105 protein-coding genes, 3 pseudogenes and 1 riboswitch (2 of these 109 only partly in view) are annotated in these 114573 nt (G+C 59.3%); of the genes and pseudogenes, 61 read left to right on the top strand and 47 right to left on the bottom strand.

The annotated features are described in order from the left end of the window. The 3 genes from ACK83U_RS08430 to ACK83U_RS08420 form a co-directional block, all read right to left on the bottom strand. A protein-coding gene (locus ACK83U_RS08430) for an ABC transporter permease (protein ID WP_112334613.1) crosses the window boundary here: on the bottom strand, positions 1-372 show its beginning. 540 nt of this gene lie to the left of the window's left edge; the window shows 372 of its 912 coding nt (coding positions 1-372); the start codon lies at positions 370-372; the stop codon falls past the left edge of the window. 247 nt (positions 373-619) lie between these two features. Continuing rightward, positions 620-1618: an ABC transporter substrate-binding protein gene (locus ACK83U_RS08425; protein WP_112334614.1), complete on the bottom strand. Its 999-nt coding sequence runs from the start codon at positions 1616-1618 to the stop codon at positions 620-622. Between the two features lie 812 nt (positions 1619-2430). Then, positions 2431-2574: a hypothetical protein gene (locus ACK83U_RS08420; protein WP_015340209.1), complete on the bottom strand. Its 144-nt coding sequence runs from the start codon at positions 2572-2574 to the stop codon at positions 2431-2433. A 235-nt stretch (positions 2575-2809) separates the two neighbouring features. Here ACK83U_RS08420 and ACK83U_RS08415 point away from each other — a divergent pair, with 235 nt between their 5' ends. Further along, positions 2810-4264: a cobyric acid synthase gene (locus ACK83U_RS08415; protein WP_112605472.1), complete on the top strand. Its 1455-nt coding sequence runs from the start codon at positions 2810-2812 to the stop codon at positions 4262-4264. Here the strand turns inward: ACK83U_RS08415 and ACK83U_RS08410 are convergent. After that, on the bottom strand, positions 4261-6057 hold the full coding sequence (locus tag ACK83U_RS08410; protein ID WP_112605475.1) for a chloride channel protein: 1797 nt from the start codon (positions 6055-6057) through the stop codon (positions 4261-4263). The genes ACK83U_RS08415 and ACK83U_RS08410 overlap by 4 nt on opposite strands. Positions 6058-6237: 180 nt before the next feature. Next, positions 6238-6637: riboswitch (cobalamin riboswitch) on the top strand. Between the two features lie 140 nt (positions 6638-6777). On the opposite strand from ACK83U_RS08410, the gene cobU reads away from it, so the two are divergent. The 5 genes from cobU to cobO are packed head-to-tail and all read left to right on the top strand — an operon-like array spanning position 6778 to position 13599. Beyond that, positions 6778-7302 (top strand): bifunctional adenosylcobinamide kinase/adenosylcobinamide-phosphate guanylyltransferase, encoded by a 525-nt coding sequence (gene cobU / locus ACK83U_RS08405; RefSeq protein ID WP_112605478.1) that lies wholly within the window; start codon positions 6778-6780, stop codon positions 7300-7302. Positions 7303-7307: 5 nt separating this feature from the next. After that, positions 7308-8357 carry a cobalamin biosynthesis protein CobW gene (cobW, locus tag ACK83U_RS08400; protein ID WP_112605686.1) on the top strand — a complete coding sequence of 350 codons (1050 nt, stop codon included), beginning with the start codon at positions 7308-7310 and terminating at the stop codon, positions 8355-8357. 9 nt (positions 8358-8366) lie between these two features. Beyond that, positions 8367-12362, top strand: coding sequence for a cobaltochelatase subunit CobN (gene cobN, locus ACK83U_RS08395; RefSeq protein ID WP_112605481.1), 3996 nt, complete (start codon positions 8367-8369; stop codon positions 12360-12362). Beyond that, on the top strand, positions 12359-12958 hold the full coding sequence (locus ACK83U_RS08390) for a dimethylsulfonioproprionate lyase family protein (protein WP_112605484.1): 600 nt from the start codon (positions 12359-12361) through the stop codon (positions 12956-12958). Before cobN ends, ACK83U_RS08390 begins: the two co-directional genes overlap by 4 nt. Next, entirely contained in the window at positions 12955-13599 is a 645-nt protein-coding gene (gene cobO / locus ACK83U_RS08385) for a cob(I)yrinic acid a,c-diamide adenosyltransferase (protein ID WP_112334620.1), read from the top strand. The genes ACK83U_RS08390 and cobO overlap by 4 nt, the downstream gene beginning before the upstream one ends. 15 nt (positions 13600-13614) lie before the next feature. On the opposite strand, the gene ACK83U_RS08380 is transcribed toward cobO, so the two are convergent. From ACK83U_RS08380 to ACK83U_RS08370, 3 genes are all read right to left on the bottom strand, one after another. Next, positions 13615-14418 (bottom strand): helix-turn-helix domain-containing protein, encoded by an 804-nt coding sequence (locus tag ACK83U_RS08380; RefSeq protein WP_112605487.1) that lies wholly within the window; start codon positions 14416-14418, stop codon positions 13615-13617. Next, positions 14415-14780: a nuclear transport factor 2 family protein gene (locus ACK83U_RS08375; RefSeq protein WP_112605490.1), complete on the bottom strand. Its 366-nt coding sequence runs from the start codon at positions 14778-14780 to the stop codon at positions 14415-14417. The genes ACK83U_RS08380 and ACK83U_RS08375 overlap by 4 nt, the downstream gene beginning before the upstream one ends. 99 nt (positions 14781-14879) lie before the next feature. Beyond that, positions 14880-15665, bottom strand: a complete 786-nt coding sequence (locus ACK83U_RS08370; RefSeq protein ID WP_112605493.1) for a TSUP family transporter — start codon at positions 15663-15665, stop codon at positions 14880-14882. Between the two features lie 147 nt (positions 15666-15812). Here ACK83U_RS08370 and ACK83U_RS08365 point away from each other — a divergent pair, with 147 nt between their 5' ends. The 14 genes and pseudogenes from ACK83U_RS08365 to ACK83U_RS08300 all read left to right on the top strand — a co-directional run bounded on the left by ACK83U_RS08365 (position 15813) and on the right by ACK83U_RS08300 (position 28940). After that, the gene (locus ACK83U_RS08365; protein WP_112605496.1) at positions 15813-16217 is read left to right on the top strand and encodes a cobalamin biosynthesis protein; all 405 of its coding nucleotides are present in this window, start codon (positions 15813-15815) and stop codon (positions 16215-16217) included. A 161-nt stretch (positions 16218-16378) separates the two neighbouring features. Next, a complete protein-coding gene (locus tag ACK83U_RS08360) occupies positions 16379-17338 on the top strand; it encodes a nucleoside hydrolase (protein WP_112605499.1) in 960 nt (319 codons plus the stop codon). A 289-nt stretch (positions 17339-17627) separates the two neighbouring features. Further along, positions 17628-18476, top strand: a complete 849-nt coding sequence (cobA, locus tag ACK83U_RS08355) for a uroporphyrinogen-III C-methyltransferase (protein ID WP_112605502.1) — start codon at positions 17628-17630, stop codon at positions 18474-18476. Beyond that, positions 18473-19780: a cobyrinate a,c-diamide synthase gene (locus ACK83U_RS08350; protein ID WP_112605504.1), complete on the top strand. Its 1308-nt coding sequence runs from the start codon at positions 18473-18475 to the stop codon at positions 19778-19780. The genes cobA and ACK83U_RS08350 overlap by 4 nt, the downstream gene beginning before the upstream one ends. Next, on the top strand, positions 19777-20775 hold the full coding sequence (cobD, locus tag ACK83U_RS08345; RefSeq protein ID WP_112605508.1) for a threonine-phosphate decarboxylase CobD: 999 nt from the start codon (positions 19777-19779) through the stop codon (positions 20773-20775). The genes ACK83U_RS08350 and cobD overlap by 4 nt, the downstream gene beginning before the upstream one ends. Next, positions 20772-21752 (top strand): adenosylcobinamide-phosphate synthase CbiB, encoded by a 981-nt coding sequence (gene cbiB, locus ACK83U_RS08340; protein ID WP_015340193.1) that lies wholly within the window; start codon positions 20772-20774, stop codon positions 21750-21752. The genes cobD and cbiB overlap by 4 nt, the downstream gene beginning before the upstream one ends. Before the next feature lie 118 nt (positions 21753-21870). Continuing rightward, positions 21871-22299 carry a L,D-transpeptidase gene (locus ACK83U_RS08335; RefSeq protein WP_112605511.1) on the top strand — a complete coding sequence of 143 codons (429 nt, stop codon included), beginning with the start codon at positions 21871-21873 and terminating at the stop codon, positions 22297-22299. A 222-nt stretch (positions 22300-22521) separates the two neighbouring features. Further along, positions 22522-22800 carry an acyl carrier protein gene (locus tag ACK83U_RS08330; RefSeq protein ID WP_041677496.1) on the top strand — a complete coding sequence of 93 codons (279 nt, stop codon included), beginning with the start codon at positions 22522-22524 and terminating at the stop codon, positions 22798-22800. A 123-nt stretch (positions 22801-22923) separates the two neighbouring features. After that, positions 22924-23397, top strand: a complete 474-nt coding sequence (locus ACK83U_RS08325; RefSeq protein ID WP_015340190.1) for a 3-hydroxyacyl-ACP dehydratase FabZ family protein — start codon at positions 22924-22926, stop codon at positions 23395-23397. Between the two features lie 43 nt (positions 23398-23440). After that, positions 23441-24645: pseudogene (locus tag ACK83U_RS08320) on the top strand (beta-ketoacyl-ACP synthase). Positions 24646-24655: 10 nt separating this feature from the next. Beyond that, the gene (locus tag ACK83U_RS08315; RefSeq protein WP_112605514.1) at positions 24656-25936 is read left to right on the top strand and encodes a beta-ketoacyl-ACP synthase; all 1281 of its coding nucleotides are present in this window, start codon (positions 24656-24658) and stop codon (positions 25934-25936) included. A 54-nt stretch (positions 25937-25990) separates the two neighbouring features. After that, the gene (locus tag ACK83U_RS08310; protein ID WP_112605517.1) at positions 25991-27019 is read left to right on the top strand and encodes a zinc-binding dehydrogenase; all 1029 of its coding nucleotides are present in this window, start codon (positions 25991-25993) and stop codon (positions 27017-27019) included. Positions 27020-27024: 5 nt separating this feature from the next. Next, positions 27025-27957, top strand: a complete 933-nt coding sequence (locus ACK83U_RS08305; RefSeq protein ID WP_112605519.1) for a lipid A biosynthesis lauroyl acyltransferase — start codon at positions 27025-27027, stop codon at positions 27955-27957. A gap of 260 nt (positions 27958-28217) precedes the next feature. Then, positions 28218-28940, top strand: coding sequence for a PAS domain-containing protein (locus ACK83U_RS08300; RefSeq protein ID WP_112411847.1), 723 nt, complete (start codon positions 28218-28220; stop codon positions 28938-28940). 188 nt (positions 28941-29128) lie between these two features. On the opposite strand, the gene ACK83U_RS08295 is transcribed toward ACK83U_RS08300, so the two are convergent. Then, a complete protein-coding gene (locus ACK83U_RS08295; protein WP_112605525.1) occupies positions 29129-30334 on the bottom strand; it encodes a CobW family GTP-binding protein in 1206 nt (401 codons plus the stop codon). Between the two features lie 82 nt (positions 30335-30416). Next, a complete protein-coding gene (gene znuA / locus ACK83U_RS08290) occupies positions 30417-31391 on the bottom strand; it encodes a zinc ABC transporter substrate-binding protein ZnuA (RefSeq protein ID WP_112605528.1) in 975 nt (324 codons plus the stop codon). Between the two features lie 100 nt (positions 31392-31491). On the opposite strand from znuA, the gene ACK83U_RS08285 reads away from it, so the two are divergent. Genes ACK83U_RS08285 through ACK83U_RS08275 form a run of 3 tightly spaced genes read left to right on the top strand, consistent with a single transcriptional unit; the run spans position 31492 to position 33591 of the window. Further along, positions 31492-32376, top strand: a complete 885-nt coding sequence (locus ACK83U_RS08285; RefSeq protein WP_162708026.1) for a metal ABC transporter ATP-binding protein — start codon at positions 31492-31494, stop codon at positions 32374-32376. Next, positions 32369-33196, top strand: coding sequence for a zinc ABC transporter permease subunit ZnuB (gene znuB, locus ACK83U_RS08280; RefSeq protein ID WP_112605534.1), 828 nt, complete (start codon positions 32369-32371; stop codon positions 33194-33196). Before ACK83U_RS08285 ends, znuB begins: the two co-directional genes overlap by 8 nt. Continuing rightward, the gene (locus ACK83U_RS08275) at positions 33193-33591 is read left to right on the top strand and encodes a Fur family transcriptional regulator (protein ID WP_112334637.1); all 399 of its coding nucleotides are present in this window, start codon (positions 33193-33195) and stop codon (positions 33589-33591) included. Before znuB ends, ACK83U_RS08275 begins: the two co-directional genes overlap by 4 nt. A gap of 50 nt (positions 33592-33641) precedes the next feature. Here the strand turns inward: ACK83U_RS08275 and ACK83U_RS08270 are convergent, their stop codons facing one another. Both ACK83U_RS08270 and ACK83U_RS08265 read right to left on the bottom strand, forming a co-directional pair. Beyond that, positions 33642-34172, bottom strand: a complete 531-nt coding sequence (locus ACK83U_RS08270) for a gamma carbonic anhydrase family protein (protein ID WP_112411850.1) — start codon at positions 34170-34172, stop codon at positions 33642-33644. Between the two features lie 16 nt (positions 34173-34188). Further along, positions 34189-34884 carry a fumarylacetoacetate hydrolase family protein gene (locus ACK83U_RS08265; protein ID WP_112605537.1) on the bottom strand — a complete coding sequence of 232 codons (696 nt, stop codon included), beginning with the start codon at positions 34882-34884 and terminating at the stop codon, positions 34189-34191. Between the two features lie 157 nt (positions 34885-35041). Between ACK83U_RS08265 and dusA the strand changes: the two genes are divergently transcribed. Then, a complete protein-coding gene (gene dusA / locus ACK83U_RS08260; protein ID WP_412474840.1) occupies positions 35042-36040 on the top strand; it encodes a tRNA dihydrouridine(20/20a) synthase DusA in 999 nt (332 codons plus the stop codon). Between the two features lie 143 nt (positions 36041-36183). Here dusA and ACK83U_RS08255 read toward each other — a convergent pair whose 3' ends face one another. Next, a complete protein-coding gene (locus ACK83U_RS08255) occupies positions 36184-36396 on the bottom strand; it encodes a cold-shock protein (protein ID WP_004109325.1) in 213 nt (70 codons plus the stop codon). Positions 36397-36854: 458 nt separating this feature from the next. On the opposite strand from ACK83U_RS08255, the gene ACK83U_RS08250 reads away from it, so the two are divergent. After that, positions 36855-38909 (top strand): hypothetical protein, encoded by a 2055-nt coding sequence (locus ACK83U_RS08250; RefSeq protein ID WP_412474818.1) that lies wholly within the window; start codon positions 36855-36857, stop codon positions 38907-38909. 33 nt (positions 38910-38942) lie between these two features. On the opposite strand, the gene ACK83U_RS08245 is transcribed toward ACK83U_RS08250, so the two are convergent. From ACK83U_RS08245 to uvrB, 3 genes are all read right to left on the bottom strand, one after another. Then, a complete protein-coding gene (locus tag ACK83U_RS08245; RefSeq protein ID WP_112606208.1) occupies positions 38943-40001 on the bottom strand; it encodes an adenylate/guanylate cyclase domain-containing protein in 1059 nt (352 codons plus the stop codon). Between the two features lie 158 nt (positions 40002-40159). After that, entirely contained in the window at positions 40160-40615 is a 456-nt protein-coding gene (locus ACK83U_RS08240) for an SRPBCC family protein (RefSeq protein WP_112606211.1), read from the bottom strand. 200 nt (positions 40616-40815) lie between these two features. Continuing rightward, positions 40816-43605: an excinuclease ABC subunit UvrB gene (gene uvrB, locus ACK83U_RS08235; RefSeq protein WP_112606214.1), complete on the bottom strand. Its 2790-nt coding sequence runs from the start codon at positions 43603-43605 to the stop codon at positions 40816-40818. Between the two features lie 283 nt (positions 43606-43888). On the opposite strand from uvrB, the gene ACK83U_RS08230 reads away from it, so the two are divergent. Then, a complete protein-coding gene (locus tag ACK83U_RS08230) occupies positions 43889-45139 on the top strand; it encodes an MFS transporter (protein WP_112398370.1) in 1251 nt (416 codons plus the stop codon). Between the two features lie 52 nt (positions 45140-45191). On the opposite strand, the gene ACK83U_RS08225 is transcribed toward ACK83U_RS08230, so the two are convergent. The 5 genes from ACK83U_RS08225 to ACK83U_RS08205 form a co-directional block, all read right to left on the bottom strand. Further along, on the bottom strand, positions 45192-45707 hold the full coding sequence (locus tag ACK83U_RS08225) for a hypothetical protein (RefSeq protein ID WP_112606216.1): 516 nt from the start codon (positions 45705-45707) through the stop codon (positions 45192-45194). Between the two features lie 197 nt (positions 45708-45904). Then, the gene (locus ACK83U_RS08220; RefSeq protein WP_112606219.1) at positions 45905-46972 is read right to left on the bottom strand and encodes a tetratricopeptide repeat protein; all 1068 of its coding nucleotides are present in this window, start codon (positions 46970-46972) and stop codon (positions 45905-45907) included. A gap of 55 nt (positions 46973-47027) precedes the next feature. Beyond that, complete coding sequence (locus tag ACK83U_RS08215; RefSeq protein WP_112606222.1) at positions 47028-48620, bottom strand: SEL1-like repeat protein; 1593 nt, start codon at positions 48618-48620, stop codon at positions 47028-47030. A 122-nt stretch (positions 48621-48742) separates the two neighbouring features. Further along, a complete protein-coding gene (locus ACK83U_RS08210; protein ID WP_112334648.1) occupies positions 48743-49333 on the bottom strand; it encodes a hypothetical protein in 591 nt (196 codons plus the stop codon). A 4-nt stretch (positions 49334-49337) separates the two neighbouring features. Beyond that, positions 49338-49727, bottom strand: a complete 390-nt coding sequence (locus ACK83U_RS08205) for an acyl-CoA thioesterase (RefSeq protein WP_112606225.1) — start codon at positions 49725-49727, stop codon at positions 49338-49340. A 238-nt stretch (positions 49728-49965) separates the two neighbouring features. On the opposite strand from ACK83U_RS08205, the gene ACK83U_RS08200 reads away from it, so the two are divergent. From ACK83U_RS08200 to ACK83U_RS08175, 6 genes are all read left to right on the top strand, one after another. Then, positions 49966-51159, top strand: a complete 1194-nt coding sequence (locus ACK83U_RS08200) for an extensin family protein (protein WP_112606228.1) — start codon at positions 49966-49968, stop codon at positions 51157-51159. Positions 51160-51265: 106 nt separating this feature from the next. Next, a complete protein-coding gene (locus ACK83U_RS08195) occupies positions 51266-51520 on the top strand; it encodes a hypothetical protein (RefSeq protein WP_112606231.1) in 255 nt (84 codons plus the stop codon). Positions 51521-51902: 382 nt separating this feature from the next. Next, positions 51903-52829, top strand: a complete 927-nt coding sequence (locus tag ACK83U_RS08190) for an ABC transporter ATP-binding protein (RefSeq protein ID WP_112606234.1) — start codon at positions 51903-51905, stop codon at positions 52827-52829. Then, positions 52826-53587, top strand: a complete 762-nt coding sequence (locus ACK83U_RS08185) for an ABC transporter permease (RefSeq protein WP_112606237.1) — start codon at positions 52826-52828, stop codon at positions 53585-53587. The genes ACK83U_RS08190 and ACK83U_RS08185 overlap by 4 nt, the downstream gene beginning before the upstream one ends. Positions 53588-53664: 77 nt before the next feature. Next, on the top strand, positions 53665-54996 hold the full coding sequence (locus ACK83U_RS08180; RefSeq protein WP_112606240.1) for a Mur ligase family protein: 1332 nt from the start codon (positions 53665-53667) through the stop codon (positions 54994-54996). Further along, entirely contained in the window at positions 54993-55523 is a 531-nt protein-coding gene (locus ACK83U_RS08175) for a GNAT family N-acetyltransferase (protein ID WP_112606242.1), read from the top strand. The genes ACK83U_RS08180 and ACK83U_RS08175 overlap by 4 nt, the downstream gene beginning before the upstream one ends. Positions 55524-55557: 34 nt before the next feature. Here the strand turns inward: ACK83U_RS08175 and ACK83U_RS08170 are convergent, their stop codons facing one another. The 4 genes and pseudogenes from ACK83U_RS08170 to ACK83U_RS08155 all read right to left on the bottom strand — a co-directional run bounded on the left by ACK83U_RS08170 (position 55558) and on the right by ACK83U_RS08155 (position 58273). Beyond that, positions 55558-56460, bottom strand: coding sequence for an EamA family transporter (locus ACK83U_RS08170; RefSeq protein ID WP_112606245.1), 903 nt, complete (start codon positions 56458-56460; stop codon positions 55558-55560). A gap of 98 nt (positions 56461-56558) precedes the next feature. Beyond that, positions 56559-57259 (bottom strand): annotated as a pseudogene (locus ACK83U_RS08165) (TIGR02281 family clan AA aspartic protease). Then, positions 57256-57477, bottom strand: coding sequence for a DUF1289 domain-containing protein (locus tag ACK83U_RS08160; protein WP_069613105.1), 222 nt, complete (start codon positions 57475-57477; stop codon positions 57256-57258). The pseudogene ACK83U_RS08165 and the gene ACK83U_RS08160 overlap by 4 nt, the downstream one beginning before the upstream one ends. 19 nt (positions 57478-57496) lie before the next feature. Then, positions 57497-58273: an adenosylcobinamide-GDP ribazoletransferase gene (locus ACK83U_RS08155; RefSeq protein WP_112606251.1), complete on the bottom strand. Its 777-nt coding sequence runs from the start codon at positions 58271-58273 to the stop codon at positions 57497-57499. Positions 58274-58400: 127 nt separating this feature from the next. Between ACK83U_RS08155 and cobT the strand changes: the two genes are divergently transcribed. Together cobT and ACK83U_RS08145 are read left to right on the top strand one after the other, a co-directional pair. Further along, positions 58401-59417: a nicotinate-nucleotide--dimethylbenzimidazole phosphoribosyltransferase gene (cobT, locus tag ACK83U_RS08150; protein ID WP_112606254.1), complete on the top strand. Its 1017-nt coding sequence runs from the start codon at positions 58401-58403 to the stop codon at positions 59415-59417. A 185-nt stretch (positions 59418-59602) separates the two neighbouring features. Then, positions 59603-59995 carry a diacylglycerol kinase gene (locus ACK83U_RS08145; protein ID WP_092716218.1) on the top strand — a complete coding sequence of 131 codons (393 nt, stop codon included), beginning with the start codon at positions 59603-59605 and terminating at the stop codon, positions 59993-59995. A gap of 123 nt (positions 59996-60118) precedes the next feature. Here ACK83U_RS08145 and ACK83U_RS08140 read toward each other — a convergent pair whose 3' ends face one another. Continuing rightward, positions 60119-61648: a sensor histidine kinase gene (locus tag ACK83U_RS08140; protein WP_112606257.1), complete on the bottom strand. Its 1530-nt coding sequence runs from the start codon at positions 61646-61648 to the stop codon at positions 60119-60121. A gap of 123 nt (positions 61649-61771) precedes the next feature. Here ACK83U_RS08140 and ACK83U_RS08135 point away from each other — a divergent pair, with 123 nt between their 5' ends. The 3 genes from ACK83U_RS08135 to ACK83U_RS08125 all read left to right on the top strand — a co-directional run bounded on the left by ACK83U_RS08135 (position 61772) and on the right by ACK83U_RS08125 (position 63531). After that, on the top strand, positions 61772-62347 hold the full coding sequence (locus ACK83U_RS08135; protein WP_112606260.1) for a thermonuclease family protein: 576 nt from the start codon (positions 61772-61774) through the stop codon (positions 62345-62347). After that, complete coding sequence (locus ACK83U_RS08130; RefSeq protein ID WP_112606263.1) at positions 62344-62976, top strand: uracil-DNA glycosylase family protein; 633 nt, start codon at positions 62344-62346, stop codon at positions 62974-62976. The genes ACK83U_RS08135 and ACK83U_RS08130 overlap by 4 nt, the downstream gene beginning before the upstream one ends. A gap of 66 nt (positions 62977-63042) precedes the next feature. After that, on the top strand, positions 63043-63531 hold the full coding sequence (locus ACK83U_RS08125) for an Lrp/AsnC family transcriptional regulator (RefSeq protein WP_069613098.1): 489 nt from the start codon (positions 63043-63045) through the stop codon (positions 63529-63531). A gap of 62 nt (positions 63532-63593) precedes the next feature. On the opposite strand, the gene ACK83U_RS08120 is transcribed toward ACK83U_RS08125, so the two are convergent. Beyond that, positions 63594-64466, bottom strand: coding sequence for an NAD(P)-dependent oxidoreductase (locus tag ACK83U_RS08120; protein WP_112606265.1), 873 nt, complete (start codon positions 64464-64466; stop codon positions 63594-63596). 267 nt (positions 64467-64733) lie between these two features. On the opposite strand from ACK83U_RS08120, the gene ACK83U_RS08115 reads away from it, so the two are divergent. The 4 genes from ACK83U_RS08115 (at position 64734) to ACK83U_RS08100 (ending at position 68743) form a co-directional block, all read left to right on the top strand. After that, the gene (locus tag ACK83U_RS08115; protein ID WP_112606268.1) at positions 64734-65702 is read left to right on the top strand and encodes an aliphatic sulfonate ABC transporter substrate-binding protein; all 969 of its coding nucleotides are present in this window, start codon (positions 64734-64736) and stop codon (positions 65700-65702) included. Between the two features lie 193 nt (positions 65703-65895). Next, positions 65896-67071: an FMNH2-dependent alkanesulfonate monooxygenase gene (gene ssuD / locus ACK83U_RS08110; protein ID WP_015340148.1), complete on the top strand. Its 1176-nt coding sequence runs from the start codon at positions 65896-65898 to the stop codon at positions 67069-67071. A 24-nt stretch (positions 67072-67095) separates the two neighbouring features. After that, on the top strand, positions 67096-67932 hold the full coding sequence (ssuC, locus tag ACK83U_RS08105) for an aliphatic sulfonate ABC transporter permease SsuC (protein WP_112606271.1): 837 nt from the start codon (positions 67096-67098) through the stop codon (positions 67930-67932). Positions 67933-67942: 10 nt separating this feature from the next. Then, positions 67943-68743 (top strand): ATP-binding cassette domain-containing protein, encoded by an 801-nt coding sequence (locus ACK83U_RS08100; protein WP_112606274.1) that lies wholly within the window; start codon positions 67943-67945, stop codon positions 68741-68743. On the opposite strand, the gene ACK83U_RS08095 is transcribed toward ACK83U_RS08100, so the two are convergent. The 8 genes from ACK83U_RS08095 to ACK83U_RS08060 form a co-directional block, all read right to left on the bottom strand. Beyond that, the gene (locus ACK83U_RS08095; protein WP_112606277.1) at positions 68740-69216 is read right to left on the bottom strand and encodes an SRPBCC family protein; all 477 of its coding nucleotides are present in this window, start codon (positions 69214-69216) and stop codon (positions 68740-68742) included. The genes ACK83U_RS08100 and ACK83U_RS08095 overlap by 4 nt on opposite strands. Beyond that, positions 69213-69557 carry a metalloregulator ArsR/SmtB family transcription factor gene (locus tag ACK83U_RS08090; RefSeq protein ID WP_112606280.1) on the bottom strand — a complete coding sequence of 115 codons (345 nt, stop codon included), beginning with the start codon at positions 69555-69557 and terminating at the stop codon, positions 69213-69215. The genes ACK83U_RS08095 and ACK83U_RS08090 overlap by 4 nt, the downstream gene beginning before the upstream one ends. Beyond that, entirely contained in the window at positions 69550-70242 is a 693-nt protein-coding gene (locus ACK83U_RS08085) for a glutathione S-transferase family protein (protein ID WP_112606283.1), read from the bottom strand. The genes ACK83U_RS08090 and ACK83U_RS08085 overlap by 8 nt, the downstream gene beginning before the upstream one ends. 129 nt (positions 70243-70371) lie before the next feature. Beyond that, the gene (locus ACK83U_RS08080) at positions 70372-71196 is read right to left on the bottom strand and encodes a methyltransferase domain-containing protein (RefSeq protein WP_112606286.1); all 825 of its coding nucleotides are present in this window, start codon (positions 71194-71196) and stop codon (positions 70372-70374) included. Between the two features lie 111 nt (positions 71197-71307). Beyond that, positions 71308-71574, bottom strand: a complete 267-nt coding sequence (locus ACK83U_RS08075) for an usg protein (RefSeq protein WP_015340141.1) — start codon at positions 71572-71574, stop codon at positions 71308-71310. 185 nt (positions 71575-71759) lie between these two features. Continuing rightward, positions 71760-72590 carry an ABC transporter permease gene (locus tag ACK83U_RS08070; protein ID WP_112334674.1) on the bottom strand — a complete coding sequence of 277 codons (831 nt, stop codon included), beginning with the start codon at positions 72588-72590 and terminating at the stop codon, positions 71760-71762. Then, positions 72587-73390, bottom strand: a complete 804-nt coding sequence (locus ACK83U_RS08065; protein WP_095435085.1) for an ABC transporter permease — start codon at positions 73388-73390, stop codon at positions 72587-72589. Before ACK83U_RS08065 ends, ACK83U_RS08070 begins: the two co-directional genes overlap by 4 nt. Before the next feature lie 118 nt (positions 73391-73508). Next, complete coding sequence (locus tag ACK83U_RS08060; protein WP_015340138.1) at positions 73509-74291, bottom strand: lysine/arginine/ornithine ABC transporter substrate-binding protein; 783 nt, start codon at positions 74289-74291, stop codon at positions 73509-73511. A gap of 367 nt (positions 74292-74658) precedes the next feature. Between ACK83U_RS08060 and ACK83U_RS08055 the strand changes: the two genes are divergently transcribed. After that, the gene (locus tag ACK83U_RS08055) at positions 74659-77181 is read left to right on the top strand and encodes an OmpA family protein (protein ID WP_112606289.1); all 2523 of its coding nucleotides are present in this window, start codon (positions 74659-74661) and stop codon (positions 77179-77181) included. A gap of 53 nt (positions 77182-77234) precedes the next feature. On the opposite strand, the gene mobB is transcribed toward ACK83U_RS08055, so the two are convergent. The 3 genes from mobB to ACK83U_RS08040 are packed head-to-tail and all read right to left on the bottom strand — an operon-like array spanning position 77235 to position 79334. Then, positions 77235-77765: a molybdopterin-guanine dinucleotide biosynthesis protein B gene (gene mobB, locus ACK83U_RS08050; RefSeq protein ID WP_112606292.1), complete on the bottom strand. Its 531-nt coding sequence runs from the start codon at positions 77763-77765 to the stop codon at positions 77235-77237. Continuing rightward, positions 77762-78412, bottom strand: a complete 651-nt coding sequence (mobA, locus tag ACK83U_RS08045) for a molybdenum cofactor guanylyltransferase MobA (RefSeq protein ID WP_112606294.1) — start codon at positions 78410-78412, stop codon at positions 77762-77764. Before mobA ends, mobB begins: the two co-directional genes overlap by 4 nt. 10 nt (positions 78413-78422) lie before the next feature. Beyond that, complete coding sequence (locus tag ACK83U_RS08040; protein ID WP_112606296.1) at positions 78423-79334, bottom strand: DMT family transporter; 912 nt, start codon at positions 79332-79334, stop codon at positions 78423-78425. Between the two features lie 356 nt (positions 79335-79690). Between ACK83U_RS08040 and ACK83U_RS08035 the strand changes: the two genes are divergently transcribed. Next, on the top strand, positions 79691-82240 hold the full coding sequence (locus ACK83U_RS08035) for a methyl-accepting chemotaxis protein (protein ID WP_112606298.1): 2550 nt from the start codon (positions 79691-79693) through the stop codon (positions 82238-82240). A 104-nt stretch (positions 82241-82344) separates the two neighbouring features. On the opposite strand, the gene ACK83U_RS08030 is transcribed toward ACK83U_RS08035, so the two are convergent. Then, positions 82345-83097: an MBL fold metallo-hydrolase gene (locus ACK83U_RS08030; RefSeq protein ID WP_112606300.1), complete on the bottom strand. Its 753-nt coding sequence runs from the start codon at positions 83095-83097 to the stop codon at positions 82345-82347. Positions 83098-83118: 21 nt separating this feature from the next. Further along, positions 83119-84168 carry a GTP 3',8-cyclase MoaA gene (gene moaA / locus ACK83U_RS08025; RefSeq protein WP_112606302.1) on the bottom strand — a complete coding sequence of 350 codons (1050 nt, stop codon included), beginning with the start codon at positions 84166-84168 and terminating at the stop codon, positions 83119-83121. Positions 84169-84301: 133 nt separating this feature from the next. Here moaA and ACK83U_RS08020 point away from each other — a divergent pair, with 133 nt between their 5' ends. Both ACK83U_RS08020 and ACK83U_RS08015 read left to right on the top strand, forming a co-directional pair. Then, complete coding sequence (locus ACK83U_RS08020; protein WP_112334830.1) at positions 84302-84676, top strand: gamma-butyrobetaine hydroxylase-like domain-containing protein; 375 nt, start codon at positions 84302-84304, stop codon at positions 84674-84676. A gap of 31 nt (positions 84677-84707) precedes the next feature. Continuing rightward, a complete protein-coding gene (locus tag ACK83U_RS08015) occupies positions 84708-85907 on the top strand; it encodes a low temperature requirement protein A (protein WP_112606304.1) in 1200 nt (399 codons plus the stop codon). On the opposite strand, the gene ACK83U_RS08010 is transcribed toward ACK83U_RS08015, so the two are convergent. Continuing rightward, positions 85901-86386: a MarR family transcriptional regulator gene (locus ACK83U_RS08010; RefSeq protein ID WP_112606306.1), complete on the bottom strand. Its 486-nt coding sequence runs from the start codon at positions 86384-86386 to the stop codon at positions 85901-85903. The two genes, ACK83U_RS08015 and ACK83U_RS08010, sit on opposite strands and share 7 nt — an antisense overlap. A 45-nt stretch (positions 86387-86431) precedes the next feature. On the opposite strand from ACK83U_RS08010, the gene ACK83U_RS08005 reads away from it, so the two are divergent. Together ACK83U_RS08005 and ACK83U_RS08000 are read left to right on the top strand one after the other, a co-directional pair. Continuing rightward, positions 86432-87397 carry an alpha/beta fold hydrolase gene (locus ACK83U_RS08005; protein WP_112606308.1) on the top strand — a complete coding sequence of 322 codons (966 nt, stop codon included), beginning with the start codon at positions 86432-86434 and terminating at the stop codon, positions 87395-87397. 56 nt (positions 87398-87453) lie between these two features. Further along, complete coding sequence (locus tag ACK83U_RS08000) at positions 87454-88059, top strand: pyridoxamine 5'-phosphate oxidase family protein (protein WP_412474817.1); 606 nt, start codon at positions 87454-87456, stop codon at positions 88057-88059. Between the two features lie 54 nt (positions 88060-88113). Here ACK83U_RS08000 and ACK83U_RS07995 read toward each other — a convergent pair whose 3' ends face one another. The 3 genes and pseudogenes from ACK83U_RS07995 to fumC all read right to left on the bottom strand — a co-directional run bounded on the left by ACK83U_RS07995 (position 88114) and on the right by fumC (position 92739). Further along, the gene (locus ACK83U_RS07995; RefSeq protein WP_112606312.1) at positions 88114-89181 is read right to left on the bottom strand and encodes a GGDEF domain-containing protein; all 1068 of its coding nucleotides are present in this window, start codon (positions 89179-89181) and stop codon (positions 88114-88116) included. Positions 89182-89379: 198 nt separating this feature from the next. Further along, positions 89380-90986, bottom strand: a pseudogene (locus tag ACK83U_RS07990) (fumarate hydratase). A 361-nt stretch (positions 90987-91347) separates the two neighbouring features. Beyond that, positions 91348-92739 (bottom strand): class II fumarate hydratase, encoded by a 1392-nt coding sequence (fumC, locus tag ACK83U_RS07985; RefSeq protein ID WP_112334688.1) that lies wholly within the window; start codon positions 92737-92739, stop codon positions 91348-91350. 402 nt (positions 92740-93141) lie between these two features. On the opposite strand from fumC, the gene ACK83U_RS07980 reads away from it, so the two are divergent. Further along, positions 93142-95040, top strand: coding sequence for a L,D-transpeptidase family protein (locus ACK83U_RS07980; RefSeq protein ID WP_112606316.1), 1899 nt, complete (start codon positions 93142-93144; stop codon positions 95038-95040). 72 nt (positions 95041-95112) lie between these two features. Here ACK83U_RS07980 and ACK83U_RS07975 read toward each other — a convergent pair whose 3' ends face one another. Next, positions 95113-95787 carry an HAD family hydrolase gene (locus ACK83U_RS07975; protein ID WP_112334690.1) on the bottom strand — a complete coding sequence of 225 codons (675 nt, stop codon included), beginning with the start codon at positions 95785-95787 and terminating at the stop codon, positions 95113-95115. Positions 95788-95982: 195 nt separating this feature from the next. On the opposite strand from ACK83U_RS07975, the gene rpiA reads away from it, so the two are divergent. The 5 genes from rpiA (at position 95983) to ACK83U_RS07950 (ending at position 100930) form a co-directional block, all read left to right on the top strand. After that, positions 95983-96684: a ribose-5-phosphate isomerase RpiA gene (gene rpiA / locus ACK83U_RS07970; protein ID WP_112411885.1), complete on the top strand. Its 702-nt coding sequence runs from the start codon at positions 95983-95985 to the stop codon at positions 96682-96684. A gap of 13 nt (positions 96685-96697) precedes the next feature. Further along, positions 96698-97252, top strand: coding sequence for a DUF2059 domain-containing protein (locus ACK83U_RS07965; protein WP_112606318.1), 555 nt, complete (start codon positions 96698-96700; stop codon positions 97250-97252). A gap of 181 nt (positions 97253-97433) precedes the next feature. Continuing rightward, the gene (gene gor, locus ACK83U_RS07960; protein WP_112606320.1) at positions 97434-98819 is read left to right on the top strand and encodes a glutathione-disulfide reductase; all 1386 of its coding nucleotides are present in this window, start codon (positions 97434-97436) and stop codon (positions 98817-98819) included. A 154-nt stretch (positions 98820-98973) separates the two neighbouring features. Beyond that, a complete protein-coding gene (locus tag ACK83U_RS07955; RefSeq protein ID WP_112334694.1) occupies positions 98974-100347 on the top strand; it encodes a class II 3-deoxy-7-phosphoheptulonate synthase in 1374 nt (457 codons plus the stop codon). Positions 100348-100504: 157 nt separating this feature from the next. Further along, complete coding sequence (locus ACK83U_RS07950; protein WP_112334831.1) at positions 100505-100930, top strand: GFA family protein; 426 nt, start codon at positions 100505-100507, stop codon at positions 100928-100930. 3 nt (positions 100931-100933) lie between these two features. Here ACK83U_RS07950 and ACK83U_RS07945 read toward each other — a convergent pair whose 3' ends face one another. Continuing rightward, on the bottom strand, positions 100934-101470 hold the full coding sequence (locus ACK83U_RS07945) for a DUF1003 domain-containing protein (protein WP_112606322.1): 537 nt from the start codon (positions 101468-101470) through the stop codon (positions 100934-100936). A 419-nt stretch (positions 101471-101889) separates the two neighbouring features. On the opposite strand from ACK83U_RS07945, the gene ACK83U_RS07940 reads away from it, so the two are divergent. The 3 genes from ACK83U_RS07940 to ACK83U_RS07930 all read left to right on the top strand — a co-directional run bounded on the left by ACK83U_RS07940 (position 101890) and on the right by ACK83U_RS07930 (position 106362). After that, the gene (locus ACK83U_RS07940; protein ID WP_112606487.1) at positions 101890-103569 is read left to right on the top strand and encodes an NAD+ synthase; all 1680 of its coding nucleotides are present in this window, start codon (positions 101890-101892) and stop codon (positions 103567-103569) included. 31 nt (positions 103570-103600) lie between these two features. Continuing rightward, a complete protein-coding gene (locus ACK83U_RS07935) occupies positions 103601-104425 on the top strand; it encodes a TolB family protein (RefSeq protein WP_112606324.1) in 825 nt (274 codons plus the stop codon). Between the two features lie 164 nt (positions 104426-104589). Further along, positions 104590-106362: an ankyrin repeat domain-containing protein gene (locus ACK83U_RS07930; RefSeq protein WP_112606326.1), complete on the top strand. Its 1773-nt coding sequence runs from the start codon at positions 104590-104592 to the stop codon at positions 106360-106362. Positions 106363-106414: 52 nt separating this feature from the next. Here ACK83U_RS07930 and ACK83U_RS07925 read toward each other — a convergent pair whose 3' ends face one another. Both ACK83U_RS07925 and ACK83U_RS07920 read right to left on the bottom strand, forming a co-directional pair. Next, positions 106415-107164: a hypothetical protein gene (locus ACK83U_RS07925; RefSeq protein ID WP_112606328.1), complete on the bottom strand. Its 750-nt coding sequence runs from the start codon at positions 107162-107164 to the stop codon at positions 106415-106417. 195 nt (positions 107165-107359) lie between these two features. Then, complete coding sequence (locus ACK83U_RS07920; protein ID WP_112606330.1) at positions 107360-109672, bottom strand: NADP-dependent malic enzyme; 2313 nt, start codon at positions 109670-109672, stop codon at positions 107360-107362. A gap of 275 nt (positions 109673-109947) precedes the next feature. Here ACK83U_RS07920 and ACK83U_RS07915 point away from each other — a divergent pair, with 275 nt between their 5' ends. The 5 genes from ACK83U_RS07915 to ACK83U_RS07895 all read left to right on the top strand — a co-directional run. Then, complete coding sequence (locus tag ACK83U_RS07915) at positions 109948-110754, top strand: UDP-2,3-diacylglucosamine diphosphatase (RefSeq protein ID WP_112334700.1); 807 nt, start codon at positions 109948-109950, stop codon at positions 110752-110754. Positions 110755-110908: 154 nt separating this feature from the next. Next, the gene (locus tag ACK83U_RS07910) at positions 110909-112126 is read left to right on the top strand and encodes an MFS transporter (protein WP_112334701.1); all 1218 of its coding nucleotides are present in this window, start codon (positions 110909-110911) and stop codon (positions 112124-112126) included. A gap of 150 nt (positions 112127-112276) precedes the next feature. Then, on the top strand, positions 112277-113437 hold the full coding sequence (locus ACK83U_RS07905) for an ABC transporter permease (protein WP_112606332.1): 1161 nt from the start codon (positions 112277-112279) through the stop codon (positions 113435-113437). A gap of 12 nt (positions 113438-113449) precedes the next feature. Further along, a complete protein-coding gene (locus tag ACK83U_RS07900) occupies positions 113450-114313 on the top strand; it encodes an ABC transporter ATP-binding protein (RefSeq protein WP_112606334.1) in 864 nt (287 codons plus the stop codon). Between the two features lie 9 nt (positions 114314-114322). Continuing rightward, positions 114323-114573: the start of an MlaD family protein gene (locus tag ACK83U_RS07895; RefSeq protein WP_112606336.1), read on the top strand. 1120 nt of this gene lie beyond the right edge of the window; 251 of the gene's 1371 nt are visible here — the first part of the coding sequence; it begins with the start codon at positions 114323-114325; the stop codon falls past the right edge of the window.

The following is a 114573-nucleotide window of genomic DNA, read 5'->3' as shown; positions in this document are numbered from 1 at the left end:
GACGATGGCGATCAGCGTACAGACCGTTACCATCGCGAGCGTGATCATCGTGTCGGTCCAGAGGCCGCAGACGCCGATGAGGATCATGGAGATCGCGGTGCCGGCAACAATTTTCAGGTTGCGGCTTGCTGCATAGACGACGAGCATCATCACGATGAGCACGATGAACCAGGGCGTATTGGTAAATGCCCATTCGAGATAGTTCAGAAACCATTGCAGCGGCTGCACGATGGCATCGATGAGAGTGCCGTAGGCGCGTACGGACGCCCTGAAGCCGTCGTCGATATTCTTGCGCGCGAGGCGTATGAGCGATTCATCTATTGCCGGAAAGTTGCAGAGCACATTCGGCAGGATCGTACACTGAATAGCCATGTATTTCCCCTTCTTGGTCCGGTTTTGTCCCGCTCCGCCCGTGTGGCCTTCACGTGCGGATGGCTTGCAGCGCTGCGACCGGTTCTTCAGGCTGCCCTTGCATTCTTACTATATTCGCCACCATCAATCTGCACTCGTTGCGACCTTGTGCCGAGCCGCACTGTCGGTATGAGCGTCGTTTGAGGTGTTCTGCGCGAATATGAAATCGGCGGCAGGCACGAGGCCACCGCCGATTCAGCAACATGGATCAGAGCGATGCCTTGATCTTGGTGGCGACGTCCGGAGCGACCCACTTGGTCCACATATCGGGGTAGGTCTTGAGGAAGTACTTGGCGCCGTCCTCGTTCGTACCCTGATTGTCGGTCATCCAGGCGAGAACCTTGCCGACCGTGGCGTTATCCCACTTGCGGGTCTTCATGTAGTCCATGGCGATGCCGGCCTTTGCGGCAAAGTCCTTGGTCACGACGGTATAGACGTCCGAAACCGGATAGGAGTTCACCTTCGGATTGGCGCAATCCTGCTGCGACGTGCAGGCATCCCAATCCTTCTTGTCATGCGGCACGTTGAAGCTCAGGCGAACCATCTCGTACTTGCCGAGGATGGCTGTCGGAGCCCAATAGTAACCGAGCCAGCCGGTCTTCTTTTCGAAGGCATTGGCGATCGAACCGTCGAGACCTGCGGCGGAGCCGGTATCGACAAGCGTGAAGCCGAGCTTGTCGGCGCCAAGAGCCTTGTAGAGGTTGGTCGTGGAGATCTGGCAGTTCCAACCTGCCGGGCAGTCATAGACGGCACCCTTGGACGGATCTTCGGGCGCAGGGAAGAGTTCGGGATGCTTGAGGGCGTCCTGAACGGTCTTGATGTCCGGATGGGCGTCGGCGAGGAACTTCGGAATCCACCAGCCTTCGACGCCGCCGTCGCTCAGAAGCGGTGCGGCCACAATCAAGCGGCCCTCGGATACGGCCTTGTCGAGCGCGGTGCGCACAGCGTTTACCCAAAGCTCTGGTGCGACGTCAGGCTGACCTTTTTCGTTCATGGAGGCAAAGGTCGGCTGTGTATCGCCGGTTACCAGAGTGACATTGCAGCCGTAACCGTTCTGCAGGATGATCTTGTCGACCTGCGCGGCGACGCCTGCGGATGCCCAGTTCATTTCAGCAATGGATACACTGCCGCAATCCGCAGCGTGCGCCGAGCCAGCCAAAGCATAGGCGCCGAATGCGAAGATGGCTGAAGCGAGAAGCTTCTTCATTGATATCGTCTCCCAATTTTTCGTTACGTTGCGGAAATCGACCCTAATGCGTTCGATTTCTGTCGATCCCCTGTCAGCGCGGTCCAATTGCAACCGTTCATACGCCGCTGACGACGCCCGTACGGTCCCCTTTGCTGCCGTCGTGCATCTGGTCTTTTTGCGACCGCTGAACTTTATCGCGGCCGGGCATTCTTTGCATCGACATCAGGCAGCGTAAGGATTTGGATGAAGAAATCAACAGCCGGTCGTCCGATGGACGTTATCGTGTCTCTTGGAGAAGCTTAATTAAGCGCCTGAATTAGCCTATTTTCTGCCATTCATGGCTGTAAAACGTCCATCACATGGCTTGCTCAAAGCTTTGCCACCCAGGCGGATTTGAATGGTGCTCAAATATCGTGTCCCTGGAAGACGTTTTATATCTCATTTGCGTCGTTTGCGATTTCTCAACGCAAAGCGGAAAATTTTCAAAAAATTTTCAGATTCACTCTAATTTAAGCACTTAATAACCCTCCAGTAACGATGTCGGTTTATCAATCGATGCGTGGCGGGGGACAACCGCTGCTTCCCTGGATCAGGTATAGCGTACCGGGGAATGCGAACCTTGCGGTGTATGTGCAGGGAAGCCGGCGTTTTTGGCAAACCGTGTCGATCTCTGGATCGCGCGGTTTTCGCGCTTTAAAGAGCGCCGTTACAAGACAGTTTTCTGTGTGAGAGCGGCAATCCGCTCCGATCCCGACATTGAGCAAAAATATAGCCGCCGATGCTATCGCATGGCGGCTTCTCGTGTGTTGGACTGGCGGCTTGACGCGCTATCAGCCGACATTATACGTGCGGATGAAGCCCACCGTGCCGAAGCGCGTATCGAGCTGCTGCAGCCGGCTCTCGGGGCGGTGAGCCGGAAGCTTGCCGTTCCAGGCGATCTGGATGGAATTCTGTCTGTTGAAGATGAAAAGCATTGGGGTATCCTCCGACCCGGACCGGCCGGTTTCGTTGTTTGTTTTCACGATGCAGATAGTCCTCTTCCGCGTAACTCACAATGGATGAAATCGTCATCCAATGTCGCAAAAAGAGCATGTCGGACGATGATGCATTTTTGTATCGTGTCGGTGGGCTCCGAGGGACGGAGATCGCGGCAAAATCAAGGCAGAATCCAGCGTTTTCAGTGGCTGTAGCATATCAAGGTGGTGAGGAATGACGAGAGCGATCATGCTGCAGGGAACCGGCTCCGATGTCGGAAAAACGGTATTAGTCGCGGGCTTGTGTCGGCTGTTCGCAAACCGGGGCGTGAGAGTGCGCCCGTTCAAGCCACAGAACATGTCGAACAATGCCGCCGTTGCCGAAGATGGCGGCGAAATCGGACGCGCCCAGTGGCTGCAGTCGCTGGCGTCGCGCGTTCCCTCATCTGTTCATATGAATCCGGTGTTGTTGAAGCCGCAATCGGAAACCGGCAGCCAGATCATCGTGCAGGGCAAGGTCTGGGGCCAAGCCAAGGGCCGGGACTATCAGGCGCTCAAGCCGCAATTGCTCGGCGCGGTGCTCGAAAGCTTCGCCACGATGCGGGCGGGGACTGATCTCGTCATCGTCGAGGGGGCGGGTTCGCCTGCCGAGATCAATCTGCGGCGCGGCGACATCGCCAATATGGGCTTTGCGACACGCGCCAATGTCCCCGTCGTGCTGGTCGGCGACATAGACCGCGGCGGCGTGATCGCGTCGCTGGTCGGCACGTACCATATCTTGCCGGAGGAAGATCGGCGGATGATCCGCGGCTATCTGATCAATAAGTTCCGTGGCGATGTCTCCCTCTTCGCTGAGGGTATCGAGGCAATTGGTAGCTTCACGGGGTGGCACTGCCATGGTGTCGTCCCCTGGCTGAAGGCGGCGGCGCGCCTGCCGGCGGAGGATTCGGTCGTATTGGAGCGACTTGCTCGGGGTTCCTCTGGCGCGCTCAAGGTCGCCGTACCCGTGCTGTCGCGCATCGCCAATTTCGACGACCTCGATCCGCTGCGGGCCGAACCGGATGTCGATTTGGTGTTCGTCCGCGCTGGAGAGCGCTTGCCTGCCGATGCAGCGCTCGTGGTGCTGCCGGGTTCGAAGTCTACGATCGGTGATCTCCTTGATCTGCGCGAGCAGGGGTGGGACCGCGATATAGCCGCGCATGTTCGCCGCGGCGGCCGCGTCATCGGCATTTGCGGCGGCTACCAGATGCTCGGCCACATGGTCCATGATCCACTTGGCATCGAAGGATCGGTGACCGAGACGCCGGGATTGGGCCTGTTGGATATCGAGACGGAGATGGCGCCGGAAAAGACCGTGCGCAACAGCACTGCCGTCTCCAAAGAGTATGATGTGCCGTTATCGGGCTATGAAATCCATCTCGGCGTGACGCGGGGCCGGGACTGCGAACGGCCATCGGCCATGATCGACGGGCGGCCTGATGGAGCCGTATCACCGGATGGTCGCATCATGGGCACATATCTGCATGGCCTTTTCAGCAGTGACAGCTATCGGGCAAAGTTGCTGGCAAGCTTCGGCCTTTCCGGCGAGCGCATGAACTATCGCGCCAGCGTCGACGCGGCTTTGGACGAAGTTGCAGCAGAGCTGGAAGCTGTGCTCGATCCCGCCTGGCTCGACGGTCTGGTCGCCTAGAGTTCGCCGGAGACTTCCCGGCGGCGGCGGTCGAGTTCTTCGCTGTAGCGACGCAGCGTATAGCTCTCCGTCAGCAGGCCGATGACCTTGCGTTCGATGAGGTCGTTGACGACGACGAGCGCTTCGCTCTTCGTCTGCTCGAACATGGCTGCTGCCTGCTTGGCGTTCATTTGCGGCTGCAAAAATTCATTGCGCAGCTGGATGAAATCGGAAAGACCGTGTTCCTCGTCATCCTTTTCGACGGGGCTCGCATAGACGTCGGGTACGAGAACCAATCCGGAATATTTTTCGTTCTTGTCAACCAGGATGACCCGCTGCGCCGAGCCGATCGGGAAATTCCTGCGGAATTCCTCGATGCTCATGTCGATGCTGGCCGTATGCACATCGGGGCGCATCATGCGGGCGACGGTCAGGTTGCGGATCCAGCCGACATCGTGAGCGCTGCGGATGCTCTCGCCGCGCAAATGGAAGCGCCACGTGGCGAAGGAGTAGCCGAAGGTCGTGCGCACCACCAGCGAGGAGGTGATGACCGCCGCCAGAACCAGGGCGGTGATCGGGAAATCCCCGGTGATTTCGAGCGCCAGGAAGGTCATGGTCAGCGGCCCGCCAATGATCGCGACGGCAAGCGAGCTCATGCCGACGACTGCGTAGACGGCCGGCGTCAGCGTGGCGTGATCGAAATAAGGTGCGCAATAAGCGAAGATCTTACCGAGCAGCGCACCCATGAACAGCGACGCAAAGAAGAGACCGCCTCTGAAGCCGGAGCCGATCGAGACCGCTGATGCCAGGGACTTCAGGATGAAGACGCCGATAAGTGCACTCAGCGTCACATCGGCCGATAGGTTAAGATGCAGGGCGCCGTGGCCGGCAGACAGAACCTGTGGCGAGATCAACGCTAGTGTTCCCACCACCAAGCCGCCAAGCGCAGGGCGGAAAGGCGGCGCGATCGAGCTTTTGCGCGCCAGTTCCTCGACCCATGCGACGCCCTGCATGATCAGGATGCCGATACCGGCGCAGAAGGCGCCGAGTAGGATGGCCGGAAGATAATCCGCCGGCACGATCGCCCCGAAGTGATCGATATCGATGGCAAAGTCGTCGCCGGCAAGCAATCTTGCGATCATGGTCGAGATCAGCGCCGAAACGACGACGGGTGTCAGCGTCACGATCGAATAGCTGCCGATGATCAGCTCGAAGGCGTAGAAGGCGCCGGTGAGCGGCGCGTTGAACGCAGCGGCGATGGCGCCGGCCGCGCCGCAGCCGACGAGCATGCGCAGGTCTGCGCGGCGCATCTGCATCTTGTAGCCGAATTTGGAGGCGATGCCGGCGGCAATCTGCGTGTAGCCGGCCTCAAGTCCGACAGAGGCGCCGAATCCATTCGAGATCAGGTTCTGCACGGCAACGATGATACTGTCGGTGAGCGACATGCGACCGCCGTGCAGCGCATTGGCTTCGATCGGGTCGACCATCGGCTTTTTGCGTGTGCGGGACAATATGTAGAGCAGTATGCCGAGAATGATGCCACCTGCGATCGGTGCGATGAACACTACCGATTTGTCCCGAATTGCCATTGCCGCCGAACTCAAGCGTTCGTAGTCGGTTATGCCATAGATGACGCTGTGAAGTTTGCGCGAGATATAGCTCATCGCCGTGACCGCACAGCCGGATACTATGCCTACCAGCGCTCCGGCGAAGACAAGTCCCAATTCGCCACGGCGCAGCAATGCCCTGAAGCGACCGAGATCGAATAGGGCCGAGAAGACGCCGAGGCGTCGCGGTTGGAATTTCTGCAGCATGGGAAACGGACGATACGTTTTACTCGAATGTGAGAGCTTACCCTCTATAAACTCCTAACATCAAAGAAATACGGCAAAAAAGCCGCTGGTTTCATGAGAATTTTCCGCCGATTTCGCAATCGGGACGGCGCAGGTCGCATCCATGCCCTTGATTGACTTGAGGTAAGTGAAAGCCTAATCATTGCCGGCATAACGAATGGTTCCTGAGCGGCGATCTGCCGCATGGGATGAAAAGGGAATGTGAAGGGACGGACCCAATCCGGGCGTTCTCATCACAGCCGACCCCGCGACTGTAGAGCGGTCAGGGTCTTTCATTCGGTTCGAAGCCTGTTCTGTTGATGGTTCGCATGGGGCGAACGGGGCGGGACAGGCTCAAGTCGAAAAAGCCACTGGCGTGGCATCATGATTAACCGGGGCTGGACGCCTCTTATTCTACGAATCGTCCGCCTTTTCATGATGCATTGCCGGGAAGGCGAGAAAGACCCGCTTGTGCACGATTGGGGGCGACCGGTTTCGGTCTGCCCCCGTCGCGGCGCCTTATCCGCGAGCCAGGAGACCTGCCATGCGTGCCGGGCACAGAGCCTGTTCTGGGACGTAAGTTCCGCTGCCAGCACGGAGGTTGTCATGGCGCAAGACGAGTTTTCGGCGTGTAGGCGCCCGTCTTCCGGTTCCAGCGATGTGCTGCAGACCCTCGATTCCGCGTGGGAGCGGGCATAGCGTATGTCGTTTTCGACTTCCCGAGCAGTCTTCGTCCTTGGGGGCGCGCGTTCCGGCAAATCCAGGTTTGCCGAATCCCTGGTTTCGGACACGGGTCTTGAACGTCACTATGTGGCGACAGGGCAGGCATGGGATGACGAGATGCGCGAGCGCATCGCAAAGCATCGTGCCGACCGCGGCGATCTCTGGCAGACGCATGAGGAGCCGATCGATCTTGTCGGTCAGCTTGCCGCCATCGATGCCGAGGGGCGAGCCGTGCTTGTCGACTGCCTGACGCTATGGGTCACCAATTTGATGATGGCCGAGCGTGACATGGCGGCGGAATTTGCCGCCCTGACCGCCTTTCTGCCGACCGCACGATCGAGGCTCGTTCTCGTCTCCAACGAGGTGGGCTTGGGAATCGTGCCGGAAAATCGCATGGCGCGCGCGTTTCGCGATCATGCCGGCCGTCTGCACCAAATGGTCGCAGCGGCGAGTGCCGAAGTTTATTTTATCGCAGCGGGCCTGCCGCTGAAAATGAAGGGTTGATGCATATGAACCAGGAAAAGATTCCCGCCACCGTCATCACCGGCTTCCTCGGAGCCGGCAAGACGACGATGATCCGCAACCTCCTGCAGAATGCCGGCGGCAAGAAGATCGCGCTCATCATCAACGAATTCGGCGATCTCGGTGTCGATGGCGACGTGCTGAAGGGCTGCGGCGCGGAGAACTGCACCGAAGACGATATCATCGAGCTGACCAATGGCTGCATCTGCTGCACCGTGGCCGACGATTTCATCCCCACGATGACGAAGCTTCTAGAGCGCGATGCGCGCCCGGATCACATCGTCATCGAAACGTCAGGCCTTGCTCTGCCGCAGCCGCTGGTCGCTGCCTTCAACTGGCCCGACATCCGCACCCACGTCACCGTCGACGGCGTCATCACCGTCGTCGATAGCGCCGCCGTCGCCGCCGGCCGTTTCGCCGACGACCACGACGCCGTCGAGGCTGCCCGCGTCGAGGATGATTCGCTCGACCACGAAAGCCCCATCGAGGAGCTTTTTGAAGACCAACTGACCTGCGCAGATCTGATCGTGCTCAACAAGACCGACCTGATCGATATCGACGGTCTCGGCCGTGTCCGCGCCGAAGTTGCCTCACGCACCAGCCGCAAGCCGACGATCATCGAAGCGAAGAACGGCGATGTGCCGGCCGCCATCCTGCTCGGCCTCGGAATCGGCACGGAAGACGATATTGTCAACCGCAAATCCCATCACGAGCTGGAGCATGAGGACGGCACGCCGCACGATCACGACGAGTTCGACAGCTTCGTCGTCGAACTTGGCCCGATCGCCGATCCGGTGGCTTTCGTCGATGCGCTGAAGGGCGTGATTGCGGAGCATGACGTGCTGCGCCTCAAGGGCTTTGTCGATGTCCCCGGCAAGCCCATGCGCCTGCAGGTGCAGGCCGTCGGCAGCCGCATCGACACCTATTTCGATCGCGCCTGGACACCGGGCGAAGCCCGCGCGACCCGGCTCGTGGTGATCGGTCTGCACGAGATGGACGAGACGATCGTGCGCAAGGCGATTGAGGCGCTGGCCTAAGGGAAATCCATGCATCTCCTCCTGGCACAGAAGGGAACGATCAGCGACGGCGAGGAGGCGATCGACCTTGGGCAGTCGCCCGGCGATATCCTCTTTCTGTCGGCTGCCGATACCGAGCTTGCGGCGATTGCCGCGGCGCATGGTGAGGGCGACCGTTCCCTTCGGCTTGCAAGCCTGATGAGCCTCAAGCATCCGATGTCTGTCGATACCTATGTCGACAGGACAGCGCGGCATGCGAAGCTCATCATCGTGCGGGCGCTAGGAGGGGCAAGTTACTTCCATTATGCACTGGAGGCGCTGCATGCTTCTGCAGCGCGCCAGGGTGCTCTGATTGCGGTGCTGCCGGGGGATTCGAAGCCGGATCCCGGGCTAACGCCATTCTCCAACGTTGCGCTCGATGATCTCAACGCGCTCTGGTCCTATCTGATCGAGGGCGGGGAGGCGAATTCCCGCGCGTTTCTTGTCTATGCAGAGGCGATGCTCACGGGCGCTGAGAAGCCTATGCCCGCTGCACCCCTGATGAAGGCCGGGATCTGGTGGCCGGGCCGAGGCGTGATCGGCGTCGAGGAGTGGAGGGGGCTCGAAATCGAATGGAGAGCTTGCCCCTCACCCCAGCCCTCTCCCCGTATTGACGGGGAGAGGGGGCATATCGAGGCCACGGCTCCCCCTTCGCCCCGCTTGCGGGGAGAAGGTGCCCGGAGGGCGGATGAGGGGCAAGACTCTCCTTTGAAGCAGTCGTCGGACGCCGACATCGCTTTCGAACAGGTGGTGACCCCTGCAGGATTCGAACCCCCGACGGTTGCCGTTTCTTTCTACCGCGCGCTGGTTCAGAGCGCGGAAACCAGACCCGTCGAGGCCATGATAGAGGCCCTCATTGCCGAGGGCATGCGGCCGTTGCCGGTCTTTGCCTATAGCCTGAAGGACGCCGTGTCCGTCGGCATTCTCGAAAGCGTCTTTACCGAGCTGAAACCGGGCGTGGTCATCAACGCCACCGGCTTTGCCGTTTCGGCGCCGGGCGCGGATCGTCAGGCGACGGTGCTGGAAACGGGCGACGCCGTCGTTCTGCAGGCCATCTTCTCGGCTTCATCGAAGGAGGCGTGGGAGGCATCCTCGCAGGGGCTTTCGGCGCGCGATCTCGGCATGAATGTCGCTTTGCCCGAAGTGGATGGGCGCGTTCTCGCCCGAGCCGTGTCCTTCAAGGCGGCCGCCCGCTATGACGAGAGGGTCGAGGCCAATATCGTCGCCAGCGAGCCGCTCGAGGATCGCATGCGCTATACGGCGCGGCTCGCTGCCAATTGGGCGCGGCTGCGCAACACGCCGCCCGGTGATCGCCGTGTTGCGCTTGTTATGGCGAACTATCCCAGTCGCGATGGACGGCTCGGCAATGGAGTCGGGCTCGATACGCCGGCCGGCACCATCGAGGTGCTGAAGGCGATGCGGGCCGAGGGTTACGGCGTTGCCGATCTGCCTGCCGACGGCGATGCACTGATGCGGCACTTAGCGGAAGGTCCGACAAATTCGGGGCATGACGGCCGCGTCGTTCGCGAGACGCTTTCCTTCAGCGACTACAAGGATTTCTTCCTGTCGCTTCCCAAACAGATTCAGGATGAGATCACGGCGCGTTGGGGTGAGCCGGAGCTAGATCCTTACGCGATCGATCACGGCTTTGCCTTGCCGTTCGCCCGCTTCGGCGACGTGCTTGTCGGCATCCAGCCGGCGCGCGGCTACAACATCGATCCCAAGGAAAGCTATCATTCTCCCGATCTCGTTCCACCGCACGGCTACCTCGCCTTCTATGCCTTCCTGCGCCGCTCCTTCGATGCCCATGCCGTCATCCACATGGGCAAGCACGGCAATCTCGAGTGGCTCCCGGGCAAGGCGCTGGCACTGTCGGAAAGTTGCTATCCGGAAGCGATCCTCGGACCGCTGCCGAATCTCTATCCTTTCATCGTCAACGATCCCGGCGAGGGCACGCAGGCCAAGCGCCGCACGAGCGCCGTCATCATCGATCACCTGACGCCGCCGCTGACGCGCGCCGAAAGCTATGGCCCGCTGAAGGATCTGGAGGCGCTCGTCGACGAATATTACGAGGCTTCGGGCGGCGATCCGCGCCGCATCCGTCTGCTCCGCAAGCAGATACTCGATCTCGTCGCCGATATCGGACTGGATCAGGATGCCGGCATCGCCAAGGGCGAGGGTGAAGACGAGGCCTTGCGCAAGCTTGATGCTTATCTCTGCGACCTCAAGGAAATGCAGATCCGCGACGGCCTGCACATCTTCGGCGTTTCGCCTTCCGGGCGGCTGTTGACGGATCTGACGGTGGCGCTGGCAAGGGTGCCGCGCGGACTGGGCGAGGGGGGCGATCAGAGCTTGCAGCGGGCGATTGCAAGAGATGCTTTTGAGGGTTCGGAGCGTGCCATACCCCCCTCTGTCGCTTTCGCGACAGAGGGAGGTAACTCTCCCAGCAAACCATTCGACCCGCTTGACTGCGACATGGCCGCTGACTGGACCGGCCCGCGCCCATCAATCCTCCAAGATATGTCCGATACCCCCTGGCGCACCCAGGGCGACACCGTCGAGCGTATCGAACTGCTGGCCGCAAAACTCGTGAATGGCGACATAGCCTGCCCCGAGACTTGGCCAAACACCAGCATGGTTCTCGGCGAGATCGCCGCAAAGCTGCAGCCCTCCATTCTCGCCTGCGGTGATGCCGAGATCGCAGCCTTGCTTAAGGGCCTCGACGGTCGTTTCGTGCCACCCGGTCCATCAGGCGCGCCAACGCGAGGTCGGCCGGATGTTCTGCCGACGGGACGAAATTTCTATTCGGTAGACAGTCGCGCCGTGCCGACGCCGGCAGCCTATGAACTTGGCAGCAAATCGGCTGAACTGCTCATCCGCCGTTACGTTCAGGACCATGGCGAGTGGCCCGTTTCCTTCGGACTGACGGCCTGGGGAACCTCGAACATGCGCACGGGCGGCGACGATATCGCGCAGGCGCTGGCGCTGATCGGCGTCAAGCCCGTCTGGGACATGACCTCGCGCCGCGTCACCGGCTACGAAATCATTCCGCCGGCCATGCTCCGGCGGCCACGTGTCGACGTGACGCTGCGCATTTCCGGCTTCTTCCGTGATGCGTTTCCCGAACAGATCGCCTTGTTCGACAAGGCCATCCGTGCTGTCGGTATGCTCGATGAAGATGCGGCTGACAATCCCATTGCGGCGCGCATGCGCGGTGAGATCGCGCGGCTCGAAGCTGCCGGCCTCGACGCTGCCTCTGCCAGCCGCAGGGCTGGTTATCGCGTCTTCGGTTCCAAACCTGGGGCTTATGGTGCCGGTCTGCAGGCACTCATCGATGAGAAGGGATGGGAACGGCGCGCGGATCTGGCCGAAGCCTATCTCGTCTGGGGCAGCTATGCCTATGGCGCCGGCGAGGAAGGAAGAGCCGAGCGCGGCGTCTTCGAGGAGCGGTTGCGCTCGATCCAGGCGGTCGTGCAGAACCAGGACAATCGCGAGCATGACCTGCTCGACAGTGACGATTATTATCAGTTCGAGGGCGGCATGGCGGCGGCGGCCGAGCAGCTTGGCGGCGCGCGTCCCTCGATCTATCACAACGACCATTCGAGGCCGGAAAAGCCTGTGATACGCTCGCTGGAAGAGGAGATCGGCCGTGTGGTGCGCGGTCGCGTCGTCAATCCCAAGTGGATCGAGGGCATCATGCGCCACGGCTATAAGGGCGCCTTCGAGATCGCAGCAACGGTCGATTATCTCTTTGCCTTTGCCGCGACGACGGGTGCTGTGCGCAATCATCATTTCGAGGCCGTCTATCAGGCCTTCGTCGTGGATCAAGGCGTGCGTGATTTCATGGCGGAGAAGAACCCGGCAGCACTTCGGGAGATGCGGGAACGTCTGCTTGAGGCGATCGATCGCCAGCTCTGGACGCCGAGAAGCAATTCAGCGCGGTTCGATCTCGAAAGCCTTGATAAGGGCAGGGACGCGGCGGAATGAGTGTGATCGACGAGCTTCTGGTTGGTTTTCGGGATTACCTACTGTCGCGCAGCGATCGGATGCTGCAGCATTTCACGGAAGGTTTTGACTGGCCGGCGCAACAGCGCTCGCTTGCGATGCACGACTTGCCCGTCGTCCAATATCTTCGAAAGCATGCTCAGTTGGGCGAGGGTGCAGAAGGCGTGCTGTTCGACAGGCTCTTTCAAGCCGCGAACGAACTGCATTGGGCCCAGACCTACAGCATCACCGACTTCGGCGGCGATTTCCTCGAAAGATACGGCTGGGTCGAGCTGTTCGGCACGCGCGGCCATTTTGCGAGCGAGGAGATGGCCGGCGGCTTCCTGCTGCTTGGTCCCGGCGTGCACTATCCGGATCATCACCACGAGGCTGAGGAGATCTATATCCCGCTGACCGACGGCTCGCTGTGGAGCAAGGATGCCCAGCCATTCCTGCCGCGCTGGTCGGGCGAGATCATCCATCACCCCTCGAATATCCGCCACGCCATGCGCACGGAAGACCAGCCACTCGTCGCGCTCTATCTTTGGCGCGGTGGCCCACTGGCACAGAAATCGATCATATCAGGGAGAATGCAATGAGCGACGAATTGGCCGAAACCGGCGCGGACGCCCCGAAGAGCGACGACGCCCGTCACGCCGACAAGATGGCCAAGAAGAAGGCCGCGCGCGACAAGATCATGGCGACCAAAAACGATGAGAAGGGTCTGATCATTGTCCATACCGGCAAGGGCAAGGGAAAGTCTTCCTCCGCTTTTGGCATGATCTTCCGCCACATCGCTCATGGGAAGCCCAGTGCGGTAGTGCAGTTCATCAAGGGCGCCATGTGGACCGGCGAGCGCGATCTGATCGAGAAGCATTTCTCCGATCTATGCCAGTTCCATACGATGGGTGAGGGCTTCACATGGGAGACTCAGGACCGAGCCCGAGACGTGGCAGCGGCCTCTGCTGCATGGGAAAAGGCCAAGGAGCTGATCCGCGACGAGCGTAATTCTATGGTGCTGCTTGATGAAATCAACATTGCGCTTCGTTACGACTATCTCGACATCAACGACGTGATCGAATTCCTCAGGAATGAGAAGCCCTACATGACGCATGTGGTCTTGACGGGCCGTAACGCCAAGGAAGAGCTGATCGAGATTGCCGACCTCGTCACCGAGATGGAATTGATCAAGCATCCGTTCCGCTCGGGCATCAAGGGACAGCCGGGCGTCGAGTTCTGATCGCCTGGCGAACGTTTAGCTGCCCGGCAGCATCGCCTTCAGCGCTTCCGCCGTCTGCGGGTTCGCGGGAAAGAAGGATTCGATGGCGAGTTCCGACAGCGTGACATCGACGGGCGTTCCGAAGACGGTCGTAGTGGACAGAAACGACAGATGTCCCACTTCGGTGACGAGCTCCAGAGGTACGGCGATGCCGGCGAAATCCCGTTCCGGAGCCGCCGACTTCGATGTCGCTGGCGCAGGATAGGCGGACAGTTCCGCAAGCAGTTTTATGAGGATTGAATCGCCTGTCGCCGATATCTGCTGGCGTAGGCGTTCCAGCAGATGCGCCCGCCATTCATGGAGATTGGCGATCCGAGGCGCCAAGCCGTGGGGGTGCAGGCTGAGCCGCAGGACGTTAATTGGTCCTTCGGTCAGCGAGGCATCGGTCACCCCCGCGAGCAGCGGAGCGACGGCGGCATTGGCGGCGATGAGCGTCCAATGTCGGTCGACGGCCAGAGCTGGGAAGGGTTCGTGTCCTTTCAGCAGCATATCGATCGCGCGCCGTGCCGGAGCAAGCGCCGGATCATCCAGTTTGCGCTCTGGAAAGACCGGGGCAAAGCCGGCCGCCAGAAGCATCGGATTGCGTTCGCGTAAGGGGACGTCGAGCCGTTCAGCGAGATGCATCAGCATCTCACGGCTTGGAAGTGCCCGCCCGCTCTCGATGAAGCTCAAATGCCGTTGCGATATATCGGCTTCAAGGGCGAATTCGAGCTGGCTCAGGCGGCGGCGTTGCCGCCATTCGCGCAGATGGTCGCCGAGAGAGCGGGCCGGGTTCATCATGCGGCAGCCGGCAGCTGATCGATGAAGCCGTGAACGGACTTCAGGCGTTCACCTTCGAGGATGGCGAAATCCGTGCCCTTGACGAGAGGCTCGGCGCCGGCCGGACCGAAGCCCCAGGAGAAGCGGAGATTGTCGCCGTGGCGCTCGCCCTCGGTGATGAGCGTGAAACGGAAGCCGGGGAAGCGCTCATGGGCGGCCGTGACCAGCGCGTGGATCTGCTCGCGATTATCCGCGCGCATCATGGGATCGACGTAGCTGCAGTCTTCCGTCCAGGCTTCGGCAATGAGCGCACGGCGACGTTCGGTGTCGGCCTCGTTCCAGATGGCGATATAGCGGTCAGCAATGGTGTTTGCGTCGGTCATCGGTCAACTCCTTTGGATCGCCTGAACCGTTCAGGCAGGGCGATCATCGGCGCGGACGGAAGTACTATCAATTACGTCGGAGGTAATCAAAGGCCCGTTCTAGAGGCCGAGCCAGATCCTGACGGGATGGGTGGGGTCTGCCAGCAGCTTGATCGCGAAGGCGATGCAGACGATGACGAGCAGCGGTTTGATCAGCTTGGCGCCGATGCGCATGGCAAGCCGCGAACCGAGCTGCGCGCCCAGGAATTGGCCGAACCCCATCGTCAGCCCAACTTTCCAAAGAATGGCGCCGGAGAAGATGAAGACGATCAGGCCGCCGAGATTTGATCCGAAATTGAGCAGCTTCGTATGCGCCGTCGCCTTCAAGAGGCCGAAGCCGGCGAGCGTCACGAAGGCGAGCATCAGGAACGAGCCGGTTCCGGGGCCGAACGCGCCGTCATAGAAACCGATCAGCGGCACGAACGTCACGCCGAAAAGTCCGGCACTCATGCGCCGATGCTTTTCGACATCGCCGAGATTGGGTTTCAGGGCGAAATAGAGCGCGATTGCGATCAGCAGGAAGGGCAGGATGATGCGCAGCACCTGGCTTGGCATGATGGTCGCCAGCATCGCACCGAGCATGCCGCCGATCACAGCCATCGCCGCCATCGGAAGCTGCTCGCGAAGCTTGACATGTCCTTGTCGGGCATAGGCGATGGTTGCCGAAGCCGCGCCGCAGATCGACTGCACCTTGTTCGTGCCGAGGGTCTGCAGCGGAGGAATACCGGCCAACAACATGGCAGGCACGGTAATCAGCCCACCGCCGCCTGCGATCGAATCGACGAAACCGGCGAAGAACGCAGCGGCAAAGAGCAAAAGCAGGAGTTGAAATGTAATATCTGGCAAGGTGGGAACTCGGAGGCGGGAAATCAGCGGCCTTCTGGCACTTCGCCCGCCGCAAGGCAATTGCTATCGGGACACACCAGGCAAAATTGACGTGTCGAAAGCTGCCCGCTACAGCTGCTATATCGGTCGATGTTGCTGGGAGCGAATATGACGACATATGCCAATTCCACCCGCCGCTATCTTCTGGGTCTTGGCTGCGAGCGCGGCACGGACTGGAATGAAGTGCGGATGCTTGCGGAAAGAGCATTCCAGGAAGCTGGAATCGGGAGTGATCAGGTTCTGGCTGTTGTATCGATCGACACGCGCATGGATGAACCGGCTATCCTCGAGACCGCCACGCATTTTCGTCTCCCGGCACGCTTCTTCAAGGCGACTGCACTGGAGCGGGAGACACCCAGACTGAAGAATCCCTCAGAGATTGTTTTCGCGCATGTCGGTTGTCACGGCGTCGCAGAAGCGGCGGCGCTGGCGGCCGCCGGTCCGGACTCCGAGCTCGTGCTTCCCAAGATCAAGTCCGGCTTTGCTACGGCGGCGATCGCCAGGATTGCCTGAGCAGCGAATTCGCAATGCAAGTCTCGCAAATGATCTGCAGGAGATCCCGACGGCATTTCACCGCCGTCTGTTCTCGTGTATGCCGGTAGGCCATGCGCTGGTCCCAAGCGAAGTAAATTTCGAAAGATCAAGCTTATTCAGTATGTTGGTAAGGAAAAATCATGCATAAGGTCATTTATGATACCGATCCTGGCGTCGATGACGCCATGGCGCTTCTCTTTTTGCATCGTCATCCGGGTATCGACCTTCTCGGCGTGACGACGGTTTTCGGCAATGCCTCCGTAGATACCACGACCCGCAATGCGCTGTTCCTCAAACGCGAGTGGGATATTCCGTGCCCGGTCGCGCGCGGCGCCAGCGTTACCTTCGATCCTTCGCGGCACGAGCGCCCGTGGCCGACGATGGTTCACGGCCATAACGGTCTCGGCGACATCGACGTGCCCGAGACGATCGACCTGCCGACCGATCCGCGACCGGCCTATCAGTTCATCATCGACACGGTTCGCGCCCATCCCGGCGAGGTGACCCTGGTCGCTGTCGGCCGCATGACCAATTTGGCGTTAGCACTGAAGCACGATCCGGAAATCGCCAAGCTCGTAAAGGATGTCGTCATCATGGGCGGCAATTTCTACCTACCGGGCAATGTTTCTCCGGTCGCGGAAGCCAATATTCACGGCGATCCAGAAGCCGCCGACTTCGTCATGACGGCAGCCTGGAAGGTGGTCGTGGTCGGTCTCGACGTGACGTCGGTGACGACCATGGGCCGCAGCTATCTCGCTGATATGGCGAAAGCGGGCGGTCCCTCGGTGCAACTCCTGGCCGACCTGTCACAGTCCTATATCGATTTCTACAAGCATGCGGTCGAAGACGGCATGATGGTTCACGACAGCTGCGCCTGCGTCTATGTCGTGGCGCCCGAGTTGTTCGACACGATCGAGGGATCGATCCGCGTCGTCTGCGGCGGCATTGCCGATGGTCAGACGGTTATCAAGCCGGCCGGCCGCCACTTTCCGCCGGGCGACTGGGACAATCTGCCGAGCCAGATCGCTTGCATCGGCATCCGCTCGCAGCAGGTTCTCGATCTGATCCGCGATGTGATTTTGGGCAAGGTGAAGTACTAAGTTCGGTGAAGGGGGCAACAGTGCCCCCCTTCACAATTCGCTGAAGACCATTCTCCAGCTCTATCAAGAGCCTATTCGAGTGTCCGGAAATATCGAGTCCGGAACGTCATGCGATCGACAAACCCGTTTTTCGTTTCCTGTCGTGGTTGGAAAAGCCCATAGCGTGCTGCCGCTCATGCCGATCGGGGTATGTGACGTAATGTTTGCAGTGGGAGCGATGTCGAATCGAGATCGCCTTATCCCGTTCTCAACATTGCAATTTCGCCCGTCCGGGCATAGGACACATGGGATGAACGATACCGCTTTTTCCACTCTGCCGGCCCTGGAGCCGGGGTCGGTCTGGCTCGTCGGCGCCGGGCCGGGCGATCCGGGGCTTTTGACCCTGCTGGCCGCCAAGGGGTTGGCCGAGGCAGATGTCATCGTGCATGATGCGCTCGTCAACGAAGATTGCCTGAAGCTCGCCCGCCCGAGCGCTACGCTGGAATATGCCGGCAAGCGCGGCGGCAAGCCATCGGCCAAGCAACGGGACATTTCCCTGCGGCTGGTGGAACTGGCGCGGACCGGCAAGCGCGTTCTGCGCCTCAAGGGCGGTGACCCTTTCGTCTTCGGGCGTGGTGGTGAGGAGGCGCTGATGCTCGTTCAGCACGGCATTCCCTTCCGCATCGTGCCCGGCATTACGGCCGGGATCGGCGGCTTGGCCTATGCCGGCATTCCGGTTACCCATCGCGACGTCAATCACGCCGTCACCTTCCTGACCGGCCATGATTCGTCCGGCGTCGTACCGGACGCCATCGATTGGGAGGCGATCGGCAAGGGATCGCCCGTCATCGTCATGTATATGGCGATGAAGCACATCGCGCAGATCAGTGCAAATCTCATTGCCGCCGGTCGGTCGGCGGACGAACCTGTTGCCTTCGTCTGCAATGCGGCGACGCCCTCCCAGCAGGTACTGGAGACAACGCTCGGGCGTGCGCTTGCAGATATCGAAGCGTCCGGTCTCGAGCCGCCCGCCATCGTGGTCGTCGGCGAGGTGGTGAAGTTGCGTCCATCGCTGGATTGGCTCGGCGCGCTTTCCGGCCGCACGCTGGTGTCACCGATCGAAAGGTCGGGCGAGGGCGGACACAAGGTGCCGGCATGAGCGGACTTCTGATCGCAGCACCCTCCTCAGGCTCCGGCAAGACCACCTTTACGCTTGGTTTGCTGCGGGCATTGAGAAACAGGGGTGTTGCGGTTGCACCCGGCAAAGCCGGACCCGACTATATCGATCCTGCGTTTCACGCAGCGGCGGTCGGATCGCCCTGCCTCAATTTCGATCCCTGGGCCATGCGCGCCGAGCTGATTTCAGCGAATGCCGCGCTTCACCGGGCCGGAGGACGGATGCTCGTGATCGAGGGGATGATGGGCCTGTTCGACGGTGCTGCTGACGGCACGGGCACGCCGGCCGATCTCGCCGCCTTGCTCGGCCTTTCCGTCGTGCTCGTCATCGATTGCTCTCGCATGTCGCAGTCGGTTGCGGCCGTCGTCAGCGGTTTTGCCAATTTTCGCGCCGATATCCGCGTTGCCGGTGTCGTGCTCAATCGCGTCGCCAGCGACAGGCATGAGAGAATGCTGCGTCAGGCGCTGAGTGCGGTGCGCATGCCCGTCGTTGCCGTTATTCGCAGTGATACAAGCCTGGCATTGCCGGAGCGGCATCTTGGTCTGGTGCAGGCTGGAGAGCATGCGGCGCTCGAGCAGTTTATCGAGGCGGCTGCAGAGGTCGTCGCGAAGGCCTGCGATTTCGATCTGCTCTTGCGGGCGGCACAGCAGCATCTCATTCGCACCTCCGCAGCCAATATCGCGCGGCTCATGCCGTTCGGCCAGCGCATTGCGGTGGCAAGGGATATCGCATTTGCCTTCTGCTATGAGCATATGCTGCTCGGCTGGAGGCGGCGCGGTGCGGAAATATCCTTCTTTTCTCCGCTCGCGGATGAAGCTCCTTCGGCCGATACGGATGCGATCTATCTGCCGGGCGGCTATCCGGAATTGCACGCCGGAAAGCTCGCCGCCGCTCAGCATTTCCGGGATGGAGTGAAGGCGGCGGCCTCGCGTGGGGTGCGCATTTATGGCGAATGCGGCGGGTACATGGTGCTCGGCGAGGGGCTTGTGGATGCGGCGGGCGTGCGCCACGAAATGCTGGGCCTCCTGCCCGTCGTTACCAGTTACGCGAAACGACAGCGGCATCTCGGCTATCGACGCGTGGTGCCGCTTGCCAACTCCTTCTTCGAAAAGCCGATGACGGCGCATGAGTTTCATTATTCGACCATCGTATCGGAGGGCGAGGCGGACCGTCTGTTTGCCGTCAGGGATGCGCTCGATACCGATCTTGGTGCAGCCGGTCTGCAACGCGGCAATATCGCCGGCTCCTACATGCATCTGATCGATCTAGCCGGTGAAGCCGCATGACCACCAGAATCGTCCATGGCGGCGGGATTACCGCGGCGGCGCGTCAATATGGCGGGCGTCCGGAGGAATGGCTGGATCTGTCGACCGGCATCAATCCGAATCCGATGACACTGCCGGAAATCCCCGTTGCGGCTTGGCACAGGTTGCCTGACCAGCATTTGCAGGAGCGGGCGCGGGAAGCCGCGAGGAGCTATTACCGCAGCGGCGATATTCTGCCGCTGCCGGTTCCAGGCACGCAGTCCGTCATTCAATTGCTTCCAAAGCTCGTGACGGGCGGCAGGGTTGCGATCTTCTCGCCGACCTATGGCGAATATGCGCGCGCTTTTACGCTCGCCGGCTTGCAGGTTCGCCAGGTTTCGACGATTGCCGAACTGACGGTCGACGACAGGCTGGTCGTTGCCGTCAATCCCAACAATCCTGATGGGCGGGTGCTGCCCATCGAGCAGTTGCGGGAACTGCATGACAGGCAGCGCGAGCAAGGCGGCATTCTTCTGGTGGACGAGGCTTTCGGCGACGTCGAACCGGCGGCAAGCACGGCGCCTTTTGCCGCCTTGATGCCAAATCTCATCATCTTCCGTTCGTTCGGAAAGTTTTTCGGCCTAGCCGGACTTCGGCTCGGCTTCGTGATTGCCGAAGCTTCGATTATGACAAGATTCGAGGATTGGCTCGGGCCTTGGGCGGTTTCGGGGCCAGCCCTTTCGATTGCCGCCTCCCTGATGGAAAGCGATACAAGCGCCATCCGAAACCGCATTCTCCAGCGGCATTCGGCGCTGGAAGCGGTTCTGCAACGTTCGAAGCTGCATGTAGCGGGAGGCACTGCTCTTTTTGCATTGGTTGCAGACGACCGCGCCGAAGGCATATATACGCATCTCTGCCGTCATCATATTCTCGTCCGCAAGTTCGATTACGCCCGCAATTGGCTGCGCTTCGGACTCGCTCCTGATGAGGCCGCAGATGAAAGACTCGCCGGGGTATTAGAGGATTATTCGACATGACCGCCGACGAACATTTGCTCATTCTGGTCCTTGCCTTGCTGCTTGACCGCTTCGTCGGCGATCCCGACTGGCTTTGGCAGCGCTTTCCGCATCCTGTCGTACTGTTCGGCAAGGCGATTTCGGCTTTCGATCAACGGTTCAATGCAAAGCATCTGCCGGGCGTTCTTCGCCGTCGTAATGGGCTGATGTCGATCGTCGCGTTGCTGATGGGCGCTGCCATCGCTGGCTGGGCTATTCATGGATTTCTCGCCTTTTTCGGCTGGCTCGGCATATTGGTAGAGGCGGGGTTGGTGGCGGTTTTCATGGCGCAGAAGAGCCTTGCCGATCATGTCGGTGAGGTGTCGCGGGCATTGCGCTCCGATGGTTTGGAAGGCGGCCGTCTTGCCGTGTCGCGCATCGTCGGCCGCGACCCCGAGACACTGGACGAGCCTGGGATTTGCCGTGCGGCCATCGAAAGCCTCGCCGAGAACTTTTCCGACGGCGTCGTCGCGCCGGCCCTGTGGTACGGCGTTTTCGGTCTGCCGGGCCTGTTTTTCTACAAGATGCTCAACACCGCCGATTCGATGATCGGCCACAAGTCCGAGACCTATGTCGATTTCGGCCGCGCCGCTGCGCGGCTGGACGATATCGCCAACTGGCCGGCTGCACGGCTCTCCATTCTGCTGATTGCCGCCGGAGCCTTGGCCAAGCGGGGAATCTCCGCGCTTGGAAATGCGATCCGCATCGCCGTCCGCGACGGCGGGCTGCATCGCTCGCCCAACTCAGGCAGGCCAGAGGCGGCAATGGCCGGTGCCCTCGACATCCAGCTTGCCGGCCCGCGAATCTATGGCGGCGAGCTCGTGCGCGAGCCAATGATCAACGGTGCCGGCCGGGATACGGCGACCGTGAGTGACGTCGAAGCGGGTATTTCCATCTTTTATTCCGCGTGCTCGATGCTGACGCTTCTCGCTTTCCTTGGCTTCCTGCTGCTCTTGTGAGCGTCCCTAAATTAAGCAATCGCTCACTATATGTATTAATCTGGTATAATTGGCATAGCGATAGACTCTCTCATCGTCTGAATTGCTTCGAAAGGAAGCAAACGGTCGGAGGGGCAAGATGAAGCGTATCGCGTTAGCAGTAACGGCATGTCTATGTATGCAATTCAGTACTGTTTCGGCTCGTGCCGGAACTGTTGTCGCGGTGGTCGATCTTCGATCGCAAACAATGACCGTTTCCGAGGATGGAGCTCTGAAGTATCGCTGGCGAGTGTCGACGGCCCGCAAAGGTTATGTGACGCCGATCGGCTCCTACACGGCCAAATGGCTGTCCAAGGATCATCGCTCGAAGAAATATGACGATGCCCCGATGCCCTACGCCGTATTTTTTAACGGCGGCTATGCCATTCACGGCACCTATGAGGTGCGGCGGCTCGGCCGGCCGGCATCGCATGGCTGCGTTCGGCTCGATACCCGCAATGCCGCCACCTTCTTTGCCATGGCGGCTGACGCGGGGCTTCACAATACACGCATCGTGATCAGCGAATGATCTCTGGCGAATAGACACGCTCTGCCGTTGCGGTTCGGCCGCAATGCTGCCATATCCCGCGTCCACGTCGCGCGCGATTTCACAGGTATGACGCGACGGTCATTTTGCTGTTTGCGCAACAGTGGCTTGCCAAATTGCCGGGGTTTCTGGTGGAAACCATTGGCTTTTGGAATGGATTTCCCTATGAGGGGGATTGAATTATTATTTCAAGAGGTATGGGCAGTGACTGCTACATTTGACAAAGTTGCCGACATTATCGCTGAAACCAGCGAAATCGACCGTGACACCATCACCCCGGATAGCCACACGATCGACGACCTCGGCATCGACAGCCTGGACTTCCTGGATATCGTTTTCGCGATCGACAAGGAATTCGGCATCAAGATCCCGCTCGAGAAGTGGACGCAGGAAGTCAACGAAGGCAAGGTCTCGACCGAAGAGTACTTCGTGCTGAAGAATCTCTGCGCCAAGATCGATGAGCTGCGCGCCGCCAAGGGCTGAGCGACATCCTTGCATTTTTTTGACGCCCAGCCGCCCATGAATATGGCGGCCGGGCGGTTTTATTCTTAAATAGCGTATCCCGCCCGGCACGTTCCTTGTTGCCGAGTTGGATCGGAGGCGTTGATGCTGCTGGAATATTTCCAGATGATCGACAGGGTCGAATCTGTCGATCTGTCCAAGGGCCGGTTGAAGGCTCATTCCGTCGTTCCGGCCAAAAGCCCTGTTTTCGAAGGCCATTTCCCGGGCATGCCGCTGGTTCCCGGCGTTCTCCTTATCGAAACGATGGCGCAGGCTTCGGGCATGCTCGTGCTTGCGGCGACAAAATTTGCCTATATGCCATTCCTGATGTCGGTCGATGGCGCCAAGATGCGGACCTTCGTGGAGCCTGAAGCCGAACTCGATATCGAAGCCGATCTGGAGCACGAGGGCTCGGGCTTTGCTGTCACCAAGGCGCGCATCACCATCGGTGGAAAGAAGGTCTGCGATGCGCAGTTGAAGCTGCGGACCATGCCGTTTAATGAGGTGCCGCTCGGCGATATCGTGCGCAAGCGGGCAGGCGAGGTCGGACTTCTCGACGCCATCGCCGCCAACGGTTGATGCTGCCGGCTTGTTCGGCGCCGCATTCGAAGAGGATTGATGAATGAGCAAGGCTCAGAATGATGTGGTCATAACGGGTATCGGCATCGTTACCTGCCAAGGCGTTGGCAAGGACGCGCATGTTGCCCTGTTGAAGGCGGACAAAGCGCCGGCGACCATCGTCGAAACCGAGAAGTTCAAGCCCTATCCCGTGCATCCCCTGCCTGAGATCGATTGGTCGCAGCAGATTCCAAAGCGTGGCGATCAGCGGCAGATGGAAAACTGGCAGCGCATCGGCGTCTTCACCGCCGGTCTGGCGCTCGACGATGCCGGTTTCAAGGACGATCTGGAAGCCTGCGGCACCATGGACATGATCGTCGCGGCCGGGGGTGGCGAGCGCGATACCAATGTCGATACGCTGATCGTCAACGAAGGCTTGAAGCGCAACGACCGCGAATTATTGCTGAATGAGAAGCTGACGACCGAATTGCGGCCGACGCTGTTCCTTGCGCAGCTTTCGAACCTGCTCGCCGGCAATATCTCAATCGTGCACAAGGTCACGGGGTCGTCGCGCACCTTCATGGGTGAAGAAGCCTCCGGTATCTCGGCCGTCGAGACCGCGTTCCACCGCATCAAGTCCGGTGAATCGAGCCATGCTCTCGTTGGCGGCGCATTTTCCGCCGAGCGCCTCGACATGATCCTGCTGATCGAGTCCATCAATGCGCATGCTATCGGTGATTGGCATCCTGTCTGGTCGCGCAAGCCGGAAGATGGCGGTGGCATGATCATGGGCTCGCTGGCGCCTTCCTCGTTCTTGAATCGCGTGCGCACGCCGAAGCTCGCGGCGCGCATATCTATGCGACGATCGATGCGGTCGAGGGCGATCGCGGCCGGCGTGACGAAGGCAAGCTCGAAGCACGGCTGGAGCGCATGCTCGCACCCGCAAAGCAGGCGCCTGGCGATGCGACGGTCGTCTTCTCCGGTACGACAGCAATTCCCGATCTCGCCAAGCGCGAAAAAGCCGTGATCGAAGCACAGCTTCCGGAGGCGGCCATCCGTGGCTATTCCGGCGTTTCCGGGCATGGGCTGGAAGGCCAGTTTCCGCTCGGGCTCGCCTTTGCGGCACTGGCCGTCGCCAATAAAGCCAAGGTGCCGCCCTTCGATGCCGCGAATGAAAAGCCGATGGCGACGGGCGCACGCAATGCCGTGGTAACAACCGTCGGCCATGCGCGCGGTGAAGGTATCGCCGTACTGTCAGCCGAAGCGTGAGGAACAGGACATGACCGCTTACAAGGATCATCTCGGACGTCCGATCGTCGCCGTCACCGGCATGGGGATCATCACGTCGCTGGGGCAGGGGCTACAGGATAACTGGAACGCTCTTTCTTCGGGCACGTCAGGCATTCACGGCATCACGCGCTTCCCGACGGACGGACTTTCGACGCGGATCGCCGGGACGGTGGATTTCATCGATATCCCCGTTCCGAACGCTGTCGAGCGCTCCTATGCTTTTGCCCGTGAAACGACTATCGAAGCTTTGGCCCAGGCGGGGATTTCCGGCGATTTCGACGCGCCGCTCTTCCTGGCTGCGCCGCCGATCGAACCCGAATGGAGCGCCCGCTTCGAGCTGGCCGACCGTTCTCCTCCGGCAGATCACGAGGGCGATGCATATGAGCGCTTCCTTGCCGCCATGCGCCAGCGCCCCGATCCGGCCTTCCATGAAGCCGCTCTTTTCGGCGCCATTTCCGAGCGCCTTGCCGACCGTTTTGGCACGCGTGGCCTGCCGGTAACCTTGTCGACGGCGTGCGCGTCGGGCGTAACGGCCATTCAGCTGGGCATTGAGTCGATCCGTCAGGGTCGCACCACGCGGGCACTGACGGTTGCGACCGACGGATCCCTGAGCGCGGAGGCGTTGATCCGCTTCTCGCTGCTCTCGGCGCTGTCGACGCAGAACGATCCGCCGACCAAGGCATCCAAGCCGTTCAGCAAGGATCGTGACGGCTTCGTCATTGCCGAAGGAGCGGCGACGCTGGTGCTGGAATCGCTGGAGGCGGCTGTTGCACGCGGCGCCAAGATCCTCGGCATCATGAAGGGCGCCGGCGACAAGGCGGACTCCTTCCATCGCACCCGCTCTTCGCCTGACGGCGGTCCGGCGATCGCGACGATCCGCGCAGCACTTGCCGATGCGGGCATGGATGAGAGCGATATCGGCTACATCAATGCTCACGGCACCTCGACGCCCGAAAACGACAAGATGGAATATGGATCTATGTCCGCCGTCTTCGGCGAACGGCTTCCGACCATTCCCGTTTCGTCGAACAAATCGATGATTGGCCATACTCTGACGGCCGCTGGCGCTGTGGAGGCCGTGTTCTCGCTGCAGACGATGCTGACCGGCACGTTGCCACCGACCATCAACTACAACAATCCGGACCCGTCGATCATCCTCGACGTGGTGCCGAACAAGAAGCGTGAAAAGCAGGTGAATGCTGTCCTTTCGAACTCTTTCGGGTTCGGGGGGCAGAACGCCAGCCTTGTCATGGCGCTTGAACCGGCTTAAGCGGACATCTGAAAAACAGAATACAACTGCGCCCGAGGGGCGAGGGACTTTGCCATGCGTGCTTTGCAACTGATCGACGACCGCAAACTTGAGATCACCGATCTGCCGGAGCCGGAGGCGCCGGGTGCGGGTGAGGTGACCTTGCGCGTCAAGGCTGTCGCTCTCAATCACATCGACGTCTGGGGCTGGCGTGGCATGGCCTTTGCCAAGCGCAAGATGCCGCTGGTCATCGGCGCAGAAGCTGCCGGTGTCGTGGAAGCGATCGGGCCGGGCGTTGCCAATGTGCTGCCGGGTCAGCTCGTGTCGATCTACGGCGCGCGTACCTGCGGCCTTTGCCGCCACTGCCGCGAAGGACGCGACAATCTGTGCGAACATGTCGGCGGCGTGCACGGTTTCCATCTCGATGGCTTCGCACAGGAGAAGGTCAATCTTCCGGCTCGTCTGCTTGTTCCGGCACCGCCCGGCGTCGATGCTATCGGTGCTGCTCTTGCTCCGGTGACTTTCGGCACCGTTGAGCACATGCTGTTTGACAATGCCAAGCTCGAACCCGGCGAAACGATCCTCGTTCATGCCGGCGGCTCGGGTATCGGTACGGCTGCCATTCAGCTTGCCAAGAAGATCGGCTGCACGGTCATCACGACGGTCGGCTCCGACGACAAAATCGAGAAAGCCAAGGCCTTGGGCGCCGATCACGTCATCAACTATCGCACCGACCGCTTCGAGGGCGTCGTGCGCAAGCTGACGAAGAAGAAGGGCGTCGACGTGGTTTTCGAGCATGTCGGCAAGGATACCTGGGCTGGCTCCATGCTCTGCATGAAGCGCGGCGGTCGTCTCGTCACCTGCGGTTCGACATCGGGTGTTTCGACCGAAATGAACCTGATGATGCTGTTCCAGCAGCAGCTGAAGCTTCTCGGATCTTTCGGCTGCCGCATGGAGAATATGGCCAACGCGATGCAGAAGATGGCGCGGGGTCTCGTTCACCCAGTGATCGATACCGAGGTCAGCTTCACTGACATCGACCGAGCGCTGGAGCGGATGGAATCGCGCCAGATCTTCGGCAAGATCATCCTGAAGATGGACTGAGCCGCGTGAAGCTTTTCATCACCCGGATTGTCCTTGCGCTCAGAAATTTCCAGCAGTGGCTGGTGGCGCAGGTCATCTTCGGCTTCCTGAATTTCCTGAAATTGTTTCCGGCGGATGCGGGTATCAACTTTGCCGATCGCCTGACCCGCAAGATCGGCCCGCGCATGCGCCGGCATCAGCTGATGCTGACCAATCTGCGTAATGCCTTTCCGGAAAAGACCGAGGCGGAGATTGAAGAGATCGCACGTGCGAGCTGGGGCAATATGGGGCGCCTGGCGGCGGAATATGTCTTTCTCGACCGGCTTTTCGACTTCGATCCCTTTAGCGACAAGCCTGGCCGCATCGAAGTTTCCGGCATTCCGATCTTTCTCGATCTCCGGGACAATCCGCGCCCGTTCATCGTCTTTACCGGGCATACCGGCAACTTCGAGCTGTTGCCGGTCGCCGGGGCCGCCTTTGGTCTGAAGGTGACTGTGCTCTTTCGTCCGCCGAACAATCCCTATGTCGCTCAGAAGGTTTTCGACTTTCGTGCCAAGCGTATGGGCAATCTCGTGCCATCACACGCTGGCTCGTCGTTCGCGCTTGCCAGAGAGCTTGAGGCCGGTCGTGGCGTCGGTGTGCTGGTCGACCAGAAATTCCGTAAAGGTTTGAAGACGTTGTTCTTCGGTCGCGACGTGAAGACCAACCCGCTGCTCCCGAAGCTCGTGCGCCAGTTCAATTGCGAAGTCTATCCGGCCCGTTGCATCCGCCTGCCTAACAATCGCTACCGGCTGGAGATCGAGCCGAAGCTTGAGATGCCTCGCAATGAAGCCGGCGCACTCGATTTGACCGCAACGGCACAGCTGCTGAACGACAAGGTAGAGAGCTGGGTGAGGGAAAATCCCGAGCAATGGCTGTGGTATCATGATCGCTGGAATATCAAGAAGAGCGTCTTCTAGGTTCGTTTCCCCCTGGGTTGGCCGCAGCTCCATGTGCGTGCCCGCATCCAGTCATTGTGCTTATAAGCCTTGTTTTTCATAAAGTTCTCCTTTGGCGAGAACTTCTGCTCATCCCGATTGAAAGTGGGGATAAGTCATGTTAATTCACAGTATAGAAAGTTTGGTGAGAATGCGGACACCAAGCTGAATATCCTTGGGCATGGCAGCGCCGGGAATCGAGGCCCCTGCGTCCTGTTGTGGTCAGGGACAGGAGGGCAATTTTGCTGGCACTCTTTCATGCCTTCTCCATGAAATGTAGTCAGATTCAGCGTGCGATAAAACTTGGCGACGACGAGCTTGTGGCATCGCTCGATCGTGAATTAGAGCCCCTTATCGCAGCTATCCTGGCCTATAAGGCCGTGAGTCTGCTTGAAATTTACATGCAGCTCCAGTTCATGAACAATCTCATCCGCGAAGAAGCGGATGATCGCTCGCGGGTCCTGCGCAATTCTGCGTCGCTTTCGGCACTGATCGATCGTTATTTCGGCGGTGCGAGCGAAGCAGCGGGCGAAGTTTTCCGAGTCTTTTCGAGCGAGAAAATCGACCGGGACGATACGCTCGGCTTTGAGGAAGGCAGCGTTCTGAATGATGTCATTCTGGACAGCCTGCCCAATCGTGTCGCGGTCGTCACACGAGATTATCGCTATCTTTACAGCAACGCCGCCAATTCGGAATTTCTGAAATCGAAGTCGATGGAGCTTGTGGGGCGTCACATCTCGGAATTCATCGGTTCGGAAGATTTCGAGATCAGTCTGAAGGCGAAGCTCGATGCCTGCTTTGCCGGGGAAAAGGTGGAGTGTCTTTATCCCTCCTATCGGCAGATCGAACCCGGCAAGGTGTTTCGCTGCACCATTACCCCGTTGCGTGCCAAAGAAGAAGTGATCGGCGCATTGCTGGTCATGCATGAGATCATCGCCGTTCCTGCGGGCATGTTGGTGGCCTGAACCTGCCGTTCAGGCACCAAACAGCAATTTTCCAATCACGTCCGTGATCAGGCGATGCTCCTCTTCGCCTGGTTTTATGCCGGCCTGATCCGTTTCGTTCGTACCGGAGCTCGATCTATCATCGGTCTGCTCGTCATCGGAGCTGCATTCGAAACAATGGCATTGGAATCTGATTGGTTTCGTCTTCTTCATGCTGCGGTCATGTTCCAGCTGGCAAAGGGATCGGGCAGGTTCCGCCAGCGTTCTGGCGTGAAGCCGTCCGCCTCAATCAGGCAGGCGTTCAGTTCGGCCGTGAGATGCTTTTCGTTCATCGGATCGGCACCGATGAACACCAACTCTTGGCGGCGATCCCCCCATATCGGATCGAGATAAGGCGCCAGGGCACGCTTGAAGCTCGGATCATGCGGCCACTGGTCTTGCGGAACGGCTGCCCACCAGAGGCCCATCTTGCTCGTCCGGACGAGCGCGCCGGCCTGGCTCAGCTCGCCGACATAATAGGGCCTGGTCGCGAGCCAGAAGAAGCCCTTGGCGCGAATAACACCCGGCCATGACCGATTGAGAAAGGCCTGGAATTTAAGAGGGTCGAACGGTTTCTTCGCGCGATAGACGAAGGAACGGATGCCATATTCCTCCGTTTCCGGAATGTGATCTTTGAAGCCGTGCAGCTCCTTGTACCACAGCGGATGGGTTTCGGCGCGATCGATGTCGAAGCGTCCGGTACCTAGAACCTCCGATGGTTCCACCACACCGAAGTCGGCTTCGATCAGACGTGCATCGGGGTTGAGGCCGACGATGATCTTTCGGGCGGCGTCGCGTTGCTCTGCCGTCGCCGCGCCGACCTTGTTGAGAACGACGACATCGGCAAATTCGATCTGCTCGACTAGGAGGTCGACGATGGTCCGGTTGTCGCCGTCGCCGGCGGTCTCGCCACGATCGGCAAGAAAATCCGTCGATCCATAGTTGGCGAGAAGATTGGCAGCATCGACGACCGTCACCATCGTATCGAGCCGGGCAACGTCGGAAAGACTGCTGCCATCCTCGTCGCGGAACTCGAAGGTGGTGGCGACGGGCAGCGGTTCGGCTATGCCTGTGGATTCGATCAGCAGATAATCGAAGCGATCCTGCTCTGCGAGCTGGCGGACTTCCTTCAGCAGATCGTCGCGCAGCGTGCAACAGATGCAGCCATTGGTCATTTCGACGAGTTGCTCTTCCGTCCGGGAAAGATTTGCGCCGCCATCGCGCACCAGTGCCGCATCGATATTGACCTCGCTCATGTCGTTGACGATCACGGCGACGCGCAGGCCCTCGCGATTGTTGAGGATATGGTTGAGCAGCGTCGTCTTGCCGGCGCCGAGAAAACCGGAGAGTACGGTGACTGGGAGCTTCTTGTTCATGACAACTTCCTTTGTAATGTAATATCATTACATATGTTGTGGTGAAAAAAGCGAGCAGCATGCCCGCTTCCTTCGGCGATGTTCAGCCTTGCGCTGAAAGACAGGCTTTGAGGGAGCTCGCGATGCCGCGCATCAGGTCGAAATAGAGATCCGGCCCTTGCGGCAGCGTTGCAGCTTCCGGATCGAGGGTTCCCGATTTTGCGGAGGTGCCTTCGAGCACCACGTTGACCAGCTTCGGTTCGAATTGCGGCTCAGCAAAGACGCAGGTTGCGCCGAGGTCGGCGACCTTGCTGTGGATCTCGGCGACGCGCTGCGCCCCCGGAATGGTTTCCGGGCTGACCGTGATGGAACCTGACACGCGCACGCCATAACGGTGCTCGAAATACTGGTAGGCATCGTGAAAGACGATGAAGGGCTTGTCCTTCACCGGGGCGAGGGTCGAGGCGATTTCCGTATCGAGAGCGTCGAGCTTGTCGTTCAGAGCTTTCTGGTTCGCTTGATAGGTCAGGGCGTTGACGGGGTCCGCCGCGACCAGGGAAGTGGTGATCTCGGAGACCATCGCCTTGGCATTATGCGGATCGAGCCAGAGGTGAGTATCGAACTCGCCATGATCATGGTCGTGTCCATGGGCGTGATCGTCGCTGGCTTCGTGTTCATCGCCGTCGTCATGCGGTTCGAAGGCGCCGCCTTCGCGGAACTTGAGTTTGGTAATGCCGGGCGCATCGTCAAGCTCGACGATGGTGGCATTGGAACCGAGTGCGGCAAGCGGTTTCTGCAGGAAGGCTTCCATGCCCGGCCCAACCCAGAAGACCACTTTCGCCTCCTGAAGGCTGCGCGCATTCGAGGGCTTCAGCGCGTAGGTATGCGGCGAAGCAGCACCATCGACGATCAGATTCGGGGTGCCCACGCCTTGCATGACGGCGGCGACTAACGAGTGGATCGGCTTGATGGAAACGACGACTTTCGGCGCATCGGCTGCGGTTGCGGTCGTACCGACGAGCAGGCCGGAAAGGAAAAGTGAGGCCGCCACGGGAAGAAGAGTTTTTGCTGCGTTCATGCCAGAAATGCCCTTGAATGGGTCTGTTATGTTATTACATCAATTGCGTTATGCTATAACGTGTGCGATAGCATGGCGCAATAGTGCAATTGGAAATTTCATGCTTTCCTCCATAGACAGCAAGAGCCGTCCGCTCGTGTCGCTCCATGATGTCGGCGTCCGACGCGGCGGCCGCTGGCTGGTGCGTGGGGTCGATTTCTCCGTGAGCCGGGGCGAGATCGTTACGCTGATCGGCCCCAACGGTTCCGGCAAGTCGACCAGCGCCAAGACGGCAATCGGCGTCTTGAAACCGGACGAAGGGCGCGTGGAGCGCATTGCCAATCTGAAGGTCGGCTATGTCCCGCAGAAGCTTGCGATCGATTGGACCTTGCCGCTCAGCGTGCAGCGGTTGATGACGCTGACGGGACCTTTGCCGGAGCGTGAGCTGATCGCGGCGCTGGAAGCCGTCGGCATCGCGCATCTTGCCAAGGCCGAGGTGCAGCATCTTTCCGGCGGCGAATTCCAGCGGGCGCTATTGGCGCGCGCTATCGCCCGCAAGCCCGATCTACTTGTGCTGGACGAGCCCGTGCAGGGCGTGGATTTCAACGGCGAGATCGCGCTTTACGATCTCATCAAGTCCATCCGCAATTCACAGGGCTGCGGTATCCTGCTGATTTCACATGATTTGCATGTCGTCATGGCGGCCACGGATACCGTGGTTTGCCTGAACGGCCATGTCTGCTGCCGCGGCACGCCGCAGACCGTCAGCCAGAGCCCGGAATATGTAAAGCTGTTCGGTACGCGGGCGGCACAATCCCTGGCGATCTACAGCCATCATCACGACCACACGCATCTGCCTGATGGCCGCGTACAACATGCTGACGGCTCGATAACAGATCATTGCCATGCCGACGACGGCCACCACCATCATGAACATGACGATCATGGTCACCATCATGGCCATGATCACAATCATGACCACAGCAAGGGAGAACGCCATGTTTGACGATTTCTTCCTGCGCGCCGTCGTGGCCGGCGTCGGGCTGGCGCTGACGACCGGGCCGCTCGGCTGTTTCATCATCTGGCGACGTATGGCCTATTTCGGCGATACGATCTCACATTCGGCGCTGCTCGGCGTGGCGCTCTCGCTGCTGTTTCAGCTTAATCTGACACTGTCAGTTTTTGCCGTTGCTGCACTTGTCTCGATTCTGCTCCTGTTCCTGCAGCGGCGGCAGGCGCTGTCGGCTGACGCGCTGCTCGGCATCCTCTCGCATGCGACGCTGGCGATCGGCCTGGTCATCGTCGCCTTCATGAGCTGGGTGAGGATCGATCTCATTGCTTTCCTCTTCGGCGACATTCTGGCTGTCACCCAGTCGGACATTGCGGTGATATGGGGCGGCGGCATCTTCGTCCTGGCGGCAATCGCCTGGCTCTGGCGGCCGCTGCTGGCTTCGACCGTCAATCCCGAACTTGCCGAGGCGGAAGGGTTGCGGCCGGAGCGCGCAAGGCTGTTCTTCATGCTGCTGATGGCCGTGGTGATCGCGATTGCCATGAAAATCGTCGGTATCCTGCTTATCACCGCGCTTCTGATCATCCCCGCGGCCACCGCACGCCGCTTTGCCGCCACGCCGGAAACGATGGCGATCTTTGCTTCGCTGCTCGGCGCTATCGCCGTTGTCGGCGGGCTATTCGGGTCGCTGCGCTACGACACGCCGTCCGGCCCGTCGATCGTGGTTGCGGCGCTCGTTCTATTTATCATCAGTCTGCTGCCCCTTGTTCGCAGGAGCGGCACGCCAGCGGCGCAACAGAGAGGACAGTCATCATGACCACTCCGATGCTCACCAAGAACCAGTCTCTCGTTTTCGATATCCTGACCAAGGCGGAAGCGCCGCTCAGCGCCTATACCATTCTCGACAAGCTGCGCGATCAGGGCTTTCGCGCGCCGCTGCAGGTCTATCGCGCGCTGGACAAGCTGCTGGAATATGGCGTGGTGCATCGGCTCGAAAGCATCAATTCCTTCGTCGCCTGCGCCCATCCGCATGAGGATTGCCATAGCCATGGCCTCGTCGCCTTCGCCATCTGCGAAAGCTGCGGCCAAGTGATCGAGTTTCACGATCACGAGGTGGATCATCGGCTGATGGACTGGCTGAAATCGCAGAAGTTCAAGGCGGAAAAGTCGACCATCGAAATTCGCGGTCATTGCGCCAATTGCGCCGCTTGATCTGCGAATCGCCGTTTATTTCATACTCGCCATGGAGTTATTAGAAATTTCTAATCCAATCTTTTAAGATCGCGTGCGAAGCGCTGCCAGTTGGCCACATAGTTGCGGGCGGAGCGGCGCAGGCCTTCGATCGCGGCTTCATCCAGCGTGCGGATCGCTCTTGCCGGTGCGCCGACGATCAGCGAGCCATCCGGGAACTCCTTGCCTTCCGTGACAAGCGCATTGGCGCCCACGAGGCAATTGTTGCCGATCTTCGCGCCGTTCAGGATCGTTGCGCCCATGCCGATCAAGGAGTTGTTGCCGATGGTGCAGCCATGGATGATGGCATGATGGCCGATCGTGCAGCCTTCGCCGATGGTGGTCGGGTAGGCCGGATCGGTATGGACCATCGTGCCTTCCTGGATATTAGTGTCCTTGCCAACGACGATCGGCTCATTGTCGCCACGCAGCACCGCGCCGAACCAGATGCCGACATCTTCGCCGATTTCGACCTTGCCGATGACGCTGGCATCCGGCGCGATCCAGTAACGGCCCGGCTCGGGTGTTTTCGGCGTCGAGCCAGCAAGGGCGTAGAGCGGCATGGTCGATCCTCCTCGGTCAGACGACGTTCAGCACAAGATTGGCGACGCCATCGACGGCGCAGCTGATCCGATCACCGCGGGCAACGGGGCCGACGCCGGCGGGCGTGCCGGTCATGATGATATCGCCCGGCGCGAGCGTGAAGAGCTTGGAAAGCTCGGCGATGATCTCAGGCACCTTCCAGATCATCTGCGAGAGGTCGCCTCTTTGTGCGGCCTCGCCGTTGCGCATCAGCCAGATGCCGCCCTTGTCTGGATGGCCGACGTGGGTGGCGGGTATGAGCGCGGAGATGGGTGCCGAATGATCGAAGGCCTTGCCGATTTCCCAGGGGCGGCCGAGCTTCTTGGCCTCGCCCTGCAGGTCACGACGGGTGAAATCAATGCCGACGCCATAACCATAGACGCAATCCAGGGCCTGTTCGACCGGGATGTTCGCGCCACCGCCGCGTAACGCCACGACAAGCTCCACTTCGTGGTGCACGTCCGACGACAGGGCGGGATAGGGGAAATCGCTCGAGACCAGCAGATTGTCGGGGTTCTTCTGGAAGAAGAATGGCGGTTCGCGGGTGGGGTCATGACCCATCTCGATGGCGTGGTCGGCATAGTTGCGGCCGACGCAATAGACACGGCGTACAGGGAAAAACTCGGTCTCACCTTCGATCGGCAGAAGGACAGGGGCGGGCGGCGGAATGACTGTCGTCAATGGGGCGTTCATATGGGCTTTCGAAACTCTTGTTCTTTCTCGAGAAGGCCTGTTGCCCTCCGACTCCGTCCGGCAAACTAGCATCATTGTGACTGCCACGAAAACTGGCCTTTTTGAGGGATTTGGTGTAGAGCGCGGATCAGAAAGGTTTCCCATGTATAGCGACGCGCTGAAAACTGGCCGCAAGATCTTTGCGGTTGCCCCGATGATCGACTGGACGGATCGCCATTGCAGATACTTGCATCGGCAGATGAGCCGGCATGCATTGCTCTATACCGAGATGGTGGTGGCCGATGCGATCATTCACGGGCCGCGCGACCGGTTGCTGGGGCATGATGCTGCCGAACATCCTGTCGCGCTGCAGCTCGGCGGTTCCGATCCGGCCAAGCTTGCCGAGGCTTTGCGGATTGCTGAGGCGTATCATTATGACGAGATCAATCTCAATGTCGGCTGCCCGTCCGATCGCGTGCAGTCAGGCACCTTCGGCGCCTGCCTGATGCTGACGCCGGAGACGGTCGCATCCTGCATTGCGGCGATGAAGGCGGTTTCGAAGGCGCCTGTCACCGTGAAATGTCGGATCGGCGTCGATGAGCAGGAGCCGGAAGAGGCCTTGCCGGAGCTGATGACGCGCGTGCTCGATGCCGGTGCAGACGCGATCTGGATCCATGCCCGCAAGGCCTGGCTAAAGGGCCTGTCGCCGAAAGAGAACCGCGAAATACCGCCGCTTGATTATGACATCGTCTACCGCATGAAGCAGCGTTGGCCCGATGTGTTCATCGGCATCAATGGCGGCATTCAGACGCTGGATCAAGCCGAGGCGCATTTGGCTCACGTTGACGGCGTCATGCTCGGCCGCGCCGCCTATCAGAATGCCGCCATTCTCGCTGACGTCGACCATCGCTTCTTTGGCGAACCGGCTACCGAGGCCGACTGGAACGGACTGCGCGACCGGATGATGGGTTATGTGGAGCGCCACATCGCCAACGGTGGCCGCCTGCAGCATGTCGCGCGGCACATGGTCGGCCTCTTCACCGGCTTGCCGGGCTCGCGCCGCTATCGCCAGATCCTGTCCACCGATGCCAACAAGGCGGGGGCTGGGCCGGAGGTGATTGCGGCCGCCTTCGCGGCGGTGGATTTCAGCGCGGATTCCGAGCGGGTCAGCGCTTGAGGGGGCCTATCTCGCCCGCCAAGGGCGAGATAGGACTCGAACTCGTTGCAAACCTCATCCAGCAAACGAAAAAAGATCAAACGAAAAACGGCGCGGTTTGCACCGCGCCGTCCGAAAACCTTATTCAGGCAGTCACCCGGGGCTTAGTTAGCCTGGATGTTGACAGCCTTCGGGCCCTTGCCCATGCGATCCGGCTCGGTGTCGAAGGTGACCTGCTGGCCTTCGCGCAGCGACTGGATGCCGGAAGCCTGAAGAGCGGAGATGTGGACGAAAACGTCCTTCGCGCCGCCGTCAGGAGTGATGAAACCAAAACCCTTGTCCTGGTTGAAGAATTTTACGGTGCCCTTGGTGGCCATGGGGGATAGTCCTTTACCCATCAGTCTTAGTTTATCCGGATGAACCCGGACGGCTTTGCTTCCGCAACATGCGAAAGCCAGTCGAGAAGTTCACGTACGGGGAAAGAACGTCTGCGCGGGTCAGAAGACCCAACCGCTGCCTGCCGCAAGCGGATCACCAAATCAGTCCAGTCACCGGCATGCAAATGCCCGAGCATGCATATGGGTGACAGGGTTTGTGGAAAAAGGCAAGGGGCAATATTAGGGCAGGGGTGGGAAACGGGTGGGATAGGGTGGGAATTTCAAGGGGTTGGGGCTGCTGCCTACAACGAATACGAACTTCAGCAACACGAATTGAGAGCATCCACTAGTTGAGTACTTGAATATATCTGTTCTTGTATTCTAATATTTGAATGAATTGAAACCGTTGACTTGTAACTAAATTCCTCGTTGTATCCATGCGTGTGGGAGATTTGGCTATGGGTAATATTAACAGGGACGTGGAGGAGACTTTTTTCCGGGTGCACCCTGAGTATCGCAATATTGTTTTTCCGTTTACATATCATTTTAATATCAATCACGCGAAGCTACTGAATAACTATAATACTAAACTGGTTTGCTTCCTTTTAAATCCAGATTCAGAGATGAGAGGAACGTTTGGATTTACTGATGAAATACTCCTTATATATTCCCCGTATACAACAATACAGCCAAGGACCATGCAAGCTGTGGAAAGCGCCTTCTCCCAGGCTCCATATAATCTTCGAGCGAACCCTTTAGTTTTCTTTCTAATAACTGGAGATTTAAACGGAGAAAGATGGTTAGATAACTATCTGGTCGATCACCCTCAATTCAGAACTCCCATAGTAATAGATGTCGACTCCTTAGAGTCAAATAAACTAGACCGTTGGTATATTAGGAACAAGATGTCAGACATCTTGTTTTCTAGAGATATATACGATTACCAACTTCCTCTAGACAAAGATATGTATTTTTTTGGTCGAAATAATACGGTCAATATATTTATTGATTCTATCAAGAAATCTCAAAATAGAGGTTTATTTGGGCTTAGGAAAACGGGAAAGACATCTATTCTCTATAAGCTTAAGAGAACTATTGACGAAAACAAAATTGCATATTGCGTGTATTTGGATTGCAAGCGAAGAAATATAAGATCTTGCTCATGGGATGAGCTTCTAAACTATATATGCGATGAAGTTTGTATTGAGATGGGTAAGAAAAATATAAAGAAAGACGACGATCCTATAGAGCGAATGAGAAAACTTATACAAAGCTCCGATAACAGGAATATATGTATTATCTTTGACGAAATAGAGTTCATTAGCCCTCTTTCTATTCAGAATACTCATTGGTCCAATGATTTTATCGATTTTTGGCAAATAATGTGGTCACTTCAAAGTGAAATTCGTCGATTGTCTTTCATCGTTGCTGGAGTAAATCCGCTTGTCACGGAAATTGATCTTGTCAATAAGATACAAAATCCGATGTTTGGCATCGTGCGAGCTCACATGCTGACGGGTCTTGATGCGCTAGAAACCAGAACCATGGTTACTCGTATCGGTAAGCAAATGGGCATGAATTTTGACGAGTCGGCCACAGACTATTTGTTCTTTCGGTATGGCGGGCATCCACTACTAACTCGGATGGCGTGCAGTTATACCAATCAAGGACTGATATCGCGAGGAGATTTAAGGCCGGTTCAAATCACTGATAAGATGTTGAAGACCGAGGAGACGCGGCGAGATGGAGAGCTTCAATTTTACTGCAGACATATTGTGTCGGAATTAAGAGAATTCTATCCGGAAGAATATGAGATTCTTGAAATGCTCGCGACAGGCAATGTTGCAGATTTTTTTGAATTTGCTACGCAGCCAGAATGGATTAAGCATGTAAATGATTATGGTATTCTGAAAAGTGACGGTATTTCTCGACCAACTTTTAAGATTCCCGTCTTGCAGCGTTATATAGCAAGCGAATATGCGCGGTTAAACGGCAAGATTCAATTACGCAAAGTTGTTCCTGCCAATGACAGAAATATTTGGCTGTCTAGAAGAAAGGCAGGATTGATTTCAGAGTTTAGAACCCTCCTGCGACAGACCATTGATAGGGGGCAAGATTCTCCTTATGGGGGTTATCATTTACCCGAAAGTCACAGAATATCATCGATAAAAATCGTGAATAATTGGTCTGAATTTTCAGAATTTATAACAGAAATAAATATTTGCTTAAATGAAACTATTGATGAAAATCATGGGACAAAGTATTTTTTCAACAACTTGAAAACGCACTTTCCAAGTATGTTCAATTCACTTAATAGAATAAGAGTTTTTAGAAATAACGTTAATCATTTAAAACTTAAGGGGAATATTAATAACGTTCTTGAAAAATTTCTAGATGAAGATCTGATGGGAAATAAACTCTCATCTTACGATGAACCTTGGTTTCTACTTCAGCAAATCTGCCTTGATGAGCTCTTTGTTTCAATTCAAGTGGAAATTAATAGATTCTCGTAGTTTTTTGAAATATGCTTGGGTCGTGCTTTTTATTCATTTTTCGGGCAGCGTAAACACCGCGCAAGGCTCGGCAATCCCACGCAGTTCATGACGCCTCAAGGCCAACAGCGGCATCGTCGTCTCGGCTGCGACCGACCCCGAAACGAGGATATTGTGTCCCAGCGGCTTGCAGAGGCCCTCCAGCCGGCTGACGAGGTTGACGGCGGGGCCGATGGCGGTGAAGTCCAGGCGGTCGGCGGCGCCGATGTTGCCCCAGAGCATATCGCCGAAATGCAGCGCGACGCCAAAGGGGAGCGGCGGCAGGCCCTGGCTTGTCCGTGTCGCGTCGAGATGCGCCATGCCGGCGCGGATGGCGGTGGCGGCGCGCAAGGCCGCCTCGCAGGCTTCCTTCGGTGTCCCGCTCATGGGGAAGATTGCCAGCACGCCATCGCCCATGAATTTCAGCACTTCGCCGCCGAAGGCATGCACGGCGCCGGCGACGCGGTCGAACCAAGCATCGAGCGCCGCGATCACGACGCTTGGTTCCGTCGCTTCGGAAAGAGCAGTGAAATCCCGCAGATCGGCGCAGAGCAGGGCCGCGCGGATGGTCTCGCCGCTGTTGCGGCTGAGCGCGCCCGCCTGCACGCGCGCTGCACTTCTGCGGCCGAGATAGGCTTCGAGCAGGGTGGATAGAGTGGCGCGTGCGGCCAATCCCGCCAAGGGGGCTGCGGCAAAACGGGCGATCTCGCGCAGGTTTTCCGCTTCGGAGGTGCTGAACGGCCGGATGCTTGCCCAGGCAAGCACGGAATTGCCGGGCGCGATCCCGATCGTTTCCTCGCATATCGGGCCGAGATCGCCGAGCCAATCGCGACCGGCCTGTCCGAGCGCCGTGCCGGCGAAGCCGAGAGCTTCGGTCACCGCTCCGGTCTCGGCGCGCCAGAGCCACGTATGCTGCGTGATGATCGGATGCGGCGCGGCGAGCGTCAGCGCGCCGCCGGCAAGCGGGAGGCCGGCGGCCAATAGATGTCCGCCCAGATCGGCCAGGAAGCGTTCGGGGCTGGGCGAGGTGCCGGCTTCGTCGACCAGCCAGGCGAGGGGAGCGGGCAAATCCATGCGGCGATCATGCCATGACGCTTGCCGGCTGTCATCCGTGCCCGTGTGGCCATGCCAACGGCATTTGAAAGCAAAATGCCATAAGCAATGGCCGTCGCCGGGCGGTGATATCGCGGCTATCGAGCATCGAGCCCGATGACGCCGCCCTTAAAACGTCATCAGTTCCTGCCGTCGTGTCCACGCATGGGGTCGGGGCCAGGATCGCGTCCGGCGGCCACCGCTGCCATGCGGTCGAGATAATGCGCCCAACCTTTTGCGTGCGCTTCACATTGTTCGACCGTCGGCAGGCCGGTATGAGTGAGGCGCACCAGCGTCCCGTCGGGTTGCTCGATCAGGTCGATCTCCACAAGGCTCGATCCGGGAGGCACCTCCTCGCTGCCTTCCCAGCCGAAGCTATAGGCGAGGCGATGAACCGGAACGACTTCGCGGAAAGTGCCGCGTGCGGCACGGGCGCCGGTGACGTTGACGAGATAGATGCCGCCAGGCTCCGGCTCCGTCCGGGCTTCCGTGCCCATCCAGCGCAGGATCTTTTCTGGATCGGTCAGCAGTGCGAATATTGCGGCAGGCGGCGCCGAGACATGGGTCTCGCGACGGACGATCAAAGGCTCGGACATCGGTCTTTCTCCCCAGCTTGCTATCGCTTCCCACCGGCCCGGTACGCGCTCAAGCGCCTTCCGTCTCCCCATGGGCCTTCTCATATAATGCCATGTAGCGGTTGCAGCCTCGTCAGCAAGGCATTGCTCCACGCTCGCAGGCCTCAGCCTTCATAAAATCGGCAGCACCGGGCGGCAGATATCCGACAATCGCGGTCGCCTTATCGCCCGGGCCGTCCCGTTTTGCCCTTTGTCCGCCCCTTGCGCTGCTTCTCGTCCACCGGGTCCTCATAGGAGCCGACGCCCGGCTTTGCCCGGGTGATTGGCTTGTCCGGCACTCTGCCTGTGACAGGCTTTTCGGTGCGGCCGACAGTCATCTCGTCCAATGTATTCTTGCGGAAGAGCGGCGTGCCGGCATCGCTGCCCGGTCCCATTTCGTCGAGGCTCGGCTTGGCGAAATAGGAGCGGGAGGTATCTGGCGCTGGCGGTGCACGTTTGCTCGATGAAGAACCGCGGCTTTCGAGGCTCTTCGCTTCCTCGCGGGCGAGCGGATCGTCCATGGCGGCGAGTTCGACGGCCTTGAGGCGCTTGATCTCGTCGCGCAGCCGTGCCGCCTTTTCGAAGTCCAGGTCGGCAGCGGCATCACGCATGGATTTCTCCAGCGCGTTGAGGTGGGCCTGCAGATTGTTACCGACGAGGTGGCCGCCATCGGCAAAGCCCTTGCCGGAGGCGCCACCGATATCGGCGCGGACATGGTCCTTCTCGTAGACGCTGTCGAGGATATCGGAAATCTTAGCCTTGACCGATTCCGGCGTGATGCCGTGTTCCTTGTTGTAGGCCATCTGCTTTTCGCGGCGGCGGCTGGTCTCGTCCATCGCCCGCTGCATCGAGCCGGTAATGGTATCGGCATAAAGGATGACCTTGCCGTCGACGTTACGTGCGGCACGGCCGATCGTCTGGATAAGCGACGTTTCCGAGCGCAGGAAGCCTTCCTTGTCGGCATCGAGGATGGCGACGAAGCCACATTCCGGAATGTCGAGACCCTCGCGCAGCAGGTTGATGCCGACGAGTACGTCGAAAGCGCCCAAGCGAAGATCGCGAATGATCTCGATGCGTTCCAGCGTGTCGATGTCCGAGTGCATGTAGCGCACGCGCACGCCCTGTTCATGCAGATATTCCGTCAGGTCCTCGGCCATGCGCTTGGTGAGCACGGTGCAGAGCGTGCGATAGCCCTTGGCGGCGGTTTCGCGGATTTCGCCGAGCACGTCGTCGACCTGCGTGCGGGCAGAGCGCACTTCGACAGGCGGGTCGATGAGGCCGGTCGGGCGGATGACCTGTTCGGCGAAGACGCCGCCGGATTGCTCCATTTCCCAACTGCCTGGCGTTGCCGAAACCGCGATCGTATCCGGGCGCATGGCGTCCCATTCCTCGAAGCGCAGCGGCCGGTTGTCCATGCAGGAGGGCAGACGGAAACCGTATTCGGCGAGCGTCGCCTTGCGCCGGAAGTCGCCTCGGTACATGCCGCCGATCTGGCTGACCGAGACGTGGCTTTCGTCGATAAACAGCAAGGCATTGTCAGGGATATATTCGAACAAAGTCGGCGGCGGTTCACCGGGATTTCGGCCAGTCAGGTAGCGCGAATAATTCTCGATGCCGGCGCAGGAGCCGGTGGCTTCGAGCATCTCGATATCGTAGCGCGTGCGCTGTTCCAGGCGCTGCGCCTCGAGCAGGCGTCCGGCCTTTTCCAGCTCGGCCAGCCGGATTTTCAGCTCTTCCTTGATCGCCTTGATGGCGCCGTTCAGCGTCGGGCGCGGCGTAACATAGTGCGAATTGGCGTAAATCTTCACCGATTTCAGGTCGCCGGTCTTCTGGCCGGTCAGCGGATCGAATTCGGTGATGGCGTCGATCTCATCGCCGAACATGGAGATGCGCCATGCGGCATCCTCCAAGTGGGCCGGGAAGATTTCGATCGTATCGCCGCGAACGCGGAAGGAGCCGCGGATGAAATCCATGTCGCGGCGCTTGTATTGCTGCGCCACGAGGTCTGCGAGAAGCTGACGCTGGTCCAACCGGTCGCCGACATTCATCTGGAACGTCATCGCCGTATAGGTTTCGACCGAGCCGATACCGTAGATGCACGAAACCGATGCGACGATGATGCAATCGTCGCGTTCCAGCAGCGAGCGCGTTGCCGAGTGGCGCATGCGGTCGATCTGCTCGTTGATCGAACTTTCCTTCTCGATGAAGGTGTCCGAACGCGGCACATAGGCTTCCGGCTGATAATAGTCGTAGTAGGAGACGAAGTACTCGACCGCGTTGTCCGGGAAGAAATTCTTGAACTCGGAATAGAGCTGTGCCGCCAGCGTCTTGTTCGGCGCCAGGATGACGGCGGGGCGTTGTGTCGCCTCGATCACCTTGGCCATGGTAAAGGTCTTGCCTGAACCGGTGACGCCGAGCAGAACCTGACTGCGCTCGCCATTCTCCAATCCCTCGACAAGATCGCGGATCGCCGTCGGCTGGTCGCCTGCGGGCTGATACTCCGAATCCATGCGGATCCGGATGCCGCCTTCGGATTTCGCCGGCCGGGCAGGGCGGTGCGGCGTCCAGAGCTTGCCGTCCTTGAAGAGAGGATTACCGCTTTCGATTAGCTTCGATAGCGCCTCGACGGTGGCTGTAACGCCTTCGCGCGAAATCTTGTCGGCGTCTTCAAGCGCGATATCGAGACCGGCCACCGGGTTGAGACCGGCAGCGGCACGCGTTTTCGGATCGGTCGATCCACCCATCGATGTGCCGCGCCCTGATTTGGATGCAGCTATCTCCACCTTCTTGCGGTGCTTGCCGGCCTTCGAAGCGATCTCGCGCTGGGTTTCGACACCGGATGCTTCCGCATCGGCTTCGAGCTGCTTCACCCAATCGGCAACGCTGCCGCTGAGCGGCGCACCTTCAAACGGTGCCTGCGGCGCCTCTTCGAAACCGGTCGGGGCGGGGGATTTTTTCGATGATTTGGCCATGAGGCGAATATGGCGACAGATCGCGCAGATGTGAAGAGGTAAAGGGTACAAAAGGGAAACAAAGTGGTGGATTTTTCCATTCGCCGGAGATGTCAAATATGTTACAACCCACGGGCGGCTAATGCGTTATCGCTGATCCAAAGTCCGCATAGCGCGCTCCTCGCAGGCGCCAAGGGAGGAACCAGCCGCAACGTCGACATGCCCGGCCAATGCCGGGTTTCCCCAGCTTCGACGGCATCCGGTATTGCCCGCCTCGCCGCCGCCATCCGGTCGGAGGATCATGATGACCGCATTGGATAGCTTACGTTCCCTGTCCCCCCAGCAGCGAAACACCGTGATCGCAGCCTATCTGGGCTGGACATTGGACGCTTTCGATTTCTTCATTTTGGTTTTCGTTCTCAAGCATATAGCCGAAGAATTTCACACAGACGTTCCGGCGGTTGCCGTGGCGATCTTTCTTACCCTCGCCATGCGGCCGCTCGGCGCGCTGATCTTCGGGCTCGCGGCGGATCGGTTCGGGCGGCGCACCACCCTGATGGTCGACGTGCTGCTTTATTCCGTCTTCGAATTCCTGACCGGCTTTTCGACCGGCTTGACGATGTTTCTCGTCCTGCGTGCGCTTTTCGGCGTCGCCATGGGCGGGGAATGGGGCGTGGGCGCGTCGCTCGTCATGGAGACGATACCGGAGGATTCCCGCGGTCTGGTATCGGGTATCCTACAGGCCGGTTACCCCTCGGGCTATCTGATCGCCTCGATCGTCTTCTTCCTGCTGTTTCCGATCATCGGCTGGCGCGGCATGTTCTTCGTCGGTGCGGTCCCCGCGCTGCTGGTGCTCTATATCAGGCGTAACGTGGAGGAATCTCCAGCCTTCCTGCAGCGGCAGGCCAAGCCGCAACGGCCGTTTCTCACCGTGCTGCGTGAGAATATCCCGCTCTTCCTGTGGGCCGTGCTTCTCATGACCGCGTTCAATTTCTTCAGCCATGGCACCCAGGATCTTTATCCGACCTTCCTCGAAACCCAGCGGCAATATGATTCCTATACGGTCGGCGCCATCGCCATCGTCTACAATATCGGCGCGATTGTCGGCGGCCTGACCTTCGGCTCTTTGTCACAGCGCTGGGGCAGGCGGCGGACGATCGTCATCGCGGCGCTGCTGGCCATACCCGTCGCCCCGCTTTGGGTCTGGGGCCACGGACCTGTGATGCTCGCGATCGGCGCCTTCCTGATGCAGCTGTTCGTGCAGGGCGCCTGGGGCATCGTCCCCGTGCATCTCAACGAATTGTCGCCGGACGAGGTGCGCGGCACCTTCCCCGGATTTGCCTATCAGCTCGGCAATCTGCTGGCTTCGGGCAATGCCTCGATCCAGGCCGGGCTTGCCAAGCAATGGGGCGGCGACTATGCGCTGGCGCTGTTGATCGTCGCCTGCATCGTGGCCGTCGTCGTGGCGTTGTTTGCCGGCTTTGGCTTCGAGAAGAAGGGTGTTCGGTTCGGCGGCAAAGACGCAGGACAAGCCGATAGTGTCATGCAAACCTGAACCGGTTGTCGTCATTCCATCTCAAGGGCCGGCGATCCTTACCGGCCCTTCTTCACTTTCCGCAGATTTCCGAGATCTTGGCCTGGGCAAAGCCGCGGGCAAGTTCCTGCAGGCCTCCGACCGAGGATATCAGCTCGCCTATCGGGCCATTGATGCCGAGATGCAGGTCGGTGATGTGGCATGCGCCGACATCGACGGTCATCGAGGCATCGAGTTCCCCCTTGATCGTCGTCTTCAATACGCCATGCGATTTGCAGGCCATCTCTGCATGGGCATTGATCTGGACGCCACCGTTCGGACCGTCGCAGACATCGAGCGATTTCACCTCGAACTTGTCTTTGTGATCGACACCGGGGAGCTTCTTGCACGGATCGGCCTCATTCACCGATTTTTCGATCTCGGGGCCGAACTTGCTCTGCAGCAGCGACCAGCACGAACCGGGCGCGGCCTCCGCCGGCATAGCCGCCATCGGAAGCGGAGAGAGCGGCAGCACGATCGCCACCGTCAGCGAAGCCATGCGAAGCGGCGGTAGGAGCGAGACGGGGAGCATGGGATATTTCAGGTTCACGACGATCTATCCTCTCAAGGGAAGAAGCAGCAAATCAGGCGCGGCGCCGCGACAGTCTTCCATCTCTTCCTTTGCCAAGGCAATCCCCGACTTGATGATGACCGTCCGATAGGTATCCGCATGCTTTGCCGCGCTCCACCGGGAGCAGGGCAATGATCGACAGGCCATGAAGGTTTACCGGTCGGCCCGTAAAGCGCTCAAATCGGAATAGTCTGTCCACCGGAGGGAGCGTCCGGCGGCTCCGTGTCTCCGTCGTAACCCAAATGCTTCGCCTTGCGGAACCACTCTGCCGCCTTGGCCGCATTAGCGGCAACGCCATCGCCGTCGCGGTACATCATGGCGAGATTATAGGCCGCGCCGGCATAGCGATGTTCGGCCGCCCGCTCGAACCAGTAGATCGCCTTTGGGCCGTTCTTGGTAACGCCTTCGCCATCGCGGAACATGACGCCGAGATTGTATTCGGCCTCGACATCGTTCTGCGCTGCAGCTTTCAGGAACCATGCGATCGCTTCGGCCTGATCCTGCCTGATCCCATCGCCATCGGCATACATGGCCCCGATATTGAACTGCGCACTGGCATCGCCTTGGTCGGCCGCCTTCTTGAACCAGGAAAAGGCGGCAGCGCTGTCCTTGGCGACGCCTTCGCCGTCGCGATACATAATGCCGAGATTGTATTGCGCCTCGACTTTTCCCTGTTCGGCCGCCTTGCGATACCAGATGATGGCCTTGGTCTTGTCCTTGCCCGTGCCATCGCCCTGGTCGTACATGGTGCCGACATTGAACTGCGCATCGGCGTCGCCCTGTTCGGCGGCCTTGCTGTACCAGGCAAACGCCTGCGGCTTGTCCTGGGCTACGCCTTGGCCCGTGTCGTAGACGACGCCGAGATTGTATTGCGCGTTGAGGTATCCTTGTGTCGCAGCCTTCTTGTACCAGGCTATGGCCTGGCTCTTGTCGGCGGTAACGCCTTCGCCCTGATCGTACATGGTGCCGACGTTGAATTGCGCTTCGGCATTGCCCTGATCGGCGGCCTTCTTGTACCAGCTGAGGGCGAGCGTCAGGTTCTTTTCGACGCCATTGCCCTCCTCATACATTCGCCCGAGTTTCAGCTGTGCGGCGGGATTGCCCTTGTTCGCCAGGGGTCGCCAGTAATCCAGGCCGGATTTGATGTCGCCGCGATCGTAGCTGTTTCGTCCGACATCGGCTTGTGCGACTCCCGCGGACGCCAGCGCGAAGAGCAAACCTGCTGCCGCTTTCTTCCAGTTCACAATCTACCCCTCAGTCGAAATCCGTTGAATTAACATGGCGAGCGCTTCGCAACCGCTAAGGCACGAGCACCATCAGCAAATGGAACAAGAGCCAGCCCGTGCTGACGCCCGAGTCTTTTTTATCGGCGGCCCCTTGTCCCAGCGGTCCGAGATCCTTGATCGGGCCGTCGCCATTGGCTTCCATGTAGCTGAGCCCGTGTTGCGCTTCCGGCAATCCCTTGGCCGCCGCCTTGTTGAACCAGTCGGCAGCGGTCTTGGAGTCCTTTGGCACGCCATAGCCGTTATAATACAGATATCCAAGACCGTATTCCGCCCGAGGATCGCCCTGATCGGCGGCTTTGCGAAACAGAGCGGCTGTTTGGCCATAGTCCTTGGGAACACCCGCGCCCTGATAATAAAGGTAGGCGAGGGCATATTCGCCCTGTGAATTGTTCTGGTCGGCCGCCTTGCGGTACCAACTAGCGGCGGTCGATTTGTCTGCCGTTGTCCCCTGACCGTTTTCATACATATAACCGAGCGCGTATTGGGCGTCAGCGTGACCCTGGCTTGCCGCCTTCTGGCACCAGTCAAAGGCTTTGCCATAGTCCCTGCCAACACCGCGGCCGCCGGCATACATGTAGGCGAGGGCATATTGACCCTGTGCATCGCCTTGTTCGGCGGCCTTGCGATACCATCTCACCGCGCTGTCATCGTCAGTCTTCACGCCCTGGCCGTTGGCGTAGAGGTAGCCGATAGCATATTGCGCATCGGGGCGGCCCTGATCGGCAGCTTTGCGATACCATTGCAGCGCCTGCCTGTAGTCTCGGGCGACGCCTATCCCGTTCGCAAGACTGTAACCAACGGCGTATTGGGCGTCGGCGCGGCCCTTTATCGCCGCCTTCATATACCAGGAATAGGCTTCGGCATCGTTCCGTGTGACACCCTTGCCGTTGGCATAGGCATAGCCGACTGCATACAGACCCTGCGCAACTCCTTGATTGCCGGCCTTTTTGTACCAGGCGACAGCCTGTTCCTGGTCTTCTTCGGCGCCTTGACCGTTGTCGTACATGTAGCCGATTGCGTATTGGGCGTCGGGCCGACCTTGGTCAGCTGCCTTGCGATACCAGACGAGTGCGATCGCCTCGTCCTGATGCACCCCGAGGCCATTGGCATACATGTAGCCGAGCGCATATTGCGCCTGCGCCTGTCCCTGGGCGGCGGATTTCTGGTACCAGGTGACGGCGTTTTCATTATCGACAGCCATGGCGCGGCCATTGGCATAGGAATAGCCGATGGCATATTGGGCATCGGCATTGCCGTTTTGCGCCGCCCTTAAATACCAGTCGTTTGCCTGTTTCAGATCGGTATCGACGCCGCGGCCGCTGGCATACATGTAGGCGAGTGCATATTGGGCCTGCGCATTGCCTTGCTCAGCCGATTTCCGATACCAATCGACGGCCTGAGAGTCATCCTGTTCCACGCCCTGACCGTTGGCGTAGCGATAGCCGAGACCATATTGAGCCGCCGGATTTCCCTGTTTTGCGAATTCCACCCAGTATTTCAGGTCGATCGTCGTATTGGCGGGTCCCGGGGCTGGGTCCTCGGCATGAGCAAGCCAGGGCAGCGAAAGAGCGAGTGCCAATCCCAATGCATAGCTCTTTGTCCTCAAGGCTTCAGTCTCCCACCTGCGTCGCAGACCGTAATCGATCTGAACAATATGGCGATGTCTTGGTCAAGGATCGCAGGAACCCAAATGGCGGTGGATATAATGCCCGCTGGCGGATGCGATCGCTATACCGGAAGCACGTCGTAGAGGCGGAAGATCCATGTGATCTGATAGATCAGCCCGACAATCACGAATGCCGCCTGGAAGCGCCGGTTCGCGGTGATCGAGGCGATGATGCAAAGGATGATATAGACGACATTGCGTATTGGATATTCCCAGCCGAGCGACCGGAAATAGGCTTCCCCCTTCAGCAATGTGTCGATGAGGTCTACCGCGTAGGTCACCGCGAGCAGGCCGAAGAACCAATGGCGGCGGGATATGAAATACTCCTCGAAGCCACCATAATCCTCGACCGACGGCGGATTGAGCAATACGCATAGGAAATAGAAGAGGCAGCAGAAGCAGATGAGAAAGAGGTAGACGCCGAAATTGATCTGCGCAACCGATTGCAGCCGGTACTCCCACCACCAGAAATGGATGATGAACAGGAACATGGACAATACCCAGCCGATATGGACGGGGTAGATCTTGTTCTTGCCCGGCGCCTGCACGAAACCGGCAAGCCGGGTCAGAAGCTGAGCCAGCGAAAGGCCGATCACCATGCTCATGACCGTTCTGATATAGACGTAGACTTCCGGTGTGTGCGCGGAATCCATCGCGTCAGCTCTCCTCCGGTACGGCCTTCGGCAAGCCGCTTTCATCGAGCGCGACCATGATGAAGGTCGCAGCCGTGACTTTCTCCAGGCTGTTATAACGGGCCCGGTGCGCCCATGCTTCTACGCTCAGGGTGATCGAGGTGCGGCCGACGCGTTCGACATCGGTGAAGACGCTCAGCGTATCGCCGATCTTGACCGGCAGTTCGAAGGCCATCTCCTTGACCGCTGCCGTGACGACGCGGCCGCGCGCCCGCTCGGCAGCGCGGATACCGCTTGCCAAGTCCATCTGCGCCATGACCCAGCCGCCGAAAATATCGCCGGCAGGATTGGCGTCGGCGGGCATGGCAAGCGTGCGCAATGTCAGCTCGCCTCTCGGTTTGACGCTATCATTCATTCATCTGCTCCTGTTGACGGTCGATTCCGACAATCAGCCTATGCAATCCTGCCTCGATGGAAAAGCCATACCCGCATTTCCATGGAGGACTCCTGTGGGTGTTTTGCTTCAAGCCACTCTGCGGTGACGTGGTGCGTGTGTGAAACACCGAGATCACCCTGCGGTAAGCTTTCGTTCACCCTTCCCATTTAGGATTTGTAATCATTGCCGACCGTGGCTGGGGCAGCGGATCAGGATTATGACCATTTTACCCATTCTACGGCGGGTCGCGCTGCCATTGCTATTGTCGTCGGCGCTGGTTGCCTGTACGGCCGACAGCCTCGTGCCGCCGTCCGGCATAGACAATTCCTCGCGTGTCGGGTCCATCAAGCCGCATCGCAGTGTGCCGCAACGCCAATTTGCCTACCAAGGGGTACAAGATCCCGTCGTCTCCGCATCGAGCAGTTACAAGAGCGGCGGTCCCGTTCGTTCCAACGGCACTGGCGAGGCCGTGACCACCACGGATGTCGAAGCCGGCTTAGCACAGCAGTCGGATATCCCCTCTCAGGGCGTCAACATGGATGCCGAACTTGGCGTCGGGCCGAGCGAAGAGGCGCAATCAGCCTCGGTGGTGGGATTGGCGCAGGAAGAGCAGCAGAGCATTGCGGAAGGTCAATCCGACCAGCCCGTGGTCGATGGCATCGGCACCGATGCACCGGTACAGACCAACCGGTCGATTATTCAGCGGCCGGCGGCACAGGCCGAACTCAACCAGTCACGGATACCGAGGCAGCTGCCGGGAACGCAGGTTGCGATGCTGCCGCGTGTCGAAAATCCGATACCGCGCCTCGATCAGCAGTTCGAAGCGCCGCAATCGACCCCGGGCATGATGCCGCCTTCTGAAATCGCCTGCCGTCGGGAATTGCAGCGCATGGGCGTCGTCTATACCGACAAGCCGGCGATCTCGAACGGCCCGGCATGTCAGGTTCCCTATCCGGTTTCGCTCAGCGGCCTCTCAGGCAATATAGCGGTGCGGCCCGCCGTCACGTTGAATTGCCAAGTGACGCTCGCCTTCGCAAAATGGGTGAAGAACGAACTGGCGCCGGCGGCGCGCACCCGCTATTGGACGGGCATCGGCACGATCGTGCCGCTCGGTGGTTATTCCTGCCGGCGGATGAACAATAGCCGGCAACGCTATAATCCGATGTCGGAACATGCCCATGGCAACGCGATCGATGTTGGTACCTTTATCCTGAAGAATGGCCATGTGATCGACGTACGGAAGAAGGGCTTGTTTTCCTTCCGGGAAGGGCGGTTGCTCAAGGCGGTACGTAGCGACAGCTGCCGCTATTTCGATACGGTGCTCGGCCCAGGCAGCAATCCGGAGCACTGGAACCACTTCCATTTCGACCTCAGGGACCGTCAAGGTGGCCGGCGCTATTGCAGCCTTTGATTGGCCTTTTGCCGGGACAGCATCCACCCTTGCCAAACGGGAAAGCTGATTTACCTTTCGGCGGAATCGCGCTCAACTGCGCGAGCTAAATGGCAGGGAGGGGTTCATGGAAGACATACCGAGACGAAAGAGAAGCCTGGGAAGGGCGCTCGTTGCCGCACTGATTGCCATCATTATCGTCATTGGCGGCCGCTGGTATGCTTATGTCGCCTATGCCGATGATCCTTTCGATGAAGTCGGCATCGGTCTCAACTCCATGATGCCTGGACCCATTCGCGACAAGGGTTGTGCGATGCTGAAGGCTCGCTTCGAGCATAAGACGCTGCCGCCGGCGGGTTGCGGCGTAAACGGCAATTGGTAGGTTCTTCCCGATCGTAAGCTGGCAAAAAAGAAAAAAGCCGGCTGAGCCGGCTTGAGCGGAGCATGGCAACGACGGGGGATCCTTGCCAGCTCCAGAAAAGAACTTCATGTTGCAATGATGCTGCACGCAATATGAATGCAAAGCAATAAATCGGCCAATACAGCAGGCGCTGACGGTGTCGCCAAGAGGCGTTGGGCGGAGTTGCGACAAACGTTGCTCACCTAAGGAGCTATATGCCCGACGAAGGTCACGATTTGATGACAGCTTATTTACCCTGGGCGAACGCTGTGTTCCGCTACTGTGGGGTGGTCAAAGGTTAGAACCGGTTATATAGCGGGCAAACGCCGCGAAATTCATCAAAAAAGCCGGACTTTGCCTCGCTATGGCTCCGATCATTTCCATAAGTAATCTGACCAAAACCTACTCCAACGGGTTTCAGGCGCTGAAAGGTGTCAGTCTCGATATTGAGCGAGGGGAAATCCTGGCGCTGCTGGGGCCGAACGGTGCCGGCAAGACGACGCTGATTTCCATCGTATGCGGGATTGCCAACCCGAGCGGTGGGTCTGTGACCGTCGGCGGTTATGACGTCGTGCGCGATTTCCGCGCCACGCGCAGCCTGATCGGCCTTGTGCCGCAGGAATTGACGACCGATCAGTTCGAAACCGTCTGGAATACAGTCAGCTTTTCGCGCGGGCTTCACGGCAAGAAGCCGAACCCGGAATATATCGAGAAGATATTGCGGGACCTTTCGCTCTGGGAGAAGAAAGACAACATGCTTCGCCAGCTTTCCGGTGGCATGAAGCGGCGCGTGCTGATCGCCAAGGCGCTCTCGCATGAACCGGAGATCCTCTTCCTCGACGAGCCGACGGCCGGTGTCGACGTGACGCTGCGCAAGGACATGTGGCATGTGGTCGAGCGCTTGCGCGCGTCCGGCGTCACGATCATTCTCACAACGCATTACATCGAAGAGGCCGAAGAAGCGGCCGATCGCGTTGGCGTCATCAATGGTGGCGAGCTGCTGCTGGTGGAGGAGAAGAGGGCGCTCATGGCCAAGCTCGGCCGCAAGCAGCTGATCCTCGATTTGAGCGAGCCTATCGACGCCATACCGGAGTCTCTCAACGGGAACGGGCTTTCGCTAGGCCCGAACGGACTGACGCTGATCTATGATTTCGACGCCCAGCACGAGCAGTCTAGCATTGCGGCTCTGCTGTCGAAACTCGGTGCCGAGGGAATTCATTTCAAGGATCTTTCGACGCGCCAGAGTTCGCTCGAGGATATTTTCGTCTCGCTGGTGGAGGCAGGCAAATGAACTTCGAAGCGATCAAGTCTATCTATTCGTTCGAAATGGCCCGCACGCGCCGCACTCTGCTGCAGAGCGTCGTTTCGCCTGTCATTTCCACGTCGCTCTATTTCATCGTCTTCGGTGCCGCGATCGGTTCGCGCATCAACCTGGTCGAGGGCGTTTCCTATGGAGCGTTCATTACGCCCGGCCTCATCATGCTGACCTTGCTCGGTCAGTGCATCAGCAACGGCTCCTTCGGTATCTATTTCCCGAAGTTCACCGGTACGATCTACGAGGTGCTGTCGGCGCCTGTCGCCATGACGGAAATCGTGCTCGGCTATGTGGGTGCGGCTGCCACCAAGGGGATGCTGATCGGCCTGATCATCCTCGCGACCGCGAGTTTCTTCGTCGATATCAGGATCGAGCATCCTTTTATGATGATCCTGTTCTTCGTGCTGACGGCCGTCACTTTCAGCCTGTTCGGTTTCATGATCGGCATCTGGGCCGGGAATTTCGAGCAGCTGAACCTCATCCCGATGCTGGTCGTGCCGCCGCTCACCTTCCTTGGCGGCAGCTTCTATTCGATCAACATGCTGCCGCCGTTCTGGCAGGCGGTTAGCCATCTCAATCCGGTCCTCTATCTGGTCAGCGGCTTCCGCTGGAGCTTCTATGGCATCGCCGACGTCAATCCGGTGCTGAGCCTTGCCATGATCACGCTCTTTCTCGTCGTCTGTCTGGTGATCCTCGGATGGATTTTCCGGACAGGATATCGCTTAAGAAATTGATGGCGATGCCGGGCTGGCGGGACTAAGAAGGCCTGCGGCTTTCTCAGCCGCAACAAAATGGTCCAGGAAAGCATTCAATGTCGCAGGCTCATCTCAACCCTTCGCTGCCCCAGGCACTCTCCCGGCTCGATCAACTAACCAATTGGGAGCGCAAGCCGCGTGGAGAGATGCGGGTCGGTCTCGAGCCGATGCTCGATCTCATGCAGCGCTTGGGCAACCCGCATCGGAGCTTTCGCGCCATCCACGTCGCCGGCACCAAGGGTAAGGGATCGATATCAGCGCTCCTTGAGGCTGGATTGCTGCGGGCTGGCTGGCGGATCGGACGTTATGGGTCGCCACATGTCGATCGGGTGAACGAGCGTGTCAGCATTCTCGGCCAGGAGGTCGAGGACGATGCACTGGCAACTGCGATCATGCGGGTTCTGGACAGCTATGAGGACGCGAAGCAGGCGGCAACCGCCGGCGAGGACGCCACCTGGTTCGACGTGATAACGGCGGCCGCTTTCGTCGTCTTCAGGGACGCCGGTTTGAGCTGGGTCGTGGTCGAGGTCGGGCTGGGCGGCAGGCTGGATTCGACGAATGTGGTCTTCGGCGAAGTCGCGATCGTCACGAATATCGGCCTTGAGCACACGGAGATTCTGGGAAGCACGCGCGCGGCGATCGCGCGGGAGAAAGTCGGCATATTGAAGCCCGGCGCGACGCTTGTGACGACGCTTGCCGCCGACGATGCCGCAGGACAGGTGTTGCAGCAGCGCGCCGATGAGCTGGACTGCAAGGTGCTTCGGACCAATCTTCCAGACGATGAGACGATTGTCGCAACGAATATCGCCCTGGTCGGACTCGTGTTCGATCATCTGGGGCGACAGGGTGAGAGTGTGCGAGAGGGAGGCGAAAAGGGTCAGCCGATCGGTGCATGGCTGCTCGAAAAAGCGGTCATCGACAAGGCGCGTCTGCCGGGGCGGATGGAGCGTTTCGACGTCTCTCTATCGCCTGCATTGGCAAAGGGGCGGCAAAGCCTGCCCATCATCATGGATGGCGCGCATGTGCCGTTCAATATCGAGGCTGTATTGCGCGATATCACGCGCTCCTCCTCGGTCAGCGGCGAATGTGTTGCCATCGTCGCACTGGCATCCGACAAGGATGCACCCGGCTTTCTGGACGTGTTATCGCGATACGCGGCTTATGCTGTCTTTACGGAAGCGTCCGGATCGGGGCGTGCCCATCCAGCGATCGAGCTGGAAGCGTTGGGGAAGTCCATGGGTATGAATTGCGAAGCCGAGCCGGACCCGCACAGGGCGCTGGATCGGGCTATGGTGAAAGCCGCCGAGCGCGGCGGCTGGATGCTTGTTACCGGTTCGCTCTATCTCGTCGGCGCGCTGCGTAGCACCGTCCTCAGAAATGCCCAATGACGACGGACATAGCGATCAGGCCCGCGCTCGCCGGTGATGTTGCTGACATCGCCAGGCTGCATCGCGCGATCTGGTGCGATACCTATCGCGATCTCGCGCCTGCCGAAGTCTATCGGGTCCTTGATGAAGATTACCGTCGCGCGCGATGGGCCGATATGCTGGCCACTCCGCGTCGGGATCAGCGTGTGTTCCTGGCTGAACAAGGTGCGCGACTTGTCGGCATCGGCGCGATTGCAGCTGCGTCCGAGCCAGCATTCGAGGGGCGCGGTGAGATAAAATCGCTCTATATCGATCCTTCCATCAAGCGTCAGGGACTTGGCCGCCGGCTCATGCGGACAATGATGGAAGAGTTTGCTGCCATGGGATATTCGGGCGCCGCGCTCGGCGTTGTCGTCGGCAACGAGCCTGCGATCGCCTTCTATCGCGCCCTTGGAGGGCAGCTGATCGGCCGTTATACCGATCCGGGGCCTATCTGGCGATCCGACAATCTCATTTTCGCATGGGACGATCTGTCTCTTCTAAGCTGAACGTCCCATGCAAGCGCTGAACGTGATTGCCTTTTCACGCCAGGGCCTTCCTGCGTGGTGCGATGGTCATGGCCATGACACCTGCCACGACACAGACAAGACCGATGGCTGCCGTCGGGGATAGAGGCTCGCCGAGGAAGGTAACGCCTATGCCGACGCCGATCGGGACGCGAAGATAGGCCTGCGCCGTCGTGCCGACCGAGCCCAGGGTCTGGATAAGTCGGAAATAGATGCTGAAGGCAAGCGCGGTGGAGACGACCGACAGGCCGAGCAGTGCCAGGATCGAGGCTGTCGATGGCGCAATCTGCCAGGGATGTTCGACAATCAGGCTCGCCGGGATCAGGAGGGCGGCACCGCAAAGCAACGAGCCCGCTGCCGGCATCATCGGGTCCAGTCCCTTGAAATTGCGGCCGAACAAGGCGGCACAGGCATAGCAGATCGATGCCGCGACAACGGAAAGCTGCGGCAGCAATTGGCGGCCCATGCCATGTAGCGCATCGAGGCCGATGATCAGGCAGATGCCCGCCATGCCGGCAATCACGCCAAATAGCTTGCGTCCCGTCAGCGATTCGGAGCGCAGCAGGAAAGCGGCGATCAGAAAGGCGAAAATCGGCGTCGTGGAATTCAATATGGTCGCAAGGCCGGCATCGACGGTCTGTTCCGCCCAGGCGATCAACGTGAAGGGAATGACGCTGTTGAGGCAGGACTGAATGAGGAAACGCTTCCATGTGGCGGCGTCTCTCGGCACGCTCAGCCCGCGCCAGCGGATGATGGCGAGAAGGACAAGACCGGCGATCAGGGTTCGCGCGGCAATCAGCGTGATCGGCGGAATGGTTGCCACGCCGACGCGGATGAAGGTGTAGGAGGCGCCCCAGCAGATCGCGAGCGCAAGGAGAAGCAGCAGTTCAGTCGTCAGGTTCGGTCTTGCCGGCGTCATCGTTTTTCACTCTTATAAGGTTTGGACATGCAATCTTTTAGAGTGAAGAGGCCGGCGAATGCTTCGCTCCCAACCGAACTATCACACGCGGTGGTTCGTTAGTCTCGCAGCCGAAGCTCGTCCGTCTGCATCTGCATGGACCCCAGGGTTTCGAGAAAGCTCATGCCGAGCAGGCTCTGATCGAGCCTGCCTGCTTCTGCCACGCTCGCTTGGACATCCCTGCGCTTGATCGGGCCGATTGCCACCGAGCCGAGTTCTACGGGGGCCGCTCTGGCGCGGCCATTGGCGGTCAGTACCGTCTGCGAATAGGTGAGGTTTTCCGGAATGATACCAACGCGCTCGGCGTCTTCCTGCGACAGGGCGATGGTGCTGGCGCCGGTGTCGATCAGCATGTCGATCGGTTGGCCGTTGATCATGACCTTCGCTTCGAAATGCCCGTTCGAACGTTTGTGAAGAATGACCTCCTGACCGCCTCGCTCGTCGTGACGACGACGGCATGGCCGGGCATCAGGCCGGCAAAGAGGCGGTTGCCGACCTGTTCGGCATCGCGGCGATAGATGTAGGTAGTCGCGAGCGCCATGATGATGACGAACCAGATGAGAAGATTACGGATCGATTGGCTGACCGTATGTCGGCTAGCCCAGACGGCGGCGCTCATCATCAGGGCGATCGGCACGAGATAGACGAAACGCGCGAAGTCGTCATTGCGCATGCCGAAGGTGGAGCCGGTATTATTGTTGAAGACGAGTAGTGCGAGGCCGATGCCGAGAATGGCGAGAACGATGTTCAGGCGGTTCATACGGCGCTGCGCTCCCGTGCCATCCTTTGGCGGCGGGTCTCCCGGCGTGGCTTACGCTCGACCTTGGTCAGGCGCTCCGGAAGCATTTCCATGATCTGACGGCGTTCGTCATCGCTATAGCTCATCCATGCGCCGATTTCAGCAGATGTGCGGCCGCAGCCGAAGCAATAGCCGGTGTTCTGATCGATGGAGCAGACGAGGATGCATGGTGTCAGCATGGGATCATATATCGATGCTTCAAACGCACATGGCAAGAGTACAGAGCGACGCGATCTCGCAAATCTGCTGGGTCGCGCCGATCGTATCGCCCGTATGGCCAGTCAATTTCTGACGGATATATCGCGTGGCCAGAAATGCCGCGACGCTTGTCGCAAGAAGGCAGCCAACCAGCGCCGGAACGCCCATGGCAGGACCGACGAGCAGTACTGCAAGGCCAAGTGTCGCAAGCAGCGCCAGTTGCATGGCGTCGCCATCCGGCTTGCCCGCCGATGCCGCGATCCCATCCGGTTTGGCTGACGGCAGGGCGTACCAATGCCAGACCATCGCACCGCGGCTCAAGGTGGCCGCGGCGAGGATTGCGACCGCGGCCACCTCAGGCGAGAGATGCCGGGCGATGGCGGCAAGTGCTGCCGCCCGCAATCCGAAGGACAGTATCAACGCTGCCGCCCCGTACGTCCCGATACGGCTATCCTTCATGATTTCGAGTGCGCGCTCGCGGTCCTTACCGCCACCCAATCCGTCTGCCGTGTCGCTGAGCGCGTCTTCATGGAGGGCGCCGGTCAGGAGCGTGTGCACGGCAAGCGCCAGCAATGCGGCCATCAACGGATCGGCGTTGAGGGCAAGCAGCACGCTGAAGGTCAGTGCAGAGGGCAGGGCGATCAGCAGGCCGGCGACAGGAAAAGCGCGTGAAACACGCGAGAGCTTGCCGTCATCGCCTTCGAAGAAGGACGACGGCACGGGAATGCGGCTCAAGAAAGCGACGGAGCGCGCGATGTCACGCAGATATTCCCGCATTTCTTCCTCTCCCCGCCATACGCGCGACAGCATCGGGCGCTTTTGGAGTTGTTCACGCCGATTCCCAGGACTAATAGAGTCGCACGCAAAGAACCCGATTTGAGACTAAAAGACAAGGAACGCATTCATGAGCGTCAGCGGCCTCCCATTCGACGATTTCCGCGCATTGCTGCGCGACCTTCCAGGCCCGGATGCCCGGGCGCTCGTGGCCGCGCGCGAACGTGATGCGCAGCTCACCAAGCCGCCGGGCGCGCTTGGAAGACTAGAGGAAATCGCTTTCTGGCTGGCGGCCTGGACCGGTCGTCCGCCGGCCGTGACCCGGCCTCTGGTGGCGATCTTTGCCGGAAATCATGGTGTCACTAAGCAGGGGATCACCCCGTTTCCGCCTTCGGTGACGCAGCAAATGGTGGAAAATTTCGCGGCCGGCGGCGCAGCCATCAACCAGATCTGCGTTGCCTATGACCTCGGCCTCAAGGTCTTCGATCTCGCGCTCGAGTTCCCGACCGGGGATATCACCGAAGAACCGGCATTGAGCGAACGCGACTGCGCGGCCACCATGGCCTTCGGCATGGAAGCGATTGCCGGCGGCACGGATCTGCTCTGCATTGGCGAGATGGGCATCGGCAATACCACGATCGCCGCGGCCATTCATTACGCGCTCTATGGCGGCAAGGCTGAAGACTGGGTCGGTCCCGGTACGGGCTCGGAAGGTGAGATGCTGAAGCGCAAGATCGGCGCCGTCGAGAAGGCGGTCGCGCTTCATCGCGATCATCTCGACGATCCGCTGGAAATCCTGCGCCGCCTTGGCGGCCGCGAGATCGCCGCCATGGCCGGCGCCATCCTCGCCGCACGCATGGAGCGTATCCCTGTTATCATCGACGGCTATGTCGCGACGGCCGCCGCCTCTATTCTCAAGGCTGCCAATCCCTCTGCCCTCGATCATTGCCTGATCGGGCATGTTTCGGCCGAGCCGGGTCATCTCCGTTCGATCGAAAAGCTCGGCAAGACGCCGCTTCTGGCGCTCGGCATGCGGCTTGGCGAAGGTACGGGGGCGGCATTGGCCGCCGGTATCGTCAAGGCTGCGGCAGCCTGCCATTCGGGCATGGCGACGTTCGAAAGCGCCGGGGTTACGAACAAGCACTGAAAAACGGAGCGGCGAAACGTTGAAATAAATGTTTCGCCGCTCAATTTCCTGTAGATGATCGGTTTTCCGTCATAAAACTGCAATGAATTTCGAGGCGGCGAGAGCTGTCGCCTTGCTTCGCCCACGGTGAGGCGGTATTCGCAAGGCATCCAGATTGCAACCGGGACAATACGGGCGGAGCGCGAATGGCGGAGTTTTCAAAATCAGCGGTCAATAAGGAGACCGGGATCCGGCACTTTTTCGCCGCTGCCGGCTATTCCTGGGGCGGATTTCAGCGGCTGTTGCAGGAATCTGCCTTTCGACAGGAGCTGCTTTTTGCCGGAGTGGGACTGATCCTGTTGATCGCTGTCGGCGCGACCATCGGTGAGATTGTCATCGCGATGGTCTTGTTCCTTGCCGTCTTCGCAGTCGAAGCCATGAATACGGCGGTGGAAGAGGTGATCGACCGGATCTCGCCGGAGATATCCAACGTCGGCAAACATGCCAAGGATCTCGGCTCGTTTGCCGTTCTGTGCATGCTGGTCGCGTCCGGCATCTACCTGCTTTACGTCATCGGCAGCCATCTGCTGTTTCGCTAGAGCAATTCCAGGGAAAGTGCGTAGCGGTTTTCCGTCCGGAATTGCGGGACAACAAAGAGATAGAGCGGCTCAGAGATTCCATGAAAAGCTGAAGCGCTCTAACGATCAGCGTCCATGCTTCGTTTACGCGAAGCTCTTCTTGCGCCGCTCGGCGAGTGGCGCGTCCTCGACCGCCGGCAGGCTTTGCAGCACGCGCTTGGGCGGTAGGATAGCGATGACTTCCGTGCCTTCCCGCAGCTTGGATTTCAGCATGAACTGACCGTCATGCTTGGCGAGAATGGCCTGTACGATCGGCAGCCCGAGGCCGGTGCCCTGTTCGGCGCTCTTGATGGCGATAGAGCCCTGGCCGAAGGCCGACAGCACAATCGGGATCTCCTCTTCGGGGATGCCCGGACCGTTGTCCTTGATCGCGACATATTCGCCGCCACCGGCGGTCCAGCCGACCTTGACGCTGATCTCGCCGCCCTGCGGCGTGAATTTCACCGCATTCGACAGGAGGTTGAGGATTACCTGGCGCATCGATTTCTCATCAGCCCAGACGGAAGGCAGCTGCGCTTCAAATTGCGATGAGATCGAAATGTTCTTGGCGCGGGCACGCAACTGCACCATGCCGATGCAATCCTCGGCAATATCGAGGAGAGAAATCGCTTCTTCGTTCAGCTCGTATTTGCCGGCCTCGATACGAGAAAGGTCGAGGATTTCGTTGATCAGGTTGAGCAGGTGCTGGCCGGATCGATGTATATCACTGGTGTATTCGCGATAGGTCGGATTGTTGAGCGGCCCCATGACCTCCGCCGACATGACCTCGGAAAAGCCAAGGATCGCATTCAGCGGCGTTCTAAGCTCGTGCGACATGGAAGCAAGAAAGCGCGATTTGGCGAGGTTTGCCTCTTCGGCACGCCTACGGGCTTCGTCAGACATCGATTTCGCGACTTCGAGTTCCGCGATCAGATCGTCCTTCTCCGATTGGAAAGAGAGAATCTTCAGGTTCGACTGATACATGCGGTTGGTGATGAAGCTGAAGAATACCACGGCAACCGAAATGGCTGCGGTGAGGGCGATATCGGAAGGCCTTCGCGTCAGGATGGCTGCCACGGTCAGCGCTACGGTCGCCGGTGCGAAGGAAAACGGAACAGCTCGTGGCAGCATGAAGCTGGACATGGCCGTAATGCAGATTGCCGCTAGCAGGGTCGTGCCCTTGTAGAAGGCGAAACTGTCGCCGCCGCAGGTCGCGCAATTTTGCATCGCAAAGAGCGCCCAACAGAAGCCGACGAGCAATTGCCCCAGCAAAAGCAGCTGCCGCCACTTTCTGGCGCTTTCGGCTGACATTTCCTGCTTCTTGGCGCGCCGTCCGATCAGCATGTTGATGGCATGCGCCGTGAGGATCGGAATGGTCCAGAAGAGAATGCCGGCATCACGCGTCAGGTAGACGCCGAGAACAGCGACCACGATGACGAAGATCGGCACGACGGCGGCACTCTGCCGCAAGGTGTCGATATGCATCATCATCAGTTCGCGATCGAAATTGCGGCTGTGGCCGCTTTGCAGGCGCTCGCGCGTTTGCCGCACGGCCTTCGACACAGCCCGGTTACGGTGACTGCGCGATCGGTCGACAATGTTTTTATCTGTCGATGTGCTGACGCCGTTGCTCATGGTTACATTGAAACTTAGCCTGCCTGAGGTTACATCCTAGCGTTTAAATCTTAAGAAGATGCTGCGCCGAAATGATTTGTTTGCCATCTTCGCCAAGGATTTGTTCTTAAAGGAGGCAACAACGTGATGCGGTCGGGCCGCCTGTTTCGTGACGGCGTGGTCACTTTCGCGCTGCTTGCCATTCTTGCATTATTCGCGTTGAAGATGAACAATCGACTGGAAATCGTTCAAAATGGCAGCTTTTATGTCATTGATGGCGACACGCTTTCCGCCAGTGGCGAGCGCTTGAGACTGAAAGGGATCGATGCGCCCGAATATCGGCAGCGCTGCCAACGCAATGGCGCGGATTGGGCCTGCGGCGAAGAAGCACGCAAGGCGCTTGCCACAATGATTAAGACCGGAGCGCCCGAATGTCGGGGGCGGGAGAGGGATCGCTATGGTCGCCTGTTGGTGACATGTGTCGCCGGCGATGCCGATATCAACGCCGCGATGGTGCGCAGTGGCATGGCGGTTTCTTATGGCGGCTATGCAAGCGAGGAGCGGAGCGCGAGGCAGGCGAAGGCTGGGCTTTGGGCCAGTGATTTCGAGAGGCCGAGCGACTATCGGCGCGAGGAGCGTATGGCCCATGACAACGACAATGATCCGATTGCCGGATGGCTCGGCTATTTGCGCCAGCTTGTCGGTTGGAGCGCTCCATGAAGCAGGAAGGCGAATTGCAAATCCTGCGTTCGGCGATTGCGGCCTGCCGTCTCTGTCGGGACGCACCGGCAAAGGGCGAGGCAGATCGCCTGCCGCATGAGCCGCGTCCGGTTGCGACACTATCATCGACTGCACGGATACTCATCGCAGGGCAGGCGCCAGGATTGCGCGTTCACGAGAGCGGCCTGCCGTTCAACGATGCCTCTGGTGACCGTTTGCGTCAGTGGCTCGCTGTGGATCGCGAGAGTTTCTACAATACGGATCATTTCGCCATAATGGGCATGGGCTTCTGCTTTCCGGGCTATGACAAGGCGGGAAGCGATCTGCCGCCGCGCAAGGAGTGCGCACCACTATGGCGGCAGCGGGCGATGGATGCGATGCCGCAGATCGAATTGATCCTGACGATCGGTCAATATGCACAGGCTTGGCATCTTGGAGCGGAGCGCATGGGTTCGATGACCGAGACGGTCGCTGAGTGGCGGCGTTATCTTCTAACCAACCGGTCGCCGTCCGTCCTGCCATTACCGCATCCGAGCTGGCGCAACAGCGGCTGGCTGAAACGTAACCCGTGGTTCGAGGCCGAGTTGCTTCCCGTATTACAACAACGTGTGAAAAGCCTGCTTCCTTGAGAAAAAGTTTCTTTTCTATCGCTTAAAATGAGCTATAGAGAGAATATAATTCGAAGGGATGCTTTAATGGACCGTCTTGACCGCAAAATCCTGCGCCTGCTGCAGGAGGATTCCACTCTGGCCGTAGCCGATCTTGCCAAGAAGGTCGGTCTCTCGACGACGCCCTGCTGGCGCCGTATTCAGAAGATGGAAGAGGATGGCGTCATTCGCCGCCGCGTGGCCTTGCTCGATCCGGAAAAGGTCAATACGAAGGTCACGGTTTTCGTGTCCATCCGCACCAATAGTCACTCCATCGAATGGCTGAAGCGTTTTTCAGAAGTGATCGCCGATTTCCCGGAAGTGGTCGAATTCTATCGCATGAGCGGTGATGTGGACTATCTGCTGCGTGTCGTCGTCCCGGATATCGCCGCCTATGATGCCTTCTACAAGCGCATGATCGCCAAGATCGAAATCCGGGATGTCTCTTCGGCTTTTGCGATGGAGCAGATCAAGTATTCGACGGAGCTGCCGCTCGATTACATGCTGTTGGAAAATGCCAAGTCCAACGAGGACTGACATAGACTGAGCGCCGCTCTGATGAGGCGCTCAGCAGAAGCTGTTGATTTCCCGGCAGCCTTTTACTTCTTGTCCAGGCGCGCGAGCAGCGAGGAGGTATCCCAGCGATTGCCTCCCATCGCCTGGACGTCGCCGTAGAACTGGTCGACGAGGGCCGTGAGCGGCAGCTTGGCCTGATTGCGGCGGGCCTCCTCGAGCACGATGCCGAGATCCTTGCGCATCCAGTCGACCGCAAAGCCGAAATCATACTTGCCTGAATTCATGGTCTTGTGGCGGTTTTCCATTTGCCAGGAACCGGCGGCGCCCTTGGAAATGACCTCCACGACCTTTTCGATATCGAGGCCGGCCTGCTTGCCGAAGTGAATGCCTTCGGCCAGGCCCTGGACGATGCCGGCGATGCAGATCTGGTTGATCATCTTGGTCAGCTGTCCCGCGCCGACAGACCCCATCAGCCCGACCATGCGGGCATAGGCGTCGATGACGGGACGAGCCTTCTCGAAGGCGGCTTCGTCACCGCCGCACATGACGGTCAGCACCCCGTTTTCCGCGCCTGCCTGTCCGCCGGAAACAGGTGCGTCGATGAAGTCGACGCCTTTTTTCTTGGCGGCTGCGTAGAGTTCGCGGGCGACTTCGGCACTTGCGGTAGTGTTGTCGATAAGAATCGAACCGGCCTTCATGCTTGAAAGGACGCCGTTCTCGCCCGTCGTCACCGAGCGCAGGTCGTCGTCATTGCCGACGCAGGTGAAGACGAAATCGGCGCCTGCAGCCGCTTCGGCCGGGGTAGGGGCAAACTTGCCGTCATACTGTTTGGCCCATGCTTCAGCTTTGGTAACGGTGCGGTTATAGACGGTGACATCATGCCCGCCCTTGACCTTCAAATGCCCGGCCATGGGGTAACCCATGACGCCCATGCCGATGAATGAGACCTTTGCCATTTCATAACTCCATGACCGAATTTGTTCCGCAGGCTTAGCCGAAAGGGCACGGAGACGAAAGACCGATTTGTCGGGCAACTTGTCACCATGGCACGCGATGTGAAATCTGATTTCAAATTTCTGCATTTATTGGAATGAAATTTCGTCATCGTCGTGAATCTTCATAATATTCTTTGTCGATATAATCTATGGATTTGCGATCTTTAAGCCATCGACAACGAGCCGGTGGCCGCGGAAGCGCCGAGGCCTCATGAAAAGGGATCTTCGATGATTTCGCGCAGACAGACACTCGGCCTTCTCGGTGCGGCGGCGGTTGCCTTCGCTTTGCCTTCCGTTCGACAGTCACGTGCGGCTGCGGCGACGACGCTTCGGATCGGCTGGCAGAAGAACAGCGTATTGGCATTGGCAAAGCGTCAAGGGGCATTGGAAAAGCGGCTTTCCGATCGCGGCATATCCGTCGAATGGTCGGAATTCACATCCGGCCCGCCGCTGCTGGAAGCCCTTGGCGCGGGTGCTCTCGATTTCGGTGCGACGGGCGATGTGCCGCCGCTGTTTGCGCAGGCTGCCAACGGCAATCTGCTGTATGTCGGCATTTACACCGGCAGCCCCGAAAGCTCCGCCATTCTCGTGCGCAAGAATTCGCCGATCCAGACGCTTGCCGATCTCAAGGGAAAGAAGGTTGCCTTCAAGCGCGGCTCCAGCGCCCACAACGTCGCCGTCAAGGCGCTTCGTAAAGGCGGGCTGACGATCAGCGATATCCAGCCGCTCGATCTCACGCCGCCGGATGCAGCCGCTGCGTTCAAGACCGGTGCGATCGATGCCTGGTCGATCTGGGATCCCTATCTCGCCATTGCAGAGGCCGATCCGGATACCCGCATCCTTGCGACTGCGCGGGGCATCGTCGATTCCTTCAGCTATTTCCTGGCCAACGGCGATTTCACCAAGGATAATCCCCAGGTGATTATCGACGTCATCGACGAACTGGCCAAGGTGGGCGCGGCGGCGCAATCGGATTTGGACGGCACCGTTAAGGCCATGTCCGAAATCACCGGCGTGCCGGCCGAGGTGACGCGGGTGGTGCTGACGCGCCCTAGTGCAAATCTTGGTGGCGTCTCTACCATTACAGATGCGGCGATCACCTATCAGCAGGGGCTGGCTGACGAGTTCTATAATCTTGGCATCGTCCCGAAGAAGCTCAACGTCACGGACATCGTCTGGCGACCAAAGGCGAGCTGAGGCTGACAAGACCCACGGATATCGTCTGCGCCCCTAACACTACGGGCGCGGACTTTATGGGCAAAATATTTCGTCAAACGCCGACAATTAGAAAATCTATATTGTCGATGTAATCGATAGTCTATGCCATTATCCGGATCGAACATCGGGAGGTGGCTCCCGACCACGCGCATCCAGAAAGCAGGAAAGCTTCATGACCGCGACCGCAAAACCCATCGATTTTCTCTGGTTCATCCCGACCTCCGGTGACGGCACCTATCTGGGTACGGCCGATCTCAACCGCGGCCCGGAGATCGGCTATCTCCAGCAGATCGCGCAGGCAGTCGACCGGCTGGGTTATACCGGCGTGTTGCTTCCGACGGGGGTGTCCTGCGAAGAGTCTTTCGTGACGGCCGCGGCGCTCTCGGCGCATACGCAGAAGCTGAAGTTCCTGGTCGCGATCCGTCCGGGCACCGCCTCGCCGGCCTACTATGCGCGCCTTGCGTCGACGCTCGATCGCGTCTCGAACGGCCGCGTGCTGCTGAACATTGTCGTTGGCGGTAGCCCGGCGGAGCTCGCCGGTGACGGCATTCATCTGGAACACGATGAACGCTACGCCCATGCCGATGAATTCTTCCATGTCTGGGAGGAGCTGTTGGAGACGGGATCGTCCACTTTCGAGGGTAAGTATATCAAGGCCACCAATGCAAGGCTCGGCCTGCCGCCGGTGCAGGCACCGCGCCCGCCGCTCTATTTCGGCGGCTCTTCCGATGCTGGCATCGAATTCTCCGTCGGCCGTGTCGACAAGTATCTGACCTGGGGCGAGCCGCCGGCACTGGTGGCGGAAAAAATTGCAAAGGTGCGGGCCGCAGCCGCCAAGCGTGGACGCGAGGTCAGCTTCGGCATTCGCCTTCACTTCATCGTTCGCGAGACGGACGAAGAGGCATGGGCTGCGGCCGACAAGCTGATTTCCAAGCTCGATGACGAGACGATCCGCGAAGCCCAAGAGCAATTCGTCAACCAGTCCGATTCCGTCGGGCAGAAGCGCATGGCCGCGCTGCATGGCGGTCGCCGAGACAAGCTCGAGGTGTCGCCGAACCTTTGGGCTGGCGTCGGTCTGGTGCGCGCCGGTGCGGGTACGGCACTCGTCGGCTCGCCGAAGACGGTTGCCGCAAGGCTGCGTGAGTATCAGGAGCTCGGCATCGAAACCGTGATCGGCTCGGGCTATCCGCATCTGGAGGAAGCCTATCGTGTTGCAGAGCTTCTGTTCCCCGAGCTGGGATTGAAGCGTGACGAGCAGCGCGCCGGGTTCCGCAACGAGTTCGGCGCCAAGCAGATTTTTGCCGGCGGCAGCCATGGCGGCAATCTGAAGGTCGTTTCCGGCTCGTAACGCCAGCTCAAAAGGGAGATCCCCATGTCGGCATTCGACACGTCCTTCGTCCGCGTGGCCTCGGAACGGCGCACGCGCCAGGCCAGGGGCGCGCGGCAAGGCATCTCGTTCCAGAGATTTCTGCCGTTCCTGCTGCCGGTTGTCGTCATCGCGGCATGGCAGCTCGGCTCGTCGCTTGGATGGATCTCCAATCGTATTATGCCGTCGCCGGCGGCAGTCGTGGTCGCCTTCTGGCAGACCACGATTTCGGGCCAACTCCCAAACAATATCTTGGTCAGCGCCGGCCGCGCCTTTGCCGGCCTGTTGGTTGGCGGCTCGATCGGCTTTCTGCTTGGCATCGCTAACGGCGTGTCGCGGCTGTCGGAACAGCTGACCGATACGACACTGCAGATGCTGCGAACCATTCCGCATCTCGCCATGGTACCGCTCGTCATTCTCTGGTTCGGGATCGGCGAGGAATCCAAGCTGTTCCTGACGGCGCTCGGAGTGCTTTTCCCGATCTATCTCAACACCTATCACGGCGTGCGCAATGTCGATCGCGGGCTGATCGAGATGGGACGGGTCTACGGCATGAGCAACTGGACGCTGTTCCGGAAGGTCATCTTCCCCGGCGCACTTCCGTCCATTCTCGTCGGCTTGCGGTTTGCTCTCGGCATCATGTGGCTGACGCTCATTGTTGCCGAATCGATCGCGGCATCGTCGGGCATTGGCTACATGGCCAACAATGCCCGCGAGTTCGGCATGACTGATGTCGTGGTGCTGACGCTCGTCATCTACGCCATTCTCGGCAAGCTTGCCGATGTCGTCGCACGGGCGATCGAGCGCAGGGCTTTGCGCTGGAATCCGGCCTATCGGAATTGAGGAGCTTCCCATGAGCGTCAACACACTCGATCGCCCACGGGCAGAGGCCGCAGATATCACGCCGCAAGTTGCGGGTGCTGCGGCTATCCACATCAAGGGTCTCGAGAAGAGTTTCGGCAACAACCGCGTCCTGCGCGGCATCGATCTCGATATTCCCGCTGGTCAGTTCGTCGCCGTCATCGGCAAGAGCGGCTGCGGCAAGAGCACTCTGCTGCGCATCCTGATGGGGCTGGAAGAGCCGAGCGCAGGCCATCTTCGCTTTGAAGCGGTCGATGGTGGTGACACACAGCCCAATACACGCATCGTCTTTCAGGAGCCGCGGTTGCTGCCCTGGCTTTCCGTCGCTGACAATGTTGCGGTGGGCTTGGGCGAGGGCGTGCCGCAAAACGTATCGAAGAAGGAAACGGCTTCGGTTCTCTCCGAGGTACAGCTTGCCGAGAAGGTAGATGAATGGCCATCCAGCCTTTCCGGTGGACAGAGGCAGCGCGTGGCGCTTGCCCGTGCGCTCGTCAGCAAACCCGGTATCCTCGCGCTTGATGAGCCGCTCGGTGCGCTGGATGCTTTGACCCGCATCAGCATGCAGGAGCTGCTGAACCGCGTTTGGCGGGAGCTCGGCTTTACCGCCGTGCTCGTGACGCACGATGTCAGCGAAGCCGTGCATCTGGCCGATCGGGTTGTTGTGCTGGACGAGGGCCGGATCGTGCTCGATCTCGACATTCCCTATCCGCATCCCCGCCGTCACGGCAATCCGGCGCTCGCAGAGCTCGAAGGGCAGCTGCTGGGGGCAATCCTCGGTGATGCGCGGGCTTAATTCGGCCTGCTATCGTCTCCCTCGACATAGAGCTTGAGATTATCGAAGCCGATTTCCGTGCCCATGAGGCGCGAACCGTTGTCGCTGTAGCCGTCGAGGAACGCGACCTGTTCGACGAAGGTCATTTTCGTGCCGCCGGGCTCGGGGGCGAAGCTGACCGTTGCGAGCGATACGGAGATTCTGACGTCGTCGAGCATCATGTCGAAGGCGTAGATGAAACGCTCATTCTGAACTATGTCGATATATCGCGCCTGATAGGCATGAATGACGCCCTCGGTTGAGGCGACGCGACTGCTTTCGCTGCCGCCGGCACGGAAATCGAGCTGGAACTCCAGCGACTTCCAATCGCCATGGCAAGCGAACCATTGCTGCTTCTGTTCCGGTATTGCCCAGGCATTGAAGACTTTCGGCAGGGGGGCTTTGAAATGACGCTCTATGGTGATCGTCGTATGATCTGTCGATCTTATGCTCATTCGTCTGTCGTCTCCGTCGATGTGTCTGCCAGAAATATGTCGAGCCGGTCGAAGGCCTGGTTCCAGGATGCTTTGCGCTCGGCAATCCAGCGTTCGACGGCTGCGAGCGCTTCCTTGCGCAGATGATAGGTGCGCACCCGGCCGGTCTTTTCCGACAGCACGAGCCCGCTCGTCTCGAGCACCTGCAGATGTTTCATCACCGTCGGCAGCGCCATGTCGAGCGGCTGCGCCAGTTCCGTGACGGAAGCTGGTCCACGCCCGAGCCTGTCGATCATGCCGCGGCGGCTTTGATCGGACAGGGCCTGGAACATGCGGTCGAGCGCCTGCGATTCTTCAAGCATTCGGCTTTTCCGGCCGGAACTGCGCCGGCAGCTTGTCACTATAAGGGTACATATGGAAATAAGGCATTGCTTCCTGCAGGACGCGGGCGAAGGAAGGGCGCTCGACGAGGCGTCTATAATATGCCTTCAGCCGATCATGCTCTTCGCCAAAGGGGACAAGGGTTTCAGCATAGAAGAGAGCCGGCGCGGCGGCGCAATCGGCCATGGTCAGGCTGTCGCCGGTGATCCAGATCTTTCCGTCCAGCTGCTTTTCGATCATGCCATAAGCCGTGCGCAGCAAGGTCTCGGCATCGGCGACGCTTTGCGGGCGCTTGTCCCTTTCTGCCCGGCGCGCGTCCGCGACGATCGCTTGCATCGGCTCCTGCACATAGAGATCGAAAAAGCGATCCCAGAGCCGGACGCACAGGGCATCCGAAAGTTCGGTCGGCAACAGTTGCGTTGCGCCGGGATAATGCCGGTCGAGATATTCGATGATGATGCTGGTCTCGGGAACGGTGCTGTCGAGGGCTTCGTCGCGAAGCACCGGAAATTTTGCGAGCGGCCAGAGGCGCACCAGCGCGGCGCGCGATTCCGCATTGCCGAGATCTATGATGCGGCTTTCGAACGGCGTCCCGTTTTCATAGAGCGCCATCAACACCTTGTGACAAAAGGAGGCGAGGGGATGCTGGTAGAGAATAAGGGACATGCGGCGACCTTTCTAAGATCAAGATTCGAGCTGATACTTATCTGAATGGCTAAGTATCAGCTCGCCGGTCGCCGCGCAAGGAAATAGTTATCCAAATGGATAACTATTTCCGATGGGATGTATTTTGCCTCAATCGGCGAGACGACGGGCAATGACCAGATGACCCGGGGTCGGCTGGCCATCTTCCATACGGACGTTGATGTCGGTGATTTCGACGAGTTCGAAGCCGGTCGCAGTCAGCCTTTCGCGCACATAGGCTTCGGAATGGGCAAAGCGCTGGTGAGGGCCGACCATATAGGGACGTCCGGCCATGGTCGCCTCAGGCAGGGTCTCCGAAGAGAAGATGAAGAGGCCGCGCGGCGTCATGTTTTCGGCGGCGCCGAAGAAGAGGGGTTCCAGCGCGCCGAGATAGGGCAGGACATCAGTCGCGGTGATCAGATCGAAGGCGTCCTCGTCATTGTCGTCGAGAAAATCCTCGACCTCGGCAACGAAGAGCGTTTCGTAAATATCCTTTTCATGCGCGACTTCGACCATGTTTTCGGAAATGTCGATGCCAGTGATATCCTCGGCGATATCGCGCAGCGTGCCGCCGGTGAGGCCAGTACCGCAGCCGAGGTCGAGCATACGCTTGAAGGGACCGAGGCCGAGAGCCTGCAGGCGCTGGCGCACGAGAACCGGGACGTGGTAGCCGAGCTGCTCCACCAGCACATCCTCGAAAACCTCGGCATGCTGGTCGAACAGGGTTTCGACATAGGCGTCCGGCGCCTTAGCCGGCGTCTCGCCGCGTCCCATCGAGGCGATGCGCACGGCTGCTCCACCATGGTCTTCCGGATCGAGAGCCAGCACCTTCTCATAGGCCTGAACCGCAGCGTCGATATCGCCCGCCTTCTCCAGTGCCAGTGCCTGGTTATAGGCTTCCGCAAGCGCGTCTTCGTCGATCTTCTTCTTTGCCATGAGTGACAGCCCTTCCATTCGTCACGCAGGCATTAAGGCGGTTGATCGGCTTTTGCAATGCTTGCCGTGTCGCCCAGCGGGCGCATTGGTGATGCCGAAGACCCGATGCGGCTAGTGCAGGATGAATTCTCCCTTTAGCGCCCGCCATTCGGTTGCTGAAATCAGCTTGCGATGGACATAGCGCACGGAATGCAGCGGGCCATCCAGCGTTTCCTGCCAGAATTTCAGGAAGCCGCGCATTTCCGGGAAGTTCGGGGCGAGATCATAATCCTGCCAGATATAGGTCTGCAGGAATTGCGGATGATCGGGCAGGCGGTAGAAGATCTGCGCCGTCGTCAACCCATAACCCTGCAACTGCTTTTGCATGTCGTTATGCATGAGCTTTCTCTTTCCGTTCCCATTCTTGTTCGTGACTCATGGTCACTCAAATATGGAAACAACAGATGGTAAACTCAAGCTTTACAAAAATGTCATGATGGAAATTTATTCACAGAAATCAATGTATTAGCAGCGACTGCATGTGAGTGCTGCCAAGGCTGCGCCCAGACGCCGCCTTGGCAGGATCAGCGCTTGAGGTGCCGTGTCAGCCCGCCTTCCATCCGCGCCCAGCCGTTTCGCATAAGTTCGACAATCACGAGATAGAAGATCGCAGCCCAGAGATAGATCTGGTAGTCGTAGGTCCGCGAGAAGGCGTAGCGTGTTTCGCCCATCAGGTCGAAGACCGTAATAATGGAGACGGTTGCCGAACTCTTGATCAGCAGGATGATCTCGTTGCCATAGGGGCGCAGCGCCACGATGAGCGCTTGTGGAATGATGATCTTGCGGAAGGCGATCCAGGTATGGATACCTAGGGCGCTGGCCGCTTCCCGCTGGCCCTTCGGTACGCTCTGAATGGCGCCCCGGACGATTTCCGTCTGATAAGCCGCCGTATTCAGCGTCATGGCGAAAACGCCGCAATAGAAGGGGTCCTTGAAGAACCACCAGAGGCCGATATCCTCGAAGAACCAGCGAAAGCTCGGGAAACCGTAATAGACCATGAAAATCTGCGCCAGCAGCGGCGTGCCGCGGAACAGATAGACATAGCAATAGGTCAGCGTGCTCAGGATCTTGTTGCTCGACATGCGGGCAAAGGCCAGCGGTATCGAGAGAATCGCGCCGAGGATAAAGGATGTTGCGACCAGCTTGACCGTGATCCAGAGACCGTGAAGCAGCCGTGGCCCATAGGTTTCGAGCTTGTCGACATCCCACCCGCTTATAATCATCGCCAGCAGCGAAATGCCGAGAATGGCCCAGAGGGTCAGAAAGAAATAACCGGCGATGCGCGCCTTGGACAGCTTCGTGACCGTCTTCGGCGGTGCCGGCTGCGCGGCGATCAGAACTTCGGCATGGCTCATCGATGGACCTCCGCGCGTTTAGCCCATCGATCGAGATAGAAGAGGCCGACGGAAGAGATGACGGCCAGTGTCAGATAAAACAGGCAGGCGATGGAATAGAAGGTGAAGGGCGCCTTGGTGGCGCGAACGGCAATCCCCGTCTGCCTGATGATATCGGCAAGGCCGATGATGGACACGTAAGACGTATCCTTCAGCAGGTTCATCCAGAGGTTCCCGAGATTTGGCAGGGAAATACGCACCAGTTGCGGCACGATGATAAGCCGCATGGTTCGCGCTCGATGAAATCCAAGTGCATCGCCTGCCTCATATTGACCTTTGGGAATGGCTTTGAAGGCAGAGAGGAGGACTTCCGAGCAATAGGCGGAAAAGACGATTGCCAGCGCCACCATGCCGGCCGCGAAGGCGTTGATCTCAACGGGGCCGTCATAACCGAATTTGGCGAGCACGGACTGCAAGAGGATCTGCATGCCATAGTAGATGATGAAGAGCGTCAGCAGCTCCGGCAGGCCACGGAAAATCGTCGTGAAGACACCAGCGGCGAGCCTCAGCGATTTCTCTTCCGATTGCTGCGCCAGCGCGACGAAGAACCCGATGACGATGCCGAGCGGCAGCGTCAGGACGGAGACGGTGATGGTGATCTTCAAGCCACCGGCTAGCTCGTCGCCCCATCCCGTGTCGCCACAGGCGAGCATCGTATTTTGGCCGAACAGAGTGAACAGTCCAGCCGGACCACACAATGGGTCAAAAATCGTACTCAACCAGGTCCACAAGGAACCAAGGGCGGAAAACAATCCGCTCATGCCATATTTCCCCTAGCGGCTTTTGCCGCGTTTCTGCTTATATTCATCTCGTTGTCAAACAAAAACGGCGGAAGGGCAAGCTTCCGCCGTCGTCTTTTCCCAGGGAATCGACGGGCGATCAATCGCCGTAGACGTCGAAATCGAAATACTTGTCCTGGATCTTCTTGTAGGTGCCGTCAGCGCGGATCGCAGCGATCGCGGCGTTCAGCTTGTCCTTGAGGGCCGCGTCGCCCTTGCGGATGGCGATGCCAGCACCGACGCCGTTGATGACCGGGTCGCTTTTCAGCGTACCGAGCATCTTGCAGCAATTGCCTGCATCGGACTTCACCCATTCGGACAGCACGACGACGTCGTCGATGGCTGCATCGATACGGCCGTTGCTGAGGTCGAGCTTGTATTCGTCAGCCGACGGATAGAGCTTGAGCTCGGCATCCTTCAGGTGGGCGGACGCATAGTTGGCATGCGTCGTGGAGGACTGTGCGCCGATCGTCTTGCCCTTCAGGGCTTCGTCGGTCGCTTCCTTGAGAGTGGAGTCCTTCGGAATGGCGATTGCTGGCGGCGTGTTGTAAATCTTGTTGGTGAAGTCGACGATCTTCTCGCGCTCGGGCGTGATCGACATGGACGAGATGATCGCGTCGAACTTCTTGGCCTGCAGGGCGGGAATGATGCCGTCGAAATCCTGGTTCACGAAGGTGCACTTGACCTTCATGTGATCGCAAAGCGCATTGGTTATATCGATGTCGAAGCCGGTGAACTTGCCGCCGGCGTCAAGCGATTCGAAAGGCGGGTAGGTCGCGTCCGTGCCGAAGACGATCGTGTCGCCATCGGCAAGCGCCGCACCGGCGACGAGCGACATTGCGGCGAAGGACGCGGCGGCAATAAGACGAGTGGAGATGCGCATATTGACCCTCTCTGTTGGTGGCCGGCAGCCCATTATTGTTTTTGGCAGACGGCTCGAGTGGAGCGGGCTGGTGGCCCGCCTCGCGGCGATATTCGTACTTTTTTTTGGGAAAATGCAACTGGAATTACAAAGGCAATCTGCCTTTGCGCAATGCCGCCGTAATGCACGCGCTACACAGGCAAATCTGAATGTAAGCCATCCATTGCGTTCAGGCAGGGTTAATTACGGCAACCTAATAGTGCGGGAACATATAGCGGCTTGCCGCGATTCAGCCTCATGAGAACCGAAAATTGGCCGGGTTCCTGAGGCAATCGCCTTGCCGCTCAGATTCGCAATTCGGCGGACAAAGATCATAAGAGGAGACCCTATGGGAAAGCGATCCAGACTATTTGCCAGCGCCGCGTTTCCGCTGCTTTCGCTATCGCTCGCCTTCGAGCCGGCAGCAGCCGCGGCCCTTCGTGAACAGCCAATCGTACCGCTTAACAACGGCATCGCCGGCGCAGCCGCGACCGCCGCAGATACAAGTTTCGAGGTGGCGCAGCAGGAGGCGCCGGCAGCTCAGCCCGATGAAGAGCAGCTCAAGCACAAGAAGCCTGCCGAAGGCGGGGAGGGTCAGAAGCATCAGGGTGGTGGCGAGCAGCAGCACCAGATGAAGCAGGCTGAGCCCGAGGGTGAGCCGCAGCAGAAGGCGCCGAAGCAGCAACAGCCGGAAGCGCAGCCGCCGAAGGCCGAGCATCAGCAGCCCGCCGAGCAGGAGCAGCCGAAGCCGCAGAAGCAGCAGCCGGCCGCAGAGGCGCCGCCTGAGCCTCCGAAGAAGCAACGTCAGCAACCCGCCGAAGAGCCTCAGGCACAACCCGAAGAGAAGCCGCAGCCCAAGTCCGTCGCTCCCCAGGCAGAGCCGGAAGCACCGCAGCCGAAGCCGAAGGTCAAGCAGCCCGAAGCCAAGCAGCCTGTGGAGCAAGAGCAACCGAAGCCGCAAAAGCAGCAGCCGGCCGAAGCGCCGCAGCCGAAGGTAGAACAGCAGCCTGCTACGGAAGCGCAGCCCGAGGTCAAGCCGGAGCCGAAGGCCAAGCCTGGTTCGAAGGCGCAGCAGCCGGCGCCGGCCGAAAAGCAGGCTCCCACCGCGGGCGAACAGCCGAATCAGGGAGCCCAGCCTGGAAAGCAGGCGCAGCCCGAACAGAACGCTCAACCCAAGCCGCAAGGTCAGACCGAGGCTCCGGCAAAGCAGCCCGCCGCGCAGCAGCCGGCACCGGCCGGTGAACCTGCCCAGGGACATAAGGTACAGCCGGGAACGCAGACGCAGCCTCAGACGCAGGCACAGCCCGGAACGCCTGTGACCCCTGGCACTGAGCAGGGGCAGAAGCAGGGTGGGGACAAGACCCACGGCAAACAGCCGCAGAACCAGCAGCAGGGCGAGCAGCCCGCGGCCACTCCTCAGCAGCCGGCACAGCAGGGCACGCCGCAAGGACAGCCAGCACAGGCTGGCAACCCGGCAACGCCGCAGCCTGGCAAGCAGCAACCGGCCAATGGCGCCGCGACGCCGGCTCAAGCTGGTGCAACGGCTCCCGCCGCCAACGGCAATGGCCAGCAGGCTGGCGAAATCCAGCTGCCTCCCGCCGAGCAGGTCTCGCCGCAGGAACTGGAGCGCCGTAAGAAGATCGCGGAGAATCCCGCCTCCGCCAATGGTCCCGTCATCCTGCCCGTCGAAAACGGAAGCGCGGTTCTGGACAGCCAGAAGGATGCGGTTCGTCGTGGCGAGCATCTAAACAACGGGCAGAATCCCGCTGCCCCAGGCGCCCAGGGTGGTCGCAGACAGGCGGGTCAGGCTCCGCAGAGCGGGCAGGCCCAGACCGCTCCGGCCCAGCAGCCGCCACCGGCTTACACCAAGCCGCCGACCTCCGATGCTGAGGCCCAGCGCGCGGCAGCAGGCGGCCAACCGCAACCTCCGGTCAAGATGGAAGCCGTAACCAGCGAGCAGGGTCGTCGCATCGACCGCCGGCCGGACTTCGCCCCGCCACAGGGAACGACGGTGCAGACCATCATCAATCAGGACAATCGGACCATCGTCAACGTCGACAACACCTATGTCGTTCGTCACGATGATAGCGAGCGCTTCATTCGAGGCGGTGAGCGGCCGGTCTACGAACAACTGCCGCGTGACCGCTACCGCGAGACGATCGATCAGCCCGATGGCGATCGCGTCGTCACGATCCGCAACCGCTACGGCGACATCATCCAGCGCTCGCGCATCGATGCAAGCGGCCGCGAATATGTGCTGTTCTACTCGCCGGAACTGGAAAGTCGTCCTGACAATGACGACTACTACCGCGATCCGGGTGAAGATCTGCCGCCGATGCGCCTGCTCATTCCGTTGAGCCAGTACATCATCGATACGGCATCGAACCGCAATGCCGACTATTACGACTTCCTGCGTGAGCCGCCGGTCGAGCCGGTCGAGCGTATCTATTCGGTCAACGAAGTCCGCTATTCGGCTCGTATCCGCGACAAGATCCGCCGTATCGACCTCGATACTATCACCTTCGCGACGGGCAGCGCCGAGATTCCGATGTCGCAGGCGAGCACCCTTCGCGGTGTCGCCGATGGCATGTTGAAGATCATCAAGCGCGATCCGACAGAAACCTTCCTGATCGAGGGCCATACGGATGCGGTGGGTTCGGCCCAAAGCAATCTGATCTTGTCGGACCAACGCGCGGAATCGGTCGCCAACGTGCTGACGGATGTCTACGGCATTCCTGCCGAAAACCTGGTCACCCAGGGCTATGGCGAGCAGTATCTCAAGGTGAATACGCTCGGCCCGTCGCAGGAAAACCGCCGCGTCACGATCCGCCGCATCACGCCGCTGGTGCGTCCGGTGGCATCGAACCGGTAAGGGATCAGCTTATAGCTTGATAGTAAGGGCCGCTGGGAAGCCGGCGGCCCTTCTCAATTCGACGGGCCCTCGAGGCCGACCTTTGCAGCGATGAAATCGGCAATTGCGACCGTATCGTCGAGGTTGAAAACGGCAAGAGAACCGGCGTCTTCAACAGGGTGGTCGGCGGCGATGGCGACGATGTGAGGGTCCTGCGGGGCGAGCGGTTCGCGCTTAACCGCTTCCAGTCGGCGCGCCTCGATTTTCGGGATGGGTTCGCGCTTGTAACCCTCGATCAAGACGAGGTCGCAGGGAGCGAGACGCGTCAGTATTTCTTTGAAGCTCGGTTCGGGCGCGCCGCGCAATTCGTGCATGATGGCATAGCGCGTGCCGGAGACGATGGTGACTTCATGCGCGCCGGCCTCGCGATGACGAAAGCTGTCGGCGCCCACCTTGTCTATATCGAAATCATGATGCGCATGCTTGATGGTCGAGATGCGATAGCCGCGCTGGGTGAACTCCGTGACCAGCCTCACCGCAAGCCCCGTCTTGCCGGAATTCTTCCAGCCGGCGATGCCGAAGATTTTGGGCCGAGATTTCGTCATGGCATGTCTTCCAAAGCTGCCAGCCATGTCTCCGCTTCGGCGAGATCGGCTGGCGTATTGATGTTGAAGAAGGGATCGAGAGGCCCGATTGCCGTTTCGACCGCGGGGAATTCCACCCGCTGCACCTTATGTCGAGCGAGGAAATCCCTGACGCGCCGTTTGTCGTCGGAGGAGATCCATAGTTCCAGATCGGCGGTGGCGGAGACGGGCCAGAGACCGAAAACAGGATGATCCTGACCGAATGATGCGGCAATGGCCATCTCATCGGGGTCGTGAATGACATGGGCAAGGCGCGCGACAAGATCGGAAGGAAAGAACGGGGTGTCGATGGGGATGGTGGCGATGTGCGAGGCCTCAGGGTGATGCAACTGCGCGTCCTGCAAAGCAGCGAGCACACCTGCAAGCGGCCCTAATTTACCGGGAATTCTATCCGGAATGAGCCGCATCCCCATGGCGTCAGGCCAATCGGCATCGGCATTCAGTGCGATCGGTTTGAGCTGCCGTTGCCCGATCTTCGACGCGATACGAGCGATCAGGCTTTCGCCGGCGAGCATTGCAAAGGCCTTGTTGGCGCCCATGCGGCTGGAACGGCCGCCGGCAAGCAGAACGACGGGAATATCTTCGGAAGTGGCGATGAAGTCGGACATGATTGCGACCTCAGGCGGGAACGCGGGGTTCTGATTCCTGCGCGACAGGCTCGGCCGCCCGCCGTCTGCTTTCGCGATAGAAAGTATAGATGCCGGAGGCGATGACAACGGCTGCGCCGAAGACAGACCATCCGTCCGGCACTTCGCCGAAGGCGATCAATCCGAGCAGAGCCGACCAGATGAGACTGAGATAACGGAATGGCGCGACGAAAGAGATTTCGCCCGAGCGCATGGCCAATATGACGCCCTGGTAGCCGATCAGCACCAGAACGGAGGCCAGCAGGATCTGCAGGAGCGACGTCGTGCTGGCCGGCTGCCAGCCGCCGAAGGGGATGATGCACAATGCTCCGAATATGGATATGGAAATTGCGGTGCAGAGCGTGACCATCAACGACGGCACGTCCTTGTCTATGCAGCGTGTCGCCAGATCGCGGGCGGCGGTCGCAAACATGCAGGCGATAGCAAGGAGGGCCGCCGTCGTGAACCCGTCACGACCGGGCCTGATGATGATCAGCACGCCGACGAAGCCGACCGCAATCGCCGTCCATCGCCTCCATCCCACCGGCTCCTTCAAGAAGATCATCGCGCCAAGCGTCACGGCAAGCGGAACAGCCTGCTGGATAGCGGAGGCATTGGCGATGGGCATCATTCCGAGGGCGGTGATGTAGGTCGCTGCCGCCAGAGCTTCGCAGGCGATGCGCAGCGCAATCATCGGCTGCAGGATGACGCGCCAATTGCGCAGGGCGCCCATTCGACGGGCAAGCAGATACACAAAAAAACTCGTGAACAAGCCGCGGATGAAGATGATCTCGCCTGCATTCATCGTGGCGATGACGGTCTTGGACAGCGCATCGCTGCAGGAGAAGCCGGCCATGGAGGCCGCCATGAAGAGCGCGCCCTGCGTATTCTTGGTCAGTCGCATGAGAAAGATGAGTCCCCCAATATACCCATCTGGATTAGCGCCGTTTTCAGCAAATTGGAATCGGCTGTGTTTCGGTCGAAGTTGAATTCGTTTGAGCGGCAGTCAAATTCGATTGTGCATTGCGAGATATTTGTCATTCATTGACGTAATTTTTCGCGCTGCGGTCGCGGAATGAGACAGCGGTTGCAGTTTTTTTGCCATTGCAGAGGCTTTTAGGCAGGCGATTAATGCTTATTCAATCTTATTTCCAGAGGCTCACAGCGGTTTTGCATGAGGCAGAAGCACCTACCGCAGCGCAGCAGGAATGACGATCCCGCCTTCGCTGGAGATTTTTAATAATCCAGTTGAGGCGCCGTATGTTTTTCATTGATCGTCTTTTGCAAGGCCGCAGGATTGTCACCAAAGTCCTTATTTTCGTGGTGCCTCTGGTGGTTCTGATCGCCGGCGTCGGCCTGGTGGGCTATCACACGGCCAATATTCTGAACGGTCATATGACCGTGACGCGCGCCACGATCGAGAATATCAGCGATTTCGAGAACCTTCAGGCTGCCCTGCAGGAATTCACGGGTTCACCTTCCGATGAAACGCGCCAGACATTGGCCGCGAAGATCGACGCGCAGGAACAGGGTGTCCGTCGCTTAAGTGGGCTGCTCAGTGACGATCAGCGCGCCAAGATCATTCCGGTCACCGAGCTTGCCGCCAAGATGCGCACGCAGGAAGCGACGCTCTGGTCCATCAAGCAGAAGCAGGATAGCGATGTCGAAGCCATCCGGAAGGCGGTGCAGAATATCGAGGCGACCGCCAAGGCCGCCGGCAAGCAGATAGACATCATCCGCAAGGATTTCAGCGACAAGGAAACCTTCGCCAAGGAACTGCTCTACGATGCTGCGGCCTATAAGGGCCTCTCGGAGAAGATGAGCAATCTGCGCATCCAAGTGCAAATGGCGGCCGATTCCACCGAGGAGATTTCGGACGCGCGTACCTATGCGGACGCTATCCTGAAGCAGGTGACGATTTCGAAGGCACTGGTTTCCAAGCGCGGCGCCAGCCTAGTCGCCAATGCCTCTGATGCGGCCGACAAGCTCGATGCGGTATTGAAGAGCTCCGGCACGCCGGACCAAAAGGTCGAGGCGATGGGGCCGATCTTGCAGAGCTTTGTGAAGATCGAAGGCGAGATGACCCTGCAGTCGGCCAAGAACAGCGATACCGCCGCCGATCGCTTCGTCAGCCTCGATAAGATCATCGATGGCCAAAAGGAGCTTCTGGATCATGTCGATGAGGCGCTTAGTCTCGTCGATCGCCTGATATTGCATGCCTCGCGCATGGAAAACGTTCGCGATGCAGCCTCCCGTGAACCGGTTATTGCGGATCTCAAGGATCTGCAGAGCATAGCTGCAAGGATTTCGGAGCTCGGCCCGACTAACGCCACCATGCGTGATTTTGCGGCTCACATGAAGCCGCTGATCGAGGGCTTGACCAATGGATCGGCCGATCTGCTGCAGACGGCAGCCGACTGGAAGACGACGCGTGTTCAGTCCAACACCTTGCTCGCCGATGCGATGACCTCGCTGCGTGGCTTCGTTGCCCAGGCACAGGAACTTGGCAAGGAAGATAGCGAGCGTTCGGCCAACGTCTCGGTCATCGCCATGATCGTCGGCACGCTGCTTGCCATCATCGGCGGCCTTATGCTCGTGGAAACCCTGCGCGGTCCGCTGAAGCGCGTTGCCGACGTGATGACGCGCCTTGCAAGCGGCGACCTGGAAGTCGCGATCGACGGCCGCAATCGCGGCGATGAGATCGGCGACATGGTACGCTCCGTCAGCGTCTTCCGCGATGCCGCGCTTGAAAATGTCCGGCTGGAGCGGGAAGCCGAAAGCGCCCGTGCGCTCTCTGCGGAAGAGGCTGCCCGTCGCGCTGCCGAGCGCGCCCGCATCGAAGCCGAGCAGAAGCAGGCACTCAATGCGCTGGCCGACGTTCTCGCCAAGCTTGCCGACGGCAATCTTGAAGAAGGCATGCGCGAGGATCTTTCGGCTGACTTCGTGGAAATGGCCTTCACTTACAATCACGCGGTCGAGGCGCTGCGTGAGACCCTGACGGACGTTCGCTACACGGCCGAGGAGATCAAGGGCGGCACTGGCAATCTTGCCATGTCGGCCGACGACCTCGCTCGGCGCACCGAGCAGCAGGCTGCCGCCCTCGAGGAAAGTTCGCGGGCGCTGCATCGCCTCAGCGACGTTGTGCGCTCGACCGCCGATCGTGCACGGCAAACGGCGACCTCCGTCAACGAGACGCAGGCCTATGCGACCCAATCGGGCGAAGTCGTCGCCAAGGCTGTGGGCGCCATGAGCGAGATCAACCGTTCGTCGGAGAAGATCGCCACTATCATCGGGGTCATCGACGAGATCGCCTTCCAGACTAACCTCCTTGCTCTGAATGCCGGTGTCGAGGCAGCCCGTGCCGGTGAGGCCGGTCGCGGCTTTGCTGTTGTCGCTCAGGAGGTGCGTGAACTTGCGCAACGGTGTGCCAATGCGGCGAAGGAGATCAAGGGCTTGATTTCCGCAAGCTCCACCCAGGTGCGGAACGGCGTTCATCTGGTCGAGCAGACCGGCGCGGCCCTGACCGAGATCATCAACCACGTCACCGGCGTTCAGAGGCTCGTTGCCGATATTTCCTCTGCTACGACAGAGCAGTCGACCGGTATCGAGGAAGTCACCCGCGCGGTTTCGGAAGTCGAGCTGATCACGCAGCGGAACGCGGCGATGGTCGAGGAGAACAATGCGGAGATCCACGGCCTGCGCCAGCGCGTGGATATGCTTTCGGAAAAGATCGATCGCTTCCGCACTGGCGATGGCGAGGCGGAGCATGCGAGCTATGGCAGTGCGGATGCACGTTACCGCGCTGCGTAAGGCTGCATCGATAGAAAGACCATCATGAATCGAAAAGCGCCGGACCAATGTCCGGCGCTTTTCGATTGAAGCTTGCTATCGCGATTGAATGAATTGCGAATGAATTACCGACCGAGATGGAGCGTCTCGCCATCGGCGGGAATGAGCAGCCGCGAGGGATCGAGACCGCCTGCCTCTGCGGTTTGGCGAAGATCCTGGCGCGTGACGGTCGCGTGATCGAGTGCTTCCATATGAGCTGCGACAATAGTCGCTTGCGGGGCGAGGCGGCTGACTTCGAGCGTCTGTTTGTCGTCCATGACGATCAGGTCGCCATCCCAACGGGCGCCGCAGGAATGGGTGACGATGATATCGGGGGAGAATTCGCGGATGGTTTCGGCGACCGGAGGGTAGAGCACGGTATCTCCAGCCCAATAGACGGTGGGTTCGCCATCGGCCTCCAGCGTGAAGCCGATGACCGGCCCCATTTTTTCCACGACCGGCCCGACGCCGTGGCTGCCCTGCCGCGGCGTGATTGTCAGCCCTTGCCAAACGACCGATTGCGCAAGCGGGGTGACGTTTGTGAAGCCAGCGTCGCGGATGCGTCCTTCGTCACCGGGTTGGCAAAGAAACGGCAGTGTTTTCGGCACGCGCTCCTTCGCCACAGCATCGAAATGATCGGTATGGAGATGCGATACGATCACCAGTTCGACGCCCTGGAGAATGTCGTCGATGGAACGCGGCAGTTCCGTCATCGGATTAAGAGAGCGGCCGGTGAAGGACGGGAGACTGTGGCGCGGTGCAAAGTAAGGGTCGATCAGCAGAATATGGTCGCCATAGGTGACCTTCAGCGTCGCATTGCGAATAAGCTCAAGCTGCATATTTGATGTTCTCGGTGGGATTTAGCCGCCGGTGACGCTCATGTGGCGACCGACTGCCGGACGGTTGTGCGTGCGGTCGATGATGAAATCATGACCCTTCGGCTTGCGGGTGATGGCTTCGTCTATCGCTGCATGGAGCAGGGCGTCATCCTCGCTTGCGCGCAACGCCGTGCGCAGGTCGGCCGCGTCGTTCTGCCCGAGGCACATATAGAGCGTGCCCGTGCAGGTGAGCCTTACGCGATTGCAGCTCTCGCAGAAATTATGGGTCATGGGCGTGATGAAGCCGAGGCGACCGCCGGTTTCGGCGACTTGGACGTAACGGGCAGGTCCGCCCGTCTGGTAGGGAATATCCGTCAGCGTGAACTGACCCTCGAGATCGGTGCGCAACTGGGAGAGCGGGAGATACTGGTCGGTACGGTCTTCGTCGATCTCGCCCATGGGCATGGTCTCGATGACAGTCAGGTCCATACCGCGACCATGCGCGAACCGTAGCAAGTCGGGAATTTCGGTATCGTTGAAGCCTTTGAGCGCGACGGCATTGAGTTTGATCTTCAGACCGGCTTTCTGCGCTGCGTCGATGCCTTCCATCACCTTGGAGAAATCTCCCCAGCGGGTGATCGTGCGGAATTTATCGGGATCCAGTGTATCGAGCGACACGTTGATGCGCCGGACGCCGCCATCGTAAAGCTCTTCGGCATGGCGGGCGAGCTGCGAGCCGTTTGTCGTCAGGGTCAATTCGTCAAGCGCGCCATTTTTCACGCTCTCACCGAGCTTGCGGACCAGAAACATGATGTTCTTGCGCACCAGAGGTTCGCCGCCGGTGAGCCTGATTTTCCGCACGCCCTTGGCGATGAAGGCGGAACAGAGCCGGTCGAGTTCTTCGAGCGTCAAAAGATCCTTCTTGGGCAGGAAGGTCATGTGCTCGGCCATGCAATAGGTGCAGCGGAAATCGCAGCGGTCGGTGACGGAAACGCGCAAATAGGTGACCGCGCGCCCGAAAGGGTCAATCATCGGGCTTTTATCCGCTGCCAGCGGCGAGGCGCCGCCTATCGTACCGACAATGCTATTCACTCAAATCTCCATCACACTGCTAATGTGTGCATAGGCGATTGTTGCGTCAAGGAAAATGCCTTTCAATTATGCTTGCGTGTGAACGTGTAGCGGCATAATTCTCGAAAACACATTGAAAGGCATGGGAAAATCGATGAGCGACGTTTGGCCGACCGAATTACGGGTCTCGAAGGATCGCCGTCACCTCATGGTGACGTTCGATAACGGCGCGAGCTTCGACTTGCCGGCAGAGATGCTGCGGGTGCTGTCTCCCTCCGCAGAGGTCCAGGGACACGGACCGGGACAGAAGGTTACCGTACCGGGCAAGCGCAATGTCGGCATCATGTCGATGACGCCGACCGGCAACTATGCCGTTCGCATCGGGTTCGACGACATGCACGACACGGGCATTTTCACATGGTCCTATCTGCGCGAACTTGGAGAAAAGGGCCAGGAGCTTTTTGCGGCCTATGAGGCTGAGTTGAAGGAAAAGGGTCTCAGCCGCGACCCGGTTGGAAAGCCGCATTAGCAAACTCCAGTAACGGACAGGGGACGCAAGCATGATCCTTGGGGGTAGGGAAAACTGGCTTCGCGCCAAGGGTAGCAAGAACGAGAGCAAGGTTTCCTTCGTCGAGCTGTTTTTCGATCTGGTCTTCGTTTTCTCGATCTCGCAGCTCGCGCATGCATTGGCCGAGCATTTCACCCCACGGGGGGCGCTCGAGGCTATCATGCTGATCTTCGCGGTATGGTGGGTCTGGGTTTTCACCGCCTGGGTAACGAACTGGCTCGATCCCGACCGCATGCCGGTGCGCATCATGCTGTTCACGCTGATGTTTGCGGGACTTATCCTTTCCGCTGCCATCCCTGAGGCCTTCGGCGAGAAGGCGATTTTCTTTGCCGGCGCCTACGTCTTCATGCAGGTAGGCCGCTCGCTGTTCACAGTCTACGCCCTCAAGAATGCCAGCGCGGCCAACCATCGCAACTTCCTGCGCATCACCAGCTGGTTGATCCTGTCTGGCATCTTCTGGATATCAGGCGCCCTGGTTGAGGGCGAGGCTCGTATTGTGCTTTGGCTGATCGCGCTCATCATCGAATATGCAGCTCCAGCGCTTGGCTTCCGGGTACCCGGGCTCGGCAAATCGACGACGGCGGATTGGAATGTATCAGGCGCGCATCTGGCCGAACGTTGTGCGCTATTCATCATCATCTGTCTCGGCGAAGCGGTGCTGCAGGCCGGCAAGACCTTTGCCGAGCAGCCGATGACGCCCTTGATCGTCGCGGTGTTCGTCACCGCCTTCGTCGGCACGGTTGCTCTGTGGTGGATTTACTTTCAGTTTGGTCATGAAAGGGCGGCCCATCGCATCGAGCATGACGACACGCCCGGCAGCCTCGCTAGGCAGGCATTCACCTACGCGCATATTCCGATCTTGGCCGGTATTATCCTGAGCGTCGTCGGAGATGAATTTCTCTTTGCTCATCCGCATGATGCTGCGGATATGCATGCCGCGGCCGCCATTTTGGGCGGACCGGCGGTCTTCCTGCTTGGAAATCTCTGGTTCAAAGGGGTAACCACCGGCCGGCCGCCGCTATCGCATATGGCGGGGCTCGTCGGGCTGGCGTTGTTGCTCCTCACCCTGCCGATGGTCGTGGTCTATCAACTCGGCATTCTGGCGACGGCCGTGCTCGTCGTCGTTGCGATCTGGGAATTCGCCTCGTTGAACCGGGTCGTTCCTTCGGCACGCTCAGCCGGCGATCACTGATCGCCGACGGGCTCCAGTGGTTCACGCTCTTCCTGCATCAGGAGGCTGACGACGCGCTCCATATGCACGGTGATCGCTTCGCACTCTTCGATTGGCGCATCGGAGAGCATCCGGTCAATGAGCGTGGTCTGGATGGTCATGGCTTCTTCCGTGACGCGCCGGCCCTCTGCAGTTAGATAGAGGCGTAGCACGCGCTTGTCCTGCTTGTCCCCGCGGCGTTCGATCAGTCCCCGCTTTTCCATCTGGGGCAACAGCATGCTCATATTGGAGCGGCCGACCAATAGCTTGCGGGCGAGTTCCTGCTGCGAGATGCCTTCAAAGCGAAACAGGTTGACGAGAATGTCGAGGTGCGGTGGCTTGATGTCGAGATGCGTCAATGCCCGTCCAAGTGATTGTTGCATCAGCTGGCAGGCGCGTGCCACGGCGATCCAGCTTCGAAAACGCGGATGGTCCCAGGGAAGGGATTGATTTTTGTTCATCGTTGTACTTTATTGTTCATAGTTGAACATTATTGGATTCCCACTATGCCATCCTTTGCGCTCAAGGTCACCCGGTCGGGTCTCGCCGGTCTCGAAAGGCTGTCTCCGCGGCTCGCCGGCAAGGCGGCTTTCCGGCTTTTCTGTCTGACGCCATCGCGTCGGCCGCGCGGCTCGAAGGCCAAGTCTGCGTATGTGGAGGGCAGGCAGCGTCTCCTTGCAGCGGAGCAGGTGATGCTGCCGTTTCCCGGTGGCCGCGCCATGGCTTACCGCTTCAATGGCGGAGCCAAGGGGCCGCGCAGACGCTATCTCGTGGTCCATGGCTGGGGTTCCAGCAGTGAATACATGTCCGAACTGGCTGCATTCCTTGCCGACGATGGAGCGGAGGTGATCTCGCTCGATCTTCCCGGGCATGGGCGCTCGGGCGGGCGGTTCCTGAATGTGCGTTTGGCCGTCTCCGCCATTGCCGCGGCCTCGGCCCGTTTCGGAGCCTTCGATGCCGCGATCGGACACTCCTTTGGTGGGGCATCCCTGGCACTGGCATCCGCGGGCTTTTTGCCTGATATCGAGCCGCTTCGTCCGGGCAAGCTTGTGTTGATCGGTGCGCCGAGCGCCATGGGCTGGCTGTTCAAGGATTTCGGCCGCCTGATGCGGCTCGGACCTGCGACCCAGGCGGCCCTGGAAGACGAGGTTCGTCTGGTAACGGGCAGGACGCTCGCTTCCTATGACCAGAAGCGCGACCGGCTCGATCCGAGCCGGCCAGTTCTTGTCATCCATGCCGAGGATGACAAGGAAGTGAGCGCCGATCATGCGCGCGGCTATGCGGCCGAGGGTCCGCATGTCCGTCTCTTCTGGGCCAATGGCTTCGGTCATCGGCGAATCGTCAGTGCCGCACCCGTGCTTGAGGCTATCAAGGACTTCCTCGCTAAAGACCTCCAAGAGGAAAATCCGCTCGAAAATCATGACGGGACAGTGTTATCGTTCTACCGAACTCCGCTGCGTCGCTCGTTATAATAATGTCTGCGCCGCCCCGGATTCGAGTGGAATGCCACAGAGAAGCGTGAGGCCGCATGCACATCGTCACATCCGTCGAGGAACTGAAGCAGCTCTATGACGCCGGCGAGGCGTCGATCACCAAGGTCACGAGCGTTCTGACACCGCTCTATCGCCGAATGATCGAAGCATCGCCCTTCATGGCGCTGGCAACGGTCGCGTCCGAGGGGCTTGATTGCTCACCGCGTGGTGACTTGGGTGGAGTCGTTCGCGTGGAGGATGAGAAGACCCTGCATCTGCCGGATTGGCGCGGCAACAACCGCGTCGACTCTCTTGCGAATATCGTTCGCGATCCGCGCATAGCGCTGATGTTTCTCATCCCGGGATCGAATACGACGATGCGGCTCAATGGTCGGGCAGTCGTCTCGATCGACCCGGCCTTGCTCGACAGTTTCGAGATGGATGGCAAGCATCCGCGCTGCGTTGTCGTGATTACGATCGAGGAAGTCTATTTCCAGTGTGCCCGGGCGGTGATGCGGGCCGAGCTGTGGAATGCGGAACGGTTCGTCGATCCGGCAAGCCTGCCATCGCCGGGTATGATGCTGAAGGCGGCGAAGGCCGATTTCGATCAGGAGACTTATGATCGCGAGGCGCCCGTACGGGCGGCCAAGACACTCTGGTAAGCAAGCCGCCGGCATGCCTGGGAAAGCGGCGCCGGCGGTTGGTTGGCTTCGCTTCTAATTCTTGTAGATGAGCCAACTTTTGGTGAAATCCTTCCGCATGCCATCCTGATAGACGCTGCTGCAATTGCGGCCGGCATTCTTGGCGCAGTAAAGCGCGAGATCGGCCTTGTTATACAGTTCCCCGGAATCGGCTGCTTCCGAAGCCATACAGATGCCGAGGGAGAGGGTGATCGGACCATAGTCGACCCCGGTGCGCGAATTCTTGAACGGCGTCGCTTCGAGGGTGCGACGTATCCGTTCGCATACCGTCGTAACTTCCTCGATGCTGGTGGCTTCCAGAATGAGAGCGAATTCCTCGCCTCCGACGCGGGCGACGAAGACGTCGCGACGTACATTGGCGCGGATGATGGAGGCGACGGTGGCGAGAATCTTGTCGCCGACCGGGTGGCCGAATGTGTCGTTGACCCGCTTGAAGTGATCGATATCGGCAAGAACCAGAGCGGTCGTCGGCCGGGTAAGCTGGTTGTCGAAGATGGAGATCAGCCGGTCCTCGAAGGCGCGGCGGTTGGAAAGCCGGGTTAGCGAATCGGTGTTGGCGATGCGCTTGTATTCGTCCAGCTCTTTGCGGACCAGATCCATTTCCTGGCTGCGCTCCACGACATGCTCGACGGTCTTTTCACCGTGAGCCATCGTATCGCCGGTTGCTGTGGCGAGCATGTCAATGGCGCTGCGTAGCAGTTCGGCGCTGTTGTGGCTTCTGGAGCTTATGCTTGCACTAGTTTCGCCGAGCAGGCGGTTATAGCTTTCGAGTGTTGTCTGTTCCTGACGCAGGGCGCGTAGGACGGCATCGAGTTCGGAGGCGAGGCGGGTATGCGCTTCATCGAAGACGCGAGCCGCATGATGCGGAAAATACTTGGCGCCGATCGCGTCCAACTCCTCCTGGGTGGCGTTTTTGCCCAGAGCCGCCAGTTCACGCGTGAGAGTGGGATTGGAGCCGATATAAGCTTCGTAGAAAAGTTCGTAATTGCGCGGAATAGGTGCGACCCCCATGGATCGCATGGCGTAGGTAATTTGCCCTGCCACGTCGGGAATTTGCGCCTTCGGCGCAATCGCCGTACTCATCGGTGAGCTCCGTAATAATGTATTTGTTAAAACTCTTCTTTATCTATGCAAAGATTCTTTGAGAAAATATTAAGAGTGTGGTTATGAAAAATACTCCGTCACTATGGTTTTATTCAAAAATAATACAATTGAAGAGGGTTTTACAGAAAGGGGCGCCGATGCGCCCCTTTTTGATATTCTCAATTCAAAACAGCTATTCTATCCAAGGTTAAGTTCCTGAAAGAAGTCATTGCCCTTGTCGTCAATGACGATAAAGGCGGGAAAATCTTCGACCTCGATCTTCCAGACCGCTTCCATGCCAAGTTCCGGATATTCGAGTACCTCCACCTTCTTGATGCAATCCTGGGCAAGGCGGGCAGCCGGCCCGCCGATCGAACCGAGGTAGAAGCCGCCATATGTCTTGCAGGCTTCCCGTACGGTACGCGAGCGGTTGCCCTTGGCGAGCATCACCATGGAACCGCCGAAGGATTGGAACTGGTCGACGTAACTGTCCATGCGGCCTGCGGTCGTCGGCCGAACGAACCGGAGGCATAGCCGGCTGGCGTCTTTGCCGGCCCGGCATAATAGACCGGATGGTTCTTCAGGTATTCCGGCATGCCTTCGCCCTTTTCCAGGCGCTCGCGGATCTTGGCGTGGGCAAGGTCGCGCGCGACGATGATGGTGCCGGTAAGCGACAGGCGCGTCTTGACGGGATGTGCGGACAGTTCTGCCAGGATATCCGCCATCGGCCGGTTGAGATCGATGCGGACCATGGATTCCGAGAGCTTGGCTTCGTCGATCTCCGGCATGTACTTGGACGGGTCGGTCTCCAGCTGTTCGATGAAGATGCCGTCGCGCGTGATCTTGCCCTTCGCCTGGCGGTCGGCGGAACAGGAGACGCCGAGGCCGATTGGCAGCGATGCGCCATGACGGGGCAGGCGGATGACGCGGACGTCATGGCAGAAATATTTGCCGCCGAACTGTGCGCCGACGCCGAGGCTCTGCGTGAGCTTATGGATCTCCTTCTCCATTTCGATATCCCGGAAGGCATGCCCGCTTTCGGAACCTTCCGTGGGAAGACAGTCGAGATACCGCGTCGAGGCGAGCTTGACCGTCTTCAGGTTCATCTCGGCCGAGGTGCCCCCGATGACGATCGCGAGATGGTAGGGCGGACAGGCCGCCGTGCCGAGCGTCAGGATCTTCTCTTTCAGGAAGTCCAGCATGCGGTCGTGGGTCAGCAGCGACGGCGTGCCCTGATAGAGGAACGTCTTGTTGGCCGAGCCGCCGCCCTTCGCGACGAAGAGGAACTCGTAGGCGTCGGTGCCTTCCTCGTAGATATCGATCTGTGCGGGAAGATTGTTCTTGGTGTTCTTTTCCTCGAACATCTTGATCGGCGCGAGTTGCGAATAGCGCAGGTTCTTCTTCTCGTAAGCGTCGAGCACGCCCTTGGCGAGCGCTGCGCTGTCGCCGCCTTCGGTCCAGACGCGGCGGCCTTTCTTGCCCATGATGATGGCGGTGCCGGTATCCTGGCACATCGGAAGCACGCCGCCGGCAGCGATATTGGCATTCTTCAGCAGATCGTAGGCGACGAAGCGGTCGTTATCGGTCGCTTCAGGGTCCTCCAGGATCGAGGCAAGCTGCTTCAGGTGACCGGGGCGCAGCAGGTGATTGATATCGGCGAAAGCCGTTTCGGCAAGGAGACGGATGCCCTCAGGATCGACGGTCAGGATTTCCTGGCCCTTGAAGGTGTCGACGGAAACATAGTCGCCCGAAATCTTGCGGTAAGGGGTCGTGTCGTCGCCGAGGGGAAATAGATCGTCAGCCATGTGGGAAACCTTTCAAGCCGGGTGGCGGGGAAGATGTTTGGAAACGATCTAAATCCGGCTTGAGGCAAAAGCAATTGTTTGGCTGATAAGTTGAAACTTCAAAGTGGGGTTCGTTGATTGGGCATACTCAGGTCAGGTGGGTCTTCCGATGGCGAAACCTTGTGCCCGGCCCCTCACCCTAGCCCTCTCCCCGCATTGCGGGGAGAGGGGACCTATTCTGTGTTTGCGGCACCTACCAAGGCTGCTGATGTCGCATGATCAACTCCCTCTCCCCGCAATGCGAGGAGAGGGTTGGGGTGAGGGGCCATGCACACGGCTGCAACATCGGAGAACATGCCCGGACGATCACCGTCCAGTGATATCACTTCGGGCCGATCATCGTTTCCGGGCGGACGATGGCATCATATTCTTCCGATGATACCAATCCGCTCGCCAGCGCTTCTTCCTTCAGGGTCGTGCCGTTCTTATGGGCCGTCTTGGCGATCTTGGCGGCGTTGTCGTAGCCGATCTTCGGGGCGAGCGCCGTCACCAGCATCAAGGAGCGCTCCAGGCCAGCCTTGATGTTGTCCTCGCGCGCCTCGATACCGACGACGCAATTATCCGTGAAGGAGACTGCGGCGTCACCGAGCAGCTGCACCGACTGCAGGAAATTATAGGCCATCATCGGATTGTAGACGTTAAGCTCGAAATGGCCCTGGCTGCCGGCAAAGGTCAGCGCGGCATTGTTGCCGAAGATGTGGATGCAGACCTGCGTCAGCGCTTCGCACTGTGTCGGATTGACCTTGCCCGGCATGATCGACGAGCCCGGCTCGTTCTCCGGCAGTGAGAGTTCTCCGAGGCCCGAGCGCGGACCGGAGCCAAGCAGGCGAATGTCGTTGGCGATCTTGAACAGCGCCGCTGCGGCGGCATTGATGGCGCCGTGGCTGAAGACCATCGAGTCATGGGCCGCCAGCGCTTCGAACTTGTTCGGTGCAGTGACGAAGGGCAGGCCGGTAATTTTGGCGATCTCGTCGGCGACCTTCTCGGCAAAGCCGATCGGCGCATTGAGCCCGGTTCCGACCGCCGTGCCGCCCTGGGCGAGTTCGCAAAGCCCCGGCAATGTCAGCTCGATGCGCTTGATCGAGGAGGCGACCTGGGCGGCATAGCCGGAAAATTCCTGGCCGAGCGTCAGCGGCGTTGCATCCTGCGTGTGAGTGCGGCCGATCTTGATGATATGGGCGAAATCGGCGACCTTCTTTTCCAAAGCCGCATGCAAATGCCGCAGGGCCGGCAGCAGGTGATGGACGATCTGCTCGGCGCAGGCGATGTGCATGGCTGTCGGATAGGTGTCGTTCGACGATTGGCTCATGTTCACATGATCATTGGGGTGGACCGGCTTCTTCGAGCCCATGACGCCGCCGAGCATCTCGATCGCGCGGTTGGAGATCACCTCGTTAGCATTCATGTTCGATTGCGTGCCCGAGCCGGTCTGCCAGACCACAAGCGGAAAATGCTCATTAAGCTTTCCGTCGATGACTTCCTGCGCCGCCGCAACGATCGCTTTGCCGAGGGTCGGATCCAACTGGCCGAGCTCCATGTTGGCGCGTGCGGCCGCCTGCTTGACGATGCCGAGGGCGCGCACGACCGATAGCGGCTGCTTCTCCCAGCCGATCTTGAAATTGCCGAGCGAGCGTTGCGCCTGCGCCCCCCAATAGCGGTCGCTGGCGACTTCGATCGGGCCAAATGTGTCGGTTTCGGTGCGGGTGGAGGTCATCTTCCTGGTCCTGCTTTCCATTGAGACGGATAGCAGCTCATATAGGTCCGAAAGGGCCTCATGAAAATATCAAAGCGCCATTTGATGACTTTTGTAGTCATGTTTTGCTTGGTGCGGCGTGCTCTTTTTAACACGCTGCGCATATATTAACGGACACGCATTTTCGGGCGCTTAAAAAGTCTCCAAAAATTCAATAAAGCATTAACCAATAATTTCATATTTTTGTGTGGACTGAGCCGCGAAAGACGCCACCGCTTCGTCACATGAAGTTGAGGCATTGAACGAAAGGCGGGCCTCGCCGTTTTCATAGTGTGAGTATACGATGTCGAAGACATCGCGGCCGAGTTGAAAACAGCACCGTCAAGCTCGAAGTCATCGCACGATACAGGGACTGATTATAGAATGAAACTTGCTTCCAAAGCCACCGCATCCGTCCTGGCTCTCTCCTGTTGCCTTTCTTCGATAGGCGCAACCTCTGCAAGTGCCATGACCCTCATGGATTTCATCCGCGGCGGCCAGGGCCGTCAGCAGAGCACGCAGGTTTCGGCTCCCGTTCCTGTCAATCCGGTGCAGACGCTGGATCCTGATCAGCCCCCGCGAGTAAAGCAGCCGCTGCCGACCGTCGATGCGCCGAAATATTATACCTATAAGGCCGACCAGATGCGCCTGGTGTCGACGGCACATTTCGCCGACCCGGTCGTGACTGGTGCCGTTGCAGATGCTTCCCCCTCGCCGGTCGCGATCGACACCGGGATTTCGCAGCGCCGCTATCTGGCAGATGCGCGGGTCATGGCGACCAATGACATCGCCAAGGCGATCGAGGCCTATTATGCCGATCAGAGCAAGCCGCTTCTCTGGGTTGCAGATCATGCCGTCAGCGACAAGGCGAAGGCTGCCATGGCGGCTCTTGCCGATGCGGGTTCCGTCGGCCTCGATCCCGCCGATTATGCGGTAACTTTGCCCAGTGCCGATGCGGAAAACGCCGATCCGGTCATGCGCGATCGCGCGCTCATGCAATTCGAGCTCGCGCTGTCGAGCAAGATATTGATGTTCGTTCAGGATACGGTTCGGGGTCGCCTCGACCCGAACAAGATTTCTGGCTATCACGACTTCAAGCGCAAGGACGTCAATCTGACGGCGATGCTCGACGTATTGCGCGCCAGCCCGGATGTTCCAGCTTATCTGAACAGCCGAACCCCATCCAATCAGCAATTCCTGGCCTTGAAGGCGGAGCTTGCGAAACTTCGTGCGGAATCCGGATCAGACGGCAGCCATATCTCCATTTCGCTGAGCGGAATTCTGAAGCCGGGCGGCAGTTCCCCGGAAATGGCCAACATCGTCAAGGCGATCCAGCACCGCGGATCGGATGCGCTGAAGGCCGCTCATGCCGATCTTTTCGATGCCTATCTGGGCACGCCGGACTATACGCCCGAACTCGTGTCGCTGGTTGAAGACTTCCAACGCGAGAAGGGTCTGACGGCCGACGGCGTGATCGGCTCGTCCTCCGTTCGCGCCATGGTCGGCGAGAACAATGACGTGAAGATCCAGAAGCTGGTCATCGCCATGGAGCAGCTGCGCTGGCTGCCGCCTGAGCTTGGCCCGCGCTATGTCTTCATCAACCAGCCGGCTTTCATGGTCTATTACTACAATAACAACCAGGAGCAGCTGTCGATGCGCGTCGTCGTCGGCAGCAAGCAGCACCAGACCTTCTTCTTCGAAAATCAGGTGCAGACGGTCGAATTCAATCCGTTCTGGGGCGTTCCGCAGTCGATCATCATCAATGAGATGCTGCCGAAGCTGCGTTCCGATCCGAACTATCTCGATCGGATGGGCTATCAGGTCGAAGTCGGCGGCCGCGCCGTCGCATCGTCCAGCGTCGACTGGTACGGCTCGACTAAGAGCATCTCGGTTCGCCAGCCGCCGAGCAGCGACAACGCACTCGGTGAACTGAAGATCCTCTTCCCGAACTCGCATGCGATCTACATGCACGACACGCCGCAGAAGAGCTTCTTCAAGAAGGATATGCGCGCACTCAGCCACGGCTGCGTTCGTCTTGCCGATCCGCGCGCGATGGCCGCCGCCGTGCTGAACACCACGGTCGACGATGTCGCCAAGCAGATCGCCACCGGCCAGAACAAGGCTGTGGCCGTGCCGCAGAAATTCCCGATCTACATCGCCTATTTCACGGCTTGGCCGAACAAGGATGGCGTTATCCAGTACTTCAACGACGTCTACGATCGTGACGCCGCCACGCAGAAGGCGCTCGATGCGACCTCGAAGGCACGCACTGCTCAGATCTAAAGTCTGTTCAGCGGAGAAAACGAATAAGGGCGGCCCATCGGTCGCCCTTATTCGTTTAAGGGGTGATGCCCCTCAGGCCGCCAGCAATCCCTCGACCAGCTCGGGCGTCAGTTCGTCGTAGTGGTAGATGATGCGGTTCGGTCCGAGCGTTTCGATGCCGACATCGGAGTAACCGAAAGGGACGGCGATCGAGGGGACGCCGGCATTGCGGGCGACGAGGATGTCGTTGATGCTGTCGCCGATCATGATCGTACGGGCGATGTCGCCGCCGGCGCGTTCGACCGTGCCGATCAGGTGCTCGGCATTCGGCTTGCGGACGGTGAAGGTGTCACCGCCGGTAATGGCCTCGAAGTAATGTGTCAACTTCAGCCGGTCGAGCAAGGTGCGCGCCAGCGATTCCATCTTGTTGGTGCAGACGGCGAGCTTATAGCCTTGGCTCTTCAGCGTATCGAGAGCTGCAAGCAGCCCCGGGTAAGGCTGCGTCACGCCTGGCATGGTTTCGGAATAATGAGTGATAAAGCGCTGCAGAAGGGCGGGCAATTCTTCCGATGTCAGCATGTAGCCGTGCAGTTTGCAGGCTCGCTCGATCATGACCTGCGCGCCGTTGCCGACGAGATGTGTCACGTCGTCGTAGCTGACCGGGGGAAGTTCGAGCGCCGCGATCGTATGGTTCAGGCTGACGATCAGATCCGCATGCGTGTCCAGCAGCGTGCCATCGAGATCGAATACGACAAGGGGGGATTTCACTAGGAATCGGCCTTTGCAGAGAAAAGAGTGCGTCTTTCGGAGTTAAAAGATCGCGTAGGCAATTGCAACTGAAGTGCCGGAATGCCTTGGCGGGAAGGGGCCGGGGATTTCTATATCATGCCGTTATTTTGGCTTTCGTTTGGCTGGAGAGCCGTGTAAACAGCAGACCAACGTAACAATGGGAGCAGGTGGCGCATGGACGCCCGCCAGATGAAGATTGAGGCTGCGAGAGCCGCGCTCGCTCATGTCGAGAGCGGCATGCGGCTCGGGATCGGCACCGGCACCACGGCGGAGGAATTCGTTCGCCTGCTCGCCGAAAAGGTTGCTGCCGGCCTCTCGATCCAAGGCGTTCCGACGTCCGAAAGGACGGCCAAGCTTTGCAATGAACTCGGCGTCCCGTTGAAATCCCTGGACGAGCTTCCCGAACTTGACCTTACCATCGATGGTGCCGATGAGCTGGATGGCGCGCTGACGCTGATCAAGGGCGGCGGCGGTGCGCTGTTGCGCGAGAAGATCGTTGCGGCATCGTCAGCCCGCATGATCGTCATTGCGGATCAAAGCAAGGTCGTCGAGACGCTCGGCGCATATCCATTGCCTATCGAGGTCAATCCGTTCGGGCTCGTTTCCACCCGCATCCTCATCGAGAAGGCGGCGTCACGCATCGGTCTTTCCGGCGCACTGAACATGCGCCGCTCGGGCGACAGCCTCTTTGTCACCGATGGGGGGCATTACATTGTCGATGCATCTTTCGGCCGCATTCCTGATGCAGAGGCGCTGTCGAACGAGCTCTATTCGATTCCCGGCGTTGTCGAACACGGGCTCTTTATCCATATGGCGACATTAGCGATCATTGCCGGCCCTGCCGGTGCGCGCACGTTGCAGGCCAACAATACATAGGAGCACTCATCTCATGATCAAATTTGCGGGTCTTGGCCGTCTTGCCGCTGCAACCATTCTTCTTTCCGGCATTGCCTTTGGTTCGGTCAACGCTCAGGAAGTTTCCGAGGATCAGATCAAGGCTGCCCGCGCCGCGATCAATGCTCTCGGCATTACCAACCAGTTCGACAATATTCTGCCTAATCTCGCCGAGCAGCTGAAGAGCACGATGATCCAGGCAAACCCGAATTTCGGCGATGCGATCAATTCGACCGTCGATGCCACCGCGCTCGCGCTCGCACCACGTCGTGCCGATCTGGAGCGTGAAGCTGCCATCACCTATGCCAAGGCCTTCTCGGCCGACGAACTCAAGGCGATCGCCGATTTCTACGGTTCGCCGGCAGGCAAGAAGCTTCTCAAGGATGGTCCGCTGGCCACCCGCGAACTCTACAAGGCCGCCGATATCTGGAGCCAGGGCATTTCGCGCGATCTCGCAAAGCAGAGCAACAATGCCCTGCAGAAGGTCGTCAAGCAGCCGGTCGTTACGCCGGACGCCGGTGCGGCCGCTCAGCCGGCGCCGAAGCAGTAAGCGACGCGTCGTTGCTGCATTCGTTCCGAAAGAGATGTTTCGTCTTTTTGGTGCGTACGGCAGGCAGTTGAAATTCGAGGCCCGGATCGATTCCGGGCTTTTCTTTTTATGTCCCGGCTCCCTATATGAGGGCGACCCCCATTGGCGCTTCGCGCGCGTCTGACGTCTACAGGAGCGATCCATGCCTTCGTTTGATTTCGACCTTTTCGTGATTGGCGGCGGCTCCGGCGGCGTGCGTAGCGCACGCGTGGCCGCATCGCTCGGCAAGAAGGTCGGCATCGCCGAGGAGTATCGCTATGGCGGCACCTGCGTCATTCGCGGTTGCGTGCCGAAGAAGCTGTTTGTCTATGCCTCGCAGTATAGCGAGCACTTCGAGGACGCGGCCGGTTTCGGCTGGACGGTCGGCGAGACCAGCTTCGACTGGAAGAAGCTGATCGAGGCAAAGGACAAGGAAATCGCCCGGCTGGAGGGCCTCTATCGCAAAGGGCTCGACAACGCCAAGGCCGAGATCTTCGATACTCGCGCCGAGCTGGTGGATGCCCATACGATCAAGCTGCTGAAGACCGGGCAGACCGTGACCGCCGAGACGATCGTCATTGCGACCGGCGGCAGGCCGAACCTGCATACGGCGCTACCCGGCCATGAGCTCTGCATCTCCTCGAACGAGGCCTTCCACCTGAAGGAACTGCCGAAATCGATCCTGATCGCCGGCGGCGGATATATTGCCGTCGAGTTCGCCAATATCTTCCACGGGCTCGGAGTCGAGACGACGCTGATCTATCGTGGTGCCGAGATCCTGTCACGCTTCGATCACGACCTGCGCAAAGGCCTGCATGAGGCCATGGAGGAGAAAGGCATCCGTATTCTCTGCCATGACATCATCGAGCACGTCGAGAAGGCAGAGGGCAGGCTCAGCGTTCGGACGAAGAACAACAAGGCGCTGACGGTCGATACCGTCATGCTGGCGCTTGGCCGTACGCCGAATACAGAAAATCTCGGGCTTCAGGCCGCCGGTGTCGCGATCAACGAGCAGGGCGCTGTTATCGTCGACGAATATTCGCGGACTTCCGTTCCGAATATCTTCGCTCTCGGCGACGTCACTGACCGGGTACAGCTGACGCCCGTCGCTATCCACGAGGCCATGTGCTTCATCGAGACCGTCTACAAGGACAATCCGACCCGGCCGGACCACGAACTCATCCCGACGGCCGTCTTCTCGCAGCCGGAGATCGGTACCGTCGGCCTGACCGAGGAGGATGCTGCCAAGCGCTATCCTGAACTGGAGGTCTATCGCGCCCAATTCCGGCCGATGAAGGCGACGCTTTCGGGCCGAGCCGAGAAGATGATCATGAAGCTGATCGTCAATGTCGCGGACCGCAAGGTCATCGGCGCGCATATTCTCGGCCACGATGCCGGCGAAATGGCGCAGTTACTCGGCATCACGCTGAAGGCCGGCTGCACCAAAGACGACTTCGACCGCACCATGGCCGTCCATCCGACGGCTGCGGAAGAATTGGTGACAATGTATTCGCCAAGCTACCGCATCCGCAATGGCGAGCGCGTGTAACGCTCCCGTTTTCACGCAAATATCGGCTGCACCATAAAAGATTCGCACAGTAGTTTGCCCGCCTTTGCAAGCGGGCGGCAAAGGTTTATAAGCGCGCGTTATTTACGACGATGGGCCGCCCGAGAAAGATCGGGCGCACAAGCAGGTGAGTGAGATGGCACAGAATTGGACACCGAGCAGTTGGCGGCAGAAACCGATCCAGCAGGTGCCGGATTTTCCGGACAAGGCAGCGCTGGCAGAGACCGAAGCTCAGCTTGCAAGCTATCCGCCGCTTGTTTTTGCCGGTGAGGCCCGTCGTCTGAAGGCGCATCTTGCCAATGTTGCCGAAGGCAATGGCTTCCTGCTTCAGGGCGGCGATTGCGCCGAAAGCTTCGCCGAGCATGGTGCCGATACGATCCGCGACTTCTTCCGCGCCTTCCTGCAGATGGCCGTCGTGCTGACCTTCGGTGCGCAGCTGCCGGTCGTCAAAGTCGGCCGTATTGCCGGTCAGTTCGCCAAGCCGCGCTCGTCGAACATCGAAACGCAGAATGGTATCTCGCTGCCGAGTTATCGCGGCGACATCATCAACGGCATCGATTTCACCGAAGACGCACGCATCCCCAATCCGGAACGTCAGCTGATGGCTTACCGCCAGTCCGCTGCGACGCTCAATCTGCTGCGCGCCTTTGCCATGGGCGGCTACGCCAACCTTGAAAACGTGCAGAAGTGGATGCTCGGCTTCGTCAAGGATAGCCCGCAGGGCGAACGCTACCGCAAGCTTGCCGACCGCATCGGCGAGACGATGGATTTCATGCGCGCGATCGGCATTACCGCCGAGAGCAATGCGAGCCTGCGCGAAACCGATTTCTTCACCAGCCACGAAGCGCTGTTGCTTGGCTATGAAGAAGCCTTCACCCGCGTCGATTCCACGACCGGCGACTGGTACGCGACCTCGGGCCACATGCTCTGGATCGGCGACCGCACGCGCCAGGCCGATCATGCCCATGTCGAGTATTTCCGCGGCATCAAGAACCCGATCGGTCTGAAGTGCGGGCCTTCGCTGCAGGCGGACGATCTGCTTAATCTGATCGATATTCTAAACCCGCAGAACGAAGCCGGTCGCCTGACGCTGATCTGCCGTTTCGGGCACGACAAGGTTGCCGACAATCTGCCGCGCCTCATCCGCGCCGTCGAGAAGGAAGGCCGCAAGGTTGTCTGGTCCTGCGATCCGATGCACGGCAACACGATCACGCTCAACAACTACAAGACGCGTCCGTTCGAGCGCATCCTGTCGGAAGTCGAGAGCTTCTTCCAGATCCACCGTGCCGAAGGCACGCATCCGGGCGGCATCCACATCGAGATGACCGGCAAGGATGTGACCGAATGCACGGGTGGTGCCCGCGCCGTCGGTGCCGAAGATCTTCAGGATCGCTATCACACGCATTGCGACCCGCGCCTCAATGCCGACCAGGCGCTCGAGCTCGCCTTCCTGCTCGCCGAGCGTATGAAGGGCGGCCGTGACGAGAAGCGTATGCGCGCTCACGGCTGAGTGAAGCCTTATTCATGACCTATCGAACGGGCCGGCGAAAACCGGCCCGTTTGCTTTTGGGCTGGACCGATCAGCGCGGCTGAAAGACGCTTCATTTCTTTGAAATTGACCCGAGTGCCGTTCTCGGGAAGGCTGCCCTGAAATAAAGGGAGCAATGATGAGCGACGAACACACGGGAGCCTGCCTTTGCGGCAGCGTAGGTTTCAGGACACGCGGCAAATTGCGCGAGGTCGTCGCCTGCCATTGTTCGCAGTGCCGCAAGCAGACCGGTCTCTATTATGCAGCAACCAACGTTGCGCGCGAAAATCTCGTTATCGAGGGAGAAGAGGCGATTACCTGGTATCGTGCCAGCACATTCGCTCGGCGCGGTTTTTGCAAGACTTGCGGCTCGGCCCTGTTTTGGGTGGCCGACAGCGCCGATGAAATATCGATCATGGCCGGTCTGTTCGACCAGCCGAGCGGTCTCAAGATAGCCTATCACATCTATTGTGCCGACAAGGGCGACTATTACGAGATCAGCGACGGACTGCCGCAATATCGGCAGGGGCGACCGGGATTGCTGACGGCCGGCCCCTTCGATTGACCCTCAGATACTGCCTCTTTCGGTAACGAGCTTGCTGAGCTTGGCGAGCTCCTCCCGCACCACTGCGAGCTCGGTCAACACCTGCATATCAATCTTCTGGTGCAGCGATAGCACTTCCAGCTCGGATTTGAGATTGACCTCGTAATCCTTGGCTGCCTCGAAGCGGTCCCTTTCTGCCTGCCGGTTCTGAGACATCATGATGATCGGCGCCTGGATCGCGGCGAGCATGGAGAGGACGAGGTTCAAAAAGATGAAAGGATAGGGGTCGAAGGCGTTCGTGCTGAGAAGGATCGTGTTGACGATGCACCAGAAGACCAGAAACAGCAGGAAGGCAGTGATGAAGGACCATGAACCGCCAACGCGGGCAATGCCATCAGCCAGACGCTCTCCTCTGGACGATTCCGCCGAGATAGCTGCATTGACATCGGTGGAGATGACTTTCCGCTCGTGCGCCTTTTTGAGAACGCGTTTTTCGATGTCGCCGAGTTGATCGGCTGTCTTGTCAAAATGCAGATGAACGAAGTTGGGAAGATTATGCATTGGGAGGGCTCCGAGGTCCAAGTGGCGTCGAATGCAACTATTCGACCAACGGGCAAAAATGCAACGAGGGAAGGGTATCAAACATCACGAGGCGGTTTGCCGCTGTGCGGCCAGAGCGCATGCCAGCCGCTCCGAGGTTTGGAGTATCCGACCTGCCGCACCCAGTCATTCGCGCCGTCCATTATAATGTCGAAGATCGGGTCCTTTATGTCGTAATAAAGCATCGGCATTCATGGCATCGATGAAGGGAGTGTCTGCCAGCGCGGCTTCAATGATCAATGCGATCAAAGTCTTCTTTGCGAGGCCGGCTTAGTATTTTTCCGGGCAAAAATACCGCCTATGCGGGTGGCATGATCTTTGATGCGTGTGCGGGAAGGAAGGCGGTTGCGGAAGGAAGATGGCATCGCTAGATGTATGGCATGACAGAGCAAAGCCAGATTACCAACACCATTCGCATCGCCGTCGCGCAGCTCAATCCGACGGTCGGCGATGTCTCCGGCAATCTCGCCAAGGCGCGTGACGCCCGCGCCGAAGCCGCGCGCGAAGGCGCGCAGCTCGTATTGCTGACGGAATTGTTCATTTCCGGCTATCCGCCGGAAGATCTCGTGCTGAAGCCGGCCTTCATCCGCGCCTGCCGGAAAGCGGTCGAGGCTCTGGCCGCGGATACGGCCGATGGCGGCCCCGGCGTCATCGTAGGTTTTCCGCGCCAGGACGATACCGGGCGTTACAATTCCGTGGCGGTGTTGGATGGTGGCAAAGTCATCTTCATCAGAGACAAGGTCGATTTGCCAAATTACGGCGAGTTCGACGAGAAGCGCGTCTTCGATGAAGGGACGATTTCTGGCCCTGTCAATTTCCGGGGCGTGCGTATCGGCATACCGATCTGTGAGGAAATCTGGAATGATCTCGGCATCTGCGAGACGCTGGCCGAGAGCGGTGCGGAAATTCTGCTGGTGCCGAACGGTTCGCCTTACTATCGGGGCAAGGTCGATGTCCGTCACCAGGTCGCTTTGCGGCAGGTGATTGAGTCAGGTCTGCCGCTGATCTTCGCCGCACAGGTTGGCGGCCAAGATGAACTGGTGTTCGACGGCGCCAGCTTCGGCTTCAACGCAGACAAGACGCTGGCCTTCCAGATGAGTCAGTTCGAGACCGCGCTTGCCGTGACGACCTGGAAGAAGAACGGCGATGGCTGGCACTGTGCCGAAGGCCCGATGGCCCATATTCCGGAAGGCGAGGAGGCGGATTATCGCGCCTGCCTGCTGGGCTTCCGCGACTATGTCAACAAGAACGGCTTCAAGTCGGTCGTGCTTGGCCTCTCCGGCGGCATCGACTCGGCGATCTGTGCGGCGATTGCCGTCGATGCGCTCGGCGAAGAACGCGTGCGCACCGTCATGCTGCCATATCGCTATACCTCGCAGGATTCATTGAAGGATGCGGCCGATTGCGCTAAGGCGCTCGGCTGCCGCTACGATATCGTGCCGATCGAAGATCCGGTGACGGGCTTCACTTCGGCCTTGTCGGATCTCTTCGAAGGTACGGAAAGCGGCATCACCGAGGAAAACCTGCAGAGCCGCGCGCGCGGCACCATTCTGATGGCGATCTCCAACAAGTTCGGCTCGATGGTGGTGACGACGGGCAACAAGTCGGAGATGTCTGTCGGCTACGCCACGCTTTATGGCGATATGAACGGCGGCTTCAACCCGATCAAGGATCTCTACAAGATGCAGGTCTATGCGCTGTCGCGCTGGCGCAACCTGCATGTGCCCCCCGGTGCGCTCGGCCCCTCGGGTGAGGTCATACCCCATAACATCATCGACAAGGCGCCTTCGGCGGAATTGAGGCTGAACCAGACGGACCAGGAATCGCTGCCGCCCTATCCGGTGCTTGACGATATCCTCGAATGCCTGGTGGAAAAGGAGATGTCGGTGGAGGAGATCGTGGCCCGAGGCCATGATGTCGCGACCGTACATCGCATCGAACACCTGCTTTATCTTGCAGAATACAAGCGCCGCCAGTCGGCACCGGGTGTGAAGATCACCAAGAAGAATTTCGGTCGCGACCGTCGCTATCCGATCACCAACCGATACCGCGATCGCTGATCGCGGTATCCAGCGGCAAGGGAGAGGAAGAATGGGCAGCTCGGTCGAGATCTATAATATCCGTACGGGTGCAAACCGGATCGTCTGGCAAACGGACCAGCTGATCGAAGCGCCGAACTATTCGCCTGACGGCCGATATCTGCTGCTGAATGGCGACGGCCTACTTTACCGGCTGCCGCTGGATGGCAGCGGCATCGCCCAGGTCGACACCGGCTTTGCGACCCAGTGCAACAACGATCACGGCATTTCCCCGGATGGTTCGCTGATCGCGATTTCCGACAAGACGCAGCATGGTAAATCCTGCATCTATGTTCTACCCGCAGAGGGCGGCACACCGAGGCAGGTGACGATCAATCTGCCGTCCTATTGGCATGGCTGGTCGCCGGACGGGAAGCGCTTCTCCTATTGCGGCATCCGCAATGACGTTTTCGATATCTATACGATCTCGATGGATGGCGGCGAAGAGACCCGACTGACGCATGGCGAGGGCCGCAATGACGGGCCTGACTATTCGGCCGACGGGCAATGGATCTATTTCAATTCGAGCCGCACCGGCCTCATGCAGATCTGGCGCATCCGTCCCGACGGCACCGGCTTGCAGCAGCTGACCGACGACAATTACGGCAATTGGTTCGCGCATCCGTCGCCAAAAAACGACAAGGTCGTCCTGATCTCCTACGATCCAGACGTCTTCGATCATCCGCGCGACCTCAATGTGCGGATGCGGCTGATGGACATGGATGGCGGCAATATCACGACGCTGTTCGAGCTCTTCGGCGGGCAGGGATCAATCAATGTGCCGAACTGGTCACCGGATGGGGACGAGTTCGCCTATGTCCGCTATGAGCCAGCTTGAGCTCTGGACAGACCGCAACTGCCGCTATAGATCTGGATGCGCTCTCAGGGCGCATCCGATCCGCGGGAAGGGCTAGGCCCACCTGATGCATATGAAGTGAGACTGCCACACCTCTTTTCAGTCTGTGGGCGCGGATACCGGACGTAAATGGAAGGAGGTCTATCGTGATCACGCGCTCTTTGGCTGTCGACGCCACTCTCGATTCCCTGAAAAAACAGGCCAAGTCTTTCCTCAAGGCCGTACAGTCGGGCGATGCTTCGGCGCGCAGCCGCGTTGCGCCCTATTTTGCCGACGTCGCAGATGTGGGATTGCAGGACATTCAGCTTGTTCTTGCCCGCGAATTCGGCTTTTCCAGCTGGACGAAGCTCAAGGCGCATCTGGAAAGCGACGATCGTAAGCACGTTCCACGGGACCAGCTCGCCAACCGTTTCCTGTCACTGGCGACGGTTTCTTACTTTGCCAATATTCCCGCCGATCCCGCGCGCTTCGATGAGGCGCTGCGACTGCTGGAGGCTCATCCGGAGATTGCCGATGAAAGCATTCACGTCGCTGCTGCGCTTGGCGATGCCGACCGTATAACTCGCTGGCTCGATCGCCGGCCGCAGCTTCTCGATCGTAAGGGCGGGCCGCATGATCTCACTCCGCTGATGTGCGCGGCCTATGCTCGCGTGCCGGGTCGTTCCAGCCTGCCGGCAGCCCGCGAGTTGGTCAGGCGTGGGGCCGATGTAGACGCCTTCTTCCTCGATGCCGGCCAATATCGCTTCACCGTTTTGACTGGCGTCTTCGGTGAAGGCGAGGCGGGGAAGGAGCGTCAGCCTCAGCATCCGGAATGCGTGGCATTCGCGCGATTGCTGCTCGACGCTGACGCAAAGGCGAATGACAGTCAGGCGCTCTACAACCGCATGTTCGAACCCGACAATACATGCCTGAAATTGCTGATCGAATATGGCTTGTCCGCTGGGGATAAGAACAATTGGCTCGTGCGCGAGGATGGCAAGTTCGTCGAGAACACGCAGACCGTTTTCGACTATCAGCTTGCCTGGGCGCTGGAACATCGCATGGGCGAACGGGTGCGCCTGCTGGTGGATCATGGTGCCGATGTCAACAAGCCCGTCAATGGGAGAACGCCCTACGAATGGGCGCGGTTAGGCAATGATAAGGATCTCACATTGTATCTCGTTCAGCAGGGAGCTGTAGCAGTTCGCCTGAAAGACGAGGATCAGGTCTATATCCAAATACATCAGAAGCCTCGAAAAAAGGCGATCGCTCCGGCGGTAGCCGGCAAGCACATGGCGTCATTCATTAAACACATAAAGAGACTTGCGGGCGATGATGATATCGTAGCTGCGATGCGTAAGGCTCATCCCGCCATGCTCCACGACGCTGCCGGGGAAAACGACTTGGAGGCCGTACGCCGCATGCTGGCTTTGGGCCTCGACGTTAACGCGATGACGAGCCGCACGCCGCTGCATGAGGCGGCATTGCATGGTCATATGGAAATGGCGAAGCTGTTGATCGCGCATGGAGCCGATACCACCGTTCGCGATCCGAATTTTCATGCGCCGCCAATCGGTTGGGCCGAATATAACGGCAAGGATGAGATGGTCGAGTTTCTGAAGGCCCATCCGCTCGATATTTTCGCGGCGGCCGCTTTCGGCACAATCGATCAGCTGGCTGCCATTCTCGATAAGCATCCCGAGCAGGTGAATATCCGCTTCGGGGACTTCCGCTCGCATGGGCAGCCTACCGATCGCGATTGGATGACGCCGCTCGGCTTCGCCATTGCCAATCGACGCGGCGAGGCGGTGCGCTTCCTGCTGACGAAGGGGGCGGATCGCTCGGTGAGGGATGCTTCCGGACGGTCCTATCGCGATCTTGCGCTGGAGGCGGGCGATGAGGCCATCATCTCCCTGTTGCGCCAGTCCGCATCGGCATAAAACCTTGGAAGCAGGGCGGGTCAGGCGAAAATGAGAAACGGCTGGCCGCGCATTATTGCGTCGGCTGCGGCCCGGCTTCTTTGGGATGCTTGAGATCGATGCTGCCCTGGTCGGTCGCGAGGAATTGCGGGCCGACCTGGCGCACCTTATGGGCTGAGGGATCGTATGGCCGATCCGGCGGAAATTGCTGCGGCTGCGCCTGTGTTATCTTGGGCGCCGGCGCGGGCGCCTGCTTTTGTTCGAGGCTCGAATTCTTCTGAAGCCTTGGCGTTTCGATGACGGTAATGGAGCTTTCAGGCTTGGCCAGGGACTGCTCCTGCGGCGCATAGGCGTCCATCTTCGTGTGGGTGTCGATCACGATATCCGGGGTGGCCGAAGCCGGCAGGCTGCAGCCGTTGCGCTGCATCGTATCCAGCAACTGCCGGCGCTGCATGGCTACGGCATCGACGCGGCCGACGCTTTCCTCACGCTGATCCATCAGCAGGGAGAGATCCTGCCGCATCTGATCGATCGATTGCCTGATGTCGTCGCAGACGCCCTGATTGTCCTGGCCGCCAAATACGCCATCGTCGCCTTCGGCGCAGCCCTGGTTGCGCAGGTCGCTCATCGTCCGGCGGATCATCAGGTTCTGCTGCACGATGGCGCGCGAGAGCTGGCGCGTTTCCTGGCTGGCGCCGATCACCTCATTGATGTCGACATAGCGGCCGCGCAGCTCGTCGCAGAGATCGGCCTGTGCAAGGGCCGGCGTGGCCGTCAGCAGGGAAAAGAGGGCAATGGAAGCTTGTTTTATGCCGCGGTTCACGGTGCTGCTCTCGAAAGCGGTTTTAACTCGCTGAAGATTACACCTTGCTGCTTAACAACGTATCCATGAAAAAGCACGGATTTCGAGAGGATTTTCGTGAAATTGCAGCTCGCAGCCGCCAATAGCCAGGAGATGGGCGGCACCGCGATTGCATGAAGCGCGGTGCCGTTCTGACGGCGGCTGCGAGGCGCAGTATCAGGCGATCTGCGAGGCCTCGACGACGGCGAGCGCCGCCATGTTGACCACGCCGCGGGAAGTGACCGACGGCGAGAGAATATGGGCTGGAAGCGCCGTCCCAAGCAGGATGGGACCGACATGCAGACCATCGGTCATCGTCTTGACCACGCCGAGCGTGATATTGGCCGCATCGAGATTGGGGAAGACCAGCAGATTGGCTTCGCCGGAAAGCGCGCTGTCCGGCATAACGTGGCGGCGCAGGCTCTCGGAAATGGCGCTGTCGCCATGCATTTCGCCGTCAACTTCCAGATCCGGCGCCGCCTTGCGAATGAGAGCCAGCGCTTCACGCATCTTCGTGGCGCTTTCCGACTCCCGTGAGCCGAAGTTGGAATGCGAGACGAGGGCGGCGCGCGGCTCGATGCCGAAACGCTTGATTTCCTCGGCAGCCAGCCATGTGGATTCTGCGATTTCCTCGGCGGACGGGTTAAACGTCACATAGGTATCGGTGTAGAAGGTCGCGCCGCGCTGCGAAATGAGCAGGCTCAATGCCGAGAAATCACGAACGTCCGGCCGCTTGCCGATGACCTGGCGGACGATGCGCAAATGACGCTCGTAACGGCCTTCGAGGCCGCAGATGAGCGCATCGGCTTCGCCGCGCTTCAGGGCAAGCGCGCCGATGACGGTCGTGTTGGTGCGAACGATCGTGCGTGCGGCTTCCGGGATAACGCCCGCGCGGCCGACCAGCGAGAAATAAAGCTCGACATATTCGCGGAAGCGGGGATCGTCTTCCGGATTGATGACGGCAAAATCGGTATTCGGACGGATCTTCAGGCCATAGCGCTTCAGGCGCGTCTCGATGACGGAAGGACGGCCAATCAGGATCGGGACGGCCGTGCCTTCTTCAAGAAGAACCTGGGCGGCGCGCAGCACGCGTTCGTCCTCGCCTTCGGAAAAGACGACGCGCTTGCGCTCGGCAATCTTCGCGGCGGCAAAGATAGGCTTCATGACGAAGCCCGAACGGAAGACGAAGCGGTTGAGCTCGTCCATATAGGCGTCGAAATCGGTGATCGGACGCAGGGCGACGCCGCTGTCTGCGGCTGCCTTTGCCACGGCCGGCGCAATGCGCAGGATCAGGCGCGGGTCGAAGGGCGAGGGGATCAGGTAATTCGGCCCGAAGACCGGAGTTTCACCGGTATAGGCCCGAGCCGCAACATCGGAAGGCTCCTCGCGGGCAAGTGCTGCGATGGCGCGCACGGCGGCCATCTTCATCTCTTCATTGATCGTCTTGGCGCCGCAATCGAGCGCACCGCGGAAGATATAGGGGAAGCAGAGGACGTTGTTGACTTGGTTCGGGAAGTCCGAGCGGCCGGTGCAGATCATCGCGTCGGGGCGGGCGGCGCGGGCGAGGTCCGGCATGATTTCCGGCGTCGGATTGGCGAGCGCCATGATCAGCGGTTTTTCGGCCATCTGCGCCAGCAGTTCGGGCTTCAGCACGCCGGCGGCGGAGAGGCCGAGGAAGACGTCGGCGCCCGGAATGGATTCGGCCAGCACACGCTTGTCGCTGTCCTGAGCGTAGACGGATTTCCACTCGTCCATCAGGACGTTGCGGTCCTTGTAGACCAGGCCTTCGATATCATGGACCCAGATGTTCTCGCGCCTGGCGCCGAGGATGACGAGCAGGTTGAGGCAGGCAAGCGCGGCTGCGCCCGCGCCGGAGGCGACGATCTTGACGTCTTCGATCTTCTTGCCGGCCAGTTCTAGTCCGTTGAGGATGGCGGCGGCGACGATGATGGCGGTGCCGTGCTGATCGTCGTGGAAGACCGGAATTTCCATTTTCTCGCGCAGGCGGCGCTCGACGTCGAAGCATTCCGGCGCCTTGATGTCTTCGAGATTGATGCCGCCGAAGGTCGGTTCGAGCGCCGAGACGGTGTTGACCATCTCATCGACCGTCGGGGCTGCGATTTCAATGTCGAAGACATCGATGCCGGCGAATTTCTTGAAGAGAACGGCCTTGCCTTCCATGACTGGCTTGGAAGCGAGCGGGCCGATATTTCCGAGGCCGAGCACCGCCGAACCGTTGGAAATCACTGCTACGAGATTAGCGCGGGACGTGTAATAAGCGGCCGTTTCCGGATTGTCGCGAATGGCAAGACAGGGCGCGGCGACACCGGGCGAATAGGCAAGCGCCAGATCGCGCTGGTTGCCGAGCGGCTTGGTGGCCTGGATTTCAAGCTTGCCGGGGCGGGGATAGCGATGGAAATAGAGCGCCTGTTCGTCGAAATCGCCACTCGCCATGTTTTCGGCTTTTTTCGAAGTGTCGTGCGTATCCATCTCGCGGTCTCCATTCCTGCCTGCGCTTTGAGTCTTCTGCATACATCAATCGCTTCGCCTTCACAGTATGCAATTGAGGTCACAAAGCGTTTTTGTCGTGACAAAACTGAATTGCCTTTTTTGCAAGAATTGAGCGGCGCGGGTCCCTTGGATCGAACGCTGCGCTGGCGGCTGAGCCGTCAAGCACAGGGATTGTCATCTTCCTGAAACACGAGTCTGGTTTTGGAATAGCCAACGTAGGATAGGGCACGGACATATAGTTCGTGAATGAAAACATGGACCCCCGGCATTTCCGAACGCTATTCATTTCTGACGTGCACCTCGGCTCGAAGGCCGCCAAGGCGGACTACCTGCTCGACTTTCTCCGTCATCACGAAGCCGATACCATCTTTCTGGTTGGTGACATCGTGGATGGCTGGAGACTGAAGCGAAACTGGTATTGGCCTCAGCACTGCAACGACGTAGTCCAGAAGCTCCTGCGCAAGGCGCGCAAGGGCACGCGCATCGTCTATATCCCCGGCAATCACGACGAATTCCTGCGTGACTTCCCCGGCATGCATTTCGGCGGCATCGAGGTGGCGCAGCGCGCCATGCATGAAACGGCCGACGGCAAGAAATATCTCGTGCTCCATGGCGATGAATTCGATGTGGTCGTCCGTAACGCCCGCCTGCTCGCCTATCTCGGCGATTGGGCCTATGACATGGCAATCCTGATCAATATCGGCCTTGCAGCGGTACGCCGCCGCCTGAACATGCCATACTGGTCCTTCTCGGCCTGGGCGAAGCTGCAGGTAAAGCACGCCGTCAATTTCATCGGCGAATTTCAGCGTGTCGTCGCCGAAGAGGCCAAGCGCAACGATGCCGATGGCGTCATCTGCGGCCATATCCACCATGCGGTGATCGAGGATCTCGATGGGATCCGTTACATCAACACGGGCGACTGGGTGGAAAGCTGCACGGCGATTGCCGAGCACGAAGACGGCACGTTCGAGCTGATTACCTGGCAGAATATTCTCGAGACGGAACCGGTTGGCTCACCTGTCGAGGAAATGCCGCGGGCACTCGGGGCACAGGCAGCATAATTCTGCACCTGTTCACAGGCTTGCTAATAGCTTGTCATAATTATTGAACGCCTACAGCTTCGGTTTTTCCGAAACGGTACGGTTTGGCCATTTCTCGCCATAGTCGTATTCTCGATAGCGTGATAGGGACAAATAAGTTCCCTTCAGGTCTGTCATGATTCCCGCGATTAAGTCCTTCCAGGGCGAGGGTGCGCCTCCATATTTCCGCTTGCGCACTGCCTTGTCCTACTGCGCTCCGTTGTTCGTCAACGGAATTGCCCTGCCGTTTTTCCCCGTCTGGTTGGCGGGGCTGAATTTCAATGATCATGAGATCGGCCTGGTGCTCGCCATTCCTATGGTCGTGCGGGTGCTCGTGACACCCATCATCGCGGTGCTCGCCGATCATATGACGGAGAGGGCGGATGTGCTGCTATGGTCGGGTGCACTGTCGCTGTTGACGGCTGTCGCGCTCTACTGGACGAGCGACTTCTGGCCGGTGCTTCTGGTCTACGGCATTCAGGGGGCCACCTACGCGCCCTACGTGCCCGTGGTTGAGTCGATCGCCATGTCGGGCGTGCGCCGCTGGGGCTTCGACTATGGCTCCATGCGGGTCTGGGGATCGATCACATTCATCCTGTCGACCCTTCTCGGCGGCCAGCTGATCGGCATATGGGGCGGCACCACTGTCTTGCCCGTAATGGTGGCCGGATTCATTCTGACGACGCTGATGGGGTTTTTCGCCCCGCGCATCGGGCCGACGCGCCGGCGCAACCTGCCTATCAATCTGCAATCTCCGACCGGAAATCTGCGCTCGCCGCACTTGCTCATCACCATGATCGGCGTGTCGATCCAGCAATCGAGCCATGCGATGCTCTATACGTTTGCATCGATCTATTGGCATAGGCTTGGCTTTTCCGGCGCGCAAATTGCTGTCCTATGGAGCATCGGCGTTGCGGCTGAGGTGATGGTTTTCTTCCTGTCGAAGAAGCTTAGTCGGCGGTTCAGCGCTTGGACATTGATCTTTTTCGGCGCGACCATGTGTATTTTGCGCTGGATCCTGTTTCCGATCAATTTCGGCTTCTTCGGCTATTTCGTCCTGCAGTGCTTTCATTCCTGCACCTATGCCTGCGTCCACACAGGCATTCAGCGTCGCATAGTGGCCTCAGTGCACGAAACGCAGGAATCATCGGCCCAGGGGGCGTATTATTTTTACAACGGCATGTTCTTAGGGTTGATGACCCTTGCATCCGGCTATCTCTATGCCTGGCTTGACCTCGCCAGCTATTATGTCATGGCGGGCATTGCAGCTTTCGGGCTGGTCATGGTCATTTTCGCCTACGGGCTGCAGGCCAGGACGCCGGCAATCGGCGGCGGCGCTCACGGCGTATCCTGATGCGGTGCAACAAATTCATTTGGATATCAAAAAGCCGTGACATAAGTTGGCGTCGGCGCGAGATGGAAATTCCACGCGTAGTCGGTGTATTAAGCATTGACCAAGCGGGCTCACCGAGTCGGCGTATGTTGTGCCAGATTTGAAAGACGCATGAGTTTGAAAGCAGCCGAGCAAAGGTCCGATGCACCGAAGATCGATGATGCGCCCGAAGGCGCAGGCCATCGCTATCGGCTGCAAGGCAATTGGCGCAGCGCCAATGTGCATGGCGTGCTGCGACAGATCGAGCAGCTGTCCAAGCGCAGTTCCGGCGGCGACGTCGTGATCGATCTTTTCGGTCTTTCGGATGTGGATACGGCGGGTGCGCTGCTGATCCGCCGGCTGAAGGAAAGCCAGGAAGCGCACAAGGCTCACGTTACGATCGAAGGTTCCAATCCGCATATCGACGAATTGCTGACGACTTTCGACGCGCATCCGGACGATGAGGCAGCAGCGGCGAAGCCGAGGAAATCATGGGCAGAGCGTGTCTTCGCGCCTATCGGTGAAAGCGTCTACGATATCTGGGGCAATCTCATTGCCGCCATGTATATACTGGGTTCGGCCGTGCGCGGCGGTCAGCTCAAGTTTGGTCGCGGCAGCGGCGTTTCGCCAGCCTCGATCGTCAATCAGATCGATCATATGGCGGTGCGCGCCGTTCCGATCATCCTGCTGATGTCGTCGCTGATCGGCGCGATCATCGCCCAGCAAGGCGCTTTCCAGCTGCGTTATTTCGGCGCGGAAATCTTCGTGGTCGATCTGGTCGGCATCCTGCAATTGCGCGAAATCGGCGTGCTTCTGACCGCGATCATGATTGCCGGCCGTTCCGGCAGCGCGATTACCGCCGAAATCGGCTCCATGAAGATGCGCGAGGAAGTGGACGCGCTGAAGGTCATGGGCCTCAACCCCGTCGGCGTGCTCATCTTTCCCCGGCTGGTGGCGCTGACGGTGGCCTTGCCGCTGCTGACGGTTATTGCCAACTTTGCCGCGCTCTTTGGCGCTGCATTGGTGTCCTGGGCCTATTCCGGCATCACGTTTGCGACCTTCATCTCGCGCCTTCATGAGGCCGTCAGCCTTTCGACGATCATTTCAGGCATGATCAAGGCGCCGTTCATGGCGCTGGTCATCGGCATCGTCGCTGCGGTTGAAGGATTGAAGGTGGGAGGCAGTGCCGAATCTCTCGGTCAGCACGTGACGTCATCGGTGGTGAAGTCGATCTTCGTCGTTATCCTCATGGACGGGCTTTTCGCCATGTTCTATGCGGCAATCGATTTCTGAGGGACGATAACGATGAGCGCGCTTCACTCGGAAATTCCATTGGAAAAGGATGAGCACGGCAGGGACATCGTGCTGTCGGCACGGGATGTCACCGTGGCTTTCGGCTCGAAAGTGGTTCTCGATAAGCTGAACCTCAATATCTATCGCGGCGAAATCCTCGGTTTCGTCGGCGCTTCCGGCGCGGGTAAGTCCGTGCTGCTGCGCACTGTGCTGCGGCTACTGCCGCGCCGATCGGGCAAGATCGAGATCCTCGGCGAAGATTACGACAAGCTCGACGAAGAGGATCGCAATCGGCTAGACATGCGGCTCGGCGTGCTCTTTCAGCAAGGTGCACTGTTTTCCTCGCTGACGGTCAAGGAAAACATCCAGGTACCGATGCGGGAATATCTGGACCTGCCGAAAGAGATGATGGACGAGCTTGCGCTGATGAAGATCCGCATGGTGGGTCTCGCCGCTGATGCCGCCGACAAATATCCTTCCGAGCTCTCGGGCGGCATGATCAAGCGCGCGGCGCTGGCCAGAGCCCTGGCGCTCGATCCCGACCTCGTTTTCCTCGATGAGCCGACCTCGGGCCTCGATCCGATCGGTGCGTCGGAGTTCGACGAATTGATTGCCAAGCTGCGCGACACGCTTGGCCTGACCGTTTATATGGTGACTCACGACCTCGACAGCCTGTTTTCCGTCTGTGACCGTATTGCTGTTCTCGGACAGAAGCGGGTATTGGTGGAAGGCACGGTTGAGGACATGCTCGCCTGTGATGACCCCTGGGTGCAATCCTACTTCAGGGGCAAGCGCGCACGCTCGATCGTGCCGCGCGAGGACATCAGAGGGCACAACGACGACAAAGGCGCAGGCGCCCACAGCCGCGAGAAGTGACTGGAGACAATGGAAACCAAAGCCAATTACACGATCGTCGGGTTCTTCACGCTGGTTGTCATCGCTGCCGCCTTCGGCTTCGTCTACTGGATGGCGGAATACGGCCGGGGCGGTCCTATGGTTGAGCTCGTCGTGCGCATTCCCGGTTCGGCAAATGGGTTGAGCGTCGGCTCGCCGGTCCGCTTCAACGGTATTCAGGTCGGTTCGGTGCAGGGGCTTTCGATCGACGCCGACGACCCGAACTATTCTCTCGCCTTCAC

Origin of the sequence: Rhizobium sp. WW22 (assembly GCF_047041135.1) — a bacterium.
Classification (GTDB): Bacteria; Pseudomonadota; Alphaproteobacteria; order Rhizobiales; family Rhizobiaceae; genus Rhizobium.
The sequence above is the reverse complement of the archived record's forward strand: the minus strand, read 5'-3'. Positions and strand labels throughout refer to the sequence as shown.

Excerpts from the sequence above, each read along its gene's own strand:
- ACK83U_RS08425 (WP_112334614.1), bottom strand. The coding sequence starts at position 1,618 with ATGAAGAAGCTTCTCGCTTCAGCCATCTTCGCATTCGGCGCCTATGCT.
- ACK83U_RS08420 (WP_015340209.1), bottom strand. The coding sequence starts at position 2,574 with ATGCTTTTCATCTTCAACAGACAGAATTCCATCCAGATCGCCTGGAAC.
- ACK83U_RS08415 (WP_112605472.1), top strand. The coding sequence starts at position 2,810 with ATGACGAGAGCGATCATGCTGCAGGGAACCGGCTCCGATGTCGGAAAA.
- ACK83U_RS08410 (WP_112605475.1), bottom strand. The coding sequence starts at position 6,057 with ATGCTGCAGAAATTCCAACCGCGACGCCTCGGCGTCTTCTCGGCCCTA.
- cobU (WP_112605478.1), top strand. The coding sequence starts at position 6,778 with ATGTCGTTTTCGACTTCCCGAGCAGTCTTCGTCCTTGGGGGCGCGCGT.
- cobW (WP_112605686.1), top strand. The coding sequence starts at position 7,308 with ATGAACCAGGAAAAGATTCCCGCCACCGTCATCACCGGCTTCCTCGGA.
- cobN (WP_112605481.1), top strand. The coding sequence starts at position 8,367 with ATGCATCTCCTCCTGGCACAGAAGGGAACGATCAGCGACGGCGAGGAG.
- ACK83U_RS08390 (WP_112605484.1), top strand. The coding sequence starts at position 12,359 with ATGAGTGTGATCGACGAGCTTCTGGTTGGTTTTCGGGATTACCTACTG.
- cobO (WP_112334620.1), top strand. The coding sequence starts at position 12,955 with ATGAGCGACGAATTGGCCGAAACCGGCGCGGACGCCCCGAAGAGCGAC.
- ACK83U_RS08380 (WP_112605487.1), bottom strand. The coding sequence starts at position 14,418 with ATGATGAACCCGGCCCGCTCTCTCGGCGACCATCTGCGCGAATGGCGG.
- ACK83U_RS08375 (WP_112605490.1), bottom strand. The coding sequence starts at position 14,780 with ATGACCGACGCAAACACCATTGCTGACCGCTATATCGCCATCTGGAAC.
- ACK83U_RS08365 (WP_112605496.1), top strand. The coding sequence starts at position 15,813 with ATGACGACATATGCCAATTCCACCCGCCGCTATCTTCTGGGTCTTGGC.
- ACK83U_RS08360 (WP_112605499.1), top strand. The coding sequence starts at position 16,379 with ATGCATAAGGTCATTTATGATACCGATCCTGGCGTCGATGACGCCATG.
- cobA (WP_112605502.1), top strand. The coding sequence starts at position 17,628 with ATGAACGATACCGCTTTTTCCACTCTGCCGGCCCTGGAGCCGGGGTCG.
- ACK83U_RS08350 (WP_112605504.1), top strand. The coding sequence starts at position 18,473 with ATGAGCGGACTTCTGATCGCAGCACCCTCCTCAGGCTCCGGCAAGACC.
- cobD (WP_112605508.1), top strand. The coding sequence starts at position 19,777 with ATGACCACCAGAATCGTCCATGGCGGCGGGATTACCGCGGCGGCGCGT.
- cbiB (WP_015340193.1), top strand. The coding sequence starts at position 20,772 with ATGACCGCCGACGAACATTTGCTCATTCTGGTCCTTGCCTTGCTGCTT.
- ACK83U_RS08335 (WP_112605511.1), top strand. The coding sequence starts at position 21,871 with ATGAAGCGTATCGCGTTAGCAGTAACGGCATGTCTATGTATGCAATTC.
- ACK83U_RS08325 (WP_015340190.1), top strand. The coding sequence starts at position 22,924 with ATGCTGCTGGAATATTTCCAGATGATCGACAGGGTCGAATCTGTCGAT.
- ACK83U_RS08315 (WP_112605514.1), top strand. The coding sequence starts at position 24,656 with ATGACCGCTTACAAGGATCATCTCGGACGTCCGATCGTCGCCGTCACC.
- ACK83U_RS08310 (WP_112605517.1), top strand. The coding sequence starts at position 25,991 with ATGCGTGCTTTGCAACTGATCGACGACCGCAAACTTGAGATCACCGAT.
- ACK83U_RS08295 (WP_112605525.1), bottom strand. The coding sequence starts at position 30,334 with ATGAACAAGAAGCTCCCAGTCACCGTACTCTCCGGTTTTCTCGGCGCC.
- znuA (WP_112605528.1), bottom strand. The coding sequence starts at position 31,391 with ATGAACGCAGCAAAAACTCTTCTTCCCGTGGCGGCCTCACTTTTCCTT.
- ACK83U_RS08285 (WP_162708026.1), top strand. The coding sequence starts at position 31,492 with ATGCTTTCCTCCATAGACAGCAAGAGCCGTCCGCTCGTGTCGCTCCAT.
- znuB (WP_112605534.1), top strand. The coding sequence starts at position 32,369 with ATGTTTGACGATTTCTTCCTGCGCGCCGTCGTGGCCGGCGTCGGGCTG.
- ACK83U_RS08275 (WP_112334637.1), top strand. The coding sequence starts at position 33,193 with ATGACCACTCCGATGCTCACCAAGAACCAGTCTCTCGTTTTCGATATC.
- ACK83U_RS08270 (WP_112411850.1), bottom strand. The coding sequence starts at position 34,172 with ATGCCGCTCTACGCCCTTGCTGGCTCGACGCCGAAAACACCCGAGCCG.
- ACK83U_RS08265 (WP_112605537.1), bottom strand. The coding sequence starts at position 34,884 with ATGAACGCCCCATTGACGACAGTCATTCCGCCGCCCGCCCCTGTCCTT.
- ACK83U_RS08255 (WP_004109325.1), bottom strand. The coding sequence starts at position 36,396 with ATGGCCACCAAGGGCACCGTAAAATTCTTCAACCAGGACAAGGGTTTT.
- ACK83U_RS08250 (WP_412474818.1), top strand. The coding sequence starts at position 36,855 with ATGGGTAATATTAACAGGGACGTGGAGGAGACTTTTTTCCGGGTGCAC.
- ACK83U_RS08245 (WP_112606208.1), bottom strand. The coding sequence starts at position 40,001 with ATGGATTTGCCCGCTCCCCTCGCCTGGCTGGTCGACGAAGCCGGCACC.
- ACK83U_RS08240 (WP_112606211.1), bottom strand. The coding sequence starts at position 40,615 with ATGTCCGAGCCTTTGATCGTCCGTCGCGAGACCCATGTCTCGGCGCCG.
- uvrB (WP_112606214.1), bottom strand. The coding sequence starts at position 43,605 with ATGGCCAAATCATCGAAAAAATCCCCCGCCCCGACCGGTTTCGAAGAG.
- ACK83U_RS08230 (WP_112398370.1), top strand. The coding sequence starts at position 43,889 with ATGACCGCATTGGATAGCTTACGTTCCCTGTCCCCCCAGCAGCGAAAC.
- ACK83U_RS08210 (WP_112334648.1), bottom strand. The coding sequence starts at position 49,333 with ATGGATTCCGCGCACACACCGGAAGTCTACGTCTATATCAGAACGGTC.
- ACK83U_RS08205 (WP_112606225.1), bottom strand. The coding sequence starts at position 49,727 with ATGAATGATAGCGTCAAACCGAGAGGCGAGCTGACATTGCGCACGCTT.
- ACK83U_RS08200 (WP_112606228.1), top strand. The coding sequence starts at position 49,966 with ATGACCATTTTACCCATTCTACGGCGGGTCGCGCTGCCATTGCTATTG.
- ACK83U_RS08195 (WP_112606231.1), top strand. The coding sequence starts at position 51,266 with ATGGAAGACATACCGAGACGAAAGAGAAGCCTGGGAAGGGCGCTCGTT.
- ACK83U_RS08190 (WP_112606234.1), top strand. The coding sequence starts at position 51,903 with ATGGCTCCGATCATTTCCATAAGTAATCTGACCAAAACCTACTCCAAC.
- ACK83U_RS08185 (WP_112606237.1), top strand. The coding sequence starts at position 52,826 with ATGAACTTCGAAGCGATCAAGTCTATCTATTCGTTCGAAATGGCCCGC.
- ACK83U_RS08180 (WP_112606240.1), top strand. The coding sequence starts at position 53,665 with ATGTCGCAGGCTCATCTCAACCCTTCGCTGCCCCAGGCACTCTCCCGG.
- ACK83U_RS08175 (WP_112606242.1), top strand. The coding sequence starts at position 54,993 with ATGACGACGGACATAGCGATCAGGCCCGCGCTCGCCGGTGATGTTGCT.
- ACK83U_RS08170 (WP_112606245.1), bottom strand. The coding sequence starts at position 56,460 with ATGACGCCGGCAAGACCGAACCTGACGACTGAACTGCTGCTTCTCCTT.
- ACK83U_RS08160 (WP_069613105.1), bottom strand. The coding sequence starts at position 57,477 with ATGCTGACACCATGCATCCTCGTCTGCTCCATCGATCAGAACACCGGC.
- ACK83U_RS08155 (WP_112606251.1), bottom strand. The coding sequence starts at position 58,273 with ATGCGGGAATATCTGCGTGACATCGCGCGCTCCGTCGCTTTCTTGAGC.
- cobT (WP_112606254.1), top strand. The coding sequence starts at position 58,401 with ATGAGCGTCAGCGGCCTCCCATTCGACGATTTCCGCGCATTGCTGCGC.
- ACK83U_RS08145 (WP_092716218.1), top strand. The coding sequence starts at position 59,603 with ATGGCGGAGTTTTCAAAATCAGCGGTCAATAAGGAGACCGGGATCCGG.
- ACK83U_RS08140 (WP_112606257.1), bottom strand. The coding sequence starts at position 61,648 with ATGAGCAACGGCGTCAGCACATCGACAGATAAAAACATTGTCGACCGA.
- ACK83U_RS08130 (WP_112606263.1), top strand. The coding sequence starts at position 62,344 with ATGAAGCAGGAAGGCGAATTGCAAATCCTGCGTTCGGCGATTGCGGCC.
- ACK83U_RS08125 (WP_069613098.1), top strand. The coding sequence starts at position 63,043 with ATGGACCGTCTTGACCGCAAAATCCTGCGCCTGCTGCAGGAGGATTCC.
- ACK83U_RS08120 (WP_112606265.1), bottom strand. The coding sequence starts at position 64,466 with ATGGCAAAGGTCTCATTCATCGGCATGGGCGTCATGGGTTACCCCATG.
- ACK83U_RS08115 (WP_112606268.1), top strand. The coding sequence starts at position 64,734 with ATGATTTCGCGCAGACAGACACTCGGCCTTCTCGGTGCGGCGGCGGTT.
- ssuD (WP_015340148.1), top strand. The coding sequence starts at position 65,896 with ATGACCGCGACCGCAAAACCCATCGATTTTCTCTGGTTCATCCCGACC.
- ssuC (WP_112606271.1), top strand. The coding sequence starts at position 67,096 with ATGTCGGCATTCGACACGTCCTTCGTCCGCGTGGCCTCGGAACGGCGC.
- ACK83U_RS08100 (WP_112606274.1), top strand. The coding sequence starts at position 67,943 with ATGAGCGTCAACACACTCGATCGCCCACGGGCAGAGGCCGCAGATATC.
- ACK83U_RS08095 (WP_112606277.1), bottom strand. The coding sequence starts at position 69,216 with ATGAGCATAAGATCGACAGATCATACGACGATCACCATAGAGCGTCAT.
- ACK83U_RS08090 (WP_112606280.1), bottom strand. The coding sequence starts at position 69,557 with ATGCTTGAAGAATCGCAGGCGCTCGACCGCATGTTCCAGGCCCTGTCC.
- ACK83U_RS08085 (WP_112606283.1), bottom strand. The coding sequence starts at position 70,242 with ATGTCCCTTATTCTCTACCAGCATCCCCTCGCCTCCTTTTGTCACAAG.
- ACK83U_RS08080 (WP_112606286.1), bottom strand. The coding sequence starts at position 71,196 with ATGGCAAAGAAGAAGATCGACGAAGACGCGCTTGCGGAAGCCTATAAC.
- ACK83U_RS08075 (WP_015340141.1), bottom strand. The coding sequence starts at position 71,574 with ATGCATAACGACATGCAAAAGCAGTTGCAGGGTTATGGGTTGACGACG.
- ACK83U_RS08070 (WP_112334674.1), bottom strand. The coding sequence starts at position 72,590 with ATGAGCCATGCCGAAGTTCTGATCGCCGCGCAGCCGGCACCGCCGAAG.
- ACK83U_RS08065 (WP_095435085.1), bottom strand. The coding sequence starts at position 73,390 with ATGAGCGGATTGTTTTCCGCCCTTGGTTCCTTGTGGACCTGGTTGAGT.
- ACK83U_RS08060 (WP_015340138.1), bottom strand. The coding sequence starts at position 74,291 with ATGCGCATCTCCACTCGTCTTATTGCCGCCGCGTCCTTCGCCGCAATG.
- ACK83U_RS08055 (WP_112606289.1), top strand. The coding sequence starts at position 74,659 with ATGGGAAAGCGATCCAGACTATTTGCCAGCGCCGCGTTTCCGCTGCTT.
- mobB (WP_112606292.1), bottom strand. The coding sequence starts at position 77,765 with ATGACGAAATCTCGGCCCAAAATCTTCGGCATCGCCGGCTGGAAGAAT.
- mobA (WP_112606294.1), bottom strand. The coding sequence starts at position 78,412 with ATGTCCGACTTCATCGCCACTTCCGAAGATATTCCCGTCGTTCTGCTT.
- ACK83U_RS08040 (WP_112606296.1), bottom strand. The coding sequence starts at position 79,334 with ATGCGACTGACCAAGAATACGCAGGGCGCGCTCTTCATGGCGGCCTCC.
- ACK83U_RS08035 (WP_112606298.1), top strand. The coding sequence starts at position 79,691 with ATGTTTTTCATTGATCGTCTTTTGCAAGGCCGCAGGATTGTCACCAAA.
- ACK83U_RS08030 (WP_112606300.1), bottom strand. The coding sequence starts at position 83,097 with ATGCAGCTTGAGCTTATTCGCAATGCGACGCTGAAGGTCACCTATGGC.
- ACK83U_RS08020 (WP_112334830.1), top strand. The coding sequence starts at position 84,302 with ATGAGCGACGTTTGGCCGACCGAATTACGGGTCTCGAAGGATCGCCGT.
- ACK83U_RS08015 (WP_112606304.1), top strand. The coding sequence starts at position 84,708 with ATGATCCTTGGGGGTAGGGAAAACTGGCTTCGCGCCAAGGGTAGCAAG.
- ACK83U_RS08010 (WP_112606306.1), bottom strand. The coding sequence starts at position 86,386 with ATGAACAAAAATCAATCCCTTCCCTGGGACCATCCGCGTTTTCGAAGC.
- ACK83U_RS08005 (WP_112606308.1), top strand. The coding sequence starts at position 86,432 with ATGCCATCCTTTGCGCTCAAGGTCACCCGGTCGGGTCTCGCCGGTCTC.
- ACK83U_RS08000 (WP_412474817.1), top strand. The coding sequence starts at position 87,454 with ATGCACATCGTCACATCCGTCGAGGAACTGAAGCAGCTCTATGACGCC.
- ACK83U_RS07995 (WP_112606312.1), bottom strand. The coding sequence starts at position 89,181 with ATGAGTACGGCGATTGCGCCGAAGGCGCAAATTCCCGACGTGGCAGGG.
- fumC (WP_112334688.1), bottom strand. The coding sequence starts at position 92,739 with ATGACCTCCACCCGCACCGAAACCGACACATTTGGCCCGATCGAAGTC.
- ACK83U_RS07980 (WP_112606316.1), top strand. The coding sequence starts at position 93,142 with ATGAAACTTGCTTCCAAAGCCACCGCATCCGTCCTGGCTCTCTCCTGT.
- rpiA (WP_112411885.1), top strand. The coding sequence starts at position 95,983 with ATGGACGCCCGCCAGATGAAGATTGAGGCTGCGAGAGCCGCGCTCGCT.
- ACK83U_RS07965 (WP_112606318.1), top strand. The coding sequence starts at position 96,698 with ATGATCAAATTTGCGGGTCTTGGCCGTCTTGCCGCTGCAACCATTCTT.
- gor (WP_112606320.1), top strand. The coding sequence starts at position 97,434 with ATGCCTTCGTTTGATTTCGACCTTTTCGTGATTGGCGGCGGCTCCGGC.
- ACK83U_RS07955 (WP_112334694.1), top strand. The coding sequence starts at position 98,974 with ATGGCACAGAATTGGACACCGAGCAGTTGGCGGCAGAAACCGATCCAG.
- ACK83U_RS07950 (WP_112334831.1), top strand. The coding sequence starts at position 100,505 with ATGAGCGACGAACACACGGGAGCCTGCCTTTGCGGCAGCGTAGGTTTC.
- ACK83U_RS07945 (WP_112606322.1), bottom strand. The coding sequence starts at position 101,470 with ATGCATAATCTTCCCAACTTCGTTCATCTGCATTTTGACAAGACAGCC.
- ACK83U_RS07940 (WP_112606487.1), top strand. The coding sequence starts at position 101,890 with ATGACAGAGCAAAGCCAGATTACCAACACCATTCGCATCGCCGTCGCG.
- ACK83U_RS07935 (WP_112606324.1), top strand. The coding sequence starts at position 103,601 with ATGGGCAGCTCGGTCGAGATCTATAATATCCGTACGGGTGCAAACCGG.
- ACK83U_RS07920 (WP_112606330.1), bottom strand. The coding sequence starts at position 109,672 with ATGGATACGCACGACACTTCGAAAAAAGCCGAAAACATGGCGAGTGGC.
- ACK83U_RS07915 (WP_112334700.1), top strand. The coding sequence starts at position 109,948 with ATGGACCCCCGGCATTTCCGAACGCTATTCATTTCTGACGTGCACCTC.
- ACK83U_RS07910 (WP_112334701.1), top strand. The coding sequence starts at position 110,909 with ATGATTCCCGCGATTAAGTCCTTCCAGGGCGAGGGTGCGCCTCCATAT.
- ACK83U_RS07905 (WP_112606332.1), top strand. The coding sequence starts at position 112,277 with ATGAGTTTGAAAGCAGCCGAGCAAAGGTCCGATGCACCGAAGATCGAT.
- ACK83U_RS07900 (WP_112606334.1), top strand. The coding sequence starts at position 113,450 with ATGAGCGCGCTTCACTCGGAAATTCCATTGGAAAAGGATGAGCACGGC.